The sequence below is a fragment of the Streptomyces antioxidans genome (genome assembly GCF_000968685.2).
Lineage (GTDB): Bacteria > Actinomycetota > Actinomycetes > Streptomycetales > Streptomycetaceae > Streptomyces > Streptomyces antioxidans.
This window is the reverse complement of sequence record NZ_LAKD02000105.1, coordinates 1-105,012: the sequence shown is the minus strand read 5'-3', so window position 1 is coordinate 105,012 and position 105,012 is coordinate 1. Positions and strand designations below refer to the sequence as shown.

Annotated in this window: 89 protein-coding genes and 1 pseudogene; 41 read left to right on the top strand and 49 right to left on the bottom strand. The window is 72.6% G+C overall.

All coding sequences use genetic code 11. The features are described from left to right. Nucleotides 1–149: 149 nt before the first annotated feature. On the top strand, nucleotides 150–1,358 hold the full coding sequence (locus VT50_RS31630) for a type ISP restriction/modification enzyme (protein WP_046086420.1): 1,209 nt from the start codon (nucleotides 150–152) through the stop codon (nucleotides 1,356–1,358). 248 nt (nucleotides 1,359–1,606) lie between these two features. Here the strand turns inward: VT50_RS31630 and VT50_RS31625 are convergent, their stop codons facing one another. Beyond that, a complete protein-coding gene (locus VT50_RS31625; protein WP_046086421.1) occupies nucleotides 1,607–1,870 on the bottom strand; it encodes a hypothetical protein in 264 nt (87 codons plus the stop codon). Nucleotides 1,871–2,092: 222 nt separating this feature from the next. Here VT50_RS31625 and VT50_RS31620 point away from each other — a divergent pair, with 222 nt between their 5' ends. The 3 genes from VT50_RS31620 to VT50_RS31610 all read left to right on the top strand — a co-directional run bounded on the left by VT50_RS31620 (nucleotide 2,093) and on the right by VT50_RS31610 (nucleotide 7,055). Next, nucleotides 2,093–3,607 (top strand): DUF4331 domain-containing protein, encoded by a 1,515-nt coding sequence (locus VT50_RS31620; protein ID WP_046086422.1) that lies wholly within the window; start codon nucleotides 2,093–2,095, stop codon nucleotides 3,605–3,607. Nucleotides 3,608–3,771: 164 nt separating this feature from the next. Continuing rightward, complete coding sequence (locus VT50_RS31615; protein WP_075200353.1) at nucleotides 3,772–5,151, top strand: tetratricopeptide repeat protein; 1,380 nt, start codon at nucleotides 3,772–3,774, stop codon at nucleotides 5,149–5,151. A gap of 362 nt (nucleotides 5,152–5,513) precedes the next feature. Continuing rightward, nucleotides 5,514–7,055 (top strand): nickel/cobalt transporter, encoded by a 1,542-nt coding sequence (locus VT50_RS31610; protein ID WP_240529385.1) that lies wholly within the window; start codon nucleotides 5,514–5,516, stop codon nucleotides 7,053–7,055. A gap of 350 nt (nucleotides 7,056–7,405) precedes the next feature. On the opposite strand, the gene VT50_RS31605 is transcribed toward VT50_RS31610, so the two are convergent. Next, nucleotides 7,406–8,212, bottom strand: a complete 807-nt coding sequence (locus tag VT50_RS31605) for an SGNH/GDSL hydrolase family protein (protein WP_046086424.1) — start codon at nucleotides 8,210–8,212, stop codon at nucleotides 7,406–7,408. A gap of 504 nt (nucleotides 8,213–8,716) precedes the next feature. Between VT50_RS31605 and VT50_RS31600 the strand changes: the two genes are divergently transcribed. The 6 genes from VT50_RS31600 to VT50_RS31575 all read left to right on the top strand — a co-directional run bounded on the left by VT50_RS31600 (nucleotide 8,717) and on the right by VT50_RS31575 (nucleotide 17,368). Next, on the top strand, nucleotides 8,717–9,127 hold the full coding sequence (locus VT50_RS31600) for a hypothetical protein (RefSeq protein WP_046086425.1): 411 nt from the start codon (nucleotides 8,717–8,719) through the stop codon (nucleotides 9,125–9,127). Nucleotides 9,128–9,232: 105 nt separating this feature from the next. Then, nucleotides 9,233–10,354: a GNAT family N-acetyltransferase gene (locus tag VT50_RS31595; RefSeq protein ID WP_046086426.1), complete on the top strand. Its 1,122-nt coding sequence runs from the start codon at nucleotides 9,233–9,235 to the stop codon at nucleotides 10,352–10,354. Between the two features lie 369 nt (nucleotides 10,355–10,723). After that, nucleotides 10,724–11,536 carry a glycosyltransferase family 2 protein gene (locus VT50_RS31590; RefSeq protein WP_046086427.1) on the top strand — a complete coding sequence of 271 codons (813 nt, stop codon included), beginning with the start codon at nucleotides 10,724–10,726 and terminating at the stop codon, nucleotides 11,534–11,536. 95 nt (nucleotides 11,537–11,631) lie between these two features. Beyond that, nucleotides 11,632–12,735, top strand: a complete 1,104-nt coding sequence (locus VT50_RS31585; protein ID WP_158083237.1) for a glycosyltransferase family 2 protein — start codon at nucleotides 11,632–11,634, stop codon at nucleotides 12,733–12,735. Nucleotides 12,736–12,766: 31 nt separating this feature from the next. Next, nucleotides 12,767–13,606: a polysaccharide deacetylase family protein gene (locus VT50_RS31580; RefSeq protein ID WP_046086428.1), complete on the top strand. Its 840-nt coding sequence runs from the start codon at nucleotides 12,767–12,769 to the stop codon at nucleotides 13,604–13,606. Nucleotides 13,607–13,615: 9 nt separating this feature from the next. Further along, a complete protein-coding gene (locus VT50_RS31575; protein WP_046086429.1) occupies nucleotides 13,616–17,368 on the top strand; it encodes a polysaccharide biosynthesis C-terminal domain-containing protein in 3,753 nt (1,250 codons plus the stop codon). Between the two features lie 57 nt (nucleotides 17,369–17,425). On the opposite strand, the gene VT50_RS31570 is transcribed toward VT50_RS31575, so the two are convergent. After that, nucleotides 17,426–18,784: a glycoside hydrolase family protein gene (locus tag VT50_RS31570; protein WP_046086430.1), complete on the bottom strand. Its 1,359-nt coding sequence runs from the start codon at nucleotides 18,782–18,784 to the stop codon at nucleotides 17,426–17,428. A gap of 223 nt (nucleotides 18,785–19,007) precedes the next feature. Here VT50_RS31570 and VT50_RS31565 point away from each other — a divergent pair, with 223 nt between their 5' ends. Further along, on the top strand, nucleotides 19,008–20,120 hold the full coding sequence (locus VT50_RS31565) for a DUF5925 domain-containing protein (RefSeq protein WP_046086431.1): 1,113 nt from the start codon (nucleotides 19,008–19,010) through the stop codon (nucleotides 20,118–20,120). Between the two features lie 56 nt (nucleotides 20,121–20,176). On the opposite strand, the gene ddaH is transcribed toward VT50_RS31565, so the two are convergent. Next, nucleotides 20,177–20,971 carry a dimethylargininase gene (gene ddaH, locus VT50_RS31560; protein WP_046086461.1) on the bottom strand — a complete coding sequence of 265 codons (795 nt, stop codon included), beginning with the start codon at nucleotides 20,969–20,971 and terminating at the stop codon, nucleotides 20,177–20,179. 36 nt (nucleotides 20,972–21,007) lie between these two features. Then, nucleotides 21,008–21,412 carry a GntR family transcriptional regulator gene (locus VT50_RS31555; protein WP_046086432.1) on the bottom strand — a complete coding sequence of 135 codons (405 nt, stop codon included), beginning with the start codon at nucleotides 21,410–21,412 and terminating at the stop codon, nucleotides 21,008–21,010. 160 nt (nucleotides 21,413–21,572) lie between these two features. Between VT50_RS31555 and VT50_RS31550 the strand changes: the two genes are divergently transcribed. After that, nucleotides 21,573–22,502: a GNAT family N-acetyltransferase gene (locus VT50_RS31550; protein WP_046086433.1), complete on the top strand. Its 930-nt coding sequence runs from the start codon at nucleotides 21,573–21,575 to the stop codon at nucleotides 22,500–22,502. Nucleotides 22,503–22,556: 54 nt separating this feature from the next. Here VT50_RS31550 and VT50_RS31545 read toward each other — a convergent pair whose 3' ends face one another. The 5 genes and pseudogenes from VT50_RS31545 to VT50_RS31525 all read right to left on the bottom strand — a co-directional run bounded on the left by VT50_RS31545 (nucleotide 22,557) and on the right by VT50_RS31525 (nucleotide 26,118). Beyond that, nucleotides 22,557–23,141, bottom strand: a complete 585-nt coding sequence (locus tag VT50_RS31545) for a TetR/AcrR family transcriptional regulator (protein ID WP_046086434.1) — start codon at nucleotides 23,139–23,141, stop codon at nucleotides 22,557–22,559. Between the two features lie 80 nt (nucleotides 23,142–23,221). Further along, nucleotides 23,222–23,323 (bottom strand): annotated as a pseudogene (locus VT50_RS31540) (NUDIX domain-containing protein); the annotation flags it as partial. Between the two features lie 144 nt (nucleotides 23,324–23,467). Continuing rightward, nucleotides 23,468–24,214: an SAM-dependent methyltransferase gene (locus tag VT50_RS31535; protein ID WP_046086462.1), complete on the bottom strand. Its 747-nt coding sequence runs from the start codon at nucleotides 24,212–24,214 to the stop codon at nucleotides 23,468–23,470. Between the two features lie 63 nt (nucleotides 24,215–24,277). Next, nucleotides 24,278–24,937: a response regulator transcription factor gene (locus VT50_RS31530; protein ID WP_046086436.1), complete on the bottom strand. Its 660-nt coding sequence runs from the start codon at nucleotides 24,935–24,937 to the stop codon at nucleotides 24,278–24,280. Continuing rightward, nucleotides 24,937–26,118: a sensor histidine kinase gene (locus tag VT50_RS31525; RefSeq protein ID WP_046086437.1), complete on the bottom strand. Its 1,182-nt coding sequence runs from the start codon at nucleotides 26,116–26,118 to the stop codon at nucleotides 24,937–24,939. Before VT50_RS31525 ends, VT50_RS31530 begins: the two co-directional genes overlap by 1 nt. Nucleotides 26,119–26,328: 210 nt before the next feature. Here VT50_RS31525 and VT50_RS31520 point away from each other — a divergent pair, with 210 nt between their 5' ends. Then, nucleotides 26,329–26,946 carry a DUF308 domain-containing protein gene (locus VT50_RS31520; RefSeq protein WP_046086438.1) on the top strand — a complete coding sequence of 206 codons (618 nt, stop codon included), beginning with the start codon at nucleotides 26,329–26,331 and terminating at the stop codon, nucleotides 26,944–26,946. A 116-nt stretch (nucleotides 26,947–27,062) separates the two neighbouring features. On the opposite strand, the gene VT50_RS39395 is transcribed toward VT50_RS31520, so the two are convergent. Beyond that, a complete protein-coding gene (locus tag VT50_RS39395; RefSeq protein ID WP_158083236.1) occupies nucleotides 27,063–27,221 on the bottom strand; it encodes a hypothetical protein in 159 nt (52 codons plus the stop codon). Between the two features lie 153 nt (nucleotides 27,222–27,374). Here VT50_RS39395 and VT50_RS31515 point away from each other — a divergent pair, with 153 nt between their 5' ends. The 3 genes from VT50_RS31515 to VT50_RS31505 are packed head-to-tail and all read left to right on the top strand — an operon-like array spanning nucleotide 27,375 to nucleotide 29,136. After that, nucleotides 27,375–28,223 carry a helix-turn-helix domain-containing protein gene (locus tag VT50_RS31515; protein WP_046086440.1) on the top strand — a complete coding sequence of 283 codons (849 nt, stop codon included), beginning with the start codon at nucleotides 27,375–27,377 and terminating at the stop codon, nucleotides 28,221–28,223. Then, a complete protein-coding gene (locus VT50_RS31510; RefSeq protein ID WP_075200354.1) occupies nucleotides 28,202–28,408 on the top strand; it encodes a DUF397 domain-containing protein in 207 nt (68 codons plus the stop codon). Before VT50_RS31515 ends, VT50_RS31510 begins: the two co-directional genes overlap by 22 nt. After that, nucleotides 28,405–29,136 (top strand): type 1 glutamine amidotransferase, encoded by a 732-nt coding sequence (locus tag VT50_RS31505; protein WP_046086441.1) that lies wholly within the window; start codon nucleotides 28,405–28,407, stop codon nucleotides 29,134–29,136. The genes VT50_RS31510 and VT50_RS31505 overlap by 4 nt, the downstream gene beginning before the upstream one ends. On the opposite strand, the gene VT50_RS31500 is transcribed toward VT50_RS31505, so the two are convergent. Further along, nucleotides 29,090–29,854, bottom strand: a complete 765-nt coding sequence (locus VT50_RS31500) for a sulfite exporter TauE/SafE family protein (RefSeq protein WP_046086442.1) — start codon at nucleotides 29,852–29,854, stop codon at nucleotides 29,090–29,092. The genes VT50_RS31505 and VT50_RS31500 overlap by 47 nt on opposite strands. A 601-nt stretch (nucleotides 29,855–30,455) precedes the next feature. On the opposite strand from VT50_RS31500, the gene VT50_RS31495 reads away from it, so the two are divergent. The 3 genes from VT50_RS31495 to VT50_RS41085 are packed head-to-tail and all read left to right on the top strand — an operon-like array spanning nucleotide 30,456 to nucleotide 32,169. Beyond that, the gene (locus VT50_RS31495; protein ID WP_053048577.1) at nucleotides 30,456–31,334 is read left to right on the top strand and encodes an AraC family transcriptional regulator; all 879 of its coding nucleotides are present in this window, start codon (nucleotides 30,456–30,458) and stop codon (nucleotides 31,332–31,334) included. A gap of 5 nt (nucleotides 31,335–31,339) precedes the next feature. Then, entirely contained in the window at nucleotides 31,340–31,792 is a 453-nt protein-coding gene (locus VT50_RS31490; RefSeq protein ID WP_046086443.1) for a VOC family protein, read from the top strand. Continuing rightward, nucleotides 31,744–32,169 (top strand): MmyB family transcriptional regulator, encoded by a 426-nt coding sequence (locus tag VT50_RS41085; RefSeq protein WP_276207354.1) that lies wholly within the window; start codon nucleotides 31,744–31,746, stop codon nucleotides 32,167–32,169. The genes VT50_RS31490 and VT50_RS41085 overlap by 49 nt, the downstream gene beginning before the upstream one ends. Before the next feature lie 18 nt (nucleotides 32,170–32,187). On the opposite strand, the gene VT50_RS31480 is transcribed toward VT50_RS41085, so the two are convergent. From VT50_RS31480 to VT50_RS31460, 5 genes are all read right to left on the bottom strand, one after another. Continuing rightward, the gene (locus VT50_RS31480; RefSeq protein WP_046086444.1) at nucleotides 32,188–33,609 is read right to left on the bottom strand and encodes a type III PLP-dependent enzyme; all 1,422 of its coding nucleotides are present in this window, start codon (nucleotides 33,607–33,609) and stop codon (nucleotides 32,188–32,190) included. Beyond that, entirely contained in the window at nucleotides 33,606–35,390 is a 1,785-nt protein-coding gene (locus VT50_RS31475; protein ID WP_046086445.1) for an IucA/IucC family protein, read from the bottom strand. Before VT50_RS31475 ends, VT50_RS31480 begins: the two co-directional genes overlap by 4 nt. A 115-nt stretch (nucleotides 35,391–35,505) precedes the next feature. Next, nucleotides 35,506–37,419: an IucA/IucC family protein gene (locus tag VT50_RS31470; protein WP_046086446.1), complete on the bottom strand. Its 1,914-nt coding sequence runs from the start codon at nucleotides 37,417–37,419 to the stop codon at nucleotides 35,506–35,508. Further along, nucleotides 37,404–38,777 carry an ATP-grasp domain-containing protein gene (locus VT50_RS31465; RefSeq protein ID WP_046086447.1) on the bottom strand — a complete coding sequence of 458 codons (1,374 nt, stop codon included), beginning with the start codon at nucleotides 38,775–38,777 and terminating at the stop codon, nucleotides 37,404–37,406. Before VT50_RS31465 ends, VT50_RS31470 begins: the two co-directional genes overlap by 16 nt. A 98-nt stretch (nucleotides 38,778–38,875) precedes the next feature. Continuing rightward, nucleotides 38,876–41,092 carry a carboxyl transferase domain-containing protein gene (locus VT50_RS31460; protein WP_046086448.1) on the bottom strand — a complete coding sequence of 739 codons (2,217 nt, stop codon included), beginning with the start codon at nucleotides 41,090–41,092 and terminating at the stop codon, nucleotides 38,876–38,878. Between the two features lie 235 nt (nucleotides 41,093–41,327). On the opposite strand from VT50_RS31460, the gene VT50_RS31455 reads away from it, so the two are divergent. Continuing rightward, nucleotides 41,328–42,389 carry a lytic polysaccharide monooxygenase auxiliary activity family 9 protein gene (locus VT50_RS31455; RefSeq protein ID WP_046086449.1) on the top strand — a complete coding sequence of 354 codons (1,062 nt, stop codon included), beginning with the start codon at nucleotides 41,328–41,330 and terminating at the stop codon, nucleotides 42,387–42,389. Between the two features lie 164 nt (nucleotides 42,390–42,553). Here the strand turns inward: VT50_RS31455 and VT50_RS31450 are convergent, their stop codons facing one another. Beyond that, nucleotides 42,554–43,075 (bottom strand): MarR family winged helix-turn-helix transcriptional regulator, encoded by a 522-nt coding sequence (locus VT50_RS31450; protein WP_046086450.1) that lies wholly within the window; start codon nucleotides 43,073–43,075, stop codon nucleotides 42,554–42,556. A gap of 130 nt (nucleotides 43,076–43,205) precedes the next feature. Between VT50_RS31450 and VT50_RS31445 the strand changes: the two genes are divergently transcribed. Then, a complete protein-coding gene (locus VT50_RS31445) occupies nucleotides 43,206–43,622 on the top strand; it encodes an organic hydroperoxide resistance protein (protein ID WP_075200355.1) in 417 nt (138 codons plus the stop codon). Between the two features lie 187 nt (nucleotides 43,623–43,809). On the opposite strand, the gene VT50_RS31440 is transcribed toward VT50_RS31445, so the two are convergent. Continuing rightward, nucleotides 43,810–44,703, bottom strand: coding sequence for an esterase/lipase family protein (locus VT50_RS31440; RefSeq protein ID WP_046086452.1), 894 nt, complete (start codon nucleotides 44,701–44,703; stop codon nucleotides 43,810–43,812). Between the two features lie 517 nt (nucleotides 44,704–45,220). Between VT50_RS31440 and VT50_RS31435 the strand changes: the two genes are divergently transcribed. The 4 genes from VT50_RS31435 (at nucleotide 45,221) to VT50_RS31420 (ending at nucleotide 51,132) form a co-directional block, all read left to right on the top strand. Continuing rightward, nucleotides 45,221–48,745: a DNA polymerase III subunit alpha gene (locus VT50_RS31435; protein ID WP_046086453.1), complete on the top strand. Its 3,525-nt coding sequence runs from the start codon at nucleotides 45,221–45,223 to the stop codon at nucleotides 48,743–48,745. Between the two features lie 11 nt (nucleotides 48,746–48,756). After that, on the top strand, nucleotides 48,757–49,755 hold the full coding sequence (locus VT50_RS31430) for a DNA polymerase Y family protein (RefSeq protein ID WP_046086465.1): 999 nt from the start codon (nucleotides 48,757–48,759) through the stop codon (nucleotides 49,753–49,755). 75 nt (nucleotides 49,756–49,830) lie between these two features. After that, nucleotides 49,831–50,283: a PPOX class F420-dependent oxidoreductase gene (locus VT50_RS31425; RefSeq protein WP_240529384.1), complete on the top strand. Its 453-nt coding sequence runs from the start codon at nucleotides 49,831–49,833 to the stop codon at nucleotides 50,281–50,283. Nucleotides 50,284–50,688: 405 nt separating this feature from the next. After that, nucleotides 50,689–51,132: a subtilase-type protease inhibitor gene (locus VT50_RS31420; protein WP_046086455.1), complete on the top strand. Its 444-nt coding sequence runs from the start codon at nucleotides 50,689–50,691 to the stop codon at nucleotides 51,130–51,132. 164 nt (nucleotides 51,133–51,296) lie between these two features. Here VT50_RS31420 and VT50_RS31415 read toward each other — a convergent pair whose 3' ends face one another. The 10 genes from VT50_RS31415 to VT50_RS31370 form a co-directional block, all read right to left on the bottom strand. Further along, nucleotides 51,297–52,373: a S1 family peptidase gene (locus VT50_RS31415; RefSeq protein ID WP_046086456.1), complete on the bottom strand. Its 1,077-nt coding sequence runs from the start codon at nucleotides 52,371–52,373 to the stop codon at nucleotides 51,297–51,299. 342 nt (nucleotides 52,374–52,715) lie between these two features. After that, nucleotides 52,716–53,678, bottom strand: a complete 963-nt coding sequence (locus VT50_RS31410; protein ID WP_046086466.1) for a slipin family protein — start codon at nucleotides 53,676–53,678, stop codon at nucleotides 52,716–52,718. A 172-nt stretch (nucleotides 53,679–53,850) separates the two neighbouring features. After that, nucleotides 53,851–54,756, bottom strand: coding sequence for a S1 family peptidase (locus tag VT50_RS31405; RefSeq protein WP_046086457.1), 906 nt, complete (start codon nucleotides 54,754–54,756; stop codon nucleotides 53,851–53,853). A gap of 314 nt (nucleotides 54,757–55,070) precedes the next feature. Continuing rightward, a complete protein-coding gene (locus tag VT50_RS31400) occupies nucleotides 55,071–56,408 on the bottom strand; it encodes an NtaA/DmoA family FMN-dependent monooxygenase (protein WP_079343930.1) in 1,338 nt (445 codons plus the stop codon). Beyond that, entirely contained in the window at nucleotides 56,405–57,514 is a 1,110-nt protein-coding gene (locus VT50_RS31395; protein ID WP_046084215.1) for an LLM class flavin-dependent oxidoreductase, read from the bottom strand. Before VT50_RS31395 ends, VT50_RS31400 begins: the two co-directional genes overlap by 4 nt. A 79-nt stretch (nucleotides 57,515–57,593) precedes the next feature. Further along, nucleotides 57,594–58,553, bottom strand: coding sequence for an ABC transporter substrate-binding protein (locus VT50_RS31390; protein ID WP_046084216.1), 960 nt, complete (start codon nucleotides 58,551–58,553; stop codon nucleotides 57,594–57,596). A 101-nt stretch (nucleotides 58,554–58,654) separates the two neighbouring features. After that, the gene (locus VT50_RS31385; protein ID WP_167396642.1) at nucleotides 58,655–59,407 is read right to left on the bottom strand and encodes an amino acid ABC transporter ATP-binding protein; all 753 of its coding nucleotides are present in this window, start codon (nucleotides 59,405–59,407) and stop codon (nucleotides 58,655–58,657) included. A 5-nt stretch (nucleotides 59,408–59,412) separates the two neighbouring features. Beyond that, complete coding sequence (locus tag VT50_RS31380; RefSeq protein ID WP_046084218.1) at nucleotides 59,413–60,303, bottom strand: amino acid ABC transporter permease; 891 nt, start codon at nucleotides 60,301–60,303, stop codon at nucleotides 59,413–59,415. A gap of 176 nt (nucleotides 60,304–60,479) precedes the next feature. Further along, nucleotides 60,480–62,441: an FAD/NAD(P)-binding protein gene (locus tag VT50_RS31375; protein ID WP_240529383.1), complete on the bottom strand. Its 1,962-nt coding sequence runs from the start codon at nucleotides 62,439–62,441 to the stop codon at nucleotides 60,480–60,482. A gap of 1,047 nt (nucleotides 62,442–63,488) precedes the next feature. Beyond that, nucleotides 63,489–64,724 carry a DUF5685 family protein gene (locus VT50_RS31370; RefSeq protein WP_075200228.1) on the bottom strand — a complete coding sequence of 412 codons (1,236 nt, stop codon included), beginning with the start codon at nucleotides 64,722–64,724 and terminating at the stop codon, nucleotides 63,489–63,491. Between the two features lie 233 nt (nucleotides 64,725–64,957). On the opposite strand from VT50_RS31370, the gene VT50_RS31365 reads away from it, so the two are divergent. Beyond that, nucleotides 64,958–65,389 carry a cell division protein SepF gene (locus VT50_RS31365; protein ID WP_037949899.1) on the top strand — a complete coding sequence of 144 codons (432 nt, stop codon included), beginning with the start codon at nucleotides 64,958–64,960 and terminating at the stop codon, nucleotides 65,387–65,389. Between the two features lie 9 nt (nucleotides 65,390–65,398). Here VT50_RS31365 and VT50_RS31360 read toward each other — a convergent pair whose 3' ends face one another. Further along, nucleotides 65,399–66,586, bottom strand: a complete 1,188-nt coding sequence (locus VT50_RS31360) for an acyl-CoA dehydrogenase family protein (protein ID WP_046083882.1) — start codon at nucleotides 66,584–66,586, stop codon at nucleotides 65,399–65,401. A gap of 806 nt (nucleotides 66,587–67,392) precedes the next feature. Then, the gene (locus tag VT50_RS31355) at nucleotides 67,393–69,141 is read right to left on the bottom strand and encodes an MFS transporter (RefSeq protein ID WP_075200225.1); all 1,749 of its coding nucleotides are present in this window, start codon (nucleotides 69,139–69,141) and stop codon (nucleotides 67,393–67,395) included. A 403-nt stretch (nucleotides 69,142–69,544) separates the two neighbouring features. Here VT50_RS31355 and VT50_RS31350 point away from each other — a divergent pair, with 403 nt between their 5' ends. Both VT50_RS31350 and VT50_RS31345 read left to right on the top strand, forming a co-directional pair. After that, entirely contained in the window at nucleotides 69,545–70,732 is a 1,188-nt protein-coding gene (locus tag VT50_RS31350; protein WP_046083883.1) for a membrane protein, read from the top strand. Between the two features lie 387 nt (nucleotides 70,733–71,119). After that, the gene (locus VT50_RS31345) at nucleotides 71,120–72,154 is read left to right on the top strand and encodes a phosphatase PAP2 family protein (protein WP_046083884.1); all 1,035 of its coding nucleotides are present in this window, start codon (nucleotides 71,120–71,122) and stop codon (nucleotides 72,152–72,154) included. A 137-nt stretch (nucleotides 72,155–72,291) separates the two neighbouring features. On the opposite strand, the gene VT50_RS31340 is transcribed toward VT50_RS31345, so the two are convergent. Continuing rightward, on the bottom strand, nucleotides 72,292–72,507 hold the full coding sequence (locus VT50_RS31340; RefSeq protein ID WP_046083885.1) for an I78 family peptidase inhibitor: 216 nt from the start codon (nucleotides 72,505–72,507) through the stop codon (nucleotides 72,292–72,294). A 424-nt stretch (nucleotides 72,508–72,931) separates the two neighbouring features. Between VT50_RS31340 and gvpO the strand changes: the two genes are divergently transcribed. The 9 genes from gvpO to ctaD all read left to right on the top strand — a co-directional run bounded on the left by gvpO (nucleotide 72,932) and on the right by ctaD (nucleotide 78,233). Further along, on the top strand, nucleotides 72,932–73,234 hold the full coding sequence (gene gvpO / locus VT50_RS31335) for a gas vesicle protein GvpO (protein ID WP_046083886.1): 303 nt from the start codon (nucleotides 72,932–72,934) through the stop codon (nucleotides 73,232–73,234). Between the two features lie 48 nt (nucleotides 73,235–73,282). Next, nucleotides 73,283–73,738 (top strand): gas vesicle structural protein GvpA, encoded by a 456-nt coding sequence (locus VT50_RS31330; protein ID WP_046083887.1) that lies wholly within the window; start codon nucleotides 73,283–73,285, stop codon nucleotides 73,736–73,738. Further along, nucleotides 73,735–74,454 (top strand): GvpL/GvpF family gas vesicle protein, encoded by a 720-nt coding sequence (locus tag VT50_RS31325; protein WP_046083888.1) that lies wholly within the window; start codon nucleotides 73,735–73,737, stop codon nucleotides 74,452–74,454. The genes VT50_RS31330 and VT50_RS31325 overlap by 4 nt, the downstream gene beginning before the upstream one ends. 5 nt (nucleotides 74,455–74,459) lie before the next feature. Continuing rightward, on the top strand, nucleotides 74,460–74,660 hold the full coding sequence (locus VT50_RS31320) for a gas vesicle protein GvpG (protein WP_420822243.1): 201 nt from the start codon (nucleotides 74,460–74,462) through the stop codon (nucleotides 74,658–74,660). An 80-nt stretch (nucleotides 74,661–74,740) separates the two neighbouring features. Next, a complete protein-coding gene (locus tag VT50_RS40715) occupies nucleotides 74,741–75,079 on the top strand; it encodes a gas vesicle protein (RefSeq protein ID WP_046083909.1) in 339 nt (112 codons plus the stop codon). Beyond that, nucleotides 75,076–75,987, top strand: coding sequence for a GvpL/GvpF family gas vesicle protein (locus tag VT50_RS31310; RefSeq protein ID WP_053048386.1), 912 nt, complete (start codon nucleotides 75,076–75,078; stop codon nucleotides 75,985–75,987). Before VT50_RS40715 ends, VT50_RS31310 begins: the two co-directional genes overlap by 4 nt. Continuing rightward, a complete protein-coding gene (locus VT50_RS31305; protein ID WP_014059691.1) occupies nucleotides 75,984–76,184 on the top strand; it encodes a gas vesicle protein in 201 nt (66 codons plus the stop codon). The genes VT50_RS31310 and VT50_RS31305 overlap by 4 nt, the downstream gene beginning before the upstream one ends. Further along, nucleotides 76,181–76,459 carry a gas vesicle protein K gene (locus VT50_RS31300; RefSeq protein ID WP_044577531.1) on the top strand — a complete coding sequence of 93 codons (279 nt, stop codon included), beginning with the start codon at nucleotides 76,181–76,183 and terminating at the stop codon, nucleotides 76,457–76,459. Before VT50_RS31305 ends, VT50_RS31300 begins: the two co-directional genes overlap by 4 nt. A 100-nt stretch (nucleotides 76,460–76,559) precedes the next feature. Beyond that, on the top strand, nucleotides 76,560–78,233 hold the full coding sequence (ctaD, locus tag VT50_RS31295; RefSeq protein ID WP_046083890.1) for an aa3-type cytochrome oxidase subunit I: 1,674 nt from the start codon (nucleotides 76,560–76,562) through the stop codon (nucleotides 78,231–78,233). 15 nt (nucleotides 78,234–78,248) lie between these two features. On the opposite strand, the gene VT50_RS31290 is transcribed toward ctaD, so the two are convergent. The 3 genes from VT50_RS31290 to VT50_RS31280 all read right to left on the bottom strand — a co-directional run bounded on the left by VT50_RS31290 (nucleotide 78,249) and on the right by VT50_RS31280 (nucleotide 81,468). Further along, nucleotides 78,249–79,208 (bottom strand): helix-turn-helix transcriptional regulator, encoded by a 960-nt coding sequence (locus tag VT50_RS31290; RefSeq protein WP_046083891.1) that lies wholly within the window; start codon nucleotides 79,206–79,208, stop codon nucleotides 78,249–78,251. Between the two features lie 119 nt (nucleotides 79,209–79,327). Next, nucleotides 79,328–80,188 carry a hypothetical protein gene (locus VT50_RS31285; RefSeq protein WP_046083911.1) on the bottom strand — a complete coding sequence of 287 codons (861 nt, stop codon included), beginning with the start codon at nucleotides 80,186–80,188 and terminating at the stop codon, nucleotides 79,328–79,330. 41 nt (nucleotides 80,189–80,229) lie between these two features. Then, the gene (locus VT50_RS31280) at nucleotides 80,230–81,468 is read right to left on the bottom strand and encodes a glycosyltransferase family 4 protein (protein WP_046083892.1); all 1,239 of its coding nucleotides are present in this window, start codon (nucleotides 81,466–81,468) and stop codon (nucleotides 80,230–80,232) included. A gap of 268 nt (nucleotides 81,469–81,736) precedes the next feature. Between VT50_RS31280 and VT50_RS31275 the strand changes: the two genes are divergently transcribed. Then, nucleotides 81,737–82,699 (top strand): hypothetical protein, encoded by a 963-nt coding sequence (locus VT50_RS31275; protein WP_063893157.1) that lies wholly within the window; start codon nucleotides 81,737–81,739, stop codon nucleotides 82,697–82,699. A gap of 179 nt (nucleotides 82,700–82,878) precedes the next feature. Continuing rightward, the gene (locus VT50_RS31270) at nucleotides 82,879–83,175 is read left to right on the top strand and encodes a hypothetical protein (protein ID WP_078840511.1); all 297 of its coding nucleotides are present in this window, start codon (nucleotides 82,879–82,881) and stop codon (nucleotides 83,173–83,175) included. A gap of 122 nt (nucleotides 83,176–83,297) precedes the next feature. Here VT50_RS31270 and der read toward each other — a convergent pair whose 3' ends face one another. From der to VT50_RS31200, 14 genes are all read right to left on the bottom strand, one after another. After that, nucleotides 83,298–84,761, bottom strand: a complete 1,464-nt coding sequence (der, locus tag VT50_RS31265) for a ribosome biogenesis GTPase Der (RefSeq protein WP_046083893.1) — start codon at nucleotides 84,759–84,761, stop codon at nucleotides 83,298–83,300. 55 nt (nucleotides 84,762–84,816) lie between these two features. Continuing rightward, the gene (locus VT50_RS31260; protein ID WP_240529386.1) at nucleotides 84,817–85,419 is read right to left on the bottom strand and encodes a lysophospholipid acyltransferase family protein; all 603 of its coding nucleotides are present in this window, start codon (nucleotides 85,417–85,419) and stop codon (nucleotides 84,817–84,819) included. A 68-nt stretch (nucleotides 85,420–85,487) separates the two neighbouring features. Next, the gene (cmk, locus tag VT50_RS31255) at nucleotides 85,488–86,192 is read right to left on the bottom strand and encodes a (d)CMP kinase (protein ID WP_046083895.1); all 705 of its coding nucleotides are present in this window, start codon (nucleotides 86,190–86,192) and stop codon (nucleotides 85,488–85,490) included. Between the two features lie 142 nt (nucleotides 86,193–86,334). Beyond that, nucleotides 86,335–87,420: a prephenate dehydrogenase gene (locus VT50_RS31250; protein ID WP_046083896.1), complete on the bottom strand. Its 1,086-nt coding sequence runs from the start codon at nucleotides 87,418–87,420 to the stop codon at nucleotides 86,335–86,337. Continuing rightward, complete coding sequence (gene aroH, locus VT50_RS31245; RefSeq protein WP_046083897.1) at nucleotides 87,417–87,779, bottom strand: chorismate mutase; 363 nt, start codon at nucleotides 87,777–87,779, stop codon at nucleotides 87,417–87,419. The genes VT50_RS31250 and aroH overlap by 4 nt, the downstream gene beginning before the upstream one ends. A gap of 203 nt (nucleotides 87,780–87,982) precedes the next feature. Further along, nucleotides 87,983–89,131, bottom strand: coding sequence for a pseudouridine synthase (locus VT50_RS31240; RefSeq protein ID WP_046083898.1), 1,149 nt, complete (start codon nucleotides 89,129–89,131; stop codon nucleotides 87,983–87,985). A 42-nt stretch (nucleotides 89,132–89,173) separates the two neighbouring features. After that, a complete protein-coding gene (gene scpB / locus VT50_RS31235) occupies nucleotides 89,174–89,830 on the bottom strand; it encodes an SMC-Scp complex subunit ScpB (RefSeq protein ID WP_046083899.1) in 657 nt (218 codons plus the stop codon). Next, complete coding sequence (locus tag VT50_RS31230) at nucleotides 89,827–91,317, bottom strand: segregation and condensation protein A (RefSeq protein ID WP_420822242.1); 1,491 nt, start codon at nucleotides 91,315–91,317, stop codon at nucleotides 89,827–89,829. Before VT50_RS31230 ends, scpB begins: the two co-directional genes overlap by 4 nt. Nucleotides 91,318–91,574: 257 nt before the next feature. Beyond that, entirely contained in the window at nucleotides 91,575–92,177 is a 603-nt protein-coding gene (locus tag VT50_RS31225) for a hypothetical protein (protein WP_206269514.1), read from the bottom strand. After that, a complete protein-coding gene (locus VT50_RS31220) occupies nucleotides 92,162–93,178 on the bottom strand; it encodes a ParA family protein (protein ID WP_046083902.1) in 1,017 nt (338 codons plus the stop codon). The genes VT50_RS31225 and VT50_RS31220 overlap by 16 nt, the downstream gene beginning before the upstream one ends. Nucleotides 93,179–93,738: 560 nt before the next feature. Next, nucleotides 93,739–94,854, bottom strand: coding sequence for an alanine dehydrogenase (gene ald / locus VT50_RS31215; RefSeq protein WP_046083914.1), 1,116 nt, complete (start codon nucleotides 94,852–94,854; stop codon nucleotides 93,739–93,741). Nucleotides 94,855–95,080: 226 nt separating this feature from the next. Then, nucleotides 95,081–97,114 (bottom strand): tetratricopeptide repeat protein, encoded by a 2,034-nt coding sequence (locus tag VT50_RS31210; RefSeq protein WP_046083903.1) that lies wholly within the window; start codon nucleotides 97,112–97,114, stop codon nucleotides 95,081–95,083. 490 nt (nucleotides 97,115–97,604) lie between these two features. Beyond that, nucleotides 97,605–98,231, bottom strand: a complete 627-nt coding sequence (locus tag VT50_RS31205) for an NUDIX domain-containing protein (protein ID WP_046083904.1) — start codon at nucleotides 98,229–98,231, stop codon at nucleotides 97,605–97,607. A gap of 108 nt (nucleotides 98,232–98,339) precedes the next feature. Further along, nucleotides 98,340–99,995: a CTP synthase gene (locus tag VT50_RS31200; protein WP_046083905.1), complete on the bottom strand. Its 1,656-nt coding sequence runs from the start codon at nucleotides 99,993–99,995 to the stop codon at nucleotides 98,340–98,342. Nucleotides 99,996–100,427: 432 nt separating this feature from the next. Between VT50_RS31200 and VT50_RS31195 the strand changes: the two genes are divergently transcribed. Both VT50_RS31195 and VT50_RS31190 read left to right on the top strand, forming a co-directional pair. After that, a complete protein-coding gene (locus tag VT50_RS31195) occupies nucleotides 100,428–102,236 on the top strand; it encodes a glycoside hydrolase family 15 protein (protein ID WP_046083906.1) in 1,809 nt (602 codons plus the stop codon). 168 nt (nucleotides 102,237–102,404) lie between these two features. Continuing rightward, the gene (locus VT50_RS31190) at nucleotides 102,405–104,069 is read left to right on the top strand and encodes a PucR family transcriptional regulator (RefSeq protein WP_046083907.1); all 1,665 of its coding nucleotides are present in this window, start codon (nucleotides 102,405–102,407) and stop codon (nucleotides 104,067–104,069) included. The last annotated feature ends 943 nt before the right edge of the window (nucleotides 104,070–105,012 follow it).

The window sequence follows — 105,012 nt, the reverse complement described above, 5'->3', positions numbered from 1 at the left end:
GCCCCGGTTTCGGGAAGGGGCGGGGAGGGGAAAGACCCCCAGCCTGGCCGCACGGCCCCAGGCGCCGTGGCCACGGCGGGCGGGGCCATCGAAGCGGTGGCGGACGGACGTCGGGCAGGGCCCTGGAGGACAAGGGCGGCATCGATACCATGCCGGGCGTGGGAGAACGTGAGGCGCCGCCGCTGGGGGACCTGATGCCGTGGGCCGTGGGACCGCTGCGGCTCGGCCGGGCCTGGGTCATGGGGCCGGACGCGGCCTCGCTCGGGGCGCGCTGGGAGCGGCTGGCCCGGGCCGGGGACGAGGCGGCGCGGGCCGCGCTGTTCCGGCCGACCCGCGCCCGTACGGTGCACAGCTCCGTACCGCAGCTACCCGGCCAGACCACCTCGACGGCCCGGCTGGCGCGCGAGGACGGCCCGTGCCCCGAGCCGGTGCGGATCGCACACGGCCCCTTCGACCAGCAGTGGCTGATACCGGATCACCGGCTGATCGACACCGCCCGCCCCGAGCTGTGGCGGGTGGCGGACGACCGGCAGATCCATGTCATCGAGGCCGCGGGGCCGGACCCCGACCCGGTGCTCACCTTCTCCGCGCTGCTGCCGGACGGCCACTCCCCCGCGGGCCGCCCCGGCCGGATCCGTCCGCTCTACCGCCGCCCGGGCGGGCAGGAGCCCAATCTCGCGCCCGGGTTGCTGGACCACCTCACCGCGCGGCTCGGCCGCCCGGTGACCGCCGAGGAGTTCCTGGCCTGGACCGCCGCCACGGCGCGCGGCGCGCCATGCGCCGTACCCCTGACGGCCGACCCCGAGCTGTGGGAAGCGGGCGTGGAGCTGGGCCGCCGCGCGCTGTGGCTGCATACACGCGGGGCGCACAGTGGTGAACGCCCGCGCATGCCGGGTGGTCGGCGCCCCTATGTCCGCGCCGCGCTTCCGTCGGGCGGGCTGCCGGGCTCCCTGGACTACGCCCAGGACGAGGAGGCCCTGCTGCTGGACGAGGGCCGCATCTCGCCCGTCCCCAAGGCCGCGTGGGACTTCCGGGCGGGCGGGGTACGGGTGCTGGAGACGTGGTTCGAGCAGCGCACCGCCCCGCGGGAGCCGGGCACACTGGAGGCGATCGGCCCGTCGGGCTGGCCGTCCGCGTGGACCTCGGAGCTGCTGGAACTGATCACGGTGCTGGCGCTGCTCGCCGAGCTGCGCCCGGAGCTGCGGGCCGTCGCCGACCGGGTGGCGGACGGCGCACTGATCGACACGGCGGACCTACGGGGCGCGGGGGTGCTACCGGTGCCCGGCGCCACCCGGCGCCCGGCATCCGTACTGGACCACCACGAGGAGGGCCCAGAGGGCCAGTTCGCCCTCCTCTGAGCCCGCCCTGAGCGGTCCAGCTCGCGGGCCACGGCCGTGAGCCCGCCTCGCGGGACTGATGGGGCCGCCTCTCGGGTGGGTCGATCTCTCGCCGACGCCACGGCCGCGCAGCGACCATGGCGTCTCGTCGGCATCCCACGGCGGCAAGCGGCGTGGGGTGGACGCAGCACGGGCTCACCGGCTGGAGCGGACCGGTCGACTCCGTGGCTGCCTGGGATGACGACGAGGACGCCTAGGGGCGAGCCGGGTCAGCCGCGGTTGCCGAACAGGGAACGGCGCAGCCGGCGCAGCGGCGCGAACAGGGACACCCGCGCACCCCGGCTGTTCTTCGCGCGCGTGTGATCGCGCGCGGTCAGCTCCTGCATCAGCACCGCCGCGCTCTCCGCCTCCCGCTGCGGGACGGCGGGGCCGCCCATCACCGCGAGATGGCGCTCGAGGCGCGCACTGGACGCACCGCTTCCACAGTTGATCGCAGGCACTCGTGGCCTGCTCCGTACCGTTATCTGCTCCATGACACTCCCCACCCGTACGAGGGCACCCGCCCCGGGCAGAGTAACCCTACCTCCCCGAGCCGTCACCCACGCATCCCAGGTTCCGGATTCACCACCGCGTCAAGGGTGTTGACGATACCTATCACGCGCAAACAATTTCCCGGGCCGACCAATCCATCCGTTCGCCGGGTCCGAATAGCCGCATGAAGGACTGCTCCAACAAGCGTGCGAAGGACCTACAGGATGACCACAATCACCAAGAGCTTGGCCGCGCTGGTCAGCTGCGCACTGGCCGCGGGCGGGCTCACGGCCGCCGGAGTGGCCATAGTGCAGCCCGGGACGGCGCAGGCCTCGAGCCACCGCGAGGCGCCGCTGATCTCCGGTCAGCCGCAGTACGACGCCACGGACGTCTACGCGTTCGTCAGCCCGGACAAGCCGGACACGACCACCATGGTCGTCAATGTGCTGCCGTTCGAGGACCCCGCGGGCGGCCCCAACTTCTACAAGTTCGCCCATGACGCCCGCTACGACCTGCACGTCGACAACGACGGCGACGGCCAGGGCGATCTGCTCTTCCGGTGGACCTTCAAGGACCACGTCAAGAACGGCGACACGTTCCTCTACAACACCGGGCCGGTGAACTCGCTCGAGGACGCCACCCTCAACTTCACCCAGACTTATGACCTCGAGGTCATCAAGCTGAAGCACCAGAAGGCCGTCGCCCGCGCCAAGCTGGGCAGCGATCTGCCGGTCGCGCCGTCGAACGTCGGCAAGGCGTCCATGCCCGACTACGCCAAGCTCCGCGACCAGTCGGTGCGGAAGATCGGCTACAGCGGGGGCTCGACCGCCTTCGCCGGTCAGGCCGACGACCCGTTCTTCCTCGATCTGCGCGTCTTCGACCTGCTGTACGGCGGCGACATGTCCGAGGTCGGCAATGACACCCTCAAGGGCTACAACGTCCAGTCGATGGCCCTCCAGGTGCCGACGTCGGCGCTGACCGAGTCCAAGGACCAGCCGGTGATCGGCGTCTGGGCCACCACCCACCGCCAGACCGCCGACGGCGACTGGACGCAGGTCTCCCGGCTCGGCAGCCCCCTGGTCAACGAGGTGGTCATCCCGCGCAAGGACAAGGACAAGTTCAACGCCTCCGCGCCGTGGGACGACGGGCAGTTCCTGAAGTTCGTCCAGGACCCCGAACTCCCCAAGCTGGTCGAGCAGATCTACAAGATCAAGGCGCCGGACACCCCGCGCGACGACCTGGTGCATGCGTTCCTCACCGGTGTGCCCAAGCTCAACCAGCCGCCGAACGTGCGCCCCGCCGAGGAGCTGCGGCTCAACACCTCCGTAGAACCCAGCGGCAGCCCCAAGCGGCTGGGCGTCCTGGACGGTGACAACGCGGGCTTCCCCAACGGCCGCAGGCTCTCCGACGACGTCCTGGACATCGCGCTCCAGGCCATGGAGGGCGAGCTGCTGGGCAAGAAGAACGACCTGGGCGACGCGGTGGACGAGAACGACCAGGAGTTCGGCGGCTCCTTCCCGTACCTGGCGCTGCCCAGCTCCGGTTCTGACGCCAAGGCCGTCTCGAAGAGCGCCGGGCAGTCGCTGCTGAACGGTGGCTCGGGCGTCGGCTCCTCCTCCGACGACAGCATGCTGCTCGCGGGGTCCGCGGCGGCCGGTGGCGGGGCCGTGCTGCTGCTGGGCCTCGGATTCCTCTGGATGCGGTCGCGGCGGCGGGCTCCGCGCCTGCGCAGGCACTGAGCCGCGGGTGCCATCGGGTCCGTACCACCACCGGGCGCGGCCCGCCGAGACCCGCGCGGCGGGCCGCGCCCAGGCTCCTCCGTAGCCATCCCAGTTCCGTCCGTCTCCCCGCGTTTCCTCCCGTTCTGTCCGCGTTCGTGGCTCAGCGAAAGGCAGCTGTCACCATGGCTCTTCGGCCATCCCTCCTCCCTACGGCCCGGACCGCGGCCGTGGTGTTCGCGCTCGCGGCCGGGCTGACCGCCGCCTCGATCGTGACCGGCGCCCCGGACGGGCCGGGCGGGTCCGGCGGGGCCGGCGCGTCCGCCCGCGGCCAGGGCGGCGTCCGCGCGGTGCACCCCGCCGCCGCGCGGTACGACCAGCTCAGCGGCGACGGCCTCGCCCGGCAGATCGACGCGATGCAGACCCATCTGCGCGGTGGGCCCAAGGACGCGGAGAGCTGGGCCGGTCTCGGCTCGGCCTATGTCGAGCAGGCCAGGGCCAGCGGCGACCCCACCCGCTATCCGCAGGCGGACAAGGCGTTCGCCCGGTCGCTGGCCCTCCAGCCGCGCGACAACGACGTGGCGCTCGCCGGGCGCGCCTCGCTCGCCGCCGCCCGCCATGACTTCCGGGGGGCGCTGCGCGACGCCGACCAGGCCCTGAAGGTGAACTCCTACAGCCAGGGGGCACTCGCCGTCCGGGTGGACGCCCTCGTCGAACTGGGCCGCTACAAGGACGCGTACACCGCCGCCGAGAAGGCCGACTCCCTGCGCCCGGGCATCCCCGTCTTCACCCGCCTCGCCTACGTCCGCGAGCTGCGCGGAGATCCGGCCGGGGCGCGCCGGGTGCTGCTGCGCGCCCAGGACTCCGCCACCTCGCCCAGCGATATCGCCTATGTGTCGACGGCGCTCGGCCAACTGGCCTGGAACCAGGGCGAGTACGGGGCGGCACGGCGGGCGTACGCCACCGCGCTGCGCGCCGTCCCCGACTATCTCCCGGCGCTTGAGGGCCGCGGCCGCACCTCGGTCGCGGACGGCCGCCAGAAGGCGGGGATCCGCGATCTGGAGGCGGTCGTACGGCGCTATCCGCTGCCCGCCGAGCTCGCGGCGCTCGGCGAGGCGTACGAGGCGCGGGGCGACCGCCACACGGCGCGCGGCCAGTACGCGGTGGTCGACACCTGGATCGCGCTCGCCCGCGCCAACGGGGTCGCGACCGACCTGGACAGCGCGCTGGTCGCGGCCGACCACGGCGACGTGCGGGAGGCGCTGAAGGCGGCCCGCGCCGAGTGGGACCGGCGGCGCACCGTACACACCGCCGACGCGCTGGCCTGGGCCCTGCACCGCAACGGCGAGGACGAGGCGGCCCTGGGGTACGCCGAGCACGCCGCCGAACCGGGCTACCGCAACGCGGCGTTCTTCTACCACCGGGGCGTCATCGAGAAGTCCCTGGGCGACGACGGCCCGGCACGCCGCCACCTGAGGGCCGCGCTCGACCTCAACCCGGGCTTCTCGCCCACGGGCGCGCGAGCGGCGAAGGCGGCCCTGAAGGAACTGGACCCCACCCGATGACCCCTCCCCGAACCGAGGCCCAGCCCCCGGCCCCCCGAAGCGGGAACGACAAGCCCCCGGCCCGCCACCCGGCGATCCACGGCCGGACCCCCACCAGGAAAACCCGAACGCCTGGGCGCCGGACCCGGTGGCGGCTGGTGGCCCCCGCCGAAACCGAGGCCGAGCCCCCGGCCCCCCGGCTGGGGCTGCGCCCCCATGCCCCCATCAACGAAACCAAGGCACCCGGGCCACGGGCCCGTTGGCGGCTCGTAGGCCTATCCCGAAGCGGGAACGACAAGCCCCCAGCCCGCCACCCGGCGATCCACGGCCGGACCCCCACCAGGAAAACCCGAACGCCTGGGCGCCGGACCCGGTGGCGGCTGGTGGCTGTTGGGGGGCTGCTGGGGGCCGTGGCGGTGGTGGTGTTGTCGGCTGGGAGTGCCGAGGCGCATCCGCTCGGGAACTTCACCGTCAACCGCTACGACGGGCTCGTGATCGCCCCGGGGACGCTGCGGGTCGACCACGTCGAGGACCTCGCCGAGATCCCCGCCGCCCAGGCGAAGCCGGAGATCGACCGCGATGGCGACGACGCCCTGTCCGGGCGGGAGTTGGGCACGTGGGCGGCGCGGCGCTGCGCCGGCGCGGCGGAGGGGGCGCGGCTGACGGTCGAGGGGCGCGAGGTGCCCGTACGCGCCGGGAACGCGCGGGCCCGTCAGCGCCCCGGCCAGGCCGGGCTGCCGACGCTGCGGGTGGAGTGCCGCCTTACGGCCGCGCTGGGTGACGGCGAACGGGCCACGGTGGCCTATCGTCCGCGTGACATCGGTACGGGCCCCGGCTGGCGCGAGGTGACGGCACAGGGCGACCGCATGACGCTCACCGACGCCGACGTCCCCAGGAGCTCCCCCTCCCACCGGCTGGTCCGCTATCCGGCGGGGCAGCTCTCCTCGCCGCCCGACCAGCGGTCGGCCACGCTGCGGGTCAGGGCGGGCGGCCCCGCGCTCACGGGCGCGGCGGAGTCCGGCCGGGACGACGCGGTGGGCCCGTCGGTGCTGCCGCGCGGAGCGGACCGGTGGACCCAGGCGCTCACCTCGATGGTCGCGCGCCACGACATCACCTTCGGCTTCGCCCTTACGGCCTTCGCCACCGCCGTACTGCTGGGCGCGATGCACGCCCTGGCACCCGGCCACGGCAAGACGATGATGGCGGCCGCCGCCGCGGCGGGCGGCCGCAGCGCGCCGCGTGACGTACTGGCGCTGGGCGCATCGGTGACGGTCACCCATACGTTGGGCGTCTTCGCGCTGGGGCTGCTGGTCACGGCCGGTTCCGCGGCGGCTCCCTCGGTGATCTCATGGCTGGGCGTCGCGAGCGGTGTACTGGTGGCGGTGGCCGGGGCGGGGCTGCTCCGCAAGGCGCTGCGGCGCCGTCGGCATGTGCGGGCCCAACACCGCATCGGCCACGATCACGTACATGCGCGGGGCCACGATCACGTACGCACGCGGGGCCACGATCACGGCCATGCGCATACGCACACCCACGACCACGGCGACGGTCACGCCCACACCCACGAGGTGCGCCCCACCCTGCGCGGCACCCTGCTGCTCGGTTTCGCCGGGGGCATGGTGCCCAGCCCCTCGGCCGTCATCGTGCTCGTCGGCGCCGCCGCGCTGGGCCAGGCGTGGTTCGGCTTCGTCCTGGTGGTGGCGTACGGGCTCGGGCTGGCGCTGACGCTGACAGTGGCCGGGTTCGCGGCGGTGCGCCTGGGCGTACGGGCCACGGAGCGGCTGGCGGCGCGCAAGGGGGCCGGGGGCCGGATTGACCGGCTGCTGGGGGCGGTGCGGCGTGCCTCGCCGGTCGGAACCGCCGCCGTCGTCCTCGCGTTGGGGTGCGGATTGGTGTTGAGGGGGGCGGCAACCACGCTCGGTTGAGGTACATGCAGCCCGAATTGCTCGGTTGAGGGCTAGGGGGTCCGCTGGGTGACGCCTGCGGCGGGCCTTTCCCCCTCCCCCACCCCTTCCCACAGCTGGGGCTCCGCCCCAGCCCCGGCTCGGCGCCGCACCGCAAGCCTCGGTTAGGGGGCGCGCCCCAGGCCCCGGATCAGGGCTCCCGCCCCAAGCCTCGGAACGGGGCGGAGCCCCTTAGCTCCGGGGGCCGGGGGCGGAGCCCCTGGTGGTGGGGAGGGGCGGGGTGAGGAAAGGACCGCCGGAGGCGGTGGGGGGTGTGCGAGGAGGCCCCGGTGGGCGGGGCCTCCTCGGTTTCTGGTGGTGGCGGGTCCGGCTCAGGCGGCTGCGCTGAAGACCGGGAGGTAGCCACCGGACTGACCGGCGGCGGTGGGGTGGTAGGACTCGTCGACGGGGACGGTGACGCTGTTCAGCCAGGCGCTGCCGGAGCAGATCTCATGCCCGGTGAAGGTCGAGGTGACGTCGCCGAAGCTGAAGCCGTGGTCGGCGGCGCGCTTGGCGGTGACGGAGTTGAGGACATCCGCGCCGCTGTTGATCGCGGCGCGTTCGGTCTCGGTCAGGCCCACGATGCAGGAGCCGCTGAGCTTGTAGAACCGCGGGTAGCCGAGGACGACGACATGCGCGGAGGGGGACTTGGCACTGATGGCGTTGTAGACCTGGTCCAGCTTGCCGGGCAGGGTGTTCTGGACGAAGTCCTTGGCACTGTTGACCGCGTTGACGCAGGTGGACTCGGACTGCAGCACGCAGGTCATCATGATGTCGGCGAAGCCCGCGTCATTGCCGCCGATGGAGATGGAGACGAGGCCGGTGCCGGAGTTCAGCGGGCCGAGCTGGTTGTTGAGCACATCGCCGGTCTTGGCCCCGGAGCAGGCGGTGAAGTTGAAGCTCGATGGGGCGTGCGAGGCGGCCCAGAGCGCGGGGTACGCCTTGGTGCTGCGCTTGCAGTTGCCGCTGGCGCCGTCGTAGCTGCCCGCGCCGACGCCGGATGAGTAGGAGTCGCCCAGCGCCACATAGGCGGGGCCCGCGCTGTTCTCAGTGGCCTGGGCCGCACCGGCCCCGGTGAGGGCGAGGACGGCACCGACGACGAACGCACCCATCGTCGCCGTGAGTCTGGACAGTTTCATTCGAACTCCCTAGCAGGATCACTGCTGTGCCGATGTGAGGCGCGATAGCCCGAAAAATGAGCAATCGCGTTCGAAACCGTCAGTCACGTCGCGGGGATCGATTTCAGCGATGTGACGTGGCTATGTCATCCCGCGCAACCGGCCAATCTATGCGGGTAGTTGGCAAAAATCTTTCGATACGCGGCTGATACATCCATAGGTCGGAAGGAATATGGATGAGTCGCCACGCGACGCCCAAACTCCCCACCCGAACACCCCTGCCGCACCCCATCACGCCGCCGTCGCGCCCCCCGCCACACCGCCATCGCGCCCCCGTCGCGCCCCCGGTGCACCCCGTCCGCGCCCCCGGCGCACCCCCGGCGCACACCGCGCGACCAGCCCTGATGAGGGCTCAACCGTCCGCCCGTCTATGGCGCGTTCGCACACTTTCTCCGTCTTGACGGCATCCGCCGACTGCGCGACATTGAAGCCCGGCATCCGGCGCTTCGGGGGGCAAAGTCGCCAATGCATACCATCACTGACAACAGGCCGGCGGGTGGGGATTCGCTGCCGGTGATCGTGGGCGCCGCGGTGGGCATCGCGGGTCTCGGCGCGGCACTCGCGCTGGCCGACGTCCACTCACCGCTGCGGGCGCCGTTCACGCTGTTCTTCCTGCTCGCGGCGCCCGCGCTGGCCATAGGCAGCGCGCTGCGCGGGCTGGACGCGCTCACCCGCCCGGTGCTGGCGGTGGCGGGCGCGCTCGCGCTGGATCTGCTGGTGGCGGAGGCGATGCTGGCGCTGCGGATGTGGTCGGCGCGCGGCGGAGTGACGGCGGTGGGGGCCGTAAGCCTGCTGATCCTGGTGTCGACGCTGCTCACCCGCCTCGCCCGGCGACGACGTACGAGGCGGCGCACGAACATACGAGACGACGCATGAGGCACGCATGAGGGGCGTATGAGGGGCGTATGAGGCGACGCATGAGGCGACGTATGAGACGCGAAGCGTGACGCGACGCATGACACGAGGTCAGGACTAGGCACAGTGGACATCGGTGTGTATCGCCCGGGCGAGCTGACCGCGGCCGACCGGGCGGTGTGGACGGCCATGCAGTCACAGGCGCATCTACTGGGCGCGCCGGAGCTGGCGAATCCCTTTCTGTCGCCGGAGTTCACCCTTGCCGTCGGCCGCTGCAGACGCGGGGTGCGGATCGCGGTGGTCCGCGAGGAGGGGGAGCCGGTGGCGTTCTTCCCCTTTCAGCGGACCCGGCTCGGGGTGGGGCGGGCGGTCGGTCTCGGCCTTTCCGACGCCCAGGGCCTGGTGCACCGGCCCGGGTTCCAGTGGGACGCCAGGGAGCTGCTGCGCGCATGCGGCCTCGCGGTCTGGGAGTTCGACCACCTGGTGGAGGGGCAGAAGCCGTTCGGGGTGGGGGCCCGCGGCTCGTTCCCCTCCCCCGTGATCGATGTGGACCGCGGCTACGAGGCGTATCTGGCCCGGCTGCGCGCCCAGTCGCCGAAGTTCACCCGCAGCACGCTCGCCAAGGAGCGCAAACTGGGCCGCGACGTCGGCGAGGTGCGCTATGTGCACGACGAGCGCGATCCGGCCGTGCTGGCCACCCTGATCGGCTGGAAGTCCGCGCAGTACCGCAGGACCGGGCGCAGCGACCGGTTCGCCCATCCCTGGATCATCCGGCTGCTGGAGCAGCTCTTCCACACCCGCAGCGCCTCCTGCCAGGGGCTGCTGTCAGTGCTGTACGCGGGCGGGCGGCCGGTGGCCGCGCACTTCGGGCTGCGTTCGGAACGGGTGCTCGCCTGTTGGTTTCCGGCCTACGACCCGGCATATGCCAAATTCTCGCCCGGACTTGTGCTGCATCTGCGGATGGCGGAGGGTGCCGCCGCGCAGGGCGTGGACTATCTCGATCTCGGGCGCGGCGCGAAGGAATACAAGGACTCCCTCAAAACACGCGATCTCAGCGTGTCGGAGGGGTGGGTGACGCGCCGCCATCCGGTGGCACTCGTCCATCGGGTGCGGCGCGCCCCGGTGCGCACACTCCGCAATGCGGTGGTTTCCCGGCCGGAGCTCTTCGGTCCGGCCGACCGACTGCTCAAACGCATGGGCAGCCTGCGGGACCTTCGGAACCTGCGGGAAAGGAACCCACAAAAATGACGAACAAAATTCCCAAGGGGGGTGTTTCCGCAACGGGCTTGCCATAGTGTTTGCGACGTCAATACCGTCGTACTTCCACCCGTGCCGGAACCATCATTCCAGGCGGCTCCAGGGGAGGGGCTTCACAGCGTCGCGATGGTTTCCGGGGCGGGAAACGCGGTAGGGGGGTGCCGCGTCCGGCTGTCCCGCGTTCTTTTCGGGATGTGCCGTGCACGCGGGCCGCGAGGCCAGTAACACCAGCCAGCTCGCTCGTCCTTGTGCGGTGCTCGATGCCGTCATGGGCGGGTGAGGACCCCCCTTTCGAACCGGATACACCAAAGGACCACCCGTGGGGCGGGCGGTCCACCGGACGAGAGGGAAAAAAGAATCATGAGCTCCTTTCTGCGCCCGGCCGCGCCGGAAATCGATCCGGCGGCCGGTACGCATCCGTACCGCCCGGTGTCCTCTCATCTCGCGATTGCGCCACCGGTGAGCGTCGTGATTCCGGCGATGAACGAGGCCGAGAATCTTCCGTACGTTTTCAAAACCCTTCCCGGCTGGATCCACGAGGTGGTCCTGGTCGACGGCAATTCCACCGACGACACGGTCCAGGTGGCCCGGGAACTGTGGCCCGAGGTGAGAGTCGTCTCGCAGTCGGGAAAAGGCAAGGGGGACGCGCTCATCGCCGGATTCGCCGCCTGCACGGGCGAGATCGTGGTGATGATCGACGCGGATGGCTCCGCCGATGGGGCGGAGATCGTCAGCTATGTGTCGGCACTCGTCTCGGGCGCCGACTTCGCCAAGGGCTCGCGCTTCGCCAACGGCGGCGGCACGGACGACATGACGACGATCCGGCGGCTCGGCAACCGCGCGCTCACCTCGATCGTCAACCGCAAGTTCGGCGCCCGCTACACCGATCTCTGCTACGGCTACAACGCCTTCTGGCGCCACTGCCTCGATGAGATCGCGCTGGACTGCGCCGGGTTCGAGGTGGAGACGCTGATGAACATCCGGGTGGTCAAGGCGGGGCTGCGGGTCCAGGAGATCCCCAGCCATGAGTACGAGCGCATCCACGGCGTCAGCAATCTGCGGGCCGTCCGCGACGGGCTGCGGGTGCTGAAGGTGATCCTGCGCGAGCGCGGCGCCCGGCGCCCGCGCCGCCCCGCGGTGGCGCCCGCGGCGGTCCGGGGGGAGGCGTCTTGACGGTACGCCCGGTCCCGGCGCCGGTACCGGAGGAGGAGACGGTGCCGGAGGAGGGGACTGTGCCGGAGGAGGGGACTGTGCCGGAGGAGGGGACTGTGCCGCGGGTGCGGATCTCCGTGGTGATCTGCGTCTACACCGAGGACCGCTGGGACGACATCCTCGCCGCGGTGGACTCGGTACGGGCCCAGTCGCTGCCCGCCCACGAGACGCTCCTGGTGGTGGACCACAATGCCCGCCTGCTGCGGCGGCTGCGGGACCACTACAAGAACATGGCCGTACAGGTGCTCGCCAACGCGGGCCCCCGCGGCCTGTCCGCCGGCCGTAACACCGGCGTCGCGGCCTCCCACGGCGAGGTGATCGCCTTCCTCGACGACGACGCGGTGGCCGAGCGCGGCTGGCTGCGCCACTTCGCCGCCGGGTACGCCGATCCGCGGGTCATGGCGGTCGGCGGGCGCACCGTCCCGGTGTGGGCGTCGCGCCGCCGACCGGCGTGGTTCCCCGAGGAGTTCGACTGGGTGGTGGGGTGCACCTACCGGGGGCTGCCGCCGGGGCGGGTCCGGGTGCGCAACGTCCTGGGCGGGAACGCCTCGTTCCGCAGAGCGGCGTTCGACGCCGCCGGGGGCTTCGCGACCGGGATCGGCCGGGACGCCGACAGACGGCCGCTGGGCTGCGAGGAGACCGAGCTGTGCATCCGGCTCGCCCGTGCCCGGCCGGACGCGCTGCTGCTGATCGACGACCGCGCGGTGATCCACCACAAGGTGCCCGCGGCCCGGGAGCGCTTCGCCTACTTCCGGTCGCGGGCGTACGCCGAGGGCCTTTCCAAGGCCCTGGTGGCCCGCAGCGTGGGCGCCCGGGCGGGCCTGGAGACCGAGCGCCGCTACACCACCCGGGTGCTGCCCGCGGGGATCGCCCGCGGGCTGCGGGACGCGCTGCTCGGCCGCGCGGGCGGGGCCGGGCGGGCGGGCGCGATCGTGGCGGGCCTCGCCGCGGCGGCGAGCGGCTACGCGGTGGGCACCGCCCGCGCCCGCCGCGGCGGCGACCACTTCACGATCGGGCCGGTGCCGGACCCCCGGGCGCCGGACCCTGCGATGCCAACGGCGGCGCCGGGCCCGTCGGCATCGGCGGCGACGCCGGACCCGTCGGTGTCAGACGCCCCGGCCGACGGCCGAGCCCGGCCAAGACACGAGGGGGCTGCATGAGCGGCCGAGACGGCAGGAGAGGCAGCCCGTGATGACGGCAGGGGCGGTGCCGATCCTGATGTATCACGCGGTGGCCGACGCTCCCGCGCGGGCCACCCGTGCGCTGTCCGTCGCGCCGGGCGCGTTCGCCGAGCAGATGGCGCTGCTCGGCGAGCGCGGCTTCACCCCGGTCAGCTGTGCGCGGCTGGCCGACGCCTGGCGTGGCGGCTCCGCGCTGCCGCCCAGGCCCGTGGTGGTCACCTTCGACGACGGCTACGAGGGCGTGCACCGCCACGCCCTCCCCGTCCTCGACCGCCACACCTTCGAAGCCACGCTCTTCGCGGCCACCGGCTGGCTGCGCGGCCCCCGCCAGGCGTCCGGGGCGCTGGACCTGATGCTCGACTGGGGCCAGCTGCGCGAGCTGGCCGCGGCGGGGGTGGAGATCGGCGGGCACAGCCACACCCACCCCCAGCTCGACCAGCTCTCCGACGCCCGGCTGTGGTTCGAGGTGGCCCGCTGCCGGGATCTGCTCACCGCCGAACTGGGCCGTCCGCCCGTGTCGTTCGCGTACCCCTACGGCTACTCCAGCCGCCGGGTGCGACGCGTGGTGCGCTCGGCCGGGTTCGGGGTGTCCCTCGCGGTGGGCAACGCGCTCGCCGCGCCCGGCCAGGGCCCGTACGCGCTGCGCCGGGTCACCGTGCGGCGCTCGACCGGTATCGAGGAGTTCGAGCGGCTGGTGTCCGGGCGGGCGCTGTGCCGCGACTTCGCCCGGGACCGGGCCCTCACCAAGGCGTACGCCCTGGTGCGCCGGTCCCGTCAGCTCTCCCGGCTACCGCTCCGGCTCCCACGGGGCTCCCGGGCCGCGTTCCACGGCAGGTTCTACGGAAGGTGACGTAAGCCCGTGTCCGACACGACCACCCGGACCGAGGAGCGGACGGCCGCCGAGCGGCCGTCCGGCGGCCGGAGCGGCGAGCGCGCCCCGCTGTTCCGCAACGCCTACGCGCTGATGCTCAACACGGGCATCTCCGCGGTCCTCGGCCTCGGCTTCTGGCTGGCCGCCGCCCGCTACTACGCGGAGGACGCGGTCGGCCAGGGCTCGGCGGCCATCGCCGCGATGAAGCTCCTGGCGGGGCTCACCGCGGTCACCCTCACGGGCGCGCTGGCCCGCTTCATCCCGGTCGCCGGGCGGACCACGGGGCGGCTGGTGTTCTCCACCTACGCCGCGAGTTCGGTGGTCGTGGCGCTGGCCGCGGTGGCCTTCCTGCTCACGCTGGACACCTGGGGGCCGTCGTACCGCTTTCTGCACGGCCCGGTGCACGGCCTCGGCTTCATCGTGGCGGTCGTCGGCTGGTCGCTGCTGACCCTGCAGGACGGGGTGCTGACCGGGCTGCGCAGCGCGGTCTGGGTGCCGGTGGGCAATACGGTGTTCTCGGCCGCCAAGCTGCTGCTGCTCATCGTGCTGGCCGCCGCGATCCCGACCGCCGGGGTGTTCGTGTCCTGGGTCGCCTCGATCGCGGTGTCCGTGGTGCCGCTGGGCTGGCTGGTGTTCCGCCGTCTGGTGCCCCGGCACATCCACGCGACGGAGGGGCGGGCCCGGCCCGCGGGCCCCCGGGAGATGGGCCGCTTCCTCGCCGGGGACTACACCGGGTCGCTGTTCTCGCTCGCGGTGGTCTACGCCGTGCCGGTGATCGTCGCCTCGCAGGTCAGCGCGGCCGACAACGCGTACTTCTACATCACCACCACCATCGGCGGCACCACGAATCTACTGGCCGTCAACATGGGTTCCTCGCTGACCGTCGAGGGCTCCCACGACCCGGCCAGGCTCGCCGAGAACTGCCGCGCGGCGCTGCGGCGGATGGCCCGCATCATGGTCCCGGTCTGCCTTTTCCTGTTCGTCTTCGCGCCCCAGATCCTCGAGGTCTTCGGCGACGGCTACGCGGATGCGGCGGCGCCGCTGCTGCGCTGGTTCGCGGTGGGCGCGGCGCTGCGGGTGGTCATCGAGGTGTACTTCGCGGTGCTGCGCGCGCAGAGCCGCACCTCGGGACTCGCGGTCCTCCAGGGGCTGCTGTGCGTCCTGGTGCTGGGGCTGACGTTGCTTCTGCTGCCCCGGATGGGGCTGACGGGGGCGGGGGTCGCGGAGATCTCCAGCCTGGCGGTGATCGCGAGCATCGCGGCGGTCAGGCTGCGCCGGGTGCTCAAGGGGCAGGCGGAGGCGCCGGTTACAGGACCGCCGGTCTCCTCGTCCTCGCCCTCGTTCTCCGCCCCGCCCGCGGCACCGCTGCCGGAACAGCACACGGCGCCGGACGGCGATCTGGCGGACCTCGCGGTCGACGGCGACCGCCGCCCCAAGCACCGCCACGGACACCACCACGAACAGCACCACCACGCGGAGCACTACGGCACCCGCTGGGCCCTCCGCGCCGCCCTCGACACGGACACGCTCGCGCTCGGCGTCCGCATGCGTTTGCCCACCGCGGCCCCGCCGCTGTCCGGTGAGGCCCACGAACGCCGCTGGGCCAAGCGCTTCGAAGCGCCGCCCGCGGAAGCGCCGCCCCCGGCCGCCGACGCATCCGACGCATCCGTCGCGGCCGACCGTCCCGGCCGGGCCGGGACACGGGCCGGACGGAAGGGTGCGGCCACCCTGTGGGCGGTCGCGGGCGCCGGGTTGGCCCTCTACTGGGCGCCGCTGCTGCGCCTGGACGACGGCGATCTCGACCGTATGGGCGGACTCGGGCTCGTCTCGGTGCTGCCCAGGGCCACCCTTCTCGGGGCCGCGCTGCTCATCGTCGCCTTCGCGGGTGCGCTGCGCCTCGCGCGGCCCCGCCGCGCCCTGCTGACCGCCGTCCTCCTGGCGACCGTCGTCTCGCTGCACGCCGTGCCCGCCGTGCTGGAGGCGCAGCCGCGGTTCCCGACCGCGTGGCAGCACCTCGGGTTCCTGGACTACATCGGCCGGACCGGCCACGCCGTGCCGGACCTGGACGCGCGCTGGAGCTGGCCCGGATTCTTCGCGGGGGCCGCGTTCCTCGCCCAGGCGGCCGGGGTGCACGACCTCTCCGAGGTGCTGCGCTGGTGGCCGACGCTGCTCCAGGTGCTCTGTCTCGCCCCGCTGATGGTGCTGTTGCGCGCCCTGCGGGCGAGCTGGCGGGCGAAGTGGACGGCGGTGTGGCTGTTCGGCCTGAGCGGCTGGGTGGGGCAGGACTACTTCTCGCCGCAGGGGTTCACCTACCTCCTCTACCTCGTCTTCGTCGCCGTCCTCCTGGTGTGGTTCCGCGAGCCCCGGGTGCTGCCCGGCAAGCGGTGGCCGGGCGAGGCCGAGGTCGCGACGGCCACGCCCGCCCAGCGCACGGCCCTGCTCGGGCTGCTGATCGCGCTCTTCGCGGCGTCCGTGGCGGCCCATCAGCTGACCCCGTTCGTGATGCTGGGCGTGGTGACCGCGCTGGTGCTGCTGCGCCGCTCGAACCTGTACGGGCTGCCGCTGCTGTGCGGGGTCATGGTGGCCGTGTGGGTGGGGTTCCTGGCCGAGCCGTACTGGTCGGGCCACTGGAACGAGCTGTTCGGGGGCGTCGGCGGAGTGGGCGGCAATGTGTCCTCGTCCGTCTCGGGCCGGATCGAGGGCGGCAGCAGCGTGCACAAGCTGGTGCTGTACGTGCGGGTGGCGCTGGCGGGCGGGGTGCTGGCGCTGGCCTGCTGGGGGGTGCTGCGGCGGCGCGCCGCCGGATTCGCCGAACGGTCGCTGCTGGTGCTGACCTTCGTGCCGTTCCTGGGCTTCGGGATGCAGTCGTACGGCGGTGAGATGGCGCTGCGCGTCTTCATGTTCGCGCTGCCGGGCGCCTGTGTGCTCGGCGCGCTGGCGGTCTTCCCACGCGTGGGCGCGGCCCGCGCGGAGGCGAACGGCGCGGACGCGAACGGCGCGGGCGCGGCTCGCCCGGGGCTGGGCCCACTGGCCGCGCTGCTGGCCGGGCTGATCCTGGTGTCCGGGTTCCTGGTGGCGCGCTGGGGCAATGAGACGTTCGAGCGGGTGCGGCCGGGCGAGGTGGCGGCGATGGAGTACGTCTACGCCCATGACAAGCCGACCGTCCGCGTGCTGTGGATGAGCGACGACCCCGTCAACAACGTCACCCCCGCGATGCCGTGGGGCGCCCGCGACATGGAGCGGGTCCTCTACGAGCCCACCCTGGCGCCGCGCGATCCGGTGCTGGTCGACAGCCTGGTCACGGCGGTGCGCGAGGCCGGGCCGCACTCGTATCTGATGGTGGGCCGCGGCCAGTCCACCTACCTCACCCTCGACTCCGGCTATGCCGAGCACTGGCAGGAGCGGCTGCGGCGCTCCCTGGACCAGCGCGCCGAGCTGCGCCGGGTGTTCGCCAACCGGGACGCGGCGCTGTACGAGCTGAAGCGGCAGCCGCGCGGGGCCGTGCCGGAGCCCGCGCCGGGGCCCGCCGGTCCGGTGGTCACCTGGACGCCGTGGTCGGTGGTGGGGGCGCTGGCGGCGGTGGCGCTGATGCTGCTGCTGGCGGTGCGCGAGGTGGTGCGGGTGGCGGTGCGGCCGAGCGTACGGCGGCTGCACGGGCTGCAGGGCTCGTTCTGGTTCGCGGTGCCGCTGCTGATCGTGGTGGTGGCCGCGCTGGTGCAGCGCTTCGTGACGATGGCGTAGACGCAAACTCAGGCACAGGCACAGGCAGAGACGCAGACGTAAGGCACTGGGCGGCGATCACCGCTTCAGCCAGCGCACCTCGTATCCGTCCATCCCGAACGACCGGCCGTCGATCTTCGCCTTGATCGGCCGGTCGAGGGTGTTCACGACCAGCACCGCGTCATCGTCGGCGAGGACCTGGACATTGGGCCGGTCGTCGGCGGCGACCTTCACGGAGCGGAAGGCGGTGCCGGGCGGGAACTCCTCGGCGAACCGGCTCAGCAGCGTCATCATCGGCAGCGCACGGCCGCCGCCGTCCAGTTCGGTGGGGCGCCACAGACAGCCCGGGCAGTCGGATTCCTTCGTCTCCGGGTTCCAGTAGAAGGCCGCGGCGGCGCCGCCACGCGCCAGCCGCATCATCGCGGTGGCCTGGACGGCGATACGGCGGTCCTCGCCCCACCCCGCCCCGTCCCCGTCCTCCGGTTCGACGTACCACTCGGCCCACCACACCGGCAGCCCGGTGGTCGTGCGCAGCCAGCGGGTGACGTCCTGGAACTTGCGCGTGGCCCCGAAGGCGTCCGGGATGAGCCGGTCGCCCTCGCGGGTGTAGCTGGAGCCGTCCACGACGACGAAGTCCGCGCCCGCCTTGTGCTCGTTCCAGTGCTCGATCGCGTCGGCGGACCGCTGGTCGAGGGTGCCCCAGGGGCCGCTCACCTCGGCGTCGCCGCCGTCCGCGCCGTTGTCCTCGCCCGGGGCGTCGCTGTCGGCGACCACATACGGGCCGCCGACCTGGTTCTTGGGGTTCTGCTTCTTCAGCTCCCGGTAGACGAGGTTGTAGAGCCGGGTGTAGCCCTCGTAGTTCCAGCGCTTCTTGGCGTCGTCGTAGAAGCCCTTGAACTCGTTCCAGACGATGAAGTGGCGCACCTGCGGGTAGCGCCGGGCGATCTTCCCCGCGAGCGTGGCGAAGTCCTCGTAGTGCTCGGGGGTGGGCGCGGTCTCCAGGGACTGCTGTGACCAGTCCGTACGCCCCGGCTTGCCGCCCTTCATCCAGTCGGGCGCGCAGCACAGGGTGAGCACGGGCGCGGTGCCGGTCTCGCGCATCAGGGCGATACGGCGGTCGAGGTCCGCGAAGTCGTAGTCGCCCGGGGACGGCTCGGGGTTGCCCGCGCCCCAGCCCATGATGTGCTGGTTCTGCGGCATCGGATGGCGGGACAGCAGGTCCGCCGCGGCCTTACGGGCGCCGTCGGTGCCCTGGTCGGCGCTGTACTGGGTATGGGTGAACCCCCAGCCCGGCTCCCCTGCCCCGGGCTTCCCGCGGGCCGGCGCCGATGGTCCGGGCCGCCCGTCGTCCCCGCCCGGAGGCCCGGAGCAGGCGGCCAGCAGCGCCAGCGTGGCCATGCCGACGCCGAGCAGTGCACCGGACCGGCGCCGTCGCATTTGCCACAACCTGGCCAAACCGCCCCGTTCCCTTCCCTGACGTCCCACAACGGGTAAGAGTATCCATGAACGCCCCCATTCCGGTGGGCTTCCGTGGAACAGCTCGGTAAACGGCCACAAACCTTGGTGCGCCCCCGCCCTCCGTCCTGGATCATGGGGGCGGGTGCGCTGACCGACGCACCAGGCCCTCCATCCCCGTTCTCCCGTTCTCAGGAGGCAGACCCTGCCTACGACACCCGCCGAAGAGTCCCTTCCCATCCGGCTGAACGTCGATGACAGCGATTCGCCATCGGATGTCGTCGACGCGCTCTTTTTGGGGCGCTTCGCGACCGGCGAGCAGCCGTACGCCCGCAGTCACTCCGTCGACCGGGTGAGGTCGGGCGCGACGCTGCTGCCGCCGTCCTCGACCGTGCTGCGCGCGGCCCGCGACGACGACCGCAGCGCGACGCTCGCCGAGGGCGACGGCTGGACCCTGCTGATCTCCCGGTGGAGCCGGGGGGCGGATGTGACCGTGACCGCCGTCGATGACGACCTGGCCGAAAAGGTGCTGCACCAGGCCGTGGACGGCGCGGAGGACGAGCCGGAGCCGCAGCCGGAGAACGTGGCGATGGGCTTCTGGTACGTCTCGCCGCGGCGCGGCCCGCACCGCACCACCCGGCAGATCTCGGCCGGGACCTGGGAGGAGATCCGCGACAACTACACGGCGCCGGTGGCCGAGGCCATGGACGGGCTGATGAAGGTCACCCCGGATGACATCGCCGGACGCCTCCTGCTGCTGCACGGCCCGCCCGGCACCGGCAAGACCTCGGCGCTGCGCACCCTGGCCCGCTCGTGGCGTGACTGGTGCCAGGTGGACTGCGTCCTGGACCCGGAGCGGCTGTTCACCGACGTGGGCTATCTGATGGACATCGCGATCGGCGAGGACGACGGCACGGCCAAGGGGCGCTGGCGGCTGCTGCTCCTGGAGGACTGCGACGAGCTGATCCGGGGCGAGGCCAAGCACACCGCGGGTCAGGCGCTGTCCCGGCTGCTGAACCTGACGGACGGTCTGCTCGGGCAGGGGCGCAACGTACTGGTCGGGGTGACCACCAACGAGGACCTGGAGCGGCTGCACCCGGCGGTGGTGCGGCCCGGCCGGTGTCTGGCCCGGATCGAGGTCGGCAAGCTGACGCGGGCCGAGTCGGTCAACTGGCTCGGCGGGGAGACCGACGACCAGGACGGTGTCATCGGGCGGGACGGGGCGACGCTCGCGGAGCTGTACGCGCTGCGCCGCGGCACCAAGCCTCCGGCGGTGCCGTCGCAGTTGGGGGACGCGAACGCGGGGCTGTATCTGTGAGACGCGGTGCGCGGAGGGGGTACGGCCGCTCAGGCGTACGCTCCCGCGGCCGTACGTCAGCCGCCGTACAGCTCCCGCAGCCGTACCGACAGGCAGGTCACACAGCCCTCCATCTTCTCGAACTCGCTGATGTCCACCGGCACCGGCTCATAGCCGAGGTCGGCGAACAGCTCGGCGCTGCGCGGCGCGCTCGCCGCCATCAGCAGCTTGCCGCCGCCGAGCAGCACCACATGGGCGCCGGACTCCTCGGGCACGGGAAGGAAGCGGGGGAACGCGGCCGGGTCGTCCACCAGCGGCGGGTAGCCGATGACGGTGCCGTCCGGCAGCGCGGTGACCGCCGACTTCAGGTGGAGCACCTTGCTGACCGGTACGGCCACCACCCGCGCGCCCAGCGGCTCCAGCGCGGAGCGCAGCTGGCGGATGCCGTCGCCGTCGGTGCGTCCGCCGCGTCCCGCGTAGAGGGTGTCGCCGATCTTCAGGACGTCCCCGCCCTCCAGCGTCCCCGGTTCGCGGATCCGGTTCAGCGAGCAGCCGAGGCCGGTCACGGCCTCCTCGGCGGTCGCGGTCTCGGGCCTGCGGGACTCGGCTCCGGGGCGGCCGATCACCGCGACGTTCTTGTAGACGACCAGGGCGTCCTCGACGAACACCCCGTCCGGGCAGTCGTCCAGCGCGGGCAGCTCGACCGTCTCCCAGCCGTGGGCGCGCAGCGCCACGACGTAGACCTCCCACTGCCGCAGCGCCAGCGCGGCATCGACCGGGGTGCGGTCGATATGGGTGACCAGCCCGTCGGCGAGGCGGGGGCTGGGGCGCCGGACGAGGGCTTTGCGGCCGGCCGTACGGCCGCCGGTCATGGGGTTGGGCATGGCGCTGGTCATGGGGACAGCATGTCAGGCGGGGTCACCGCCGCGGCCACCGGCGGAGTCGCCGTAGACCGCCCGCAGGGCGTCCTCGACGGTGGCGAGGGCGGCCGCGCGGTCCAGGCCCAGCCGCCGCGCCCGCTGGACGTAGGTCTGGGCGGCCTCGGCGGCCCGGCGCAGGGCCGCGTCACCCGCCGCCGCGATGAAGGAGCCGTGGCGGCCGCGGGTCTCGATCACACCGTCCTCCTCCAGGGCCCGGTACGCCTTGGCGACGGTGTTCGCGGCCAGGCCCAGCTCCTCGGCGAAGCCGCGCACGGTGGGCAGCTTGTAGCCCACGGGGAGCGCGCCGGAGCGGGCCAGCTCGGCGATCTGGGTACGGATCTGCTCGAAGGGGGCGGTCGCCGCGTCCTGGTCGACGATGATCTGCAAGGCCACGTTGGGGCTCCTGAGGGGTGGGGGTAGGTGGGGGCCGGACGGTGTTTGTGGCACCCATTGTGTGGCAGCCCGAGTGGAACCGCACCGCCCCGGTGATCTGGCCCACGAGCTGCGGAAATTGGGGGGCGGGCCGGGCTGACAGGCCGTAATCTGCGCAACCATGACCATGACTGTGCGCGATTTCCGGGCCACCGACGCGGAGGCCGTGGCGGCGGCCCGGCGCTCCGCCTTCCCCCATCTGGTGACCACGCCCCGGACGGTGGTCTGGGAGTCGGAGAGCGCGCCCGCCGACCAGCACTACCGGCTGCTGGTCGCCGAGGCGGACGGGCGGGTGGTGGGCTCGTGCGAGGCGGGCGTCTTCCATGACGGCGACGAGCCGGGAACGGCGTTCGCCAATACGACGGTGGTCACGGGGGCGCGCGGGCGGGGCGCGGGGTCGGCGCTGGTGACCGCCGCGGAGGAGTACCTGTCCGGGCTGGGCACGGCGAGGATCTTCGCCTGGACGCTGGACGGGACGTCGTCGGTGACCTTCGCCGAGCGGCGTGGCTACCGGCGCGGGCGCTGCTCCCGCGTCCAGCGGCTGGACCTGACGACGGCGGCGCTGCCGCCGCTGAGCCCGGACGGTCTCCCGGACGGGGTGGAGCTGCGCACGGCGGCGGACTTCGCGGACGATCCGCGCCCGCTGTACGAGGCGGACGCGGAGTGCACGGTGGACGAGCCGGGCGATGTGCGCAGGGCGGCGCCGCCGTACGCCGAGTGGCTGGCCCTGACCTGGGAGCATCCCGCGCTCGACCGCGAGCTGACGTCGGTGGCGGTGGTGGACGGCGCGGTGACCGCCTACAGCGTGGCCCATACGGACGGCCGGGGCCACTACTGGTCGGGCATGACGGGCACCCTCCGCGCCTTCCGCGGCCGCGGCCTGGCCAAGCTGGCGAAGAACGACTCCCTGCGCCGCGCCCGCTCGGCGGGCTGCCGGGAGGCGTTCACCGGCAACGACCACGGGAACGGCCCGATGCTGGCGGTCAACAAGTGGTTCGGCTACGAACCGGCGGCCACGGAGTGGCGCTACGTACGGGAGCTCTCGGCGTAGCGGCGCCAGCGCGACGGGCGCACCCGCGCCAGCGCGACGGCGGCAGCCTCAGCGCTATGGGCGCAGCCCCGAGATGAGCAGCCCGACGAGGCGGCGTGCGTCATAGCGGGGGTTGTTGCCCGCGCCCGCGCAGAGCCCGCCGACGCCGCGCATCAGCTCATAGGCGTCCTGGCCGGCGCGGATCTCGCCCGAGGCGACCGCGGCGTCGAGCAGCTGGGTGCAGACGGGCAGCAGCCGGTCGAGGAAGTAGGAGTGCAGGGGGTCGAAGCAGGAGTCATCGGACTGGAGCACGGCGGCGAGGCCGTGCTTGGTGACCAGGAAGTCGACAAAGAGGTCGACCCACCGGCCCAGCGCGGTGTGCGGGGTCTCGGCGCTCGCCAGCAGGGCGGGACCGGCCTCGGCAAGGGCCTCGACCTGGTGCCGGTAGACGGCGACGATGAGGTCGGCCCGGGTCGGGAAGTGGCGGTAGATCGTGGCCGTCCCGACACCGGCCTTGGCCGCGATATCGCGTATCGGCGCTTCCACGCCCGAGCTGACGAACACCGCGGCGGCGGCCTCGAGCAGCGCCTTCTCATTGCGCCGCGCGTCCGCCCGCTTGGGCCGGGCCACACGTCCGGCGTCCGGATCGCTGTCGTTCACCGCACCCTCCCTTCGCGCCCGAGTCTAACGAAACGGAACAACGTCCCGAAACTCCGGCCCGCAGACCGGGATCGGCTGGCTCCGATCTCCTCGGCCGCCTCCCGAAGCATCGCGGCACGCACGTCCTCGCCCTCCTCGACATGCCCCGACGGGGCGTGGCGCAGCCCGTCCGCACAGCCGCTGATGAGCACCCCTCACTTGCCGAGGGGGACCAGGAGTGGGGTCTGGGGCAGAGCCCCAGTTTCGGGAAGGGGCGGGGAGGGGAGCAGCCCGCCGCGGGCGTCACGGTCCGCCGGACGCCCTCTGGACCATCGGCACCGTGGCACTCAGGGGCTCCTTCGCAGGACGAGCGTGACGAAGCCGAGCGTGCCGCGGTAGCCCGCGAGCCACTGGGTGCGGTGCTCGGCGGCGGCCTGGTACGCGTCCAGGGCGTCGGGTTCCTCGCGGTGGTCCAGGGCCCAGCGGGAGAGCGAGCCGGTCCAGGACCACTCGTAGTCGTCCCACTCCCCCGCCGTGCTGACGTGGCCGTAGACCGGCGTCCAGCCGTCCGCGACGACCCGGTCCACGGTGGTCGGGAGATCCGCGTGGTCGTCCCGGGTGGCGCCCAGCGCGGAGAGGGCGGCGGCGTCGGGGGCGCGCTCCCAGAAGCCGTCGCCCACGACGACACGGCCCTCCGGGGCGAGGAGTGCGCGGGCCGCCGCGAGCGTGGGCAGCAGCCCGCCGAAGGCGTGCGCGGCGCCGACGCTCAGCACCACGTCGAAGCGGTGCGCCGGGGCGAAGGCCGCGGCGTCCGTCTCATGGAGGACCAGCCGGTCCGCGACCCCGGACTCCTCCGCGCCCTCGCGCGCCCGCTCCAGGGCCTCGGCGTGGACGTCCACCCCCTCGGCGCGCAGCCGCGGATGGCGCACCAGCAGCCTCCGCAGCCATTCGCCACCGCCGCAGCCGAGGTCGAGGGCGCGCTCGGCGCCGTCCGCCACCGCCCGGTCGAGCAGCCGGGCCACCGACTCGTCGGCGACCGGGGCGGCGATCGGATGGTCGGCGTGCGCGAGATGGGATCTGCGTTGACGGTCCATCCGCACAGCGTGGCAAGGTCCGCCCCGCCCCGCAGCTCCTTTTCGGGAGAGAGCCGCCCGTTGTCAGGGGTAGAGGCCGGCCCGGAAGGTGAACGAGACGAGTTGCGCCCGGTCGCGTGCGCCGACCTTCGTCATGGCCCGCACCGCATGCGTCTTCACGGTGAACGGCGACACGGACATCTGGGCCGCGATCTCGTCGTTGCCGAGGCCGCTCGCGATGAGAACGACCACGTCCCGTTCCCTGGGGGTCAGGGCGCCGAAGCGGAGCAGCAGTTCCCGGTCGACCACCGGGGGCGGGCTGTCGGTCATATGGCCGATGAGTGCGGCCGTCGCGGCGGCCGACAGCGCACCGCCACCGCCGACGACCTCCTTGATCCCGCCGACGAGTTCAGCGGGGCTCGCGGTCTTGCTCAGAAAGCCGTTGGCGCCCGCGCGCAGGGCGGCGAGAACGATGTCGTCCTGGTCAAACGTGGTCAGCACCATCACCCGCAGCTCCTCGGGCGAGTGCTCCTTGCGGATCCGGCGCGTGGCTTCGACCCCGTCGATGCCGGGCATCCGGATGTCCATCAGGACCAGGTCCACGGGGTTCTCCCGGAGGAAGGGGATGGCCTGGAGCCCGTCGGAGAGATCTCCCGCGACCACCAGGCCCGGGTCGAGCTGAAGCATCGTCCGGATGCCCGCCCGCACCTCGTCCTGGTCGTCGACGATCAGAATCCGCGTCATCAGACGGCCGCTCCCACCGGGCTGAACTCCGCGTGCACCCGGAACCGTCCGTCGTCACTGTCGATCGTCAGCCGCCCGCTGGAGGACTCGACCCGTTCGCGCATCCCCACGAGCCCCAGTCCGCTGCCCGCGTGGGAGCCGCGGAGTGCGGGACCGACCCGGTTCTCCACGGTGACGCGGATCCTGCCGTCGCGCTCGCACACCTCCACCGTCGCCGCCCCCTCCCCGTGCCGGTAGGCATTGGTGAGCGCTTCCTGAACGACCCGGTAGACCGTCACGCCGACACTGGGCTCCACGAAACCGTCGGGGACGTCGATCGAGGGCCGGACGTCCAGGCCGATGCTCTCGAACGAGGCGATCAGCCCTTCCAGGCCGCTGAGCGACGGGGTCGGCCGCAGCGCCTCGTCGCCGGACGTGTCGTCCCCGAGGCGCAGCAGCGCCAGGATCCGTTGCGTTTCGACGACGACGGTACGGGCGCTGGACCTGGCCGAGTCGAGGGCCTGCCGGGAGGATGCGGCGCCTTCGGGCAGCCCGATCTCCGCGGCACCGAGGTGCAGGCTCAACATCGCGACCTGGTGCCCGATGACGTCGTGGAGGTCCCGCGCGATGCGGAGCCGTTCTTCGGTCACCCGTCGGGTGGCCTCGATCTCGCGGGTGGCGATGGCGCTCTCCGCCCGCTCCTCCAGGATCCACCAGTGGTCCCGGTGGATCCGCAGCGCGGCCCCCGTCGCCCCTCCCGCTATGGCCGAGAAGAGGGCGGCGGCTCCCACGACCGCCCCGCCGCGGAATCCCCCCAAGGTCATGAACGCGCCCAGGAAGAACGCCGCCACGATGGCGGTCCCGACCAGCGGCTGCCTCCCCCTGAGGGTGACCGAGAACAGCACGAGCACCGCCATCATCCACACCGAGAGGGGGTCGTGGCCCACCGCAGTGACCGCGAAGGACGCCGCACTCGTCACGACCAGTCCCGCCCACGGCCGCCACCACGAGAGGGCGACACCGCCACCGGCGAGGAGTACGGAGAGGGCCGTCGGCCCGTCCGACCCCCTCAGCACCACCGCCACGAGCTGCCCGGTGAACACCAGCGCGGCCACCGCGTAGGCGGCTCGGTGCAGCGCCTCGGGGCGGCGGACCCACAGGGGCGCCGCGGGCCCGTCCTGATCGTTCCGCGCCTTGACCATGGCCTGATTCTCGTTCCCGTGTGCTGCGGCCGTGTACTTCGAACGAAGTAGACGGCGATCCTGCTTCGGCCGCTGGAGACGGCAGAACGCATGCGAGCGAAATGGATGGCAGAAGTACTTCGATCGAAGTACGTGGCTCCTCCCGGGGCCGCTGAGACTCGTCATCGAGGCGACCGTCTCACCACCATCTCGATCACAACGGGACACCCGATGACTCACACCACCGTAACTCCGGCCCCGGCCACCACCCCGATGTTGTCCTCCGGGCTCCGATCGCTCTACCTGATCCGCGTCGCCTTCTCCCTGATCTGGGTGGCGCTCCTCTTCACGACCTCCGCCTCACTGGTGTCGACGGACAAGCCCACCGTGATCGCGGCCGTGCTGCTGATCATCTACCCCCTGTGGGACGTCATCGCCACGCTCCTCGAGCGCCGTATGGCGGGCACCGGCTCGGATCCCGGCTCCACCACGAGCCGCGTCAGCACCGTCAACGTGGCTCTCGGCCTCGCCACCACCGCCGGAATGATCGTCGCCGTCTTCTCCACCCTCAGGGCGGCCCTTCTCGTGTTCGGCGTCTGGGCCCTCGCCGCCGGAGCGATCCAGCTCGTCGTGGCGATCCGGCGCCGTCGCGCGGTCGGCGGCCAGTGGCCCATGGTCATCAGCGGCGCACAGTCCACCCTCGCCGGTGCCACCATCGCCGCCACCTCCGCCTCGGCGACGAGCGGCCTGTCCACCGTCGCCGGATACTCCGCCTTCGGCGCCTTCTGGTTCCTCGTCTCCGTCATCGCCCTGAGCCTCCGCGGCCGACGCGCGGGGCTGGGGGCGTGACGCCGCGCCCGGAGGATCAGCGTTTCCTGCCGGTCGACCGCCAGGCCCCGATACGTCCGTGGGTCTGGAGGCTTCACCGCGTGGCGAGGGCGTCGTCCGTACGTCGCGGAGCTGCGTCATAGGTCCGCGGTGTCGCGGTGGCGCGGGCAGCGGCAGGGTGGGTACTGGCTCGACTGCAGGGGGTCGAGCTTGTCCTTGATCACGACGACCACCCTGCCGAGCTCCTGCGTGATGACCGCGCCGTCCGGCGAGACGCGGTAGACGCGCATCGTCATCCGTGGAGCGGTGGATTCGGTGTGTGAGAACACGGTGACCTGTCTTTCCGGTCGGCCAATTACGTTGTGTGCTCACACCGTTGCGTTACGGCGCGTAGGCTGGAAAGAGGCGACACGTCCCAGCCAAGATCGCGGGACAAGAGGGGATGCACGATGCCGTTCCAGCCACGCGAACTCTTTCCCGACCGCTCGGCACGCGACCTCTTCGGCGCGGAGATCCGCCGCCACCGGGAGAAGGCGGACATGTCGTTACGGCGGCTGTCCGAGGTGCTGAACTACAGCAAATCGCATCTGGCCCGGATCGAGGCGGCGGAGTCCCTGCCGTACGACGACCTTCCGGCGAAGTTGGATGCGTGTTTTGGGGCGGACGGGATGTTCGCGCGGTTGTATGCGCTGGCGAAGAATGAGCCCTATCCGTCAAAGCTGCGCCGTGTAGTGGAAGTTGAAAAGCGCGCGGTCACGATCGAGCAATACGCGTGTGCAACCATTCCTGGCCTGCTCCAGACCCCCGAACTCGCGAAGGCGTCGCTGCGCATCGGCAATCGGTTCGCCCCTGACGCGGAGATCGAGGAGTGGACGAAGGCCCGCATCGCCCGACAGTCGCGGCTAACCGAACCACGGCCACCGCACTGTTGGTTCATCGTGGACGAGGCGGCATTGCGCCGCGCGGCGGGTGGACCAGAGGTTATGCGCCGCCAGCTGGGGTCCCTCCTTGAGCGCGGGACGCAGCCCTACGTAACCATTCAGGTCCTGCCGTTCAGGGCGGGCCAGCATGTGGAGGCGGGCGGTTCCCTGCTGCTCTACACGCTGCCGAACGAACCACTGCTGGCCTACGAAGAAGGCAGCCGGTTCGGGACGTTCATCGAGGACCTGGACCGAGTCGCGGAGCGTCGGAAGAACTACGATCTGCTCAGGGCCATGGCCCTCTCGCCACGGGACTCCGAGGCGATGATCCGAGCCGTGATGAAGGACTGGACCTCATGGGAAGCGCCCCAGATCTGATAACCGCGTGGCGCAAGAGCAGTTACAGCAGTAACGGGGGCGGAGAGTGCGTCGAGGTCGCCGACAACCTCCCCGGGATCGTCCCCGTACGCGACTCCAAGGACCCCGACGGGCCCGTCCTCATATTCCCCCACGGCTCGTGGAACGCCTTCATAGCCAGCCTGAAGAACAGCGCAAGCACATGAGCCGCCTCCTCGTCGTCCGCAACGCGGACCGCAGTGGGCTGGGGCGGTTGCGGCCCTGGTGGGAGGAGATGGGGCTGACCGTGGTCGAAACCGACGGCGCGTCGGCCCCCGCGTCCCCGGAGGGTTTCGACGCGGTGGTCCTGCTCGGCGGTGGCTTTCTGCCGGATGCCGACGCGTACGCGCCCTGGCTACCGGCCGAACGGGAACTCGCCAGGCGTGCCGTCGCCGAAGGGGTCCCGTTGCTGGGGATCTGTCTGGGGGCGCAGGTGCTCGCCGTCGCGGCGGGTGGGACCGTACTCGGCGATCACGGTCGGCCGGAGCGGGGCTCGTGTGCCGTCCGGCTGCGGCCCGAGGCCGACGCCGATGCGCTGTTCGCCGGGATGCCGCATGAGTTCCGGGCCATTCAGAACCACCGTGACCAGATCACCGCGCTTCCCCCCGGCGCCGTATGGCTCGCGTCGAGCGACGCCTGTCCGGTGCAGGCGTTCCGGATGGGCGAGCGGGCCTGGGGGGTGCAGTTCCATCCGGAGGCGGGGGCGGACCGCCTCGACGGCTGGGACGAGGCCGCGCTGGCCGACGCGGGCCTGGACCTGGGCGCGCTCCGGGCCGAGGCCGAGCGGGTCGAGCCGGAGTCCGTGCGTACGGCACGGCGGCTGGCGGCGAACTTCGCGGAGGTGGTCCTCAGCGGAGCAGCAGTTGGAGTCCGCCCAACACCGTCGCCCCGATGACCAGTTGCTCGAAGAGCCGCTGGTTGATCCGGTCCACGCACGCCTTACCGATGTACGCACCGGGCAGGACGAAGAGCGCCAGCAGCGCGTCCAGGAGCAGGGAACGGCCGTCGATCAGGCCGAGGCCGACGCTGAAGGGGACCTTGGCGACGTTGACGATGAGGAAGAACCAGGCCGAGGTGCCTAGGAAGCCGAGCTTCCGGAAACCGGCGGAGAGGAGGTAGAGCGACATCACGGGACCGCCCGCGTTGGCCACCATCGTGGTGAAGCCGCCGAGCACGCCGTACGAACCGGCCTTGAGCCGTGCGCCCGCCCCGTCGGCGGCCGGGACCTCCGGGGCCGCCGCCCGGGCGGCCGCGCGGCGCCGCCACAGCGTGACGCCCGCCATCAACAGCAGGATCGCGCCGATGGAGGTCCGCACCTCCGCGTCCCCGGCCCACAGCATGAACACCGTCCCCACCACGACTCCGGCCGCGACGGCCGGGAACAGCCGGAGCAGGGTCCCCCAGTGGGCGTGCCGACGGTAGGTGCCCACGGCGAGCACATCGCCGACGATCAGCAGGGGCAACAGCACACCGGTCGACGCCCGGGCCGGAAGCACGGCCGCGAAGATCGCGAGGCTGACGGTATTGGCGCCGCTGACGGCGGTCTTCGAGAAGCCGACGAGTATCGCTGCCGCCGCGAGCGCGGCGAACTCCCAGAGGGTAACGGTGTACATGCCACGGAATCATTCCAGGCCACCGCAACCCCCCGGAGCCAGCGGGTCTCTCCCCTCCCCGCAGCATCGATATGCGGCTCCGCCGCCCGGTAAGGGCTCCGCCCCTGGACCCCGGGGCCCGGGGCGGAGCCCCACCGGCGACTGAGCAGCGGGGGCTGGGGCCAAGCCCACCGACGATCAAGGAGCAGGGGCTGGGACGGAGCCCCGCCCCCAGCCCTCCGACAATCGAGGAGCAGGACCTGAGCCGCAGTCCCACCCTCTAGCCCCTCCGGCGACTGAACAGCACGCGCTAGAGCCGAACCCCACCCTCCAACCCACCGGCAACTGAACAGCACACGCTAGAGCCGAACCCCACCCTCCAACCCACCGGCAACTGAACAGCACACGCTAGAGCCGAACCCCACCCTCCAACCCACCGGCGATTGAGGAGCGGGGGCTGGGGCCGAACCCCGCGCTCCAGCCCCTCCGGCGATTGAGGAGCGGGGGCTGGGGCGGAGCCCCAGTTGAGGGAAGGGGCGGGGAGGGGAACAGTCCGCCGCAGGCGACATGAGCGGCGGCGGCGGCCGGGCCCGGTGTCAGAGGCGCGCGTGATACTGGCCGCATGGGCAGGCAGGAGTTTGTGCGGGCCGGCGCCGGGCTCGGGCAGGGTCTCGGCGGGATGGTGGTGTCCGCCGTCGGATATCGCTCCCAGGGGATACCCCCGGCGCTGCACCGGGGGCTGCCGTCCCCCTACCTCACGCTGATCTTCTCCCTTGAGGGCCCCGTCGTGGGCGGCAGCACCCCCGAGCAGGCGCAGGGCGCCGCCGCCGCGCGCACGGAGATCGTCGTGGGCGGTCTGCACCAGCGACCGGCGTACATCCTCCAGCCCGGCCGCGAGGCCGGTGTGCAGCTCGCGGTGCATCCGCTGGCCGCGCGCACCCTGCTGGGGCTTCCGGCCGGTGCGCTCGCCGCCGAGGACGACCTGGTCACCGCCGGGGCCGACGTACTGGGCAGGCGGGCCGCCGACATCCACGAGCGGCTGTGTGAGCAGCGGACATGGGAGGACCGGTTCACCACGCTCGGCGCGTATCTGCGGGAGCGCGCGGCCGCGAGTGAGGACGGGACGCCGGTGCGGAGCGAGGTCGCCGAGGCGTGGGCCTGGCTGGCCCGGCACCGGGGGGCCGGGACGCTGACGGGCCTGGCCGAGCATGTGTCGCTCAGCCCGCGCCGCCTGACCAGCGTGTTCCAGGCCGAGACGGGGCTGAGCCCCAAGCAGGCGGCCCGGCTGATGCGCTTCCAGCACGCCAGGAACACGGTGGTCAGGGCCGTCGCGGCGGACCGGGCGCCGGACCTGGCCCGGGTCGCCGCAGACTGCGGCTACTTCGACCACTCCCACCTGGTGCGCGACTTCCGTCAGTACACCGGGGTGAGCCCGACCGCCTGGTTGGCCGAAGAGTGCCGGAATATCCAAGCCGGGGGCCACCTCTACGGCGAAGAGTAGATCCCATGAGTACCGCACCGAATCAGCAGCAGAAGCAGCAAAGCCAGCAGACGCCATCCCGTGAGGCCGCCATCTGGCCCACGCTCCAGGCCCATGACGCCGTCGCCCTGATCGACTTCCTGGTCGACACGGTCGGCTTCCTGCGCACCGCCGTCTACCGGGACGGGGACCGCGTCGCCCACGCCCAGCTCGACTGGCCCGAGGGCGGCGGGATCATGCTCGGCTCGTACGACCCGGAGACCAAGTCCTGGTGCCTGGAGCCGGGCACCTTCGGGGCGTACGTCGTCACCGACCACGTCGACGCGCTGTACGAGCGCCTCAGCGCGGCCGGAGTGCGGGTGCTCCGGCCGATCGAGGACCAGGAGTACGGCAGCCGGGAATTCGCCATCGCCGACCCGGAGGGCAACAAGTGGTCCTTCGGCACGTACCCGGGCGAGCCCCGGCCCGCGACCGGCTGACTCCGGCCCCACCGGCCCCGCCGGGCCCGAACGCGTTCACCAGCACCGCGTTCACCGGCACCGGGTTCAGGCGCCGACCCGGACGCCCCGGGCCCGGCGGGCCCCGCGCAGGAGCTCGCCCCACCACAGCAGCTCGTCCAGCACCGGACTTCGCCGGGCGGGTGGCGACCCTCGCCGCCCTGCCGAGGGCGAGCGGCGTACTGCGTCTGGTCCACCCCGAGGAGGGGGAGCTCCGCCTCGCGTACGAGACGCTGGAGCTGCCCGCCGACGACGATCAGCTCCTGGTGGTGCACCTCCCCGCCGACGACGCCTCGGCCGCCGCGCTGGACCGGCTGACGGGCCGCCGGTCGGGGGCGTTGCGCGCGGTGTCCGGCTGAGGTCCGTCGGACACCCCTTTAGGTAGGGGAAGCCTCCAGGTAGTGGAAGCCGGGCTTCGGGTGCATCAGGAAGTCGTGGTGCGAGATGTTCCACGCGTACGCGCCCGCCATCGCGAAGGCGACCCGGTCGCCCACCCGTAGCTCCGCGACCGGGACCCGGCTGGCCAGGACGTCCTTCGGGGTGCACAGCTGGCCGACCAGCGTGACCGGCTCGTCCCGTACGGCCGGGCGCGTCCAGGGCCGGGTCCAGACGGCATCCGTGGGCAGCACCTGAAAGGGCTGGTCGTGCCGTTTGGTGGCGGGGGTGCGGAGGTGGTGGGTGCCGCCGCGCACCACCGCGAACGCCTCGCCGCCGCTGTGCTTGATGTCCAGCACCTCGGTGACGTACCAGCCGCAGTAGACGGTCAGCGCCCGGCCGGGCTCGATCCGCAGGGTGAGGCCGGGGTGGCGCAGGGCGAGGTCCGCGATGCCCCGGCCGTAGGCGGCCCAGTCGAAGCGGCGGTCGGGACGGGCGTAGTCCACGCCCATCCCGCCGCCGACGTTCACCTCGGTGATGCCCAGGCCGTGGCGTTCGGACAGCTTCCGCGCCCAGTCGACGATCGCGGCGGCCACGGCCACCTGGGCGGGGGCGTCGAGGCCGCTGGCGAGGTGGGCGTGGATGCCGCGCAGCCGGAGGGGGTTGCCCGGGGCGGGCTGGGTGAGCTGGGCGAGGCAGCGTTCCACGGCCTCGGGGTCCAGCCCGAAGGGGCTGGGCCCGCCGCCCATGGCAAGCGCGGCACCGCCCAGCAAGGCACCGTGCGGCGCGGCACCACCCGACACGGCACCGCCCGGCGTGGTGCCACCCGGCACGGCACCGTCCGGAGTGGTGCCGCCCGACGCGGGGGCGCCCGGCGCCGTGCTGCGAAGCCCTTCGCCGCCCACCCGCTCGCCGAGCAGCCCCGAACCGTCCGCCCGCTCGCCGAGCAGCCCCTCACTACGCAGCCCCTCGGCGTCCGTCCGCTCGCCGTTCAGCGGGAGGTTGACGCGCAGGAGGACGTCCACGGTGTCGATCCCCGCGTCCTGCGCCGCCCCGGCCAGCTGCCTCAGTTCCTGCTCGCTCTCCACGTGGAACCGCTCCACGCCGAGCGCCAGCGCCCGCCGCAACTCCCCCTCGGTCTTGCCCGGACCGCCGAAGGCCAGCGGCGCCCCGGGCACGGCCGCGCGGACGTGTTCCGCCTCCCCGCCGGAGGCGACCTCATAGCCGGTGACATGGGGCGCGAGGGCCTGGAGGACGGCGGGCGCCGGGTTGGCCTTCGCGGCGTAGTACAGCTCCAGGCCCGGCGGCAGCGCGTCCCGTACGGCCCGTGCGTGCGCGCGGAGCGCGGCCAGGTCGTAGACGTAGGCGGGAAGGCCCTCGCCGGTGAGCTCCGTGGCGAGGGTGCGGACGGCGGAGGTGATCAACGGCTGCTCCCGGGGTGCATGACGTGGGCCGCCTCGGACAGCAGGGCGGACGCGAGCGGGCTGGCGATGCGGACATAGCCCGCGCGGCGGTCGGCCCGGCGGCCCCAGCGGGTGAGGAGGTTGGCCTTCGCGGGCAGCGGCACGCCCGCCACCAGGGCGCGCAGCGCGGGCGGGTGGTCATGGGCCGCCGAGCGCTCGCACAGCACCCGGCGGACCGCCGACCACAGCGCGGGCTCCAGCCCCGGACTGCGGTCGGCGAGGGCGGCCACCATCTCGGCGATGTGGTTGACCAGCAGGCAGTACACCACCCGGTCCCAGCCGCGCTCCCGCTCGTACGTCAGCGGGCGGGCCACCGCCCCGGGCAGCGCGGCGAGCGCGGCGGTGTGGTGTTCGGGCACCAGCTTGGTGCCCTCCAGATCGCGGAAGAGCACCTGACGGGGGGTGCCGTCGGCGGGATCGACGCCGATGACGACGTTTTGGAGGTGGGGTTCGAGGACCACTCCGTGGTCGAAGTAGGCGGCCAGCACGGGCGGTACGAGCAGGTCAAGGTACGCCCGCCACCAGGCGGAGAGCCGGTCGGGGCCGGAGTCGGGGAGGAGCCGGGAGATCTGGGCGCCGCTGGTCGGGTACTCATCGGCGACGGCCGCCGCGAGCAGCGCGGTCAGGCCCGGCCGCAGCCGGGCGGCCAGCCCTTCGCGGACGATCACCCCGAAGCCCTCGGTCAGCTGGCGGCCGGTTCCGCCGTTGCCGCCGCCGTCCTGGCGGTCGCCGAGGTCCAGCGTCCGGTACGCGGGTTCGCGCAGCAGCTCACAGCCGGGGAAGCGGACGGCGAGATCGGTGGCGACCGGCTCCAGCAGCCGGGTCAGGGCGACGGCGCCGGACAGCTCGTAGTCGGCGTTCTTGCGCAGGCAGTTGGTGATCCGCACGTTCAGGCTGAACTTGAGGAAGTCCCGGCCGTCGTAGAGCGTGCGGACCGACGCGGTCGGCGCGAACTCCGCGCCGCCCGGCCCGAGGTCCAGCACCTCGCCCCGGGCGATGGCCGCCCGCAGCGGCCGGTGCTCGCGCAGCATCGCGTACTGCCAGGGGTGCGCGGGCAGCAGCCGGTAGCCCTCGGGGACGGCGCCCTGCCGGTCCAGCGCGGCGAGCGCCCCGGGCCGCGCGGACTCCTCACGGACGTACTCCTGGCGTACGGCGAGGTGGTGCAGCGGGAAGCGCGCCCCGGCCTCGGGGGCGAACCGGGACCAGGAGTCGGCGCTGCCGGTGCGGGCCTTGGGGGTGGGGTGGAAGCGGTGGCCGAAGAGGAGGGACTGCTCGGAGGCGAGGTAGAGGTCCTGGGCGTCGACGGGCGAGGTGGCCCGGTCGGGCGAAGTGGACCGGTCAGGCGAGGTGGCCCGGTGCCCAAGCGCCGCCAGGGCGGCCGTCATCCCCGCGTGGCTGGAGGCCACCTGGCCCAGGAACTCGTCGTTGTGCACCCCCGTGCGCAGCTGCAGCTCCCGGTGGATCCGCTCGGCCAGCGCATGCCAGGACACCTCGGCCCAGGTGCCGTCGCGCTCCTCGCTGACCGGCCCGGTGAAGCGGTGCGCCCCGATGAGGGAGGTGCGCCGCAGCCCGACGCGCAGCAGCACCCCGCAGCGCGGCAGCCTCAGCCGCAGCCACCCGTCGGCCACGGCGGTCTGGTGCTCCGGGCCCGACACCTCACGGAGCAGACAGTTGAGGAGGGTGTGGGCGGTGGCGTGGTCGGCGGAGGCCACGGTCGCGGCGGGCGAGGAGGTCATGGGCATGGGGCGGCTCCAACGGGTGCGGAGGAGAGGGGGTACGGGGGGAAGTACGGGGCTCGGTGGACGTGCGGGGTTCGGGGGTCCGGTTCGGGGACGGGGGGCCGATCGGACGCGGCGGTCATCTGCCGCTTCCCCGCAGCAGATAGTTGGGCCCGGTGACGTAGTGCTTGTTGATGTCCGCGGCGCCCGAGCGCTCCTTGGTGAACAGGGTGCCCGCGGTGACCATCGCCTTGACCGGCAGCCGGTCCGCGTCCAGCACCCGTCTGCGCAGCAACTCGGCGGCGGCGCCGGGCCGATGCGCGGCGAGCCGGTCGACGGCGTCGGTGAGCCGGTCGCGCAGCCGCCGCAGCAGGGCGTCGAGCGGGGCCCGGCCGAGGCGGGCGAGCTCGAAGAGGGGGGCGGCGGCGCAGAGGTGGACGGTGATGGTGGTGAACACATCGGCCACCGGCCCGTCGCCGGACGTCAGGATCCTGCGGTCGTCGAATCCGCACAGATCGGCGGCCGGTCCGCCGCCGATCATGGCGGCGAGGCGTATCGCGTGGACGCGGGGGCCGTCGTGGTCCTTGATGAGCAGCCGGAGCCGGGGCGCGGAGCCGCGGTTCTCGCCGATGTCCTCGCCGCCGTTCTCGAAGATCAGCGAGGTGTTCTGCTGATGGGACTCCAGCGCGATGCCGTACGCGAAGAGGGTGGTGTGGAAGTCGAACAGCAGCGTGAGGTAGTCGTCGAGCAGGGCGAGGACGTCCCCGCCGTAGTGGCGTTCGGCGAGCACGTCGATGACGAGCGTGCCGTCGGAGGCGGAAGCCGGGGCGGGGGCGGGCGCGAGCAGCCCGGCGAGCGGCACGACGGTGGTGTTCTCCAGGCCGGGCGGGTAGCGGCGGACGAGCGTGGCGAGCAGTTCGTGTCCGGCGTGGAGGTGGGTGGTCTCGTCGGCGAGCAGCACGGTGCGGCCGAACCTCGGCTCGCGCGCGATCACGGCCTCCACGAGCCGCTGCGCCACTTCGCCGTCGGCCAGGGTGCCGGGCTTGATGGACCGCCGGTTGCGCTGGCCCAGCGTGGAGGTGGTGAGGGGCAGCTTGAGGTGGACGAGGGGGTCGTCGGCGAGGTTGTCCGCGAGGCCGTCGGCCACGGCCACGGTCCGCATGGAGAGGGTGGGCCGTACGTCCAGCAGAGGGCGTCCGGCGAGCCGGGCGGCGCCTTGGAGCCCGGCCGCGCGGAGGGCGCTCTCCAGCGGGGGGCCGAGGGTGAGCGGATGCACGGGGAGGGCGAGCCGCCCCTCGCCCGGCCCGAGCCCGAGCTCTTCGGGCGCGGGCCACCAGCCCGGCAGCCGCGCCGGGTCCCCGCACACCGCCTCGCGCGGGAGCACGAGCCAGCGCAGCGGAAAGGTGGGGTGGAACTCGGGTGCGTGGGCCCTTAATTGGTCCTCGCTGAAGAGGGCCCGCCCCCGGCTGGTGGGGTAGACCGGGTGGTCGCGGAAGGCGGCGAGCGTGTCATACGCGACGGACCCGCCCATCCCGGCCCACCGCTCCCCGTACCGCGCGCCCAACTCGGCGACGACGCGGGGCCGTACGCGGGTGTGCAACCGCGTGGCGTCGAGCGCCCGGCGGCATTCGTCCACGAAGACGTCGTAGAGCGCCCGGTCCTCGTCCGGTACGGCCCCCCGCAGCCGCCCGAGGACGGCGTCGAGCCCGGTGAGCACGGTCCCGGCGGCGGCCGGTTCCTGCCCGTCGTGCGGGGGCAGGCAGAGCAGCCGGGGCGGGCGGCGGGCGCGGATGTCGCACTGGAAGCCTTCGGGTTCCACCGGCAGCAGCACGCTTTCGCTCCCCTTCAGCCCCTTCAGCCCCTTCAGCGCGATGCGGATGCGCAGCCAGTCGCCGTCGGCGCGCGGCACCGGAGCGGCCCGGCCGCGCAGCTTGTAGGCGTCCTCCCGGAGGAGCGTGTCCAGCACCCGTCCGAGAAGCTCCTCTTCCGCTGATTCCGCTGATTCCGCCGTCTCCGCCGTTTCCGCCGTTTCCTCTGTCACACGATCTCCCATCGGTGGGCCGCGAGGAACCGCGCCACCTCCGCGTCGATCCGCCCCTGGTCGGTGCCGGTGGCCCGGAGTACGCCGAGGAAGTCGCGGTTGGTGCGGTGGAGCGGGTGCTCCTCGCCGATCCCGCGCAGCGGCCGGTAGTCCAGGCGTACGCCGTCGCGCTCGGTGACACTGGCCGGAGGGGCGGCGGCGAGCCGTCCGGCGCGGTCGGCCGTGACGTACTCCATGCGCACCCTGCCGTCGGTCCGGGCGCCGAGGTCGTCCGGCAGCGGCTCGCCCATGTGCGTACGGAGGACGTACTCGAAAAGGGGGATGCCGAGGAGTTCGGCGAGGACGAGGTCGCACTGGTCGCCTATGGCACGGTAGTTGACCTCGATGAGGCGGGCCCGGTCCCCCTGGGCGACGTACTCGGTATGGCACACGCCGAAGCCGACGCCCAGCGCGCGCAGCTGCGCCAGCACCTGGTCGGTGTGCGGCTGTGGCGGCGGGGCGGGCAGCAGGTGCAGCCGTTCCTCGATGAAGTGCGGGGGCGGCGAGAGCTCGGTGCGGAAGGCGCCGAGGACGTGGAGGGTGCGGCCGTCGCCGAGGGTTTCGAGGGTGCGCAGCTCGCCGTTCAGGAACTCCTCGACGACCAGGGCGGCGCCGGGCCGCCGCTCCCGTATCTCGGCGCAGCGCCGGACGAGTTCGTCCGCGTCGGCGACGAGGACGACGTCCTCGCTGGCCACGCCCTCCCGGGGTTTGAGCACACAGGGATAGGGCGCGTCGAGCCCGGCGAGGGTGGCGGGGTCCTGCCCGGTGGCGAGCTCGGCGGACCAGACGGGGTCGGCGACGTCCGGACCGGCGGCGGCGAGGGCGCGGCGCAGCTCGGCCTTGTTCTTGGTGCGCAGCGCGGCGCGCCAGTCCTTGCCCGGGAGGCCGAAGTACTGGGCGGCGAGGGCGGCTTGGGCCTGGAGGTGGTCGCTGTTGGTGAAGACGGCGCGGGGGCGGTGGCGGTGGCCGTCGGCGGCGATACGGCTGATCACCTCGGCGTAGTCCCGTACGTCACAGGGGACGATGTCGAGGGCGGGGAAGTCGGGGGCGGGGCGCGGGGACGCCCCTTCCATCCCCTCCTCCTGCTGAGCGTAGGCGCGCTCATGGGCCTCGGGCTGGTCGGTGAGGAGGGTGACCGCCAGGCCGAGGCGGGCCGCCGCGGGGAGGAAGCCCTCGGTGACCGAGTCGGTGGGGTTGAGGGCGAGGAGGTGGAGCCGATGCCCCCGCCCCCGCCCCGGCGGCGGGGCGGGGGCGGCCGGGGCCGCCGAGGTGCCGTGGAGGGCAGGGGAGGAGAACGGCCGTGACGCCGCATCGAGATCATTCTCGTTCACGGCCCGAGATTAGGTTAGGCATGCCTAAGACCGCTAATTCGACGTTCCGGTCCGCCCGTTTGGCCCTGATTAGCCGTCATGATCGTCAAGGCTCGGCGTCAACGGGGTAGCCCGATACGGCGATGCCGGGCGCGGCGCGCGGCGAGCCGTTCGTCCGGGTCCTGGGCGCGGAGGGCGGCGAGCTCGGCACCGAGGAGCCGGCCGAGACGGCTGAGGAAGGCGTCGGAGGCGGCGCCGCCGACCTCGGAGGCGTCCCCGACCTCGCGAGCATCCTCTTCGACCCCGGGAGCATCCCCGACCCCGGGAGCATCCCCGACCCCAGGAGCGTCCTCCTCGACGATGCGATCGACGATGCCCTGGGACAGGAGGTCCGCGGAACGTACGCCCTGGCGGGCGGCCACCTCGTAGGCCCGTTCCGTCGTGCGGTGGAGGATCGCGGACGCGCCCTCGGGCGGCAGCGGCGACAGCCAGGCGTGGCGCGCCGCCACGACCCGGTCCGCGGGCAGCAGCGCGAGCGCGGCGCCACCGGCGCCCTGGCCGAGCAGCAGACAGAGGGTGGGCGCGGGCAGGGTCACCATGTCGGCGAGGCACCGCGCTATCTCCGCCGCGAGCCCGCCCTCCTCGGCCTCGCGGCTGAGCGCGGCGCCCGCGGTGTCGATGACGGTGAGCAGTGGCAACCCGAGCTCGGCGGCGATCCGCATCCCGCGCCGAGCGGTCCGCAGCCCGGCCGGCCCCAGCGCCTGCCCCGCCCCCGGCCCCTCGGCGGTCTCGCCCTTGCGGACGCTGCGCCGGTTGTGCCCGAGGACGACGCAGGGCGTCCCCCCGACCCGGGCGAGCGCGAGCAGCAACCCGGGATCGTGCTCCCCGGCCCCGGTACCGCTGAGCGGACTCACATCCTCGGCGGCCACCCGCAACAGATCCCGCACCCCGGGCCGCTCCACCCGCCGAGAGACCCGTATCGACACCTCCGCGGACGGCACGACCGCCCCCGCGTCCGCGTCACCGGGCGTCCCGGGCGCGGATGTCCCGGAGCCGTCCACCGCCTCCGGTGCGACGTCCTCGCGCCGACCGGGCTCCCCCGCCTCCGGCCCGGTGTCGGCGGCGGAGGCCGGTGCCCCACTCTCCGCACCCTCGGGCGCTCCGCTGACCCCGGCGGAGGCGGCGAGCGCAGCTTGATCGTGGGCGCCCGACGCGTCACCGGCGGCCCCGGCCGCCTCCGGCGTGGCGGCGCCATCCGGACCCGGCTCGGCATCACACCCGCCGTGCGCCACGTGTCCGGGGGTGGCCGACGAGGGCGCGGCCTCCATGTCCCACCGGCCCGCGGCCGCCTCGCCGCGTGCGGCGGTTCCCTTCGCCTCCGCCGCCTCCGCGCCGCCACGCCCATTGCCGGACGCGGCGGGCGGATGGCCCCCGGCCGACGAAGCCCCGCGCCTCCCCGGTGGCCCTCCGGGCGCGGGCTCGGCGGAGGCTGCGCCGCCGTCCCCGGGCTGGCCCGCGGCGGGCGCCGCCCCCGCCGCCGGGGCGGGCCCGGGGGCGGCGGCCCCCACGGGCGAGGAGGGCCCGGAGGCCGGGGGCGGCTCGGGCGTCGCATCGCCCGCGCACAGCACCCCCAGCACTTGGGCCGCCACGCCCGACAGGCGGCTCAGCGGGAGGACCGCGTCGATCAGGCCGTGGTGCATCAGGTTCTCGGCGTTCTGGACGCCGGGCGGGAACTCCTCGCCGTAAAGGGCCTCGTGTACGCGCGGGCCCATGAAGCCGATCAGGGCGCCGGGCTCGGCGGCGGTGACATGGCCCAGGGAGCCCCAGGAGGCGAGGACGCCGCCGGTGGTGGGGTGGCGGAGGTGGACGAGGTACGGCAGGCCCGCCGCCTTGTGGTCCGTGATCGCCGCGGCCACCTTCACCATCTGCAGGAACGCGACCGTACCCTCCTGCATCCGGGTGCCGCCCGACGCCGGTGCCGCCAGCAGCGGCAGCCGCTCCGCCGTGGCCCGCTCCACGGCCCGTACCAGCCGCTCCCCCGCGACCACCCCGATCGAACCGGCCAGGAAGCGGAACTCGCAGGCGACCAGCGCCACCCTGCGCCCCTCGATACGGCCCTCACCGGTGATGACCGACTCGTCCAGCCCGGTGCGCTCCCGCGCCCGCTCCAGGTCGGCCCGGTACTCGGGGTCGTCCGTCACGATCTCCACCGGTTCGTCCCAGCCGTGCCAGCTGCCGGGGTCGACGATGGCCCCGATCAGCTCACGGGCCGAGGGGCGGGAGGCGCGGAAGGTGCCCGAGGCATCCGTGGCGCGGGGCGAGTTCGTACCGGTCATATGTGTCACCCTTCCACGCCGTCGGCTCCCCGCAATCATCCGCGATCACCCGCGATCACCTCTGGTAGATCACCTGGGGCACGCCGCCGCCCGGCCAGTCTCAGCCCTACCTGAGCTGTTCCTTAACGGCGCCATAAGACCGGCGAGGAGGCCCCTCGGCGGGGCTAGCGTGCTACGCGTCACCCCCCGACCAACGTCACCCCCACTGGCGTCCCCACCGAAGGAGTCCCCCACGATGACCGCTCGTGCGACCGCTCGCCGACGAACCGCCCGTATCGCCGTGCTCGGCATGGTGCCCCTCGCCCTCACCGCGCTGAGCGCCGACCCGGCCTCCGCGCACGGTTCGATGACGGACCCGGTCAGCCGGGTGTCGGCGTGTTTCGCCGAGGGGCCGGAGAGCCCGGACTCGGCGGCCTGCAAGGCGGCCGTCCAGGCGGGCGGCACCCAGGCGCTCTACGACTGGAACGAGGTCAACATCCCGGACGCCGCCGGGCGCCACAAGGAGATCATCCCGGACGGAAAGCTGTGCAGCGCGGGCCGCGACAAGTACAAGGGCCTGGACCTGCCGCGCGCCGACTGGCCCGCCACCGCCATGACGGCCGGTGAGCACACCTTCGCCTACCGGGCCACCGCGCCCCACCGGGGCAGCTTCGAGCTCTACATCACCAAGGACGGCTACGACCCGACGAAGCCGCTGGCCTGGGACGACCTGGAGGCGGAGCCGTTCGCCAAGGTCACCGACCCCACCCTGCAGGACGGGAGTTACACCTTCTCGGGAAAGGTGCCGGGCAAGTCGGGCCGCCATCTGATCTACAGCGTCTGGCAGCGCTCGGACAGCCCGGAGGCGTTCTACACCTGCTCGGACGTGACCTTCGGCGGAGCGGCCACCGCGGCCAGGGGAGCCGGGACGAAGGCGGGTTCGGCACCCACCGCCGCCGTGCCCAACGACGCCCAGATAGCGAAGGGCGCCGAGAAGTCCACGGTCGATCACCACGGCCACGGCGGTGACAGCGGCACCGAGGCCGACCGCCAGAAGGGGAACCACCCCGAGGCCAAGAGCGCCGAGGTGAGGGCCGCGAGCGCCGGGCCGGAGGGCTCGCAGGACTCACAGGACACGCAGGGCTCACCCGCCGCGCAGAACGGGAGCGCCGCCGACGGGCAGCACCTCGCCGAGACCGGGGGCGACGGGTCCACCGGCCCCCTGGCCATCGGCGGCGCCGCGGTCCTGGCCGCCGGCGCGGCCGTGCTGTTCGCCGTCGCCAACCGCCGCAAGACCGTACGGCGGAGCCGCGGCTGAGCCACCGAGGCGCTGCGGCGCTAAGCCACCGAGGCGCTGAGGCGCTGAGGCGCCGCTGACGCCGTAGGCGTCCACGGCCGATCGGCCGCCGATCGGACGGAGTCGGTTCCGGGGAGGAGGACGGCCCCCCGGGACCGGCTCTCCTTGTTCCCCACGGTTGTTCCCTACGGCGCCTCCTCGGCCAGCGCCGCGTCCAGGGCCGCCGTCAGCCGCCGGACCCGCGCCTGCAGATCCACCGCCTCCGCCAGGCCGAGGCCGCTGGCCTCGATCGCCGCCAGGGGTACGCCCTGGGCGCGCTCCTTCAGCGCCGCCCCCTCCGCCGTGAGCCGGACCGTCACCGAGCGCTCGTCGTGTGCACTGCGCTCACGCTGGACGAGCCCGGCCGACTGCATCCGCTTGAGCAGCGGCGAGAGGGTGCCGGAGTCCAGCCGCAGATACTCCCCCAGCCGCTTGACCGGCATCTCCCCGTACTCCCAGAGCACCAGCATGGCCAGGTACTGCGGATAGGTCAGCCCCGTGTCGCTCAGTACCCGGCGGTAGAGGCTGTCGAAGGCGCGGGAGGCGGCGTGCAGGGTGAAGCAGAGCTGCCGATCGAGCCGGAGCAGTTCATCGGAGGGCAGCGGCTGGGAGGTGGTGGCGCGGTCGGTCGTGCTGTCGGTCGTGGTGCGGTCGGGCTGGTGTGACATGCCTCCAGCGTACCCTTTAGTTGTGCACAACTTAATTGTGTGCTCTACTTTTGCCCGGAGGCGGGGCACCCCGAGCCCCCACCTCCCTCCGACACCGGAACACCAACGGAACACCAAAGGGATGGTCTTCATGGACGCGCTCTACACCGCGGTGGCCACGGCCAACGGACGCGACGGCCGGGCCGTGAGCTCCGACGGACAGCTCGACCTGCCGCTGGCCATGCCGCCCGCCCTCGGCGGCGACGGCAAGGGCACCAACCCCGAGCAGCTGTTCGCCGCTGGCTATGCCGCCTGCTTCGCCTCCGCGCTCGGCCTCGTCGGCCGCCAGGCCAAGGTCGACACCAAGGACATCTCGGTCACCGCCGAGGTCGGTATCGGCAAGGACGCGGCGGACGACGGCTTCGGGCTCAAGGTGACGCTGCGCGTCGAGCTGCCGGACGACCTGGAGAACGAGACCGGCCGCAAGCTGGTCGAGCAGGCGCACCAGGTGTGCCCGTACTCCAAGGCGACGCGGGGCAACCTCGAGGTCGAGCTCATCGCCGAGTAAATCGCCGAGTAAATCGCCGACTAATCAGACGGCCGCCCCCATGGGGGCAACGCTTGGACGCGCCCTGCCCGTACGGAACGAGGCAGGGCGCGCCATGACGGACGAGGCATCCACTTCCGGTGCTCCGTGTTCGCGGAGACGGTGGTGGAGCCTCGTCCGCTTGCCGTCAAGCGCCAAGCGTCAAGCGTCAGTCGTCCGACGCACAGGTCGTCGGCGTGGCGTGTTCCGGGTCAAGGGCGTTGACGGCCTCGTGGAAGGCCAGGCCGTCGGTCAGCCCGATGGTCACGTGCTCGGAGATATCGGTCGCGCACAGGTCCTGGATCACCACGTTCTTGACGTTCGGCCCGGAGAGGAACTGCTCCCGGTACGGCGTGGCGACCTCGTCGTACTTGGTCGAGATGACGGTGTAGCGCACTCCGGGGACGGTGTCGCCGCCCTCGTTGAGCCGCCGCAGGAGGTCCGAGCCGACCACCTGGTCCATCAGCGCCGGGGCGCCCTTGGCGATGATGTCACCGGCCCCGGGGAAGTAGTCCAGCAGCTTCGTCAGCCCGGACAGGGTGGTTCCGTGGTTGGTGGGGGCGATGCCGACCAGGGCGTTCACCTTCGGCGCGCCACCGAGGAACTTGAGGTAGTAGCGGGGCATCATCCCGCCCTGCGAATGTCCGACCATGTCGACCTCGGCGGCGCCGGTGGCGGTGAGCACCCGGTCCACATAGGCGGACAGCTGCTCGGCGGACCGGTCGACCGGCCCCAGACCGTGGAACAGCGGGACGAGGGGCAGTTGGCCGTAGTCGAGGGAGAAGACGCAGTAACCGCGCTCGACCAGGTACGGGGCGAAGCCCAGCCAGTTGTCCACGGAGTTGCCGAAGGTGCCGTGCACCAGGACGACGGGCCGGGGGTGTTGGGCCGAGGGCTTGCAGGAGTAGTCGTTCCAGCCGCTGCTCACCGCCTCCGACGCGGTGTCCGTGGCGAGCGCGGCGGTGGGGGTGGCCGCGGTCGCCGCGACCGCGAAGGCCAGGGCGGGCAGTAAGGTGCGGGTCTTGGTCTTCCGGGATCGCCGGATACGCCTCCGGGGCAGCATCACATGAACTCCTCGCTGGTGGGGGAGAGAGTCGCGCTGACGATGCGCTTGCGCTGCGACCTGCGATCCGGATCACAAGAGTGGTGCGCTCACTCGAAATTACGCGCGAGTAGCAAAGCCATCCAGCCATATGCCGGTGAAGGAACGTTCACGTCCTTTTCACGGGACGTTCGGAAATCCGACGGGCCGGGGTGACACCGGCCACACGGACCACCCCGGACCCGCCCCCGGACCAGCCCCGGACCCGCACCGCGCGGCCACCCCGAACCACCGGATGACCGCGTCGCGATGCGCGTCGCGACGCTCCCCGCGGTGGGCGATCCCCCCAACTGCTCCACCCCGCCGAAGAGCTGACGGATGGTGCCCGTTTCAGCCATCGCACATCCCCCCGAAGAATCGCCCATGCGTTCGAACTCAGGTCGCTGACCGGGGCTGATGAGGTTAGAGTAATCGAACGAGAGTACGATGAAGATATCGGGTGTATGGCCGAAAAGGGGTGGAGTGATGGAGGTGCGGCATGACGGGTTTCGCCCATCTGCACGTCGCGTCCGGCTACTCCGCCCGCTACGGCGCCGCCCACCCCGAGCACCTCGTCCAGCGGGCGGCCGAGCGGGGCATGGGGGCGCTCGCGCTCACCGACCGGGACACGGTCGCCGGGATGGTCCGGTTCGCGCAGGCGTGTGCCGGGGCCGGGGTCCGGCCGATCTTCGGTGTCGATCTGGCGGTGGCGGCCCTTGCGCCCCCGCCGCCCGCCCAGCGGCGCCGCACCCCCGCGCGCGGTGGCGCGCACGTCGTCGAACCGCCGCTGCGGTTCGTGCTGCTCGCACAGAACCGGGAGGGCTGGGCGCGGCTGTGCCGCATCACCTCGGCCGCCCATGCCGGTACCCGTGCCGGTGCCCATGGCACCACCGGCACCGGTGCCCGCACCGCGTCCGGCACGGCACCGGTAGTGCCGTGGGAGGCGCTGCGCGAGCACGGCGGCCCCGGTCTGACCGTGCTGCTCGGACCGCTCTCGGAGCCGGTACGGGCGCTGTCGGCGGGCCGGGAGGACATCGCGGTGAGGCTGCTTGCCCCGTGGAAAGAGATCTTCGGGAGCGGGGTCCGACTGGAGACCGTCGCGCAGAAACGTTTCGGCACCGGTCCGGGATCCCTGCGCCTGGCCGCCCGCACCCTGGCACTGGCCGATCGCACCCGTACCACCGCCGTGCTCTCCAACGCCGTCCGCTATGCCGACCCGGACCAGCACCGCCTCGCCGACGTCCTGGACGCCGCACGGCTGCTGCGGCCGATCGACCGGCGCCGCCTGGACAGCGGGCAGCGCTGGCTCAAGGACGAGCGGGGAATGGAGACCGTCGCGCGGATGATCGCCGAGTGCACCGGAGCCGGGCGTACCGGAGCCGGGCGTACCGGAGCGGATGTCCGGCGGGCACACCGCCTGGTGGCGGACACCGCTGCCACGGCGGCCGCGTGCGTCCTCGACCCCGAGGCGGACCTCGGGCTCGGCAGGCCGCACTTCCCGGAGCCGTCGCTCTTCGGCGTCGGGTCCCGGGCCGACGGTGCGGCACAGCTGCTGCGCAGGCGGTGCGAGGAGGGCCTGGACCGGCGCGGCCTCGACCGCGACCGGGCGGCACTGGACCGGCTGGAGCAGGAGCTCGCCGTCATCTCCGAGCTGGACTACGACTCGTACTTCCTCGCCGTCGGCCAGGTGGTGGCCGACATCCGGGCCGCGGGCATCCGGGTCGCCGCCCGCGGCTCGGGCGCCGGTTCGCTGGTCTGCCACGCGCTGGGCATCGCCACCGCCAACCCGCTCGACCACCGCCTGCTGTTCGAACGCTTCCTCAGCGTGCGCCGGGGCTCGCTGCCCGACATCGACATCGACGTGGAGTCCGCCCGGCGGCTGGAGTGCTACGACGCGATCTTCGAGCGGTTCGGCGAGGAACGGGTGGCGGTCACCGCGATGCCCGAGACCTACCGGGCCCGCCGCGCCCTGCGCGACACCGGCCTCGCCCTGGGCATCGCGCCCGCGGACGTCGACCGGATCGCCAAGAGCTTCCCGCACCTGCCGGCCTCCGACATCACGGGCGCCCTCGCCGAACTGCCCGAGCTGCGGCAGCTGGCGGCCGAGGCACACCGGTACGGACCGCTGTGGGAGCTCGCCGAGGGCCTTGACTCCCTGGTCCACGGGATGGCCATGCACCCCTGCGGCGTGGTCATCAGCGACGCGACCCTCCTGGACCGGCTGCCGGTACAGCCCACTCCGCAGGGCGACTACCCCATGGCCATGGCCGCGAAGGAGGAGATCGAGGCATTGGGCAACATCAAACTCGACGTCCTGGGCGTGCGGATGCAGTCCGCGATGGCCCATGCCGTCACCGAGATCGAGCGGACCACCGGCCGCCGCATCGAGCTGGACGACCCCCGGCAGGTGCCGCTCGACGACGTCTTCGCGTTCAAGCTCATCCAGGAGAGCCGTACCCTGGGCCTGTTCCAGCTGGAGTCGCCCGGCCAGCAGGATCTGCTGTCCCGGCTGCAGCCCCGCGACCAGCAGGACGTCATCGCCGACATCAGCCTCTTCCGCCCCGGCCCGGTCGCCGGTGGCATGCCCGAGCGCTATATCGCCGCACGCCACGGCGGTACACCGGACTACGCCCACCCGGACCTCGAACCGGTGCTCGCCGACACCTACGGCGTGACCATCTGGCACGAGCAGATCATCGAGACCCTGCATGTGATGACCGGCTGCGACCGGGCCCTCGCGGAGATCGCCCGGCGGGCGCTCGGCGACAAGGACCGGCTGCCCGGGATCAAGGACTGGTTCCACGGCCTGGCCCGCGCGCGCGGCTACGGCGCGGCCGTACGGGACGAGGTCTGGAAGACCGTCGAGGCGTTCGGCGCGTACGGCTTCTGCCGCGCCCACGCGGTCGCCTTCGCCGTACCGGCCCTGCAGAGCGCCTGGCTCAAGGCGCACTATCCGGCGTTCCTGCTGGCGGGCCTCCTCGAACACGACCCCGGCATGTGGCCCAAGCGGGTCCTCGTCTCCGACGCCCGCCGCGACGGCGTCCCCGTGCTGCCCGTCGACATCAACCGCTCCCGGGTGAAACACACCGTGGAAGGGGCCGGGGGAGAGCGGTGGGGCACGCGGCTCGCACTGTCCGCGGTGCACGGCATCAGCGAGGAGGAGTGCGCCCGGATCGAGGAGGGGCAGCCGTACGGATCGCTGTCGGACTTCTGGCAGCGGGCCCGCCCCAGCAGACCGGTCGCCGAACACCTCGCGGAGATCGGCGCCCTGAACTCCCTCCACGACGGCCGCCTCACCCGCCGCGACCTGCTGCTCCAGATCGCCGAGCTGCACCGGCAGTCCCGCGGCCGGAGCGCGGGCTCGGGCCAACTGCCGTTCGCCGCCGGGGCCATCGGCGGGGCGGAGCCGAGCGGGCTGCCGGAGATGACCGGCCGCGAGACCCTGAGCGCCGAGCTGAGCACCCTCGGCATCGACGTCTCCAAGCACCTGATGGAGCACCACCACCGGCTCCTGCGGGAGATCGGCGCGACCGACGCGGCGCATCTGGCCGGTCTGCGCGCCGGTCAGCAGGTCCTCGTCGCCGGGGTACGGGCGGCCACCCAGACCCCGCCGATCGCCAGCGGCAGGCGCATCATCTTCGTCACCCTGGAGGACGGCTCCGGCCTGGTCGACCTGGCCTTCTTCGAGGACTCCCACCCGGCCTGCGCCCACACCGTCTTCCACAGCGGGCTGCTGCTGGTGCGCGGCACGGTCCAGGTGCGCGGCACCCGGCGCACCGTCGTCGGCACCATGGCCTGGGACCTGGACGAGATCGCCACCGCCCGCCGGGACAACGGCCCCGAGGCCGCCCTCGCCCTCCTCGGCGCCAGCCATCCGCACCCGACCCCCGCCCAGCCGGGGCGCACCCTGGCCAACGGCACGACGGGGGCCCGGCTGCACCCGTACGCCGACCTCCAGCCCGCCGGCACCCGCTCCGCCGATCTGAGGAAGTTCGGCTACACCAGCCCGGGGAGCGCGGGATGACCACACGCGGGATGACCACACGGCGGCGGCATATCGCCCACCTCCATCTGCACGCCCCGCTGACCGAGGAACAGTACGGCGATGTCATCGAACTGATGTCCGGCGTCACACCGCATGTCCAGGCCGTACCGCCGGGCGCCGTTCAACTGGACCTGACGTCGGCGCTCCGGTACTTCGACCTGTCCCCGTACGACGTGGTCCAGCTGGCGAAGATCAGGCTGAAGGCCCTCTACGGCATCGACAGCAGCGCCGGGCTCGCGGACAACCGCATGCTGGCGGCCATGGCGGCCGACGCGTCCCCGCCGGGGGACACCACCTGGGTCCCGGCCGAACGGGCCGCCGAGTGGCTGTACCCCCGGCCGGTCGCCGCGCTGCCCGGCATCGGCCGCACCACGGCGGCCGTCCTCACCCGGTACGGCCTGCACACCATCGGCCAGGTCGCCGACCTGCCCCCGGCGACCCTGCAACGGCTCCTCGGCGCAGACCGGGCACGGCTGCTGGCCGAACGCGCCCGCGGTCACGACCCCCGCCCGGTCACCCCCGTGGAACCGGCGGCCCACCTGACCGCCGACCACGTGCTCGACCGGGACTGCCTCGACCCGGCACAGCACCACCGGGCCGTCCTCGGCCTGGCCGACCAGATCGGCCAACGCCTGCGCGGCGAGCGCCAGGTCGCCGGGCGGCTCACCCTCACCGTGCGGTACGCCGACCGCAGCTCCACCACCCGCATGCGCACGCTGCCGGAACCCACCGACCACTCCCCCGCCCTCGCGGCGACCGCCCTGGGCCTGCTGACCGCACTCGGACTGCAGCGAGCACGGGTCCGCGCCTACGCGATCCGCGCCGATGACCTGCGGCCGGCCGAAGGCGCCCACCGTCAGCTCTCCCTGGACCCCGGTGACGCACGGGCCCGCGCCGCGGAGGGCGCCGCGGACCGCGCCCGCCGGCGCTTCGGGCCGGAGGCCGTACGTCCAGCCGCCCTGGCGGACTGGCCGCTCGCCGCCTCGTGAACGGTGCCGGTTCTCGTGAGCGATGCCGGTTCCCGACCCCTGCCAACCGGCGGCCGCCCACGTATGCTGATCACCATGACGGAGGGATCACTGCTCGATCTGCTGCGGGAGCAGCGCACCGGCGCGCTCATCACCCTCAAGCGGGACGGACGGCCGCAGCTGTCCAATGTCGCCTTCACCTATGACCCCGCGGCGCGCCTCATCCGGATCTCCGTCACCGACGACCGCGCCAAGACCCGCAATCTGCGCCGCGATCCGCGCGCGAGCTTCTACGTCACCAGCGGGGACCACTCCTCCTATCTGGTGGCCGAGGGCGATGCCGAGCTGACACCGGTCGCCGCCGATCCCCATGACGCCACCGCCGATGAGCTGGTGGAGGTCTACCGCGCGATCCAGGGCGAGCATCCGGACTGGGAGGAGTTCCGCACGGCGATGGTGGCCGAGCGGCGGCTGGTGGTGCGGCTGCGGGCGGAGCGCGGTTACGGCTGGGGGCGGCAGGCCGGACCCCTGAGCGGAGAGCTCGGCTGACCCCACTCCGCCGGCCGGGACCCCACTCCGCCGGTCGGCTTGCCCTGGCAGGTTCTCGCCCTGGCGCGGTGCGCGACGACCCTCATCCCAGGGGCACCAGAACCATCCCTCGACCTCGCTCACCTGAGCGCTGTTGAATCGATTTGAGCACTCCGGCACCCCGCTGAGCACGCCGTCCGCAGGAGCGCGCGACGGTGGACGGGGCCCTTGAGGGGCGCGATGCGCGCGGTGCCGCGCACCCGGTCGCCACGCGGCGTTCCGCGTCCGGACATCCCTCACACGCGACAATAAGCCACCGAACGACTACTTGTAGCGACCGGAAGTGCTCGATCGATGTGCGTTCCTGGCGCGCACCGCGTAGAACTCCGTCCGGTATCTGCAACAACGAGCAAGGGAGTGTTCGAAATGCGGAAGACTACTGGGGCGATCGGGCTGGGAGCCGCACTGGCGATGAGTGCCGTGCTGGGGATCGGCACGAGCGGCGCGGCGCACGCCGCGCCCGCCAAGCCGCAGAGCCTGTATCCGCCGTCCGCGCTGGTCCTGACCGTCGGCTGGGGGGCCGACGCGGCCACGGCCGAGGTCCAGCGGGCGGTGACTCTGAGCTGTCGCCCCACCCCCACCGGCACCCACCCGGCCCCCGCTCAGGCATGTGCCGAACTCCGCTCCGTGGGCGGCACGTTCGGCCAGCTGCGGACCGGGGCGGAGTCCGGCCGGGTGTGCACCAAGGAATGGCATCCCATCACGGTCACCGCCGAGGGGATCTGGGACGGCCGCCGGGTGTCGTACGAGCACACCTTCGCGAACAACTGCTTCAAGAGCGCGGCCCCGACGATGGTCTTCGAGTTCTGACGGCGGTCTTCGCGTTCTGGCGTTGGTCCTCGCGTTCTGGCGTTGGCCCTCGCGCTCTGACGGCGGTCTTCGCGCGCTGATGGACCGAACGTAAAAAGGGAAGGCCCCCGGACACCGTCCACGGGTGTCCGGGGGCCTGCCTTCGTTCACATTAGTCAGCCAGCTCAGCCGATCTCGGCGCCGAACGCGTCCAGCGCCTCAGGCACCGGCTGGAAGAAGGTCTCGCCGCCCGAGGAGCAGTCACCGCTGCCGCCGGAGGTCAGACCCAGCGCCGTGTCGCCCGAGAAGAGCGCGCCGCCGCTGTCGCCGGGCTCGGCGCAGACGGTGGTCTGGATCAGCCCTTCGACCGTCCCCTCCTGGTAGTTGACGGTCGCGTTGAGGCCGGTGACCTCGCCGTCGTGCACCTGGGTGGTGGAGCCGCTGCGCTGCACCGTCTGGCCGACGGTGGCGTCACCGGCCTTGGCGATCTCCTGGGTGCTGCCGTTGTAGAGGTCGACCGCGCTCGGGTGGTCGGTGTCCTTGGTGTACTTGACCAGGCCGTAGTCGTTGCCGGGGAACTCGCTGCCCTCGTTGGTCCCGATCTCCTCGCCGCCCTGCGAGTCCGACCAGCTGCTGATGGCCTCGGTGCAGTGACCGGCGGTCAGGAAGTACGGCTCGCCGCCCTTGACGACGTTGAACCCGAGCGAGCAGCGCCCACCGTCGCCCCAGATGGCGTCGCCACCGGCGATGAAGGTGGAGAACTTCCCGGCCGAGCGCTTCACCTCGACCTTGTCGCCGAGCGCGTCGGCGACCTTGTTGAGGGTGGCCATCCGGGTGCCCTTGACGGAGCTGTCCGCGGTGACGACGACCTTGTTGCTTCTGGGGTCCACCGACCACGAGGTGCCGGGGATGGTGGCCTTCTGCTTCAGCGTCTGACGCGCCTTGCTCAGCTCGGCCAGGGTGTTCGTGACCACCTTGGCCTCGGCCCCGGCCTCCCGGACCTTGTCCACGGCGCCCTTGTTGACGACGTTGACGACGAGCTTCTTGGTCTTGGCGTCGTAGTACGAACCCGCCGTGTCGCTCTTGAGCGAGGAGGTGAGCGTATGGGCGAGCTTTCCGGCGGCGCCGACCGAGAGGGTGTCGGGCTGGGGCTCACCGGGGGCGGCGTTGGCGCTCTGCAGGGTGATGCCGGTGGCGACCAGGGCCGCTATGCCGGCTCCGGCGATGGCGACGCGACGCTTGGGTATGCGACGGTGCTTCAACTCTCTGCCTTCCAGTGGGGGGTTGGGCCCATCGGCAGTGGGGTGCCAGGGCCCGGAGGGCGTAACGACACAGCGCATCTCCCCACTCAGGGGCGCGTCCATGCCAATTTGCGCCGCCGAGTATTCCCATCACCACCGGGTGCGCACAAGGGTGCGTTCACGTCATGGGCGTGAAATTTACCCTGCGGACTCATGTCCGGACATGGCGGCGCCCGCACACCTTGGAGGTGTACGGGCACCGAACCAGTTATCCGGACGAGCCGTCAAACCGGGAGGATCACCGCATGGAATCCCTCAGAGGGCCCCATGCCGGACATCGCCTCCCACGGCTCACCCCATGGCTCATCGCTCGACCGCATGGGGCTCCGGCTCCGCCCCCGGCTCGCGCTCGGTGAGCGTCGGCATCGCCTGCCGGGCGGGCTGGGCCGCCTGCACGGGCTGGGCGGGCTGCGAGGGCGCGGCCTCCCGCTCCGGCTCGGCGGCCGGACCGGCGGCCGGGGCGCCGCCCTCCGCACCGCCCTCCGTCCGGGCCGCCGCCGGGATCTCCTGCTGACCCTTCTCCAGGAAGCGCAGCAGCTCGACCGGGATGGGCAGCACCAGTGTGGAGTTCTTCTCGGCGGCGACCGCCATCACCGTCTGCAGCAGCCGCAGCTGGAGCGCCGAGGGGGTGTCGGCCATCTGGGAGGCGGCCTCGGCCAGCTTCTTCGACGCCTGCAGCTCCGCGTCCGCGTTGATCACCCGGGCGCGGCGCTCCCGGTCGGCCTCGGCCTGGCGGGCCATCGACCGCTTCATGGTCTCCGGCAGCGACACGTCCTTGATCTCCACCCGGTCGATATGGACGCCCCATCCGACGGCCGGGCTGTCGATCATGAGCTCCAGGCCCTGGTTGAGCTTCTCCCGGTTGGAGAGCAGATCGTCCAGATCGCTCTTCCCGATGATCGACCGCAGCGAGGTCTGGGCCATCTGGGAGACGGCGAAGCGGTAGTCCTCCACCGCGACCAGCGCCTCGGCCGCGTCCACGACCTTGAAGTAGACCACGGCATCGACCCGCACGGTCACATTGTCCCGGGTGATGCCCTCCTGGGCGGGGACGGGCATCGTCACGATCTGCATATTGACCTTGTGGAGCCGGTCAACGAACGGGACGATCATGGTGAATCCCGGCCCCCGGGTATTCGAGCGGAGCCTCCCGAGCCGGAAGACCACCCCCCGCTCGTACTGCTTGACCACCCGGGCCGCGGCCAGCACGCCCAGGGCCCCGAGGCAAGCCAGTACCACTATCAGTGTCACGAGCGCATCGACCATCACGGCCACCTGCCGTCCGTATCGCGAACAATGCCCCTCGTGGGGTACTGATGTCCACGATAGTCCGCCCGCCGAAGAGTGGGGAGGGCTGTGGAAAACCCCCGTCCGGCAGCGCGGACGGGGGTTCTCGGTCAGCCTGGTGCGGAGCTGATCAGCGGAGGAACGGCGCCGGTCAGTAGACGTTCACGCCGTACGCGTTCAGCGCCTCGACGACCGGCTGGAAGAACGTGGTGCCACCGGAGGTGCAGTTGCCGCTGCCGCCGGAGGTGAGGCCCAGGGCGGTGGAGCCGGCGTAGAGCGGGCCGCCGCTGTCGCCGGGCTCGGCGCAGACCGTGGTCTGGATCATGCCGTAGACGATGTCGCCGCCGCCGTAGTTGACCGTGGCGTTCAGCGCGGTGACCCGGCCGCTGTGGATGCCGGTGGTGGAGCCGCGCCGGGTGACCGTCTGGCCCACGGTCGGGTTGGCGGCCGAGGTGATGTCCTGGCTGCCGACGGTGCCCTCGGGGGAGACCGAGCCGCTGTACCGGACCAGACCGTAGTCATTGGTCGGGAAGCTGGAGCCGGACGTCGGGCCGATGGTGGTGGTGTGGCCGGAGTTCGACCACCAGGTGCCGGCGCCGTCGGTGCAGTGACCGGCGGTGACGAAGTAGTTGGCCCCACTGCTGTTGCGCACGTTGAAGCCGAGGGAGCAGCGCCAGCTACTCGCGTAGATCGCGTCGCCGCCCGAGATCAGCTTCTGGATCTTGCCGGAGGTCCGCTTGACCTCGATCGCGTCGGCGCTCGCACCGGCGGTGTTCTTGATCTTGCTTATCTCACTCTGGGACACCGTGCTGTCGGCGGTGACCACGAGCTTGTTGGTCCCCTTCTCGACGTACCAGGCGGTGCCCGCGACATCGGCCTCGAGAACGGCACTGCTCGCCGACTTGGCCTCGGCCGCGCTGAAGGTGCGGGCGCCGTCGCTGCCGGCGTAGGCGGCGGGGGCGGCGAGTGCCGTTCCGGCCACCAGGGCGGAGGTCGCGGCGATCAGGGCGATGCGTCTCGCCTGGGTGCTGTGGGGGGCGTTGCGCTTGATCCTCAACTCTTCCTCCGGGGAATCGGGGGTCCGCTTGGGTGGGCAGGCCCGTGAGGCGCAGTCAACGAGCACGCCGACATGACCGATTCGGCGTGCCCCTGACAAGCGCTTCCGGAAGTATTCGTGGCACCGGCCACAGTGCGCAAGAGGACAATTCGGAACAGCCGTCGGGCACACGCCACATGGCCCCGGCGGGTTCAGGCCGCCGGGGCTTGTGCTCCCATCCCCTTGGGTATCCCGTGAGACGGACGCGCGGGCGATCGGGTTCCGTTATGGCGCGGACGTATCGCCCCCCGTCGGCAGAGCCGCCGCGCGGCCGCTCAGCTCCCCTCCCCCGGACGCCGAAGCCCCAGGTGGTCGCGGAGTGTCGGACCGGTGTACGCGGTGCGGAACACCCCGCGCTCCTGGAGCAGCGGCACCACCCGGTCCACGAAGTCATCGAGCCCGCCGGGGGTCAGATGGGGCACCAGGATGAAGCCGTCGGCGGCGTCGGCGGCCACGAATTCCGCCATCTCCGCCGCGACCGCCTCCGGGGTGCCGACGAACGACTGCCGCCCGGTCGCCTCGATGACGGTCTGCCGGATGGACAGCCCCTTCTCCTCCGACAGCGCCCGCCACTTGGCGGCGACGGCCAGCGGATCGCCATGCCGCACCCGGCCCTGGGCCAACTGGGACCCCGGGTCGGGGTCGATGTCCGGAAGCGGCCCGTCCGGGTCGTAGCCGGACAGGTCCACGCCCCAGATCTGCTCCAGGGTGAGGATCGCGGTCTGCGGCGAGACCTGCTGCCGCCGGATCTCGGCGGCCCTCTCCCGGGCCTCGGCCGGGGTGTCGCCGAGCACCAGGGTCACCCCGGGCATGATCTTCAGCTCCTCGGGGGCGCGCCCGTACCGCGCGAGCCGCCGCTTGACGTCGGCGTAGAAGGCGCGTCCGGCCTCCAGCGCGCCGTGCCGGGTGAAGATGATGTCGGCGGTCGAGGCGGCGAACTCCCGGCCCTCGTCGGAGTCCCCGGCCTGGATCACCACCGGATGGCCCTGTGGCGAGCGCGGCACGCCGAACTCACCGCCGATGGTGAAGTGGTCGCCGCTGTGGGCGAACGGGCGCGGCGTGCCGTCCGGCGTCCAGGAGTCCCACAGCTCACGGGCGGTGGCGAGGAACTCGGCGGCCCGGGTGTAGCGGTCGGCCCGGTCCAGGAAGCCGCCGCGCCGGAAGTTCTCGCCGGTGAAGGCGTCGGAGGAGGTGACCACGTTCCAGGCGGCGCGGCCCCCGCTGAGATGGTCCAGGGAGGCGAACCGGCGGGCCAGCTCGTACGGTTCGTTGAACGTGGCGTTGACGGTGGCGGCCAGCCCCAGCCGTTCGGTGACGGCGGCCAGCGCGTTCAGCACGGTGATCGACTCGGGCCTGCCGACCACGTCGAGATCGTGGATCCGGCCGTTGTGCTCGCGCAGCCGCAGCCCCTCGGCGAGGAAGAAGAAGTCGAACAGCCCGCGCTCGGCGGTGCGCGCGAGGTGTTCGAAGGAGGAGAAGTCGATCTGGCTCCCGAGGGCGGGGGCGCGCGAAGCGCCCCGGCCGGGGGTGGTGGTCGGGACGGTCCAGACGGTGGTGTTGTTGACACCGGGGAAGTGGGCCGCGAGATGGATCTGCCGGGGCCGCGAGGTCATCGGACGGCCTCCCTCTCCAGGGCGTAGCGGTTGGCCGGACGGGAGAGCCCCAGGTGGTCACGGAGTGTCGCACCGGGGTAGAAGGTGCGGAACAGCCCCCGGTGCTGGAGCAGCGCCACGGTACCGTTGACGAAGCGTTCCAGGTCATGGCGTGGGGCGACGGGGGTGATGTGGAAGCCGTCCACGGCGTCTGCGGTGTGCCAGCCGGTGATCAGCTCGGCGAGCTCCACCGGTCCCCCGCGGTACAGCGGAGGCCCGCCCGGCGTGTCGGTCAGCGGGTCCTGCGGCGCGCCGCCCGTGGCCGGGGAGTTCCCGGGCGCGCCCTCCCCGTCGGCCAGGTCCACGGAGACGGCGGCGAGCACGGTGAGCGCGCCGGGCTCCCGGCCGTACGCAAGCGCCCGCCGCCGCAGTTCGTCGCGGATCCGGCCCGCCTCTCCCGGGGAGGTGGCGCGGATGTACGCCACATCGGCGTGTCGCGCCACGGTCGGCCAGGTCACCGGGTCGGTGGCGGCGACGGCCACCACCGGGTGGCCCTGTGGGGGCCGGGGCACGATGGCCGGGCCGCGCACCGTGAAGTGGGCGCCCTCGAAGTCCACGTAGTGCAGCTTGTCGCGGTCGATGAAGCGGCCGGTGGCGGTGTCGCGGATCTCGGCGTCGTCCTCCCAGCTGTCCCACAGCCGGGCCACCACATCGGCCACCTCCCCCGCCTCGGCCCACAGCTCCCCGGTGGGGGCGGCGGGGCGGCGGCCCACCAGCCGCGCCTCCGCCTCCGTCGTCGACACCTCGATCCGCCAGCCCGCCCGGCCGCGGCTCACCCAGTCCAGGGTGGCCACGGACGAGGAGAGATGGAACGGCTCGGTGTGGGTGGTGGTGACGGTCGGCACCAGTCCGATCCGCCCGGTGGCGGGCGCGACACGCGCGAGGACGGCGAGCGCGTCGAGCCTGCCCCGGCCCGGCCCCGGGGGGCCGAAGCTGTCGTCCAGGGTGATGAAGTCGAGCACGCCGTCCTCGGCGAGCCGGGCGAGCTCCACGTAGTACGGCGCCTGGTACTGCCCGTCGCCGTCGATGGCGGCGGCCAGGTGCAGGGTGCCGGTCGGTACGGCCATGGTCGGGGCCTTCCTCGGTCGGGCCCTCCTCGGTCGGGGCCTTCGTCGTTCCTCGGGGGTCAGCGCGGGGGGCAGCGGGTCATGACGTGGGCAGCCCGGGCGGGTTGATCTCGGACTTCTTCACCGCCTCGCTGGAGAGCCCCCACCGCTTCAGGACCTTGGCGTACGAACCGTCCTCGATCACGTGGTCCAGGGCCGCGGCATAGGCGTCGACCAGCCCGCTGCCCTTCTTGGTGGCGGCCGCGATCTTGCCCTGCACCTGGGCGCCACCGCCCGAGAAGCGGCCGATGATCTGGGTCTGGCCGGCCGAGGCGACGTGGTAGGCGGCGGTGGGGTTCGGGCCGAAGTAGGCGTCGATGCGGCCGGACTGGAGGGCGAGGTAGTAGTCGGTGTCCTTCTGGAAGTACTTGATGTCCACGGGCTTGCGGCCCGCCTTCTCGTTCTGCTTGCTCCAGTCGACCAGGATCTTCTCCTGGTTGGTGCCGGAGGAGACCGAGACCGTCTTGCCCGCCACGTCCTCCGGCCCCTTGATCCGCCAGGAGGTGCCCTTCTTGGCCTCGAAGGCGAGGTCGTCCAGCCGGTAGGTGGCGAAGTCGTACTTCTCCTTGCGCTCCTCGGTGACCGTCACATTGGAGAACACGCCGTCGAACTTGGAGCTGTCCAGGCCGACGAAGAGGTTCTCCCAGGAGACCGGCTGGAAGTCGATCTTGAGCCCGAGGGTGTCGGCTACCAACGTGGCGATGTCGAGCTCGGAGCCGATCCGGGTCTTGTCGTCGGTCGCGTAGAAGCCGAGCGGGGCGGAGGCGTCGCTGCTGCCGCCGATGCGCAGGGTGCCGCGCTCACGGATCGCGGCCGGGACCTTCGCCGCGATCGAGTCGACCTTCTTTCCTCTGACGCGGTGCTGGTCCGGGCCGATGTTGATGGAGTTCTTCGAGCCCTTGGAGCCCACCGACTCCTGGGCATCGCCCTCGCCGCAGCCGCCGAGCAGGGCGGAGGCGGTGAGCGCGGCGACGGCGGCGAGGGTGCGGCGGGTCTTCACGGGGGTGCTCCTTGCGTGGCTCGCGTAGCTGAACAACGGGGGTCTGGTGGTGAACAACGGGGGTCTGGTGGAGACCTGTGAACGGGTGAACATCGGCGGCCTCAGAGGACCTTGGAGAGGAACGCCTTGGTGCGCTCGTGGCGCGGCGCGTCAAGCACCTCGGCGGGCGTGCCCCGCTCGACGATCCGGCCGCCGTCCATGAAGACGACGGTGTCGGCGACCTCCCGCGCGAAGCCGATCTCATGGGTGACGACGATCATCGTGGTGCCCTGGTGGGCCAGGTCCTTGATGACGTCAAGGACCTCGCCGACCAGTTCGGGGTCGAGGGCGGAGGTCGGCTCGTCGAAGAGCAGCAGCTCTGGCTCCAGGGCGAGGGCGCGGGCGATCGCCACCCGCTGCTGCTGGCCGCCGGAGAGCTGCCGGGGGTACGCGGCCGTCTTGTCGGCCAGGCCGACCCGGGCGAGCAGCGCCTCGGCGGCGCTCACCGCCTCCTTCCGGGGACGGCGCAGCGCCGAGACCGGCGCCTCGACGACGTTCTCCAGCACGGTCAGATGCGGGAAGAGGTTGAAGTTCTGGAAGACGAAGCCGATCCGGGTGCGCTGCCGGAGGATCTCGCGTTCGCGCAGCTCGTAGAGGCGGTCGCCCTGGCGGCGGTAGCCGATCAGCGAGCCGCCGACGCTGATCCAGCCGCTGTCCACCTTCTCCAGGTGGTTGATGGCGCGCAGCAGGGTGGACTTGCCCGAGCCGGAGGGCCCGAGGACGACGGCCACCTCCCCCGAACGCACCTCCAGGTCGATGCCGCGCAGCACCTGGAGGGACCCGAAGCTCTTGTGGACGGAGCGGATGTCGACCATGGCGGTCATCGGGCGGCCCCCCGAGAGAAGTGGCGCTCGACGTAGTACTGCGCGACCGAGAGCACGGTGGTCAGGATGATGTACCAGACGGTCGCGACCATCAGCAGCGGCACGACCCGGCCGTTGCGCCCGTAGATGACCTGCACCTGGTAGAAGAGCTCGCCGATCGCCATGACGGAGACGATCGAGGTGCCCTTGAAGAGCGAGATGACCTCGTTGGCGGCGTTCGGCAGGATCGACCGCATCGCCTGCGGGAGCACGATCCGGCGCAGCTGCCGCAGCCGGGGGATGCCGAGCGCGGCCGCCGCCTCCAGCTGTCCGCCGTCCACGGCGAGGACCCCGCCGCGCACGATCTCCGCCGCGTAGGCCGCCTGGTGGAGGGCGAGCCCGAGCACCGCCGCGCTCATCGCCCCGACCAGACCCGCGGTGTCGAAGGAGAAGAAGCCGGGGCCGAAGGGGATGCCGAAGTCCAGCCGCTTGTAGAGATAGGTGAGGTTGAACCAGAACAGCAGCTGGACGATGAGCGGGATGGAGCGGAACGCCCAGATATAGGTGAAGGCGACCGACTTCAGGAAGGGGCTCTTGGACAGCCGCATGAAGGCCAGGACGATGCCGAGGGCGAAGCCGAGCGCGGTGCCGTAGAAGGTGAGCTGAATGGTGATCCAGACCGCCTTGAGGATGGTCTGGGTGGTGAAGAAGTTGGCGAAGACGTCCCACTCCCAGCCGGGGTTGGTGATCAGGCCGTGGGCGAACTGGGCCACCAGGACCGCGGTGACGACGACGGCGGCCCAGCGCCAGGGGTGGCGTACCGGGACGACCTTGAGGGCGGAGTAGTCATCGTCTTCGGCGCCGTTCGCGTGGGCCTTGCCGACGGGTGGATCGGAGGTCAGGGACATGGAGAGGGTCCTTCGGAGGGAGAGCGGAGGGTGGTGCGGGAGTGGTGGTCTCGGGGGTGGTTCCGGAGGGGTGGTTCCGGAGGGTGCTGAGGCGGTGCGGACCCAAGCGGTGCGGATCAGGCGGTGCGGCTCAGGCGGTGCGCATCAGGCGGTGCGCATCAGGCGGGCGGTTCGGCTCAGGCGGTGAGCGTGGCGCGACAGGACAGCTCGCGCACACAGAGCAGCAGGGCGCGGGCGGTGGCGTCGTTCTGCCGGAACGCGGGCGCGTTGGTACCGGGCCGGGCGAAGGCGCCCGAGGCACGGGCCTCGGTGTGCGGGCCGAGCGCGAAGCGGCGCGGATGCGGGCCGCCCGCCCGGTCCAGGACCCGGCCGTCCGCGGGGCTGACGGCGAGCAGTCCGGCCGGGGTGGCGGCGGCGCCGTCGCGGTGCAGGGAGCGCAGCAGGGTGTCGCGGGAGCGGTCCACGGTCGGCTCCGGCAGCCGGGCCTCGACCAGCGCACGGGCCTCGACGGCGGCTCCGGGCACACTGGCGGAGCTCGCCCGGAACACCCCGCGCACCGGATCGGTGGTCACGGTCATCTCGGCGCCGAGGAAGCGGACCACTCCGGCGCGGGAGAGCGCGAGCAGCTGCTCCAGCCGGGGCCCCGGCGGACCGGAGGCGAGGAAGCTGAAGAAGCCGTGCCACCAGCCGCCGATGTCGCCGAGCCGGATGAGCTGGCCGTAGACGGAGAGCAGGGCGAGGAAGACGGCCAGGTCGGGGCTGTGGGCGGGGTCGTGGCGGCGGGCGAGGTCGGCCTCGATATGGCCGCGCAGCGCCTGCCGCAGGGCGTCGTGGTCATCGAACCGCAGCCCGGCCAGGGGGCGGTCGAGGGCGTCGAGGTCAAGCCGGTCGGCCGGGTCGGGGACGGCCGCGGCGACCAGGACGTCCAGGTCGGGGCTGCCGGGCGGGCAGGCGGCGTACTTCTCCTCGAACGCGGACCACTCCCCGGCCACGCGCTCGGGATGGGCGGTGAACAGCCGGTGGTAGTGGGCGAACCCGAGCTCCTTGGCGATCAGCGGCCAGACGTCGCGCCGGAAGTCCGGCCGCCCGGGGCGGGAGAGCAGCGCGTCGACCTCGGCGGGGCCGAAGAAGCGCGGCACCGGGGGCCGTTCACCGGCCAGCGAGTAGCCGATCTTGGCGTGGTACGGCACGCCGCGCCGCGAACCGGCGTACAGCACGGGCTCGCGGCCGGAGGGCCGGTAGACCAACTCGCCGTCCGCGCCGCGCTCATAGCGTCCACCGCGCCCCTCGGTGAGCAGCACCATCAGATCCACGAAGGCGAGGCCGAGGCCGCGCACGATCACCGGCTCGCCCGCGCGCAGCGCGCCCACATCGCTGTCGGCGGTGAACTCCGGTGGGAGGTGGACCAGTTGGTGCTCGGCGGCGAACGCGGTGAGCGCGCGCTGTTCGGCGTCCGGCTCGGCGTCGAGGTGGCCGAGGGCGAGGACCACGGCATCGGCGGTGAGCGGCGCGGTCCGCCCCTCCAGCCACACCTGCTGGCGTCCGTCGCGCGGCCCGGTGACGCGTACGGCCCGGTCCCGGTGCTCATGGACGGTGGTCCCGGGCGGCAGCTCGGCCACCGACCGCTCGTACACCCAGCGCAGATAGGCGCTCTGGAGCCGTCTGGTGGCGAAGCTCCGCCCGGTCAGGGCGGCGGCCTCGGCGGCGAGTTCGGGCGGCAGCTCAGCTCCGCGGGCCTCACGGGCCGCACGGACCCCGCGGGCCCATTCGGCGAGGGAGGGGCCGGGGCGTATCGGGCCCTCGCGCTCCACCGACTCGTCGGTGAACATGGTGACGTCCTCGGCCATGGAGTTCATCCACAGCAGCGGGGACTGGTCCGGGCGCCAGATGCGGCCGCCGCCGGGCGGATGCGGATCGACCAGATGCAGCTCGAACGGGGCGCCGTCGCCGTACAGCTCGGGGGCGTTGGCGGCGATGCGCTCGATCAGACCGGTGGCACGCGGGCCCGCTCCGACGATGACCACGGTTGCGGGTGGGACGACGGTGGCGGGTGGGGCGACCGTGCCAGGTGGAACGAGCGTGGCGGGTGGCCGGAAGGGGTGGTCCGGATGCGCGGGACGGTCCGGGTTCGCGAACATGCGGAGGCTCCGTGAGTTCTGAAGTGAACACACGCATGGCCTTCACCACACGCCGGGCCCCTCAGCCCGACTACGGCCGGGCCCCTCAGCCCGGCATGGACCCGAGATTAAGACGACCCCACGGTGCACTGTCAAGGCCGTCCGAACTGTGAACAGCGCGTCTCACCGCAGTTGACGCGGAAGCGGAAGGCTGCTCCACTTGTCCCATGGACTCACGGCGGCGACTGGTCACGCGCGACCACATCGACTTCGGTCGGGTGTGGTCGTCGTCCTGTTCGGGCTGACCGCCCGCCTCCGCTGCCGTAGGGATTCCCTTCCCCAGCGCCTCGAGGCTTCGCCCGCGCCCGCCGGATTCCCTCCCCGGTGCGGCCGCAGCACATCCGCGTCGTCACGCGCCTTCGGCCTTCCCACACACGCCAGTGCCCCACCCTTCCCCTCGGCCCGTTCGCCTTTCCCCTCCCCGCCCCTTCCCACAACCAGAAGCTCCGCCCCTGGAACCCCCGTCTCCCCGGCAAGCGGCGAAGCCCCGGCCTGTCCGGGGGGCCTGGGCCGGAAGCCCCGAACGAGTCCCGCCCGCCCGAGGTCTGGGGCGGAGCCCCAGTTTCAGGACCTGAGACGCAAGCCCCAATCCAGACCCCGAGGCGCAAACCGCAGCCCGCACGGAACCTGGGGCCCAGGCCCCAGTCCGTCCGGGGGCCGGGGCGCACACCCCGACCCGGGGCCTGGCACACAAACCCCAGCCCCGAGGGCCTGAAACGCCAGTCCCAGCCCACCCAGAGTCCGGGGCCTGGGACGAAAGCCCCCATCCCGGACCTGAGGCGCAGATCCCGGCCCGCCCGAGGTCTGGGGCGGAGCCCCAGTTTCAGGACCTGAGACGCAAGCCCCAATCCGGACCCCGAGGCGCAAACCGCAGCCCGCACGGAACCTGGGGCCCAGGCCCCAGTCCGTCCGGGGGCCGGGGCGGAGCCCCGGTTTCGGGAAGGGGCGGGGTGGGGAACAGCCCGCCGCAGGCGTCACGACCCGCCGGACATCCCCTCGCCCTAACGACTAGCAGTCGCAGCCGCAGTCACAACCATCACAGCAGTCGCAGCTGCAGCAGTCACCGCAGTTACTGCAACAGTCACAACAATCGCAGCAGTCACCGCACTTATGGCACAGCCCCTCACGCGGCTGCCCGCTCCACGGATCGTGGTACGGGTCGCGACAGCACACCTGGCAGGTGCAGCAGAGCCCGCTCCACACCAGGCAGCCCGCGAGCAGCCCCCGCCGACGGCCGTGCGGCGGCCCCGGCGGCTCCGGGGGCGCACCGCCGGGGCCGCCCGGGTTGATCCACGGCGACTGCGGCGGCCCGTAGGAGGACTCCGGCGCACCCGGGGCGCCCAGGGCCCCCGCACCCTCGCCTCCGGTGTGCGCGCATCCCGTCGTACCGAAGGCACGGTCCACCGCGCGCCCCAGCTCATGGACCAGCAGTACATGGGCGAGCCGCCCGGAGCCCGCGCCCGCGAATTCGGTGTCCTTGAGCGCCAGCCGCACCCCGTGCACCGCGTCGTCGCACAGCCTGCGGACCTCGGCGAGGTCGGTCCCGGTGGCCGCGATCGGGTTCCAGGCGCCCGTCTCGGCGTCCTCGGCCAGGTCCTCCACCGCGTCCAGCAGATGCGCCAGCCGCCCGAAGAGGCGGCCAGCCTCCTCCAGCGGCGCCCGGTTGCCGGGCCGCCCGGCCAGTACGGCGGTGTGCCCGAAGGCCGCGGCGGTCGCGGTCTCGGTGGGCTCGGTGACTGTCAGCAGCGGGGTGCCGGGGCCCGCGACGGACTCCAGCTCCTCCTGCCGCCCTACCGCGTCCAGCAGCAGCGCGGTGTCGAAGCCCAGCGCGGCGCCGCTGCGCTCCCCCGCCCGGTCCCACCGCCCGGCCACCCGACGCGCGGCCGCGGCGACCGGCCGCCGGGCCAACGCCCCGTCGCCGTCCGCCACATGGTCACGTACCTTCGCCGAGGCCAGCACCAGCGAGACGGTGGCCGCGAGTCGCGCCCCCTCGCCCCGGGCGACCGACGCCGTCCGCATCCCGCGCAGCGGACAGGGCCCGGCGGTGCGCCGCCAGCCCTCCGACCGTCCGGCCTGGGCCTCCACCAGCACGGATATCACCAGGCCGTCGTAATTGGTGGCGATGCGGGCGAACTGTCCGTGGTCCCCCCTCAACGCGAGGCACAGCCCGCACAAATGCGCCATCCACTCGGTGCGCAGGTTTTCCGACAGCCGATGCCGACAAGGCCGGATAATGCCAAACACCACGTTCCCCGTTCACCCGTACGTCCCCGACGTCACCCGTCCGGCAGCGGCGGAGTCTACCCACCGCTCCGTCAGCCTTCGTAACCAGGTGGAACTCTGATATGGCGCCAGCCGTTGTGCACCAGTAACGTCACGAATCCCCTGTGCGGCCGCAATCCACGTGGCAGACCATCCGCATCATGGACGACCATAGAGGGGCGGACAGTACACACCATCAGGGAGAGGAGGCGTCCATGGGATCGGTACGCAAGGCAAGTGCCTGGCTTGGCCTCGTCGACGACAGCGATGACGAGCGCTACTACGACGACGACTACGCCGAGGGGTCCGAGCCCGGCGACTCCTGGATGACCGACCCGCGAGCGCGGGTGGCCGACGAGACCGCGCGGGACCAGGGCACCCGGATCGCCACGGTCACCCCGGACGGATTCCGGGACGCCCGCGGCATCGGCGAGCTGTTCCGGGAGGGCGTACCGGTCATTGTGAACCTCACGACGATGGAGTCCGCCGACGCCAAGCGGGTGGTGGATTTCATGGCCGGGCTGATCTTCGGGCTGCGGGGCTCGATCGACCGGGTGGCCAACCGCGTCTTCCTCCTCACCCCGGCCGACTTCCAGATCGTCAGCGGACAGTCCGGCCACGCCACGGGCTTCTTCAACCAGAGCTAGCGGGGCCGCTCACCGGAACGCGTCGATTCCGGTGAGCGCCTTGCCCAGCACCAGTTGGTGCATTTCGACGGTGCCCTCATAGGTGAGCACGGACTCCAGATTCGTGGCGTGCCGCATCACCGGATACTCCAGCGAGATCCCATTGGCGCCCAGGATCGTCCGGGCCGTACGGCAGATCTCGATCGCCTCCCGCACATTGTTCAGCTTGCCGAAGCTGACCTGCTCGGGGCGGAGCCGCCCCGCCTCCAGACGCCGCCCCAGATGGTGGGCGAGCAGCACCCCCTTGTGGAGCTCCAGCGCCATGTCGGCCAGCTTGGCCTGGGTGAGCTGGAAGCCGCCGATCGGGCGGCCGAACTGCTCCCGCTCACGCGCGTAGTCCAGCGCCGACTCGAACGCGGAGCGGGCCGCGCCCATCGATCCCCAGATGATGCCGTAGCGGGCGTGGCTCAGACAGCTCAGCGGCCCCCGCAACCCGGTGACCTCGGGCAGCACCGCGTCGGCGGGCAGCCGCACCTCATCCAGGACCAGCTCACTGGTGACCGAGGCGCGCAGCGACCACTTGTGCTTGATGTCGGGGGCCGAGAAGCCCGGCGCGTCGGTGGGGACGATGAAACCGCGGACGCCCTCGTCGGTGCGGGCCCACACCACGGCGACCCCGGCCACCGAGCCATTGGTGATCCACATCTTGCGGCCGGTGAGCACCCAGTCCGAGCCGTCCCGCTTGGCGTGGGTGCGCATCCCGGCCGGGTCCGAGCCGTGGTCGGGCTCGGTCAGCCCGAAGCAGCCGATGACCTCGCCGGAGGCCATCCGCGGCAGCCACCGCTGCTTCTGCTCCTCGGAGCCGAAGCGGTGGATGGCGTACATGGACAGGGAGCCCTGCACCGACATCAGCGAGCGGATCCCGGAGTCGGCGGCCTCCAGCTCCAGACAGGCCAGGCCGTACTGGATCGGGCTGGCGCCCGCACAGCCGTAGCCGGTGAGGGACATCCCGAGCGCGCCGAGGGAGCCGAGCTCCCGGGCCAGCTCGCGGATGCCGGGGACCTCGCCGCGCTCGAACCAGTCGGCGATGTGCGGCAGCACGCGGTCGGCGGCCCACTGCCGCATGGTGTCGCGGACCGCGAGGTCCTCGGGGTCGAGGAGATCGTCGAGCCCCAGCGGGTCGCGCGGATCGAACGACGGCAGGGTGCCAGCGGACATGGGCGGCGGCCTCCGGTGGATGCGGTTCCGGGTACGCCGGGCGGGTGCCGGCCGCCGGGGCGCGTCCTCCCGCCCGGCGGCCGGGCTGATCAGCCCGGCCGACCCGACGCTACGGCCGGGTAACCCCCGACGTCCAGACCCGCCCGCACCGGACCCCGGCCGCGGGCCGGGTCGGCCGGATCGGGCGGGGCCGTTCGGGGGTGTCCGATGGATCGTGACGCCCACGGCAGCATCGCTATGCGGCCCAGCCGAGGGACCGCTACGCGGCCCCGCCGTAAGGGTGGGCTTCGCACCGGGGCCAAGGCCCGAGACCACGGGGTCCAGGCGCCAGGCCACGGGGTCTAGGCCACAGGGCTCCGGCACCGGGGCCCAGGCACCAGGGTCTAGGCCTCGGTCACGGGGTCCAAGCACCGGGGTCCAGGCCCCTGCCCTTGGGCCCAGGCCCCAGAGTCGGGCCCCCGGCCACGTGGCCCAAGCCCCAGGGTCCAGGCCACCGGCCACGGGCCCCAGGCCACGGGGTCCGGGCCACGCGGTCCGGGCCCCAGGAGCGGAGCCCCCGGCCACCGGGTCCAAACACCGGGGTCCAGGCCCCTGCCCCGTAGTCAAGGCGCCAGGGTCCAGGCCTCCGGCCACGGGGTCCAGGGGCGGAGCCCCTGGTAGCGGGAAGGGGCGGGGAGGGGAAAGAACCACCGGGACACCCCGCAGGCCCAAGGGCTCGCCCGGGCTGGGCCCGGGCTGGGCCCGGGCTGGGCCCGGGCTGGGTCGGGGTGACCCAGGCTGACCCCGGCTGACCCAGGGTGGGTCGGTCAGGACTCCGCGGCGACGGTGGCGCGGTCGAGGCGGGCCGGAGCGTCCGTACCGTCCGGCCCCTGCTGGCCCGCAGCGCCCCGCCGCTCCGCCGGACCCCGCTGCTCCCCCGGGCCCCGCTGCTCCGCAGGCCCCTGTCGCTCCGCCGGTTCCTGGGCGGACTCCTCGTCCTCGTTGTCGGCGGCGCACTCCATCGCCTTGGGCAGCCGCAACGCGGCCAGCGCGCCGAGCAGCAGCAGACCGGCGCTGACCACGAGCGTGACATGCAGACCGTGGACGAAGGCGGCGCGGGAGGCCGACCGCAGGGCCTCCCCGGCGTGACCGCCGAGCCGGTCGGAGACCTTGTACGCGGCGCCCAGCGACTGGCTCGCGTCGGAACTGGCGGAGGCGGAGACACCGTGCACCGAGGAGACGCCGGGCTTGTAGGCGGCGTTCATGACGCTGCCGAGGAGGGCGATGCCGATCCCGGCGCCGAGCTGGTAGGAGGTCTCGCCGATGGCGGCCGCACCGCCCGCGGAACCGGCCGACGCCTCGTTGAGCATGGACTCGTACGCGCTGAAGAGCGTGGTCTCCAGCCCGAAGCCCAGGACGATGAAGCCGCCGACCAGCACGGCGGGCCGGTCGGACTGGCCCATGGCGGTGAGCGAGAGCACGGCGAGCGCGGTGAGCGCGAAGCCGACCGCGACCATGACCCGCGGGCCGAGCCACTGGAGCACCCGGGACCCCACGAGCCCGGCGGCCATGGCGGCGAAGGTGAGCGGCAGCAGCCTCAGACCCGTCTCGAGCGGGGTGAGCCCGAGCACGAGCTGGAGGTACTGGGCGGCTATGAGCTCCAGTCCGACGAGCGCCAGCAGGGCGAGCACGATACAGCCGACCGAGATCGAGAAGGCGGGCCGGGTGAACAGCTTGAGGTCCACCAGCGGATGCGTACGGCGGCGCTGGCGGCGGACGAAGAACACCAGCAGCACCGCCCCGATCAGCACCGGGGCGACGGTCACTGCGTCCAGCGGCCCCGCGCCGCTGCCCACCCGCTTGACGCCGAGGACGACGCAGAACAGCCCGCACGCGGCCATGAGCGCGCCCAGCACGTCCCAGGGGCCGTTCTTGTCGCCCGTGGACTCCGGCAGCAGCCAGCGGCCGACGGGCAGCGCCACGACCATCAGGGGCAGGTTGACCAGGAAGACCGAGCCCCACCAGAAGTTCTCCACCAGGAAGCCGCCGAGCAGCGGGCCGACGGCCGCGCCGACGGCGGCGACCGCGCTCCAGATGCCTATCGCCAGCGCCCGTTCCCGGCGGTCCGGGAAGACCTGGCGGAGTATCGACAGGGTGGCAGGCATGATCATCGCGCCGCCGACGCCCAGCAGGGCGCGGGCCACGATGAGGATCTGGGGGTTGGGGGCGAAGGCGGCGATCGCGGAGGCGGCGCCGAAGAGCCCGTAGCCGAGCAGCAGGACGCGTCGTCTGCCGACGCGGTCGCCGAGGGTGCCGAAGAGGATCAGCAGCGAGGCGCAGACCAGTGGGTAGACGTCCACGATCCACAGCAGTTCGATCGCGCCGGGGCGCAGATCCTCGGTCACGGCCGGGACCGCGACATGGAGCACGGTCGCGTCCACCGCGACGAGCAGCAGGCTGACGCAGAGCACGAGGAGCACGACCCAGCGGTTGGCCCCGCCGCTCGCCTCGGTGCCGCGCCATTGCCGGGGAACGCCCGCCGTCCGCCGATTGCCGGCCGTGGTCGTCCCGGACATGTACGCACCTCCCTGGGGCTTGCGCTCGCGGTCCGCCGTCGTGTCGGGCGGTACGTCACGTCGTGGGGACGTCCCGGGTGACCCCGGTGGCGAAGGCGCGAGTGAGAGGTCAGGGTACGCGAGTCCCCGCGTGAGCCGTGTGCCGCAGGTCATGTTGGGGCCGGCCCGCGGATGGATACGGAGGCGTACGTTCCAGACTTCCCCTTTTGTCCCCCGCTCCTCCCTCGGCCCCCCGCTTCTCCCCCGCCGCTCCGCCGTCGCTCCTGCGTTCTCCCGGCGTTCTCCCGACGTCCTCCCGGTGTCACCCTCGCGTTTCACCTGCGTCCGCCCACGTCCACCAGCGGCGTCCAGGGTTATCCACAGGCCGCGCGGGCGGTCCGGATCATCCTCGATAATCGTCGCCGTGACTGATCTCGCCCAGACCGGCGCCGCGCCGCCCAGCGACGACGGCCGACCGGGCCGCGCCGCTGGTCGCGCGCTGCGCCGGGCAGCTCCGGCACTGCTCGCGTATGCGGGGACGCGCCTGCTCGGGCTGGTGGTTCTCGCGATCTGGGGCGCCTTCGCGGACAAGAGCCCGCACCAGCTGCTCTCCGCGCGCTGGGATTCGCTGTGGTACACCCGCATCGCCGAGGAGGGGTACGGCTACACGATCTATCTGCCCGACGGCGCGGTCCACTCCAACCTGGCGTTCTTCCCCCTGCTCCCCGGGCTGGAGCGAGTGATATCGGCCATGGCCCCGCTGGGCGCGGCCGATGCCGGTCTGCTGGTGAGCTCGATCACGTCCCTGTTCGCCGCCTGGGGGATCTTCGCGGTCGGGGACCTGCTGTACGGATGGCGGGTGGGCGTCACGCTGGCCGTGCTGTGGGGTGTGCTGCCGGTCGGGATCGTGCAGTCGATGGCGTATTCGGAGTCCCTTTTCACGGCCCTGGCCGCGTGGGGGGTCTACGCGGCGCTCACCCGGCGGTGGCTGTGGGCGGGGCTGTGTGCGGCGCTGGCGGGGCTCACCCGGCCGGTGGGCGCGGCGGTGGTCGCGGCGGTCTGGGCGGCGGCCGGGGCGGAGCTGCTGCCCGGCGGGCGCTGGCGCCACGCGTGGCGCACGGATCGGAGTCTGCTCGCGGGCGCCGTGCTGGCGCCGCTCGGCTGGCTCGGCTATGTGGTGTGGGTCTCCGTCCACACCGGAAGCCCCACCGGCTACTTCGAGGTGCAGAACGGCTGGGGCAACGGCTTCGACGGCGGTGTGGCCTTCGCGGGCTTCATCGGGGGGCGGCTGATCGAGCCGCCCTTCGTGGCCGGGCTCGGGCTGCTGCTCGGCACCGGGGCGCTGGTCTGGCTGGCGGTCCGCTGTGTGGGGCAGCGCCAGCCGCCGCCGCTGCTGGCGTACGGAGGTGCGGTGCTCGTCCTGGCGGTGGCCGCGAAGGGGTATTTCGGCTCCAAGCCCCGGCTGCTGATACCGGCCTTCCCGCTGCTGCTGCCGATCGCGGTCGCCCTGGCCCGGCTGCGCCCGGTGCGCACCGCGCTGGTGCTGGGCTCGGTGGGGCTCGCCTCCGCGGTGTACGGGGCCTTCTGGCTGCACGGCACCGGGCCGCCCTGATCCGGCCACCGCGGCGATCCGGCCACCGCCGTGATCCTCCCTACCCTGATCCGCCCACCGCCGTGGTCCGGCCCCCGCCGCGATCCGGCCACCCCGACCGGCCGGGCGGAGCCCCGCCGACGGTCGCTCCCGGCCGACCGGCGACACCGGGGGAAACTTCGGGGAACGCTTTGGCTAATGGGCGATAAACACGCCCTGTAAGAAATCCATAAAGCCCCCGAGACACGCCCATTGGAAGGCCGGGAGCAGAAAAGCCCCGAGACCTCGTGCATTCCATGGAAAGAGCGCGGCCAAAAGGCGTTGACGAGACGCACTCCACATCACATCGTCATCACAAAGCGACCTGATCGACCGAACTGGCCTGTCACGCAATGTAACGTCGATTAGGTGCGTACCGAAGACAAGCTCCCCGCGACCGAGGAGCGAAGGCCCGATCCCGCGCGACCGCGCATGACCCGAACACGCTTCTGGCTGCTCGGGACCACGCTGGCGGTCTACGCGGCGACCGTGATCGGCGTGCTGACCACCTCATGGCTGGTGAAGCTCGACTGGCAGGTCATGCTCTTCCGGCCCTACAAGCAGTGGCCGGAGTTCCACACCCTCCTGGACTACTTCGTGGTCATGGGCCAGCGCGGGCCCACCGCCGTGGCCGTCGCCGCCTGGCTGGGGTGGTGCTGCCACCGGCAGCGCACCCTGCGTCCGCTGCTGGCGCTGGGCACCTCCCTGCTGCTGCTGAACGCGACCGTGGGCGCGGTGAAGATCGGCTTCGGCCGGCTCGGTCCGCACTACGCGACCACCGTCGGGTCCAATGAGATGTGGCGCACCGGCGATATATTTCCTTCGGGCCACACCGCGAACGCCGTGGTCACCTGGGGCATTCTGGCCTATCTGGCGACCACCCCGGTGGCCCGCAGGGTCGCCTCGCTGATCGCCGCGGGCTTCGCCTTCGGGGTCGGCATGACCACCGTCTACCTCGGCACCCACTGGCTGAGCGATGTGGTGCTGGGCTGGGCCGCCGGGGTGCTGGTGCTGCTGGCGCTGCCCTGGATGGAGCCCGCCATGGCCCGCGCCGAGGTGCTGCTGCTGACCCTGTGGCACCGGCTGCGCCAGGGCCGGGCCCCCGTGCCGGTGCCGTCCGGGCCGCCGGTCGCCGGGACCCCGCTGGCCACCCCGCGCACCGCCCGCGACGACGACCTGCCCACCCGCGAGCCCGTGGCCGTGGTCCGGCCAGGCACCGCCACCGGCCGGAGCCCCGACGGGCGGCCCCTCCACCCGGTCCGCCAGCACACGGTGCGCTCCGAGCGCACCCCGGTCACCCCGGTCGGCAGCCGTCGGCCGCCGCACGCCGACCGGGTGCCGCGTACGACGGCTCCCTTCGGCCCCTCCGGTGCCTCCCGGGGCCGGACGGCCGCGGGAGGCTGAGCCACCCGCCGGACCGCGGGGCGGTACGCACCCCCTCCCCCGCGCCGGCCGGCCACGGTCATGCCACGGCCCCGGAACGCTCCAGCGGGAGCGTTCCGGGGCCGCCGTCGTGCCCGCCGCCCCGCCAGCCGCGCCCGTCAGCCGCGCCAGCAGCGCTTCACCGTGCCCCCGTCCACCTCGAAGTCGATCCGCCCCCGCAGATACTCCATGGTGATGATCGCGCCCGGCGGAAGCGTCCGTACGGTGCTCCAGCCGCGGGTGCGCGCCCTCTCCTCGGCGATACCGGCATCAAGGCCCACATAGCTGTCGAGGTCGTCGTCGGGTTCGGCCGGAAGGTTCGGTACAGATCCCATGACAGCCACCGTAGGTGGCTCCCCACGGGTGGCAAACCCAGAGTTGCCATGAACCGCCGTGGGACTACCACCGCACCATGCCTCTCACGGCCGCCATTCGTCACACTTGTGTCACAGAAAACACGCCCGGGTTTGTGAGCGACTTCTTCACTCTTCCGTGGCTTGTGTTGACGGCTCGAAGATGATTGCGAGTTTTCGTCGATATCCCGCGCCAAACGGCCGGATCCGGTATAGGCGGTGGCGCGCGGGCGGGATCCGTTCGAACAATTCCCGCGGCGGCCGGAAAAGCACGGCCCGGACCCTTGCGGACCCCTCCGGAGCGCACAATTCCACCACAAATCGCCGGGCCCAAGCCCGGGGTTCCGGGACCCAAGCCCGAGGTTTACGCCCACCCGGACGCGGTACCCGCCGCCCCGGAGCCAACATGACTGACAGATCCGATGAAACCCCCGAGAAGACGGCGGCCGGCGGTCCGAGTCCGCTGGCGCTCCTGCGTGCCGCCCGTGAGCAGCTCGCCGAGCTGACGGGCCTGTACCCGGAGTCCCTTCCCCGCATGGAACGGACCGACGACGGATGGCTGCTGGAGGCCGAGGTGGTGGAGCTGGAACGGGTGCCGGAGACGATGAGCCTGATGGCCCTGTACGAGGTGACCCTCGACCCGGACGGCCTGCTGACCGGCTACCGCCGCCTACGCCGCTACGAGCGCGGCCGGAGCGACCGCCGCTGACGCCGGCGGGGGACCGGACGCCACCGGAAACGAGAGGACCCACCCGACATGACCACTGTTGTCCCGGCACAGCAATCCAGGGGCGGGGGCGGCACCAGCGGCCTGTACGACGTCCTGGAGCTCATCCTCGACCGGGGGCTGGTGATCGACGCGTTCATCCGCGTCTCCCTGGTCGGCATCGAAATACTCAAGATCGACGTTCGGATCGTGGTCGCGAGCGTCGACACCTATCTGCGGTTCGCCGAGGCGTGCAACCGCCTGGACCTGGAGTCGGGGCAGAACAAGTCCCCCGGGCTGCCCGAGGTCTTCGAGGGCATCACCGAGAACGGCGCGCGGTCCAAGACCAAGGGCGCCCTCTCCGGCGCCGGTGACACCGTCTCCAAGGCCGCCCAGAGCGTGGCCGACGCGATCCGGCCGTCGGAGGAGGAAGAGGAGGAGGAAGAGCCGCGCCGCCGCCGTCCGGCCCGTAAGGCGGCGCCCCGGAAGTCCGAGGAGTCCTCATGAGTACGTATGTCTACGGCATCGCTCGGGGCGAGGTCGCGGACCTGGGCGATCGGCTGCTGGGCATCGGCGACCCCCCGCTGCCGGTCCGGGCGCTGAACGAGGGCGAGCTGGCCGCGATCGTCAGCGACTGCCCGCCCGAGCTCAAGCCCCGGCGCCGCGATCTGCTGGCCCACCAGCACGTGCTGGCCGAGGTCGGCGACTCCCGCGCGGTGCTGCCGATGCGGTTCGGCAGCGTCTCCTCAAGCGACGATGACGTCCGCAGCGTGCTGGCCGAGCACGCCGACCGCTACCAGGACCAGCTGAACCGGCTGACCGACCGGGTGGAGTACAACGTCAAGGCCGTGCACGACGAGGACGCGGTGCTCCACCAGGTGCTCGCCGAGGAGCCTGAGCTGCGGATGATGGCGGAGGCCAACCGGGCGGCGGGCGGCGGCACCTATGAGGACCGGGTGCGCTTCGGCGAGCTGATGGCTAGCGCGGTACGGGCCCGTGAGGTGCGGGACGCGAAGCTGGTGGAGGAGGCGCTGGCGCCGACCGCCGAGGAGGTGCGGCCCGGCCCGGAGAGCGGCGGCTGGTTTGTGAGCCTGTCGCTGCTGGTCGGCGACGGCGCCGCCGATCCGCTGCTGTCGGCCGCCGCCGACCTGGAGCGGGCCCATCCCTGGCTGAGGCTGCGGATCAACGGTCCGCTGCCGCCGTACAGCTTCGTCGAATCCTGATGCTGATGATCGGCTGGGTGCTGAGGCAGGTCGTCGCCGCGGCGGAGCGGGAGTACTACGACCCGGCCAACATCCAGCGGGCCCTGGGCGAGCTGGAGGCCCAGCTCGACCAGGGCGTGATCGACGAGGAGGAGTTCGAGCGGCAGGAGGACGTGCTGCTCGACCGGTTGGAGGAGGCACGCCAGTGGGCGAACGGGACTCTGTGACCACCCGGGGCGGTGTGGCCCCGACGGCCGGCGGCTATGGCTCACCGGCGTCGTCGCTCGGCTCCTCGGGGTCGTACGGCCTGGCCGGACGGGGCGAGGGCGGGGCGAACCTCGCCGACATCCTTGAGCGGGTGCTCGACAAGGGTGTGGTGATCGCGGGCGATATCCGCATCAATCTGCTCGACATCGAACTTCTCACGATCAAGCTGCGGCTGATCGTGGCCTCGGTCGATAAGGCGAAGGAGATGGGCATCGACTGGTGGGAGCACGACCCGTCGCTCTCCTCGCGCGCCAGGACCGGGGTGGACGGCGGCGAGCAGGCCGAGGTGACCCGCCGGGAGACCACCGAGGTCACCGGCCGGAGCGCCCGCGAGGATGCCGAGGCCACCAGCGGGGAGAAGCGGGAGACCACCGTATGACCGACGCACTGCGGTACGCCTACGCGGTCGTGCGCGACACCGGTGCGCCGGAGGCCGCCCTGGACGCCCTCACCGCCCTGGAGGGGGTGACCGGCGTAGCGGACGAACCGGTGTACGCCGTACGCCACCTGGGGCTCGCCGTGCTGGCGGGCGCCGTACCTGCCGAGGACTACGACGAGGGCCCGCTGCGGAAGCGGCTGGAGGACATGGCCTGGCTGGAGAGGATGGCCCGGGCCCATCAGCGGGTGGTCGACACCGCCGGGGCCGAGGTTTGTGTCATACCGGTCCGGCTGGCCACCGTGTGCCTCGGCGACGAGGGGCTGCGGCGGATGCTCGCCACCGGCCGGGAGCGGTTCACCTCGGCGCTGGACCGGCTGGAGGGCCGGGTCGAATGGGGCGTCAAGGCGTACGCCACCCAGCCCGCCGCCGAAGAGCCCCCCGCCGGGGCCGCGAACGCCGCCGACGCCCCCGGCACTCCAAGCGCTCCGAACTCCCCGGGCGCCATGTCCGGCCGCGACTACCTGCGCCGCCGCAAGGCCCAGCGGCAGGCCGCCGAGCGGCGCTGGGGCGATACGGAGGAGGGCGCACGGCTGGTACACGACACCCTCAGCGGGCTGGCCGAGCAGTCCCGGCTGCATCCGCCGCAGGACCCCCGGCTGTCGGGGATCTCCGAGCGCAATGTGCTGAACGCCGCGTATCTGGTGCGGCGCGAGCACAGCGCCGACTTCGCCGAGCGGGTCGGTGGGCTGGCCGGGCGGACGCCCGCGCTGCGGGTGGAGCTGACCGGTCCATGGGCGCCGTACTCCTTCACCGCCATGGACGAGACCTCCGACGCTGAAGGCGCTGGCGGCGCTGGCGGCGCTGGCGGCGCCGAAGGGAAGACCGAGGACGCGGGGGCGGACGGATGACGATGGCCCCCGAGGGCCCCCTGGCCCATCAGCAGATCGCCCTGGTGGACGTGTTGGACCGGCTGCTGGCGGGCGGCGTGGTGATCACCGGTGATCTGACCCTGCGGATCGCCGACGTCGATCTGGTCCGCATCGATCTGCGCGCGCTCATCAGCTCGGTCAACGCCAATGTGCCGTCCCCGTGGGAGGAACCGTGAGCCGCAAGCTGGAGCTGGACCAGGACACCGTCGAACGCGATCTGATGAAGCTGGTGCTCACCGTCGTGGAGCTGCTGCGCCAGCTCATGGAGCGGCAGGCGCTGCGCCGGGTTGACCAGGGCGATCTGACGGAGGACCAGGAGGAGCGGATCGGGCTGACGCTGATGCTCCTGGAGGACCGGATGGGCACGCTCTGCGACCGCTACGGCATCGCACCCTCCGATCTCAATCTCGACCTTGGGCCACTCGGTCCGCTCCTGTCCCCGAGGGAGTGACGCTCGGGGCAGCTCCCCGGATCGCACCGCCCGCGGGGCGATCATGTCGGTACCCGCCCAGGACACGGTCGGTACCCGCCCAGGACACGGAGGAGTCCCGATGGCGACAGAGACCGCGCGGACCGCCGGTCAGGTACGGGAGACGCGGCAGGGCAGTGTGCTGGTGGACTGGCTCACCACCACCGACCACAAGAAGATCGGGCATCTGTATCTGATCTCGTCGTTCGGCTTCTTCCTCGTCGGCGGCGTGCTGGCGATGGTGATGCGCGCCGAGCTGGCCCGTCCGGGCCTCCAGATCGTCTCGCAGGAGGAGTTCAACCAGGCGTTCACCCTGCATGGCACGATCATGCTGCTGCTGTTCGCGACCCCGGCGTTCGCGGGGTTCGCCAACGAGATCATGCCGCTGCAGATCGGGGCGCCCGATGTGGCCTTTCCTCGTCTCAACATGCTGTCGTACTGGCTGTATGTGTTCGGCGGGCTGATCGTGGTGGCCGGTCTGCTGGTGCCGGGGGGCACCGCGGACTTCGGCTGGACCGCCTATGCCCCGCTCAACAGCGCGATCCGCTCGCCCGGTGTCGGCGCCGATATGTGGATCATGGGGCTGGCGCTGTCGGGGTTCGGGACGATCCTGGGCGCGGTGAACTTCCTGACCACCATCATGGCGATGCGCGCGCCGGGCATGACGATGTTCCGGATGCCGATCTTCACCTGGAACACCCTCTTCACCTCGATCATGATCCTGATGGCGTTCCCGGTGCTGGCGGCGGCGCTGCTGGCACTGGAGGCGGACCGGCGGTTCGGGGCGGTGGTCTTCGACGCCCGGTACGGCGGGCCGCTGCTGTGGCAGCACCTCTTCTGGTTCTTCGGCCATCCCGAGGTCTACATCATCGCGCTGCCGTTCTTCGGCATCATCAGCGAGATCATCCCGGTCTTCTCGCGCAAGCCGATCTTCGGCTATGTGACGCTGATCGGTGCGACCATGGCCATCACCGGGCTGTCGATGGTGGTCTGGGCCCACCACATGTTCGCCACCGGATCGGTTCTGCTGCCCTTCTTCTCGCTGATGTCGTTTCTGATCGCGGTGCCGACCGGGGTGAAGTTCTTCAACTGGATCGGCACCATGCTGGGCGGTTCGGTGTCCCTGGAGGCGCCGATGCTGTGGGCGGTCGGCTTCCTGGTGAGCTTTCTCTTCGGGGGGCTCACCGGCGTCATCCTGGCCTCACCGCCGCTGGACTTCCATGTCACGGACACCTACTTCGTCGTGGCCCACTTCCACTACGTGGTCTTCGGGACGGTGGTCTTCGCGATGTTCGCTGGCTTCTACTTCTGGTGGCCCAAGTTCACCGGGAAGCTGCTGGACGAGCGGCTGGCCAAGATCCACTTCTGGACGCTGTTCACCGGCTTCCACACCACCTTCCTGGTGCAGCACTGGCTGGGCGTGGAGGGGATGCCGCGCCGCTACGCCGACTATCTGGCGGCGGACGGCTTCACCGCGCTCAACACCGTCTCCACGATCGGCTCGTTCCTGCTGGGCATGTCGACCCTGCCGTTCCTCTACAACGTCTGGAAGACGGCCAAGTACGGCAAGAAGGTGGAGGTGGACGACCCCTGGGGGTTCGGCCGCTCCCTGGAGTGGGCGACCTCCTGTCCCCCGCCCCGGCACAACTTCACCACCCTCCCCAGGGTCCGCTCCGAGTCACCGGCCTTCGATCTGAACCATCCCGAAGTGGCGGGCCTGGAGCAGGAGAAGGACCAGCGGCTGAAGCCGCGCTGAAGCCGCGGGGCCCGGTCAGCCCAGGGCCCGGTCCAGGCGGTCCCTGAGCTCCCGGATGTGGTCGTTCAGCTCCACCGGCTCGCGCACCTCGAAGTCAAAGCCGCTCAGCGCGATATGGACGACCAGGGCGTCGAGGCGGTGGGCGCCGGTGTGCAGCAGACAGCCGTGCTCGTCCACCGCCTCCAGCACCCCCACCGTGGGCGGGAAGTACTCGGCCGCCCGCTCGGCGGGCACCCGCAGCAGCACGGTGGCCCGCTGGGCGTAGACGGAGGTGGTGATGCCCCGGGCCACATAGGCGGCGATGTCGTCGGCGGGCGGGCGGCGCGGGGTGAAGCGGGGGCCGTGCGGCGGGGTCGGGGTGATCCGGTCGACCCGGTACGTACGCCAGTCCGCGCGTTCCACATCCCAGGCGACCAGGTACCAGCGGCGCTGTGCGGCGACCAGCCGGTGCGGTTCGGCGGTGCGGCGAGTGACCGCACCGCCGTGGTCGCGGTACTCGAAGCGCAGCTGATGGCAGTCCCGGCAGGCGGCGGCCAGCTCGGTCAGCACCCCGGGGTCCACCCCGGGGCCGTCGCTCCAGCCGGACAGCGGCACGGTGAAGGCGGTCAGCGCGCCCACCCGGCGGCGCAGCCGGTCCGGCAGCACCTGCTCCAGCTTGGCCAGGGCCCGTACCGAGGTCTCCTCGATGCCCTCGACCCCGCCGCCCGTCGCCTGGCGCAGCCGCACCGCGACCGCCACCGCCTCCTCGTCGTCCAGCAGCAGCGGCGGCAGCTGGGCGCCCGCGCCCAGCTGATAGCCGCCGCCGGTGCCCGGCGCCGAGTGCACGGGGTAGCCGAGCTCGCGCAGCCGGTCGACATCGCGGCGCACGGTGCGCGGGGTGACCCCGAGCCGGTCGGCGAGGTCGGCACCGGACCATTCGCGGTGGGCCTGCAGCAGGGAGAGCAGGCGGAGCAGACGGGCCGAGGTCTCCAGCATGCGGCCGAGTCTGCCACCGGTCGAGGACAGCCTCCGTCCTCAAGCCCGTCCCGGTTCTCCCAACACCCCGGGCTCGGCTCTCTCGGGACGCCGGGCTCGACTCCCTCTGGATTCCGGGCTCAGGCAAGCGCCTCGATCCGCACCGCGAGGTCGTTGTCCCGGGTGTAGTACGGCCGGGCCAGTGCTTCCCCGTGCGGACCGGCCACCGTACGCGGCGGATAGGTGAAGATCTCCTTCTTGTCCGCGACATCGTCCAGGATCCGGGCGAGCCGCGCCGGGGCCGCGGTCCGGTCCGCCGGGCGCAGCCGCAGGTCCCAGACGTCCGCGCCGCCGCTCCAGGTCCGCGCGAGATCGGCGTAGGAGAGCGTGCAGGAGAAGTCCGGGCCCTCCACCTCCAGGGGTGCCGTGCGCACCGGGACCTCACCCCCGCGGCAGCGGGCCTCGACCACCGCGCCGGCCAGCCACTCGGACGGATACGCGACGCGGTAGAGCCGCCCCCGCACCGTCATCCGGTCACCCTCCAGCCGGATCTCCCCGGCCTCCGCGTGGGGCGCCCGCCGCCAGCTGCGCAGCGAGAGATTGCCGTGCTTGGTGGCGTACGGGATGCGGACGGACAGCGGGGAAGTGCTCGGCCCGGGACGGCGGTCCACGAGCGAGCGCAGATCGTTCAGGCCCGGGGCGAGCCGCTGCGGTTCGGCGTCCCGGTGGGCCACGTGCACATCCCACCGGCCCTCGGGCAGGGCGACGGTGCTGGGCAGGGCGGCCTGGAGGCGGCCGTCCGCGGTGGGGCCCAGCGGCAGCCGCACCTCCCCGTCGGGGGCGTCCCTCCCGCCACGGCGGATCAGCACCAGCGCCCCGCTCCAGTCGTCGTGGCCGCCCGGGGCGGGGAGGGTCCAATCGGCGATGTGGAAGGTGAGCCCACCGGCGGAGTCCGCCACGCAGTCGGCGCGGGCGGGGGCGGCCTCGGCGGCCTCACTCATCCTGTCCTCCTCGACGTGCTGCGCCATCTGTGCCGGTGCACTCATGCGACACGCACCTTCCGCAGGGAGTCCTTGGCGGCGAACGCGCCACCGATCAGGGAGCCGCGGGCGCGGTGCAGGGAGCCCCGCAGGCCGCTGCGGCCGATCAGCTCGGAGAACAGCGTCTCGTAGCGCCCGGCCACCCGCGAGGGATCGAAGCGGGCCGAGCCCTTCAGCGCGGCCTGCCCCATCTGCTGGCGCAGCTCGTCGTTGTTGATGAGGTCGAGCAGCGCGGCGGCGATGGCGTCGGTGTCGCCGGTGGGCACGAGACGGCCGTCCACACCGTTGTCGATGATCTCCGCGGGCCCGTGCGGGCAGTCGGTGGACACCACGGGAAGGCCGCAGCGCATGGCCTCCACGATGGTCATGCCGAACGACTCCAGACTGGAGGTGACGGCGGCTATGGAGCCCTTGGCCCACTCGGGGTCGAGCGGATTGGCCGGGCCCATCAGGAAGACGTTGTTGTAGAGGCCGAGCCTGTCGATGAGGGCGCGCAGCTTGGCGTGCTGGACGCCGCCGCCGTAGATCCGCAGCCGCCAGTCGGGGCGGGCCTCGATCACCTTCGCGAAGGCGCGTATCAGCAGGTCGTAGCGTTTCACCGGGGCCAGCCGACCGGCCGCGACCACCCACTTGCCGGTGCCGTCGGCGGGCTCCAGACCAGACGCGGGCACGCTGTTGGGGACCGCCTCGACCCGTACGCCGGGCAGCCGCATCTGGCCGCGGTAGGTCCGGGCGTCGGCCTCGGTCACGGTGGTCACCGCGTCCAACCGGGGGTAGACGGCGCGCAGAGCCCGGGTCAGCCCCTTGGAGTGGGTGCTGAGCGTCAGATGCTCCTGGCCGACCCGTACCGGACCGCTACGGGCCTCCCGGGCGATGTGGACATTGAGCCCGGGCCGGGTTCCGATGACGATATCGGCCTCGAGCGAGCGCAGATGATCCGCGATACGGCGGTCGGTGAGCGCGCTGTACTGCATGTAGCGGCCCTCGGTCGCGGGGAAGACCTTCGCCGGACGACCGTGGTCAGGGTCGCCGCCGTCGTAGGACGGGCTGTTCTTCCTGAGGTCCACGAGATGGCTGAGCCGCACCCCCGGACCGGGCTCGAAGATCGGCTGGTCGCGATGGCGGAAGACCGACACGATCTCCACATCGTGCTGCTCCCCCAGGGTGCGGGCGAGGTTGTACGTGGTCCGGATCGTCCCGCCGATTCCGTACGCGTTGTGAATAAGGAAAGAGATGTGCATCCGGCCCCGTATCCCACAGCTTCCCCGCGGACGGGTGTCTCGTCCGCCTACCACGAGGTAAGACAGCGGAAAGTGGCACAGGGTTGGGTTTCATCATCTTCTTGTGCTCCAACAGATGTGAAATCGGTAGGGACTCGGGGGAACTTTTCGGCCCGACGGTGCATCAGGCCCCGCGGTGGCGGGGCGCGTTACCCACGCCCCGCGTGTCCCGTTGTCTACGTATGGGCGGGAACCACCCGGCCCATCCACCGAGACCGAGGAGCCACCCGTGCCGCGCATGCTCGACGTCAGCGATGACGTACGCGCCGAGATCGGCGACGAAGAAGTCGACCGGCTGCTCGCGGGGGACAACGCCCCGGGCGCTTACGACTGCACGTCCTGCCGCACCCCCGGCAACACCGAGCAGGAGCGGACCAGCACCGTGCTCTTCGTGGGGCAGGAGACGGCGGTGCTGGCCTTCGCGCACGCCACCTGTGTGCCCTCCCAGGTCGTCCCGGTCTCGGAAGACCAGTTGCGCGGTGCGGTGCGGTCCATCACGGGTGAGGACTCCGCGCCGCCGAGCGCCGAGGCGCCGTACGCACCGCCCGCCCCGGCCGCGCCGGCCGCGCCGCATGCTTCCACGTCGTACTTCCCCGGCCCGGCGGCCCCTGTCCCGTCGCCCGCCCCGTCGCTGGTGTCGCCCGCCCCGGTCCTGTCGTCGGTGTCGCCCGCCGCCGGGTCGCACGCCCCGGCCCCGTCCGGTGAAGCACCGGTGCCGCAGCAGGCGGTGCTCGGTGTGACCAGCGGAGTGGTGCTGGTCGGTCAGGAGGCGTGCGCGGCGCTGGTGGTGGAGCCCACCGCGCCGATCATCCGCCCCGGTTCGATCAGCCACGGCGATGAGTTCCTGCAGCTCCTCAGCGAGCAGGGGTTCGCCCCGGTGGTCGATCTGGGCCGGCCGCCCGCGCCCAACCCCGGCTGGTCGGTGCTGCTGGCCATGGGGCGGCTGCACGCGGTGCTGATGCCCGCGCCGGGCGGCGGCCGACCGGTGGCCTGGTGGCAGGCGCACAGCCCGATGCCGCTCAGCGAGGGCTGGCGGAGCGCCGTCGGCCGCGCCCAGAGGGTGCTGGTCTACGCCGCGGCGGCGGGCACGATCGGCACCCAGCCGCGCGAGGACCAGCTCCGCGCGGCGCTGGACCGGGCCGCCGCGCGCGGCGCCCTGGTCGGCGCGTCGATGCCGCTCGCGGGCACATGATCGGCATGGCAGCCGCCGTCCCGGACGTGCCCCCGGACGTCTCCCCGGACCTCACCGCACCCTGGTGGGCAGCCCATTCGCCATCGATGCCGCATCCGACGGGCGGCCGGGTCGTTGGCACATACGTGCACGCATACGACCTCTCCTACCGTTCCCCCTCATACGGCTGCATTCCAGCCATGCGCCCCGCGCTGGAGGCAGCGCACGATCCCTGGCGCCACTCCGCCACGCCGATCTACGACGCGTTGTACGCGGAGTACCGCAGGCTGTTCCGGGCGCTGCCCGGTGACCGCTCGGACGAGGAGAACATGGAGTTCGTGGCGTTCGCCGCCATCGGCCAGCCCCGGGGCCTGGTCAGCGGCTACGGCCGCCCGGATAGCCACGGCGGGACCTGGTACACGGACGAGTTGTACTACCGCGGCTACCTCCCCGCGCTGCCGCCCGCCCGGGGCGAGGAGCCGGGGCACACATACTGACCGACGCGGTGCTGACCGACTGACCGACGCGGTGCCGAGCGACGCGGTGCTGGGGGCCGGGGTGGCGTGAGCCCCCCCCGGCGCGACCGCCGCCCTGCCCCGCGTCGTCCTTACGGCCGCCGCTACCGCTTGCGGCCGCGCTTCTCGCGCACCCGTACCGAAATCTGCAGCGGCGTCCCCTCGAAGCCGAACTCCTCGCGCAGCCGCCGTTCGATGAAGCGGCGGTAGCCCGCCTCCAGGAAGCCCGAGGCGAAGAGCACGAACCGCGGCGGCCGGGTCCCGGCCTGCGTCCCGAAGAGGATCCGCGGCTGCTTGCCGCCCCGGATCGGGTGCGGGTGCGAGGCGACGATCTCGCCGAGGAAGGAGTTGAGCCGTCCGGTCGGGACGCGGGTCTCCCATCCGGCCAGCGCCGTCTCGATCGCCGGGACCAGCTTCTCCATGTGGCGGCCGGTGCGCGCCGAGACATTGACCCGCGGCGCCCACTGGATCTGCACCAGCTCCGTCTCGATCTCGCGCTCGAGGTAGTAGCGGCGCTCCTCGTCCAGGGTGTCCCACTTGTTGTACGCGATGACGAGCGCGCGCCCGGCCTCGACGGCCATCGTGATGATCCGCTGGTCCTGGACGCTGATCGACTCGCTGGCGTCGATCAGCACCACCGCGACCTCCGCCTTCTCCACGGCGGCCGCGGTGCGCAGCGAGGCGTAGTAGTCGGCGCCCTCCTGGAGGTGGACCCGGCGGCGGATTCCGGCGGTGTCGACGAACTTCCAGGTGATGCCGCCGAGTTGGATCATCTCGTCGACCGGGTCCCGAGTGGTGCCCGCGACCTCGTTGACGACCACCCGCTCCTCGCCCGCCACCTTGTTGAGCAGCGAGGACTTGCCCACGTTCGGGCGGCCGATCAGGGCGATCCGGCGCGGGCCGCCGACCGTCGCCCCGAAGGTCTGGGCCGGGGCCTCGGGCAGCGCCTCCAGGACCGCGTCGAGCATGTCGCCGGTGCCGCGGCCGTGCAGCGCGGAGACCGGGTACGGCTCGCCGAGGCCGAGCGACCACAGCATCGCGGCATCGGCCTCACCGCTGGGCCCGTCGACCTTGTTGGCGCACAGCACCACGGGCTTTCCGGCCCGGCGCAACAGCTTGACCACGGCCTCGTCGGTGTCGGTGGCGCCCACGGTGGCGTCCACGACGAAGACCACCGCGTCGGCGGCCTCGATCGCGAACTCGGCCTGGGCGGCCACCGACGCGTCGATGCCGAGCACGTCCTGTTCCCAGCCGCCGGTGTCGACCACCTTGAAGCGGCGGCCGGACCACTCGGCCTCGTAGGTCACCCGGTCGCGGGTGACGCCGGGGCGGTCCTCCACGACCGCCTCCCGGCGGCCGAGGATCCGGTTCACCAGGGTGGACTTGCCGACGTTGGGGCGGCCGACGACCGCCAGCACCGGCAGCGGGCCGTGCCCGGCAGCGGCCAGGTCGCCCTCGACCTCCGTCAGGTCGAAGCCCTCTTGCGCGGCGAGCTCCATGAACTCCGCGTACTCGGCGTCGCCAAGCTCCCCGTGCTCGTCGCCGCCGCTGTGGATCTGGTCGTTCATGAAGATGTCCTCGTCGTCCCTCAGTACCGCGCACCGCCCCTGGCGGTGCGCGGGTCTATGTCTGATCCGGTCGGCCGGTGAGCTGCCTGGCCGCGCCCAGATGCGCGCCCAGCCGCTTCTGGATGCGCTCGGTGGCCTGGTCCAGGGCCGCCCGGGTCCGCCTGCCGCTGCCGTCCCCCGCCTCGAAGGGGTCGCCGAACACCACGTCGACCCTGCTGCGCAGCCGGGGCAGCGGCCTGGACCGGCCGTCGTCGCGCGGGGTCGCGGTGCCCAACACCGCCACCGGCACGATCGGCGCGCCGGAGCGCACCGCGAAGTACGCGAGCCCCGTGCGCAGCGAGGCGAAGTCGCCGTCGCCCCGGGTGCCCTCGGGGAAGATCCCCAGCACCCCGCCGCGCTCCAGCACCCCCAGGGCCTGGCCGATCGCGGCGCGGTCGGCGCTCGTACGGTCCACCTTCAGCTGCCCGATACCGCGCAGGAACGGGTCCAGCGGGCCGATGAACGCCTCCTTCTTGACCAGGAAGTGCACCGGCCGCGGCGAGGTGCCGATCAGCATCGGGCCGTCGATGTTGTGGGAGTGGTTCCCGGCGAGGATGACGGGCCCGGCGGACGGGATCCGCCATGCGCCCAGCACCCGCGGCCGCCACAACCCGTACATCAGGCCGATGCCGATCCGGCGCCCCACGGCGGCCCCGGCGGAGCTGGGCAGGGTCTCCTCGGTGGCGCTCACGCGGCCGTCCGCTTCTCCTCGACGAGGGTGACCACGCACTCGATGACCTGGTCGAGGGTGAGCTCGGAGGTGTCCACCTCGACCGCGTCGTCCGCCTTGGCCAGCGGCGAGGCCTTGCGGCCGGAGTCCAGGGCGTCCCGCCTGGCCAGCGCGGCCTGGGTGCTGACCAGGTCGGCGGCGTCCTTGCCCTTCAGCTCACCACTGCGGCGGGCCGCCCGGACCTCCGGGGAGGCAGTCAGGAAGATCTTGAGGTCGGCGTCCGGGAGGACCGTGGTACCGATGTCCCGGCCCTCGACCACGATGCCGCGCGGCGCCTCGGCGGCGATGGTCCGCTGGAGCTCGGTGATCACGGCCCGCACCTCGGGCACCGCGCTGACCGCGCTGACCCGCGAGGTGACCTCCTGGGTGCGGATCGGCCCGGAGACGTCGGTGCCGTCGACGGTGATCGTCGGGTTGGCCGGGTCGGTGCCGGAGACGATGGCGGGCTTGCCTGCGGCGTCGGCCACGGCCACGGCGTCCTCGACGTCGATGCCGTTGGCCACCATCCACCAGGTGATCGCCCGGTACTGGGCGCCGGTGTCCAGGTAGCCCAGGCCCAGCTTGGCGGCGACGGACTTCGAGGTACTGGACTTGCCCGTGCCTGCGGGGCCGTCGATCGCGACAATCACTGCTGCCGGGGCGGTCCGGGCGGCGGTTTCCACGGTGACAGACACCTTTCGTGTGCACGGGGCTGAGCTGAACGGGCCATGGGAGCCTCGGACAAGGTTACTGGCTTCCCCCGGGCGGCTTCGCACCGCTGTGGATAGCGTCCGGGGCCGGGACGTCCGGCGGTCCGCTCCGCCGCTACTGGCGGATGGACCATCCCCGCTCCCGCAGTGCCCGGGTGAGCCCCGGGGCCGCCGAGGGCTCGACCACCAGCTGGATCAGACCGGCCTGCTGCCCGGTGGCGTGCTCGATCCGGACGTCCTCGATGTTGACGCCCGCCCGGCCCGCGTCGGCGAAGATCCGGGCCAGCTCGCCCGGCTGGTCGCCGATGAGCACCGTCACGGTCTCATAGACGGCCGAGGCGGCGCCGTGCTTGCCAGGCACCCGCTCGCGCCCGGCGTTGCCCCGGCGCAGCACGTCCTCGATCCCGGCCGCGCCGCCGCCGCGCTTGGCCTCGTCGGCGGACTGGAGGACGCGCAGGGCCCGCACCGTCTCGTCGAGGTCGGCGGCGACGGCGGCGAGCACATCGGCCACCGGGCCGGGGTTGGCGGAGAGGATGTCGATCCACATGGCGGGGTCGGAGGCCGCGATCCGGGTGACGTCGCGGATGCCCTGCCCGCACAGCCGCACCGCGGTCTCATCGGCGTCCTGGAGCCGCGCGGCGACCATGCTGGACAGCAGGTGGGGGGTGTGCGAGACGAGCGCCACCGCCCGGTCGTGTGCCTCGTCCTCCATCACCACGGGCACCGCCCGGCACAGCGCGACCAGCTCGAGGGCGAGGTTAAGCGCCTCGGTGTCGGTGCCGGCGGTGGGCGTGAGCACCCAGGGCCGCCCCTCGAAGAGATCGGCGGTGGCGGCCAGCGGCCCGGAGCGCTCCCGGCCCGCCATCGGATGCGTGCCGATATAGCGGGTCAGATCGCAGCCGAGGGCGTCCAGCTCACGGCGCGGACCGCCCTTGACGCTCGCGACGTCCAAGACGCCGCGGGCCAGGCCGCGGCGCAGCACATCGGCCACGGTCGCCGCCACATGCGCCGGGGGCACGGCGACGATCGCCAGGTCCACCGGCCCCTCGGGCTGGCGTTGAGTCCCGGCGCCGCGTGCCTCGGCGGTCCGGGCCTGGGCCGCGTCGTGGTCGGCGAGGTGCACCTGGACGCCACGGCCGGCCAGGGCCAGCGCGGCGGAGGTGCCGATCAGGCCGGTGCCGATGACGAGGGCGGTTCTCATTGGGCGATGTCCTTGCGGAGGGAGCCGGCGGCGCCCAGGTAGACATGGGCGACATCGGACTTGGACAGGGAGGTCTCGATATGCGCCAGGATGCGGACCACGCGGGGCATGGCCCCCCGTATGTCCAGCTCCTGGGCGCAGATCAGCGGCACGTCGGTGATGCCCAGCTTGCGGGCGGCGACCGCCGGGAAGTCGCTGTGCAGATCCGGGGTGGCGGTGAACCACACGCTGATCAGGTCGTCGGGGGCGAGGGTGTTCCGCTCCAGGATGGCGGTCAGCAGCGCGGAGACCTGCTCATGCATGTGCTCCGGCTCGTCCCTGTCCAGCTGGACGGCCCCGCGGACCGCTCGTACCGCCACGTCTCGCTCCCTGTGCGCGCTGTGCCTGTCGTGCGTCGGGCGCGGCCGCGCTGTCTCCGGCCGCACTCCCGATCAGCGTAACGAGCGGGTCGGACAGGCTCCTGGGGCGACCGCTGGGCGAGACGGGGCGGTCCGGGGGCGGCGGCCCGCCGACGGCTGGGGCCGTCAGCCGCGCCGGGCCCGGACCAGCCGCCGGGCCCGTATCAGAGGTCGACCTCGCGCATGAGCATGCCGACCTCGGTGTTGGTCAACCGGCGCAGCCAGCCGGACTTCTGGTCGCCGAGCGCGATCGGGCCGAAGGCCGTCCGCACCAGCTTGTCGACCGGGAACCCGGCCTCGGCGAGCATCCGCCGCACGATGTGCTTGCGGCCCTCGTGCAGGCTCACCTCGACCAGATAGTTCTTGCCGGTGTTCTGCACCACCCTGAAGTGGTCGGCCCGGGCATAGCCGTCCTCCAGCTCGATGCCGCTCTTGAGCCGCTTGCCCAGGTCGCGCGGGAGCGGGCCCTGGATGGCGGCGAGATAGGTCTTCTTCACGCCGTAGCGGGGGTGGGTGAGGCGGTGGGCCAGCTCGCCGTGGTTGGTGAGCAGGAGGATGCCCTCGGTCTCGGTGTCGAGGCGGCCGACGTGGAAGAGCCGGGTCTCGCGGTTGGTCACGTAGTCGCCCAGGCACTGGCGGCCGTCGGGGTCCTCCATGGTGGAGACGACACCGGCGGGCTTGTTCAGCGCGAAGAAGAGGTACGACTGGGTGGCCACGGTCAGCCCGTCGACCTTGATCTCGTCCTTCTCGGGGTCGACGCGCAGCCCCTGCTCGGTCACGATCTTGCCGTTGACCTCGACCCGGGCCTGGTCGATCAGCTCCTCACAGGCGCGGCGCGAGCCCATACCGGCGCGGGCGAGGACCTTCTGGAGCCGTTCGCCCTCCGGCTCGCCGAAGGTCTTGGGCATCGTGACCCGCGGCTTGTCGTGGCGGGCGCGGTTGCGCTCCTCCATCTGCGCCTCGTACTCGCGCGGCCGGGCCGGGCCGGGCTTGCGGCCACGGCCGCCGCTACCGCCCTTGGGGCCACCGCCGCCCTTGGGACCGCCGCCCTGGGAGCTCTGGGAACCACTCCTGGGGCCGGGGCCGCCCTGGGAGCCCTTGGGACCGCCCTGGGAGCCCTTGGCACCCGTCTTCGGGCCGGTCTTGGGGCCCGCCTTGGGGCCTCCCGCCTTGGGGCCGCCGCCCGTGTCGTAGCGGCGCTCTTCGGGGCGGGGGCGGCCGGCGCGCTGCTGCTGCTCGTCGCGCCCGTTCCCCGCGCCCCGGTAGTTCTTGCCGCTACCGCTGCCCCTGCTGTTCCTGCCGCTGCTTCGCATCAAATTTCCGTCTGAGAGTGGCCGCTGTCGGCGCTCGGTGTGCTACGTCGTCGTGCGTTCTGCGTCGTCCCGCGCGTCATCGGCGTCGATGGCGTCCGGATCGAACGACGGCACGCCCTCCTGGGACTCGCCCTCGACCGCGTCCGCCTCGGGGAGGAACGGTGCGAGCTCCGGGAGCTCGTCCAGCCCCCGCAGGCCCATCCGCTCCAGGAAGTAGTTCGTCGTCCTGTACAGGATCGCACCTGTTTCGGGTTCCGTGCCCGCCTCCTCGACCAGGCCCCGCTGGAGGAGGGTCCGCATCACGCCATCGCAGTTGACGCCGCGGACGGCCGAGACGCGGGAACGGCTGACCGGCTGACGGTACGCGACCACGGCGAGGGTTTCCAAAGCGGCCTGGGTGAGCCGGGCCTGCTGACCGTCCAGGACGAACCCCTCGACGGCGGCGGCGTAGGCCGGGCGCGTGTAGTAGCGCCAGCCGCCCGCGACCAGCCGCAGCTCGAAGCCCCGGCCCTGCGTCGCGTACTCGTCGGCCAGCTCGCGCAGCGCCTCCGCGACGGCGCGGCGCGGCCGCTGGAGGACCTTGGCGAGGTTCTCCTCGGTGGCGGGCTCGTCGACGACCATCAGGACGGCCTCCAGGGCGGGCTTGAGGTCCAGCTCGGCGACCTCGGAGAGTCCGTCGGGTGTCCGCTGCTCGCTCAACTCGCCACCTCCTCCTTCTCCTTCTCGGCCGCGGCCGTCTCCTTCTCGGGCTCCTTACGGGGCTTGGCCTCCTGGTCGAACTCGTCGGTGACCAGTGGCCGCTGCCCCGCCCCGCCCGTCCAGCGGACCATCAACTGCCCCAGGGCCTCCGGCTGCTCCAGGAGGACCGCGCGCTCGCGGTAGAGCTCCAGGAGCGACAGAAAGCGCGCGACGACCGTAAGGACGTCGGGAGCGTCCTCGGTGAGCGCGGCGAAGGTGGCCTCCCCCAGCTCCCGCAGCCGCGCGACCACCACCTCGGCCTGCTCCCTGACGCTGACCAGGGGGGTGTGGATGTGGTCGACGTAGACCTGTGGCTTGGGCTTGGGCTGCATCGCCTTGACGGCCAGCTTGGCGAACCCCTCGGGGCCGATGCTGATGACGACGTCGGGAAGCAGCTCGGCGTGGTGCGGCTCCAGGCCGACCGTACGGGGGTGGCGGGCGGCCTCGGCGATCAGCCGGTCGTTGAAGATGTCAGCGATCTGCTTGTACGCGCGGTACTGGAGCAGCCGGGCGAAGAGCAGATCGCGCGCCTCCAGCAGCGCCAGGTCCGCCTCGTCCTCGACCTCGGCGGCGGGCAGCAGCCGGGCCGCCTTGAGGTCCAGCAGGGTCGCCGCGACGACGAGGAACTCGGTGGTCTGGTCGAGGTCCCAGTCCGGCCCCATGGCGCGGATATGGGCCATGAACTCGTCGGTGACCTTGGAGAGGGCGACCTCGGTGACGTCCAGCTTGTGCTTGGAGATCAGCTGGAGGAGGAGGTCGAAGGGCCCCTCGAAGTTGTCCAGCCGCACGGTGAACCGATTGCCACCGTCCTCAACCTCCACCTCACCGGCTTCGGCGCCCGCACCGGCCCCGTCGCCTGCCTCAGCCCCGCTGCTCGCCTGGGCCCCGCTCTTCGTGTCAGCACCGCTGCTCGGCCCGGCCCCGGCGCCGGACTCCGCCCCGGCACCCGCGTCGGTCCCGCCGCTCATGTCCGCCCCAGCGCACGCGTCGGCCCCGTCGTCCCCGGCCCCGGCCGCCTCACCGCCGTGCCCGCCCACCGGGGGCGCCGCATCGGGGTCGGCCCGTGCGTGCACCGGCTCCGGCTCGTCCGCCGATGCACCCTTACGGCCGCGCCCACCGCCCGCGCCGCGCCGCTCGGCCGGGGCGACGGCCTCGGCCGTCGCCGGGGACGGCTCGGACTCGGCGTCCGGCGCGTTACGTTCCTCCGAGGCGGCCTCGGGCACCTCTGGCTCCACGGCGACCTCAGCCGCCTCAGGCCCGGCGGTGGCTTCGGGCGCCTCGGGCTCCGCGACGGCCTCGCGCGAATCGGGCTCTGCGGCGGCCTGATGCGCCTCGGGCGCGACGGGCGCCTCAGGCGCGGCGGGCGTCTCGGGCGCCCCGGGCGGCTCTGCAGGGGCCTCCTGCGCCGTCTGGGCGGCGTTCTGCGGCTCTTCCGTCCCTTCGTCCACCGTATCCGCCGCCGGGGGCGGAGCGGGGCGCTGAGGGGCCTCCTGCGGAGGCGGAGGCGAAGGCGGAGGCGAAGGCGGAGGCGTGGTGGACCGGTCCGGGCCCGTCCCGGGGGGTGCCGAGCCGGGGCCCCGGCCGAGCGTGCGGCGAGAGGGGCGAGGCGGCGGGGCGGGGGTGTCGTTCGTCGGCATCGGGGTCCAGGGTGCTCAGGGCCGGGCGGGGCAGCCCGTACGACCGGGCAGGCTATCGCCCGACCCGGTCAACGGCCGCGGAGGCGGCGCACCAGGATGCTCGCGTCGCCGCGCGACTCGAGGTCGGCGAGGACGACCGCGACCGCCTCGCGGACGATCCGGCCGCGGTCGACGGCGAGCCCGTGCTCGCCGCGGAGCACCAGTCGCGCGTGCTCGAGGTCCATCAGCTCCTCGGCGGAGACATAGACCGTGATCTTCTCGTCGTGGCGCTCGCGCCCGCTGGGCCGGCGGTTCGCCGCACGGGCGCGGCGGCGGGCCTGGCTGCTCTGTTCGGCCGCGGCCGAACCGCCCTGGGCCTGGCGGCCCTTGGGCCGGTCCCCGGCGGCGGGGCGCCGCTCGCCGACCGCGTCCTGGGAGGCCGTCTCCCGTCCCGTGTGTTCGCCCGAGCGTCCCGTGTGCTCGCCCGGGCCGGACCGCTCACCGTCCGCGCGCTGCTCCTGCCCCTCGCGCGGCTCGGCGCCCGTGTCGGGTTCGGCGGCGGGCGGGGGCACCCGGGGGGCCTCGCCGTTCGCCTGGCGGCGTCCGGCGGCGGGAGAGGAGGACTGGAGGCCCATCCCTCCCGTGGTGCGGAACAGTTCGTCGGCGCCCGGCAGACTCACTCGGCGTGACACCGGGCGAGCACCTCCCTGGCGAGCTGGCGATAGGCGGCGGCACCGACGGAGTTGGACGCGTACGTGGTGATCGGCTCACCCGCGACCGTGGTCTCGGGGAAGCGCACCGTACGGCCGATGACCGTGTGGTAGACGTGATCGTCGAACGCCTCGACCACGCGGGCGAGGACCTCACGGCTGTGCACGGTGCGCGAGTCGTACATCGTGGCGAGGATGCCGTCCAGCTCCAGGTCGGGGTTGAGCCGCTCCTGGACCTTCTCGATCGTCTCCGTGAGCAACGCCACACCGCGCAGCGCGAAGAACTCACACTCCAGCGGCACGATCACCTTGTGCGCCGCGGTCAGCGCGTTGACGGTGAGCAGACCGAGCGAGGGCTGACAGTCGATGACGATGTAGTCGTAGTCGGCCATCAGCGGCTTGAGCGCCCGCTGGAGGGTCGACTCCCGGGCGACCTCGCTCACCAGCTGCACCTCGGCGGCCGACAAGTCGATATTGCTGGGCAGCAGGTCCATATTGGGCACGGCCGTCTTGAGCAGCACCTCGTCGGCGGCCATGCCCCGCTCCATGAGCAGGTTGTAGACGGTGAGGTCGAGCTCCATCGGGTTGACCCCGAGGCCGACCGACAGGGCGCCCTGCGGGTCGAAGTCGACGAGCAGGACCCGGCGGCCGTATTCGGCCAGGGCCGCGCCCAGGTTGATGGTGGAGGTGGTCTTGCCGACCCCGCCCTTCTGGTTGCACATCGCGATGATCTTCGCGGGACCGTGGTCGGTCAGCGGCCCGGGGATCGGGAAGTACGGCAGCGGGCGCCCGGTGGGGCCGATCCGCTCGCGGCGCTGGCGGGCAGCGTCGGGCGCGAGCGTGGCCGCGTATTCGGGGTCTGGCTCGTACTCCGCGTCCGGGTCGTAGAAGTGCCCGTCGGGGAGGTCGTCGTAGTCGGCGAAGCGGGCGGGATCCGTGCCCCCCTGGTCGCCGGCCATGGCGTTCACGTGATGGCCGTCCATGCTGTGGCTCTGGTGGGCTGTCGTCGGGCTCTGGCTGGTTGCGAAGGTATGGACAGCGACGGAGCCGACAGCCTCGAGCCCCGAGGGGCCCTGGCCCCGCGCAGCCGGTCCTGGTTGACCACCCCCGGGAGAAAATGTCGACTCATTCACAAGTCGTCCTACCTCCTTGGTGACCAGGAAATTTCTCTATAGGTCAGCGTGACACCATGCCGACGGTTGGCGACTCTATGGCGTGTCACCGGTCCGCAGCAACACAATCCACCGGACACGGCACGATGTGTCGGCAATCGAACACCCCGATGTCAAGGGCGTGTGAACGGTGCCGCGGAGATTTCACCACCGCATAAACCGTCTGAATAGTTGTATTTAGGGCGAGTTGGCCGAGCGGTGGTCCACACCCGATACGGGGCACAGCGGACACACCTTCGGCCGGGCCCCGTCCTACGACAAGACCCGGCCGGATGCCCGGTGTTGACATGTGGTTGACGGTCCGGGTTGACCGTCCGGCAACCGGGGTTAACGGGCCCCGGCGGCCGGGGCCGCCGAACTCCCGGCACCCTTCAGCCGATCAGCGACCCCAGGTCGACGACGGGCAGCTCATGGGCCTCGGCGACCGGGCCGTAGACGACCTGGCCCTCATGGGTGTTGAGCCCCTTGGCCAGCGCGGCGTCCCGGCGCAGCGCGTCCCGCCAGCCGCGGTTGGCCAGCTCCACGATGTAGGGGAGCGTGGCGTTGGTGAGCGCGTGGGTGGAGGTGTTCGGCACCGCGCCCGGCATGTTGGCCACGCAGTAGAAGACCGAGTCGTGGACCTCGAAGGTCGGCTCGGCGTGGGTGGTGGGGCGGGAGTCCTCGAAGCAGCCGCCCTGGTCGATCGCGATGTCGACAAGGACACTTCCCGGCTTCATCCGGGACACCAGCTCGTTGGTGACCAGCTTGGGCGCCTTGGCACCGGGGATGAGCACCGCGCCGATCACCAGGTCGGCATCGAGGACGGCCTTCTCCAGCTCGTAGGCGTTGGAGGCGATGGTCTGCACCCGATTGCCGAAGATCCGGTCGGCCTCGCGCAGCTTGTTGATGTCCTTGTCGAGCAGGGTGACGTGGAAGCCCATGCCGATGGCGATCTGGGCGGCGTTCCACCCGGAGACGCCACCGCCGATGACCACGGCCCGCCCGGCCGCCACCCCCGGCACCCCACCGGGCAGCACACCGCGACCGCCGGCCGAGCGCATCAGGTGGTACGCGCCGACCTGCGGTGCGATCCGGCCCGCGACCTCGGACATCGGGGCGAGCAGCGGCAGGGCGCGGTTCGCGGTCTCGACCGTCTCGTAGGCGATGGCGGTGGTGCCGGACTCCAGCAGCGCGTCGGTGCAGGCCCGGGAGGCGGCCAGGTGGAGATAGGTGAAGAGGGTCTGACCCTTGCGCAGCCGGTGGTATTCCTCCGCGATGGGCTCCTTGACCTTCAGCAGCAGATCGGCCGCGGCCCAGACGTCGTCCGCGGTGGCGAGGATGTGCGCACCGGCGGCGGTGTACTCCTCGTCCGTGATGGACGAGCCAAGGCCCGCACTCCGCTCGATGACGACCTCATGGCCGCTTCGGACCAGCTCGTGCACCCCGGCGGGGGTGATGGCCACGCGGAACTCGTTGTTCTTGACCTCGCGGGGGATGCCGACCTTCACGTCGATCACGGTCCTTGAATGGGAGAAGAGGAACATATCGCCATAGCCAGCCACGGGCCGATACATGACGGGCCATAGACAGGCAAACCGGAAGGTGCGTCCGCATGCCGGAGACGGCCGCAACAATCGCGGTACAGCCAGTCTAATGAAGGATGTCGCGCTGTCTAGCCTTGCAATACATCAATCTTTTGGAAGCCCACTACTGATTTCGTAGGCCCTTGGTGTATCAGGCTTCACTCCGATGTGACGGACCGGTGTCTTCCGCCTCGCCCGCGTCGATCCTCCTGGCGGTGCTCCGCAGCGACCGCGCCACCGCGGGATCCCCGCCGAGCCGGTCCATCGCGTCCGCCGCATGGTGCGCCAGCTCGGCGTGCAGCCCGGCGTCACCGCAGGTCCGGGCCGCCGCGGCGGTCTCCGCCCAGGTGCGCAGCGCCTCCCTCGGCCGCCCCGAGCGCTCCTGGGCGTCCGCGGTGCCGCTGAGCGCCCGCGCATACCCCGGCCGGTCGCCCGCCCGGCGGCAGGCGGCCGCGGCCGCGCGCCAGTCGCGCAGCGCCTCGCCCCACCGCCCGGCATAGCCGTGGACGGTGCCGAGCCGTGCGTACAGCCGGGCCGCGGCGGGCGTGTCCCGGCGGCTCAGCCGCAGCTCCAGGGCGCGTCCGAACCAGTCGGCCGCCCGGTGCCAGTCCTCCAGCGCCTGGTAGGTGCCGCCGATCGACTCCAGCGCACGGCCGGTCGTATACGGATCGCCCGCGACACGGGCCGCCTCGAGCGCGCTCTTGTAGCGGACGAGGGCCTTGTCCACCCGCCCCGCCCCGCCGTCCAGATCGCCGAGGTTCAGCAGCGCGGCCGCCCGCTCCACCGGCAGATCGCGGCGCCGGGCCACGTCCAGCACCAGCTGATGCAGCCCGTACAGCTCCACCGCCGCGCCCTCGAAGCCCCGGTGGGCGGTCAGGGCATGGGTCAACGCGGCCACCAACCGCCGTGCCAGGGTGTCGAGCTGACCGGTCTCCACGGCCATGCGGGCGGCATCGACCAGCGTGGGCAGCCGCTCCTCCAGCCAGCCCGCCGCCTCCGCCGACGACGAAAACCGCAGCGGCTTCGGCATCCCGGCCAGCTTCTTCCGGCCCGGCGAACCGGCGGGCTCGGCGGCCAGCTTGCAGGCGTACAGCTGCCGTACGGCGCGCTCCAGCATCCGCGCCCGCGCCAGCTCCACCTCCGCCGGGCGCTCCTCGGCCGCCAGCCGCTCCCGCAGCAGCGGATCGAGACAGCCGGGCACCAGATAGCGGCCGGTGCCGCGCGGCCGCAGCATCCCGTACCCGGCGAAGCCCTCCAGCGCCGCCTCGCCGTCCGCGACCGAGCACCCGGCCAGCGCGGAGGCGATCTGGGCGTCGGCCGATCCGCCGGGCGCCAGCACCAGGAGCCGCAGCATCCGGGCGGCGGCGGACGGCAGCGCGGCGTAGGCCAGCCGGAAGGCCCGGGTCAGCGGGCGGGCGCCGTGGTCGAGGTCGCCCTCGTCCGGCGGCAGTTCGCGCAGCCGGGCCAGGGCGTCGGCCACCGACGCCTGGGGGCGCGCGGCGAGCCAGCCGCCGACCAGGACGAGCGCCGCGGGCTGGCCCGCGCACTCCTCGACCAGGGACTGCGCGGCCACCGGATCGCAGGTGATCCGGGTGGGGCCGGTGTACTGCGCCAGCAGCCCGACCGCCGCGCTCACATCCAGCCCGCCCAGGGTGCACGGCCGCACATCCGGCACTCCGGTCAGCGGGCCGCGCGAGACGGCCACCACCAGACAGCCGGGCTCGTCCGGCAGCAGCGCGTCCACCTGCTCGGCCCCGGCCACGTCGTCGAGCAGCAGCAGCACCCGCTTGCCGTCGAGCGCGTCGCGCAGCGCCTCGCTCAGATCGTCCTCGTCCGCGCCCGGCGGGGCGCTCACACCGAGCCGTCCCAGCAGCTCACGGGCGGTGCTCTCGGTGGGTACGCGGTCCCCGGCCGAGGTGGTCAGCCGGGCGCTCAGCACTCCGTCGGGATAGTCGTCGGCGAGCCGCCTGACAAGCTCCTCTGCCAGCGCCGTACGGCCCCAGCCGGGGCGGCCCGCGATCAGCAGCACCCGGCTGCGGGCGGCCTTGCGCCCGGCGAGGGTGTCCAGGCCCGCGCGCTCGATATCGGCCCGCAGCGAAAGCAGCTCCCGCCGCCGCCCGGCGAACCCCCGCCCCACGGAGGCGGCCGCCGCGAAGAGCACGGCCCGGGTGGCGCCGCTCCACACCCCGCCGTCCTGGGTGTCCGCGGCGGAGCGCCGCTGCCGCGGCGGGGCGTCGGAGGCGGAGGCGGAGGCCTCATCGTCCGGCGCACGTCCGGGACCGGATTCCGGCGCACGGCTGCGAGCGGACTCCGGCGGACGTCCGCGGACGGATTCCGGCTGTCGGTCAGGGCCGGATCCCGGCTGACGGTCAGGCACGGACGCGGCGGATGAAGCAGGCGAAGCGGCCGCGGCGGCGGGCGGCGGCTGCCGCTTGCCTGGGGCCGCCGGCTCCCCGTCGGTGTCGACCGCCTGCTCCGCCACGGGCCCACTCCCGTCCACCTGCGCGTACGAGCCCCTTCGGCTCGCTATGAGCGTAGTTCACTCCGCGTCAGGTACCCGGCACTCGCGGCCCACAGCACGGACCGAAAATCACTCCATCGGATCTTCACCAGGGCCGAGCGGGGGCCGGCCCGGCCCCTGCGCCAGGATCCGGCCCCTGCGCCGTATCGATGGCTCAGGCGTCGAAGGGCCGGGCGGGCCAGGAGGCGTCGGCGGGCCGGAGGGCGTCCAGGCCGTCGCCCGCGAGCGCGGCCCCCAGCGCCAGCGCACCCGTCGCGAGGCAGTTGTTGTGCAGCTCGCCCGCGAGCGCGCCGCGCACCAGCTCCTCCAGCGAGACCCGCGCCAGCTCCATGTCGGCCTCCTCCTCGGAGACCTCGAACCTCTCCCCCTCGGCCACGGAGATCTCCCGGGCCAGGAAGATCCGCACCGCCTCGTCACTGCCGCCGGGCGAGGTGTAGAGGTCGATGAGGACCCGCCAGTCCTCGGCCTTGACGTGCGCTTCCTCGTACAGCTCCCGCTGGGCGGCGTGCAGCGGGTTCTCACCGGGGATGTCCAGGAGACCGGCCGGGATCTCCCACAGCCGCTGGCGGACCGGGTGCCGGTACTGCCGCAGCACGATCACGCGGTCGTTCTCGTCCAGGGCGAGGACGGCCACGGAGCCGGGGTGGACCTGGTAGTCGCGCTTGGCCCGGCTTCCGTCGGGCATCTCCACCTCGTCCGTGCGCACGCTCGTCTTGTTGCCGGTGAACGGCGTGGCGGTGGCGGTGACCAGCCATTCCTCGGGGGTGTCCTGGATGCGCATCCTTGCCTCAGCGTCCTTTCCGCGTGCGGTTGACGGGGCGGTGGGCCGCGCCGGCCCGCCCGTCCCTGCCCACCGTAACGGGCGGACGCCCGCCTCCCGCGTCAATGGTCAGGCGCTTACGCCGGGCGTCTGAGCCGCCACCTGGCGCTCGACCGCCGCCTTCACCAGGCCCGCGAAGAGCGGGTGCGGACGGGTCGGGCGGGAGCGCAGCTCCGGGTGGGCCTGGGTGCCGACCAGATAGGGGTGGACCTCGCGCGGGTACTCCACGTACTCCACCAGCTTGTTGTCCGGGGAGGTGCCGGAGAAGACGATCCCGGCCTTCTTCTCCAGCTCACCGCGGTAGGAGTTGTTGACCTCGTAGCGGTGGCGGTGGCGCTCCTCGACGTACGGCTGGTTGTCGTAGACCTCGCGGACGATCGAGCCCTCGGCCAGCTTGGCCGGGTACATGCCCAGCCGCATGGTGCCGCCCATGTCGCCCTCGCCCGCGACGATGTCGAGCTGTTCGGCCATGGTGGAGATCACCGGGTCGGTGGTGGCGGGCTCGAACTCGGTGGAGTTGGCGCCCTCGATGCCCGCGAGGTTGCGCGCGGCCTCGATGACGATGCACTGGAGTCCCAGACAGAGGCCCAGCACCGGGATCTTGTTCTCCCGGGCGTAGGTGATCGCGCCGACCTTACCGATGACGCCGCGGTCGCCGAAGCCGCCGGGGATGCAGACCGCGTCCACGCCGTCGAGTTGTTCGCGGGCTCCGGCCGCCGACTTGCAGTCGTCCGAGGTGACCCACTTGATCTTCACGCGGGCGCTGTTGGCGAAGCCGCCCGCGCGCAGCGCCTCGGTGACGGAGAGATAGGCGTCGGGCAGGTCGATGTACTTGCCGACGAGCGCCACGGTGATCTCGTGGTCGGGCTCGTGGACCCGCTTCAGCAGGTCGTCCCACTGGGTCCAGTCCACGTCACGGAAGGGGAGATCCAGCTTGCGGACCACATAGGCGTCCAGGCCCTCGGAGTGGAGCACCTTGGGGATGTCGTAGATCGACTTGGCGTCGATGGCGGCGACCACGGCGGCGTCGTCCACGTCACACATCAGCGAGATCTTGCGCTTGATGGAGGTGGGGACCTCGCGGTCGGCTCGCAGCACGATCGCGTCCGGCTGGATGCCGATATTGCGCAGCGCGGCCACCGAGTGCTGGGTGGGCTTGGTCTTCAGCTCGCCGGACGGGCCGATGTAGGGCAGCAGGGAGATGTGCACCACAAACACGTTGTCCCGGCCGACCTCGTGCCGGACCTGGCGGACGGCCTCCAGGAAGGGCAGCGACTCGATGTCGCCGACGGTGCCGCCGACCTCGGTGATGACGACGTCCACGTCATCGGTGGCCATGCGCCGGATGCGGTGCTTGATCTCATTGGTGATGTGCGGGATGACCTGCACCGTGTCCCCGAGGTACTCACCGCGCCGCTCCTTGGCGATTACGGTGGAATACACCTGTCCGGTGGTCACATTGGCCGAGCCGTCGAGGTCGACGTCGAGGAAGCGCTCGTAGTGGCCGATGTCCAGATCGGTCTCGGCGCCGTCGTTGGTGACGAACACCTCGCCGTGCTGGAAGGGGTTCATCGTGCCCGGGTCGACATTCAGATACGGATCGAGCTTCTGCATGGTGACGCGCAGACCGCGCGCCTTCAGCAGCGCCCCCAGACTGGAGGCGGTGAGACCCTTGCCGAGTGAAGAGGCGACACCCCCGGTGACGAAGAGGTGCTTGGTCGTCATGGGCTTAGCGGCAATGGCCAAGAGGGGGCTCCCGTGGTCGCGTCGTGAGGGTGCGTACGGCAGCCGCTCCGGATTCCGCTTTGGATTCCGGGGGCGCCGCCGCTGAGGTTCGGGGGGTTTGTGCCCGCCGCTCCACGGGCTACCAGGGTATCAGCGCCCCGGAGCGGCCGCTGCTGACCTGGTTCCCGCGTTCGGTCTGCGCAACCGCCCGAACACCATGCGTGACCTGGCCACCCGATCGGCCGCGAGATGCGAGCCACGATGTGGACGGGCTCAAGCGGATCACCGTTGTCCGTCGTATCCTCATCGGACGCACGCATGCGAGCCACCCCGGCACGGCACCACCAGCACGCCCCCGGAACAAGAGCTCGTCAGAATTTTCCGAGACCGTAAGAAGCGCCCTCCGGGGTGGTACGGCCGTTCGAATGGGGAATGCACGTGGCCGGGCGTATCGAGGATTACGCACTGATTGGTGATATGCAGACGGCCGCCCTCGTCTGCAGAGACGGGACGGTCGACTGGCTGTGCCTGCCGCGCTTTGACTCCCATGCCGTCTTCGCCGGTCTGCTGGGCACTGAGGAACACGGCTTCTGGCGGCTGGGGCCCGCCTTCCCCGCGGGGAGCCAGCCGCCCGCCGCGGACCGCCGCCGTTACCGCGGCGACTCCCTGGTGCTGGAAGCGGAATGGGACACACCGCGCGGCACGGTCCGTGTGATCGACTTCATGCCGCCCCGTGACGGCGCCCCGCAACTGGTACGGATCGTCGAGGGGGTCAGCGGCCGGGTGCCGATGCGCTCGGCGCTGCGGATGCGGTTCTCCTACGGCTGGGTCGTGCCGTGGGTGCACCGGGTGGACACCCGTACCGTCGCCGTCGCCGGACCGGACTCGGTCTGGCTGGACACCGAGGCCGACACCTACGGCAAGGACCTCACCACCTACTCCGACTTCACGGTGGGCCCCGGCGACCGGATCGCCTTCACCATCAGCTGGCAGCCCTCGCACCGCGAGCCGCCCGCCCTGCCCGAGCCGGAGGTCGCGCTGGAGGCCACCGAGGCGTTCTGGCGGGAGTGGGTCGAGCACTGCACCTACCACGGGCCCTACCGGGACGCGGTGGTCCGCTCGCTGATCACGCTCAAGGCGCTGACCTACGCCCCCACCGGCGGCATCGTCGCGGCGCCCACCACCTCCCTCCCCGAGGAGATCGGCGGCGTCCGCAACTGGGACTACCGCTTCACCTGGCTGCGGGACGCGGCGATCACCCTCTCCTCGCTGCTGCGCACCGGCTACCGCGAGGAGGCCCGCGCCTGGCGCGAATGGCTGCTGCGCGCGGTCGCGGGCGATCCGGAGAACCTGCAGATCATGTACGGCATCGCGGGCGAGCGGGAGTTGGCCGAGGCCGAGCTGACCTGGCTGCCCGGCTTCGAGAACTCCCAGCCGGTCCGGATCGGCAACGGGGCGGCGGGTCAGGTCCAGCTCGATGTCTACGGCGAGGTCACCGAGGCGCTGCACCTGGCCCATATGACGGGTCTGGCGCGCAACGACTACGCGAGCATCCTCCAGCTGAAGCTGATCCGCTACCTCGAGGAGCACTGGGACGAGCCGGACGAGGGCATCTGGGAGGTGCGCGGGCCGCGCCGCCACTTCGTGCACTCCAAGGTGATGGCCTGGGTCGCGGTCGACCGCACCGTCAAGCTGATCGAATCCGGCGATGTGGACGGGCCGTTGGACCGCTGGCGGGAGCTGCGCGACGAGATCCACCGGGACGTCTGCGAGCGGGGCTACGACGCCGAGCGGAACACCTTCACCCAGTCCTACGGCTCCAAGGAGCTGGACGCCTCGCTGCTGCTCATCCCGCAGATGGGCTTCCTGCCGCCGGACGACAAGCGCGTCATCGGCACCATCGAGGCGATCCAGCGGGAGCTGTCGACCGAGGACGGCTTCGTGATGCGCTACCCCACCGCGGGCGAGGACGCCGGGGTGGACGGTCTCGAGGGCGACGAAGGGGCCTTCCTGGCCTGCTCGTTCTGGCTCGCCGACGACCTGGCGATGATCGGCCGGGTGGACGAGGCCCGCAGGCTCTTCGAGAAGCTGCTCGCGCTCCGCAATGACCTCGGGCTGCTGTCCGAGGAGTGGGACTCGGGCAACCAGCGCCTGGTGGGCAACTTCCCGCAGGCGTTCAGCCATGTGCCGCTGATCGACACCGCGCTGCGGCTGACGGCGTCCGGCGCGTACGGGGGCTGACCCCGGCTCGTACGTGGGGGCCCGGGCCCCCACGTCCGGGCAGCGCCCCGAAGGGGCGCGGGGCTGTGTCGATATACGGCTGCGCCGCGTGTGCGACCAGCCACGACGCAGCCGCGGACGAACGACCGCACCTCGCGGCACTTCCCGCGGAGCGCTTAGCGTGGCGGCATGGAACCACAGGGAACGATCACCGTGGCGCGGGCCCTCGGCCTTCCCGCCCTGCGCCGCGGGCTCCCCGAGGTGGTGTCCGGACAGGAGCTGCTGGACCGCCCGGTGCGCTGGGTGCACGCGGGCGAGGCACCGAACATCGCCGCGCTACTCAAGGGCGGTGAGCTGCTGCTAACCACCGGTCTCGGGGTCGGACCGCGCCCCGCCGAGCAGCGCGCCTTCGTCCGCCGGCTCGCCGAGCGGGGCATCGCGGCGCTGGTGGTGGAGCTGGGCGCCCGGTTCCGCGCCCTGCCGGGGCCGGTCGTGGACACCGCGCGCTCGTGCGGGCTGCCGCTGGTGCAGCTCCATCGCGAGGTGCCGTTCGTGACGGTCACCGAGGAGATCCACACCGAGATCGTCAATGAGCACTACGCGCTGCTGCGCCAGGCCGACGTGGTGCACCGGCAGGCCACCGAGGTGCTGCTCCGCGGCGGCGGGGTGCCGGAGATCCTGCGCCACTTCGCCGTCTTCGCGGCCAATCCGGTCTTCCTTGAGACCCCCGACGGGCAGCTGCTGTACGCGGCGGGGCCGGGCGGTACGCCACCGGCGGGCGCGGCCGATCCGCTGCAGGTGTGGGAGGGGCTGCGGGCGCCGCGCACGGCCGAGCGGCCCGAGCCGCCGGCGGGCAGCGTGCTCGCGGACGTCCCGGGCGGCGGGCCCGGCCCCGGTGGCGTACGGGCGCGGCTGACCGTCCTTCCGGTGGCCGGGCCGCTGGGCCCGGTGCACCGGATCGCCGCCGAGCGGACGGCGGATCTGCTGGCGGTGGTGCTGCTGCGGGCGCGTCAGGAGGAGGAGCTGGCGGCGCGCGGGCGCGGGGACTTCCTCACCGATCTCGCGGAGGACCGGATCGAGGCAGCCGACGCCCCGGCCCAGGCCCGGGTGCTGGGCTTCCGGCCGGGCCCTGGCGCACCGCTGCTGCCGGTGGTGATGCGGCTGGTGGAGGATCCCCGGCCGCTGGCCGGGGGCGGTGGCGGTGGCGGGGAGAGCTGGGCGGCGCTGGCCCACGCCGTGCAGGAGGAGCTGGCCGGGGTCGGGGTGCCGGTGCTGCTCGGCGTACGGCTTCCGGAGGGGCGGGTTCCGGTGCTGGCCGGGCTGCGCGGCGCGACCGAGCGGGGCGCGGTGGCCGAACGGATCGCGGCGGCGCTGCGGGCCGGGGTGGAGCGGGCCTGGCCGGACCGGGCCGGTGGCCGGCCGCCGGTGGTGGTCGCCGGGCTCGCGGTCGGCTGGGACGCGGCCGGAGCCGAACTCCGGCATGCGGCGGAGGCGGCGAACGCGGCCTGCGGATCGCCGCCCGACCGGGGCTGGTACGACGTACGCAGCCTGGATGTGGACCTGTTGCTGTGGCGACTGCGCGAGCACGGCGATCTGGCGGCGTTCGTGGACCGGGTGATCGGCCCCCTGCTGACCCATGACCGCACCGCCCGCCCTCCGCTGGTGCCGACGCTGGAAACGTATCTACGGCACGCGGGACGCAAGGCGGAGACGGCCCGCGCACTGCACCTCAACCGCCAGACGCTGTACGACCGGCTGGCCCGGATCGCATCGCTACTGGGCAGCGACCTGGAGGACCCCCAAACGGTCCTCGCACTGGGGGTAGCCCTCCAGGCCCGCCGCCACGTCCGATAACCCGACAGCCCCCGCCCGGCCACCTGTCCATCCGGGGGTAGCCGGGCGACGGACCGCCCCGCCCGGGATGACACGGTGGCGGGCCGCCCCGCCCGCTTGGAGTGACACGGTGGCAGGCCACCGCGCCCGCCCGGGGCAATGCGTCGGCAAACCACCCTGCCCACCCGAGGTGACACGGCGGCGGACCACCACGCCCACCCGGGGCAACACAGTGGCGGGCCGCCCCGCCTGACACGGATGCGGCCGCCCGGGATGACACGGCACCGAGCCACCCGGCATGACACGACGGCGAGCCGCCCCACCCGACCGGACCCCCGCCCGCCCCGCGCGACACAGCGGCGGGCCGCACCGCCTGACACGGATGCGGCCCGCCTGGGGTGCCACGGCGGCGGGGCGCCTGAGGTGAGACGGATGCGGCCCACCCCGCCTGCCCGGACGGCCCGGACGGCCCGGACGGCCCGGACGGCCCGGACGGCCCGCCAAAAATGACACGGCGGCGGCCGCACCGCCTGACCGGACCCGCGCCCGCCTGGAGTGACACGCATGCGGGCCACCGGGCGTGACCCGGAGCGGGCCGCCCGCTTACCCAAACCCCCGTCCGCCCCGGGGTTGACACGGCGGCGGACCGCACCGCCCGGCCGGACGCCCGCCCCGGGTGGCACGGATGCGGTCCGTCCCGCCTGTGCGGGCTCCTGCTCGCCCCGGGTGAGACCGTGGCGAGCCGCACCGCCTGCCCAGGCCCCTGTCGCCCCGCGCGACACAGCGGCGGGCCGCACCGCCTGACACGGATGCGGCCGCCCGGGATGACACGGCACCGAGCCACCCGGCATGACACGACGGCGAGCCGCCCCACCCGACCGGACCCCCGCCCGCCCCGCGCGACACAGCGGCGGGCCGCACCGCCTGACACGGATGCGGCCCGCCTGGGGTGCCACGGCGGCGG

Bases quoted from the DNA above. Each gene is read 5' to 3' on its own strand.
- VT50_RS31630 (WP_046086420.1), top strand. From the start codon at position 150: ATGCCGGGCGTGGGAGAACGTGAGGCGCCGCCGCTGGGGGACCTGATG.
- VT50_RS31625 (WP_046086421.1), bottom strand. From the start codon at position 1,870: ATGGAGCAGATAACGGTACGGAGCAGGCCACGAGTGCCTGCGATCAAC.
- VT50_RS31620 (WP_046086422.1), top strand. From the start codon at position 2,093: ATGACCACAATCACCAAGAGCTTGGCCGCGCTGGTCAGCTGCGCACTG.
- VT50_RS31615 (WP_075200353.1), top strand. From the start codon at position 3,772: ATGGCTCTTCGGCCATCCCTCCTCCCTACGGCCCGGACCGCGGCCGTG.
- VT50_RS31605 (WP_046086424.1), bottom strand. From the start codon at position 8,212: ATGAAACTGTCCAGACTCACGGCGACGATGGGTGCGTTCGTCGTCGGT.
- VT50_RS31600 (WP_046086425.1), top strand. From the start codon at position 8,717: ATGCATACCATCACTGACAACAGGCCGGCGGGTGGGGATTCGCTGCCG.
- VT50_RS31590 (WP_046086427.1), top strand. From the start codon at position 10,724: ATGAGCTCCTTTCTGCGCCCGGCCGCGCCGGAAATCGATCCGGCGGCC.
- VT50_RS31580 (WP_046086428.1), top strand. From the start codon at position 12,767: ATGACGGCAGGGGCGGTGCCGATCCTGATGTATCACGCGGTGGCCGAC.
- VT50_RS31570 (WP_046086430.1), bottom strand. From the start codon at position 18,784: ATGCGACGGCGCCGGTCCGGTGCACTGCTCGGCGTCGGCATGGCCACG.
- ddaH (WP_046086461.1), bottom strand. From the start codon at position 20,971: ATGACCGGCGGCCGTACGGCCGGCCGCAAAGCCCTCGTCCGGCGCCCC.
- VT50_RS31550 (WP_046086433.1), top strand. From the start codon at position 21,573: ATGACCATGACTGTGCGCGATTTCCGGGCCACCGACGCGGAGGCCGTG.
- VT50_RS31535 (WP_046086462.1), bottom strand. From the start codon at position 24,214: ATGGACCGTCAACGCAGATCCCATCTCGCGCACGCCGACCATCCGATC.
- VT50_RS31530 (WP_046086436.1), bottom strand. From the start codon at position 24,937: ATGACGCGGATTCTGATCGTCGACGACCAGGACGAGGTGCGGGCGGGC.
- VT50_RS31525 (WP_046086437.1), bottom strand. From the start codon at position 26,118: ATGGTCAAGGCGCGGAACGATCAGGACGGGCCCGCGGCGCCCCTGTGG.
- VT50_RS31520 (WP_046086438.1), top strand. From the start codon at position 26,329: ATGACTCACACCACCGTAACTCCGGCCCCGGCCACCACCCCGATGTTG.
- VT50_RS39395 (WP_158083236.1), bottom strand. From the start codon at position 27,221: ATGACGATGCGCGTCTACCGCGTCTCGCCGGACGGCGCGGTCATCACG.
- VT50_RS31515 (WP_046086440.1), top strand. From the start codon at position 27,375: ATGCCGTTCCAGCCACGCGAACTCTTTCCCGACCGCTCGGCACGCGAC.
- VT50_RS31510 (WP_075200354.1), top strand. From the start codon at position 28,202: ATGGGAAGCGCCCCAGATCTGATAACCGCGTGGCGCAAGAGCAGTTAC.
- VT50_RS31505 (WP_046086441.1), top strand. From the start codon at position 28,405: ATGAGCCGCCTCCTCGTCGTCCGCAACGCGGACCGCAGTGGGCTGGGG.
- VT50_RS31500 (WP_046086442.1), bottom strand. From the start codon at position 29,854: ATGTACACCGTTACCCTCTGGGAGTTCGCCGCGCTCGCGGCGGCAGCG.
- VT50_RS31495 (WP_053048577.1), top strand. From the start codon at position 30,456: ATGGGCAGGCAGGAGTTTGTGCGGGCCGGCGCCGGGCTCGGGCAGGGT.
- VT50_RS31490 (WP_046086443.1), top strand. From the start codon at position 31,340: ATGAGTACCGCACCGAATCAGCAGCAGAAGCAGCAAAGCCAGCAGACG.
- VT50_RS31475 (WP_046086445.1), bottom strand. From the start codon at position 35,390: ATGCCCATGACCTCCTCGCCCGCCGCGACCGTGGCCTCCGCCGACCAC.
- VT50_RS31470 (WP_046086446.1), bottom strand. From the start codon at position 37,419: ATGGGAGATCGTGTGACAGAGGAAACGGCGGAAACGGCGGAGACGGCG.
- VT50_RS31460 (WP_046086448.1), bottom strand. From the start codon at position 41,092: ATGACCGGTACGAACTCGCCCCGCGCCACGGATGCCTCGGGCACCTTC.
- VT50_RS31455 (WP_046086449.1), top strand. From the start codon at position 41,328: ATGACCGCTCGTGCGACCGCTCGCCGACGAACCGCCCGTATCGCCGTG.
- VT50_RS31450 (WP_046086450.1), bottom strand. From the start codon at position 43,075: ATGTCACACCAGCCCGACCGCACCACGACCGACAGCACGACCGACCGC.
- VT50_RS31445 (WP_075200355.1), top strand. From the start codon at position 43,206: ATGGACGCGCTCTACACCGCGGTGGCCACGGCCAACGGACGCGACGGC.
- VT50_RS31440 (WP_046086452.1), bottom strand. From the start codon at position 44,703: ATGCTGCCCCGGAGGCGTATCCGGCGATCCCGGAAGACCAAGACCCGC.
- VT50_RS31435 (WP_046086453.1), top strand. From the start codon at position 45,221: ATGACGGGTTTCGCCCATCTGCACGTCGCGTCCGGCTACTCCGCCCGC.
- VT50_RS31430 (WP_046086465.1), top strand. From the start codon at position 48,757: ATGACCACACGGCGGCGGCATATCGCCCACCTCCATCTGCACGCCCCG.
- VT50_RS31425 (WP_240529384.1), top strand. From the start codon at position 49,831: ATGACGGAGGGATCACTGCTCGATCTGCTGCGGGAGCAGCGCACCGGC.
- VT50_RS31420 (WP_046086455.1), top strand. From the start codon at position 50,689: ATGCGGAAGACTACTGGGGCGATCGGGCTGGGAGCCGCACTGGCGATG.
- VT50_RS31410 (WP_046086466.1), bottom strand. From the start codon at position 53,678: ATGGTCGATGCGCTCGTGACACTGATAGTGGTACTGGCTTGCCTCGGG.
- VT50_RS31400 (WP_079343930.1), bottom strand. From the start codon at position 56,408: ATGACCTCGCGGCCCCGGCAGATCCATCTCGCGGCCCACTTCCCCGGT.
- VT50_RS31395 (WP_046084215.1), bottom strand. From the start codon at position 57,514: ATGGCCGTACCGACCGGCACCCTGCACCTGGCCGCCGCCATCGACGGC.
- VT50_RS31385 (WP_167396642.1), bottom strand. From the start codon at position 59,407: ATGGTCGACATCCGCTCCGTCCACAAGAGCTTCGGGTCCCTCCAGGTG.
- VT50_RS31380 (WP_046084218.1), bottom strand. From the start codon at position 60,303: ATGTCCCTGACCTCCGATCCACCCGTCGGCAAGGCCCACGCGAACGGC.
- VT50_RS31375 (WP_240529383.1), bottom strand. From the start codon at position 62,441: ATGTTCGCGAACCCGGACCGTCCCGCGCATCCGGACCACCCCTTCCGG.
- VT50_RS31365 (WP_037949899.1), top strand. From the start codon at position 64,958: ATGGGATCGGTACGCAAGGCAAGTGCCTGGCTTGGCCTCGTCGACGAC.
- VT50_RS31360 (WP_046083882.1), bottom strand. From the start codon at position 66,586: ATGTCCGCTGGCACCCTGCCGTCGTTCGATCCGCGCGACCCGCTGGGG.
- VT50_RS31355 (WP_075200225.1), bottom strand. From the start codon at position 69,141: ATGTCCGGGACGACCACGGCCGGCAATCGGCGGACGGCGGGCGTTCCC.
- VT50_RS31340 (WP_046083885.1), bottom strand. From the start codon at position 72,507: ATGGGATCTGTACCGAACCTTCCGGCCGAACCCGACGACGACCTCGAC.
- gvpO (WP_046083886.1), top strand. From the start codon at position 72,932: ATGACTGACAGATCCGATGAAACCCCCGAGAAGACGGCGGCCGGCGGT.
- VT50_RS31330 (WP_046083887.1), top strand. From the start codon at position 73,283: ATGACCACTGTTGTCCCGGCACAGCAATCCAGGGGCGGGGGCGGCACC.
- VT50_RS31325 (WP_046083888.1), top strand. From the start codon at position 73,735: ATGAGTACGTATGTCTACGGCATCGCTCGGGGCGAGGTCGCGGACCTG.
- VT50_RS31320 (WP_420822243.1), top strand. From the start codon at position 74,460: ATGATCGGCTGGGTGCTGAGGCAGGTCGTCGCCGCGGCGGAGCGGGAG.
- VT50_RS31310 (WP_053048386.1), top strand. From the start codon at position 75,076: ATGACCGACGCACTGCGGTACGCCTACGCGGTCGTGCGCGACACCGGT.
- VT50_RS31305 (WP_014059691.1), top strand. From the start codon at position 75,984: ATGACGATGGCCCCCGAGGGCCCCCTGGCCCATCAGCAGATCGCCCTG.
- ctaD (WP_046083890.1), top strand. From the start codon at position 76,560: ATGGCGACAGAGACCGCGCGGACCGCCGGTCAGGTACGGGAGACGCGG.
- VT50_RS31290 (WP_046083891.1), bottom strand. From the start codon at position 79,208: ATGCTGGAGACCTCGGCCCGTCTGCTCCGCCTGCTCTCCCTGCTGCAG.
- VT50_RS31285 (WP_046083911.1), bottom strand. From the start codon at position 80,188: ATGAGTGAGGCCGCCGAGGCCGCCCCCGCCCGCGCCGACTGCGTGGCG.
- VT50_RS31280 (WP_046083892.1), bottom strand. From the start codon at position 81,468: ATGCACATCTCTTTCCTTATTCACAACGCGTACGGAATCGGCGGGACG.
- VT50_RS31270 (WP_078840511.1), top strand. From the start codon at position 82,879: ATGCGCCCCGCGCTGGAGGCAGCGCACGATCCCTGGCGCCACTCCGCC.
- der (WP_046083893.1), bottom strand. From the start codon at position 84,761: ATGAACGACCAGATCCACAGCGGCGGCGACGAGCACGGGGAGCTTGGC.
- VT50_RS31260 (WP_240529386.1), bottom strand. From the start codon at position 85,419: ATGTACGGGTTGTGGCGGCCGCGGGTGCTGGGCGCATGGCGGATCCCG.
- VT50_RS31250 (WP_046083896.1), bottom strand. From the start codon at position 87,420: ATGAGAACCGCCCTCGTCATCGGCACCGGCCTGATCGGCACCTCCGCC.
- VT50_RS31240 (WP_046083898.1), bottom strand. From the start codon at position 89,131: ATGCGAAGCAGCGGCAGGAACAGCAGGGGCAGCGGTAGCGGCAAGAAC.
- VT50_RS31220 (WP_046083902.1), bottom strand. From the start codon at position 93,178: ATGGACGGCCATCACGTGAACGCCATGGCCGGCGACCAGGGGGGCACG.
- VT50_RS31205 (WP_046083904.1), bottom strand. From the start codon at position 98,231: ATGCGCATCCAGGACACCCCCGAGGAATGGCTGGTCACCGCCACCGCC.
- VT50_RS31200 (WP_046083905.1), bottom strand. From the start codon at position 99,995: ATGACGACCAAGCACCTCTTCGTCACCGGGGGTGTCGCCTCTTCACTC.
- VT50_RS31195 (WP_046083906.1), top strand. From the start codon at position 100,428: ATGCACGTGGCCGGGCGTATCGAGGATTACGCACTGATTGGTGATATG.
- VT50_RS31190 (WP_046083907.1), top strand. From the start codon at position 102,405: ATGGAACCACAGGGAACGATCACCGTGGCGCGGGCCCTCGGCCTTCCC.